Genomic DNA, 115,343 nt, shown 5'->3' with positions numbered 1-115,343 from the left:
AAAAGCCAAAGAGCCTGAGCTGCGGCCTGCCCTCCTGAAGGAGCTTCTTGACAGGGTCGATCCAGACGGCAACAGTGAACGGGTTTTCCAGATGATGGAAAGCATTCTGCATCGTGACACCGCCCCCCTGCGGGAGCTGATCGGTGGATACCGAACCGAACTCAGTGAAAAAGAGCGGGAGCTGGCGGCAAAGGCAATAAGCGATCTGTCGCAACAGGGCATTTCCGGTTCAGCGGTGGTTCCGAACCTTGATCGGGATCCCCTGTGGATAAAGGTTCGGGAGCAGTTAAAGGACCGTTCCATTCAGAAAATCCGGTCGGCGGTAGCGCGTTAAAGATAGCTGAACCAGAAGGATTCAATTCTTTCGAAATTTCTCCGGACCGCTTCCCGGCCGACAACAACGTTTCCATGCCCCGGGAGAAGGACCTCAACGTCCAATTGGCTGATTCGTATGAGACTCTCCTTCATCAGTTTTCCGTCTCCACCGGGAAGGTCGGTGGTGCCGATTCCATCTTCAAAGGCCACATCCCCGCAGAAGAGGGCTTTCTTTTCCGGCCAGTAAAGGCACAGCGAACCGGGTGAATGCCCCGGCGTAACAAGAACCTGAAGCCGCACCCGGCCGATGTCCAATTCCCCCGCCTGCAGCAGGATGTCCGGCTCCGGCATTGGGAAGGAAAGGCTGGCCAGCTTGGTGAAATACAGAAAATCTTCCTGGCCCATCATGGACAGAGTCGGCTTTCGGAACATCGTCATGGCATCGAGATGATCGGGATGTGCATGAGTGGCGAGAACGACATCAATCTGCCCGGTTGAGAGGTTTAAAGCTGAAAGGCCCCGCCGCACCTCACCGAAGAGATGGCCGTATCCCGGGTCAATAAGGATCGTTTTATCTCCGAGAATTAAAAAAGTATTGCTGTTGTTCTCCCTGTTGCTTTCCCAAAGGAAGGCATAGAGATCAGCCTGGATTTTTGTCAGCATCGACCGTTTTTTCCTTCATTAAAATGTGATTTCCAGCTTCACTTCCGGCTCAAAGATCTCACCGAGAGATTGAAGTCTCCTCCTTGAAGACATATCCGAAAAACCCGAAGTCAAAGCCTCCAGCATTTCCAGGCGGTTTTTTTCCTCCGCCCTTCCGCTGATGTCGCGCATGGGACCGGTATTCTCCAGGGGAGAGAGGGAGAGAGAAAAAAAGCTCCAGCTGTTGATGTCACTAGATTGCCGTTCTTTTCCGCTTGGCTCCCCTTCCTGAGGGGATAACGGCGGAAACATGCCGGAATCCGGAATATCCATGGGCGGAAAAGGAGGGGGTACCCGATCATTTTCCTGGATGGGAGAGCTCAGCAACAGATCGCCCCTGATATGGAAAGGGCTCCTGGGGGAAAAAACCCCCTGTGCACAGCAGTTCCAAGCGGGCAGATACAACAGGAAGAAAATCGCCACGAGCGGGAAAACCGTCCCGATCCATTTCCGGTGCGTCTTCATCTGCGTCCTTCTTTTCCGTATCCTAGAAAAAGGAGGATTCTCTGGGCAATTTAAGGGACTGATTGGCGTACAACGGATCGTTCAATTTCATCTTATTCAAAGACAGAAGGACGTTGAGCGGTGTTTTATGCTTGCGGGCGATTGTATCCAGGGTATCCCCCCGCTTCACCCTGTAGGTGATGTGGCCGGTTGCCTTCCTCCGGGTGCTGGTTGCCTCCGCTGCCGGGACGGTTCGCTCCTCCTGGGATTCAGCAACCACCGCGGTTTCGGGAATCTTGATTGTCGTTCCTGCCAGAAGAGCATCGCCGATCTTCATGCTGTTGAGCCTGCAAAGTTCCCCCACCGTCGTACGGTGTTCCCGGGCGATGGAGCCCAGGCTGTCTCCCCGCCGGACCTCGTATGACGATGTTGAAGATGCGCCTCGAAGGGAGTCCCGGTTTTTTGCGATTTTCACTGCCCTGTCCGCGGACCCGCCATCGGGAACGCCGTCACCATGGCCATCGTCTTTCACCTTTATCCTGTTCCCGGCATACAGGGGATCCTTCCAGGTTCGTCCGTTCAGCTTCAGCAGGTTGTCCGGCGTTGTTCGGTAACGTCGGGCAATGGTAGCCAGAGTTTCACCTCTCTTGATCTTATGGAAGACGCTCCCCTGCCCTTCCGGTTCTGAAATCTGTGATAAACTGGATTTTTTTATCTCCCTTTTCCCTGTCTCCTCCGAGGTCTCAGAGGTTACTGATTGTGCAATCTTCAGTCGCTTTCCTGCAAGCAATGGATCTGAAATCCCCATCGAGTTCAATCGCGCCAATTCGGAAAGGGACATCTCGTAGCGGAGGGCAATCTTCAGCAGGGTTTCCCCCCTCTTCACTCTATGGAACTGAACGGAAGAAGCACTTGGTCCCTTCGCCTTACCGGAAGAGGGTCTCGGAGCCGATGAGGCGGCGACTGCCACTCCCTTTTTCCCAGCTCCGGCACCCTGCTCATGACGGACCAGAACGGCGGGTGACGCCGGTGGCGTCAAGGGAAGTGACGGTTCAAATTCCAGGATCGCGTTTCCCACAGTTTCCGCTATCCTTGATTGAAAAACCGGATCTTTCAGCCACTCTTCCTCCTCCATGTTGGAAATGTAAGCCGTTTCCACAAGAACCGAAGGTATTTCGGGAAGCTTCAATACCCGCAGCTGGGCTTCCTGCACGGCCTTGAATTTCACATGACCCACCCTCTCAAGGTGATTCAACACCAACGTTCCAAAGTTTTTTGACATGTTCCGGGTATTGGTCTGACACATATTCAGGATGATGGGATCAGAAGCTTCATGGGAATCGCCATTGGGGGAACCACCGACCATGTCGGCAAGGTTTTCCTTGTTTGCCAGAATCCTGGCCGCCGCGCTGCTTGCCCCGTCCACGGAAAGGCAGTAGACGGAACTGCCCCGCGCGTCCCTGTTAGCAGCGGCATCAGCGTGAATGCTGATAAACATCGCTGCGCCATATTCCCGTGCGATCTTCAGCCGTTTTTTAAAAGGGACATAGTAGTCGCCGTCACGGGTCAAGAAGGCGCGATAACCCGGTTGCTGGTTTAAATGGGTCCTGAGTTTCCTGCTGATCTCCAGAACGACATCCTTCTCATAGGTTCCCCCCTGGCCGATTGCCCCCGGATCATCCCCGCCATGCCCCGGATCGATCACGATAATTCGATCTCTTTGCTGCTGCCTGGCCTCAGCTCTCTCCTCCAGCTCCTTTTTTTCGACATCCGGAAATTCGATGTCGATAACGATCCGGTACGGTTTGTCTTTAACCCTCTTTAAATTAAAAACCCTTGTTTTTACTTTTTTATCGAGGAAAAAATCCACTTTATGCCGATATTTGCCGACGGATTCGTGCTGTATTTTTTCAATGCCCTTTTTATTCAAAAGAATGGAATTCGGTATGGATTCCTGTACCTCGCAGTTGCGGAAATAAAGAGACAGAACCTGCCCCTTTTTCACCATCTGATAACGTGTTCTTTCGCAGGTATCAATGACTATCCGGGTATGGTCGGGCGCCACCCAGTGGCGGATATTGAGGATGGCATTGGCGGCCAGGACATCAGGGGGGAGGAGGCAGCACAGGCTCATCATCAGCCAGATAGCGGCCATCAGTCTACCTGATGTGCGGACAAAACGATGTGGATCTGTCATCATCCCTCCAAGCAAGCCCACAATCTGCTCATGTTGTGGTACGGAACAGGAATTTTAGATGATACTTACGTGATATTCAACTCTGTTATTTCTGGTAATTTCTTATATATTCAAAATTAACGCCACATCAAACAAAACAATTAGCAGAATTCATCCATGATTTCAACCCATTCCCCTGAAAAAAAACTTTAAAATTTGACTTTTACCCCATGAAGCTGAATGGAGGTCGTCTTTCGTGGAACCGCCAGTAAAATATGGCCTTGACAGATTCAGGGAAAAATGCCAGAAGAGTGCCTCCTATTTTGTCTGTCTTTACCATAAGATGGATCCTACAAATCTGCGAAGTCACAGGGGCGATTAGCTCAGTAGGATAGAGCGTTGGTCTCCGGAACCAAAGGCCGCGCGTTCGAATCGCGCATCGCCCACCATAAAATAAAGGGGTTGTGCAAAATGCTCAACCCCCTTTATTTTTTCTCTGCTACCCGATTGCTGCCCAAAACGAAAAATCTCCCAAATTTAACCCTTCGAGAAAGCAAATATTTTCTTGCGGATTAGCATCCCCTATTAGGATATGTCCAACATCTCCCATGCATCTCCTCGACATCAAGGTACGCGGGCAAGACGCTACCGTCGGCCGGACCATGGTGTCTTCCATTCGGAAAAGTAGATTACGGATTGGTCCCTCGGAAATGGAAAGATATGATATCGCATTTCACCATGACCGTGCTATTATCCGTTGCTTTCAGGAAAGATCCGAATCATAATTTTTAAAGGATTTAGAATCACAGCATCCCCGAAGGGTGAAGAGGATGGAGCGGGAGCTGAAAACAGTCGGCATCATGATTGACATGTACTGCCGGCATTCCCATGGGTTGGATCAACGCTGCGGGGACTGTGAGGAACTATTTGAATATGCCGCACAGAGATATCTCAGATGCCCCTTCGGCAAGGACAAACCGGTGTGTGCGAAATGCAGGATCCACTGCTATCACCCGCAAATGAGGGATAAAATCAGGGCTGTCATGAAATTTTCGGGACCGAGGATGATCTTCTTCCATTCGATCCTTGCAGTGAGGCACCTGATAGCAACCCGGCAAGAGCCGCCGGGTTCAACAGGAACGAAAAAATCAGCTCCCCCGCACAATACCTGATTTGCAAGAGAGCGAACTTGGATTGACCGTCCCCCTTCCCTTTCATCTTCTCACGATTGAGATGCATCAAGGCTCGCACAGGCATTTTTCAATACTGGCACGTTGTGCGGCGGCCATCAACGGCATTCTCTTCCACAACAGCGTTCTCATACCGGATTTGGGAGCAAATACCCCATCAACCAGGAAATGCACGAACCTGTCCCACCTGTTTTACCTGGAGAGCCCCGTTCTTAAAGGGCGTTCAGAAAGTCCTCAGCCAACCGGGCGATCTCACGGGCGTGATCCGTTCCATTAATGCAGCGTCTGGCGTTAACAAAATCCGTCTTGTTCTTGTTGATGTAATCCGTGATTTTACGGCCTGTAAACGTCCCTGTCTTGAAACCATGAACCAGAACGAAGAGCGCGATATCAGCGTCCATTGCCCGGTCCGGATTGCTGACCAGGTCCACCCCTAAAATCTGTGAATATTTCTTGTAGTTGTTGTCCCAGGTCAATTGGACATATCCACGGCCATAATAAGGGTAATACCGGAAGTTATTTTTCCTCCATTCTTCGCTTTTCCAATAGGCTTCCCGAACCGGCTTGAAGGTGTGGTTCGTTTCCCATTCCACGGTCGCCAGGACATAGGCGATCTGAGCATTGGATCCGATATCCTGCTTTCTGCATTCCCTCCTTATCGCATCGATGGTTCCTTCCCTGGTACTGAAGTCGTTGTCCTGAGCCTCCCCGGCATCCTCAACCCGTTTCTGAAGCGCAGCGATAAAGTCAGGGTTGATCAGGACCGGGTCCTCCTCATAGACATCCGCCTTGAACTCGGACCAGGCGCTGCGGGTTTTCGGGCCCACCAAGCCGTCAATGTCACCGACCGGATAGCCCAGCTGGTTCAAAGCCGTCTGCAGCTCTTTGATCTGCTCCTCTGTCAGTTTATTGATGTCCGTCTTCCTGGTAATCGCCACAAGTTCCTTGAGTTTCATAGCATCACCCCCCCTTTTTGGCTGGACAAAAACATCAAATGTTTCTCACCATTACAACTTCATTGACAGGGCTCCCGTTTCATTTGCCCTTGAAGGGTGCAGGATTCCGGCATGGCATCATCCGGTTCTCGGAAGCGATTTTTTTGACCTTGAACACTTTGCCATCGGATCGGACAAATCTCCCCGATATAAATTGATGATCGTCGAATTCAAAACGATCCTGCAACACGTCTTTTCCCTCTGAAACGAAAATGTATTTCCCATCCTCCGTTTCTCTCTCGAAGAAGAAGACCATGAAACCTGTTCCCCTTGCCCACCGCACTTCAAAGGCCATCTTGATCGGTTTTACTGTACACGAGGTGCTCCCGACCTGGTATTTTCCCTCAAACTCGCTTTCCTGTTCAGCAGATGCGTAACACGCGATGAAGAGGATCAAGCCGGCAGCAAGAAATACTTTGATCGCACGCATATCTGCGTCCTCCTCGGATGAAGATATCCTGGATTCCCGATGGATAACAGGCGCAAAGATTTCGTTCAACGAATCCAGCATCCATGCTTCTTTTTTTCCCATGACGCCCGGGGCAGGCACAAGAACCGGCCGAAACAATCAGCCGGTCATATCATTTTTTACGATCTGATCATCGCACAATCGTGGATTAAGATCAATGGCCGTTGACAAAGGAGAAATCACAATCGTCAGGGATAGCGCCCGCAACCGGCTCCTGCGGATGTAGTCGCATGCGGGGGCTCATTTCGTCCACAAAGAATTTGGCTTTTGAATATCGCCGATATTGATTAAACTGGCGATGACTGATAATGAATTTTCTGTGCCCCGTATCTCGCCTCGACGCCTCGGCCAGGGACGAATATGGGAGCAAACCCCGGAAAGGAACGACTCATGAACAAGGACACATTTCGGAAAGAGTTGCACAGATTTGCGGATTGGATAGCGGACTACTACGAAAATGTGGAGGGATATCCCGTTAAATCAAAAGTTCAGCCGGGCGAAATACTTTCAGAACTGAACAGGGGAAACTGCTTCGAACACGTGGGAATGGACACCCTCCTTGCAGATTTTGAGCGCATTCTTCTCCCGGGCATTACACACTGGCAAAGCCCGAATTTTTATGCCTATTTTCCTGCGAATACCAGCCCCCCGTCCATCCTGGCGGAGATGCTCACCGCCGCCCTCGCCCAACAGTGCATGATATGGGAAACATCCCCCGCAGCAGCGGAACTCGAGGAGTATGTCATGATGCAGCTCAGGGACATGATCGGACTTCCGGAAACGTTCACCGGCGTGATTCAGGACAGCGCTTCAACGGCCACCCTGACGGCGCTGCTCATGGCCAGGGAAAGGGCAACGGGCTACGGCATCAATGACAGGGGATTTGCCGGCGAGCGATTCCGGCTCTATTGCTCTGAAGAGGCTCATTCGTCCGTCGAAAAGGGCGTCAAAATCGCGGGTTTCGGAAAAGACAACCTGGTAAAGGTACCTGTGGACGGCAATTTCGCCATGCTTCCCGATGAATTGGAAATCAGGATACACAATGACGTGCAGGCCGGCTTCGTTCCCCTGGCCGTCGTATCGGCAATGGGAACGACGGGATCGACGGCATTCGACCCGATCCGCGCGATCGGGAAAGTTGCCTCGAAGTACGGGCTCTTTCATCACGTAGACGGCGCCATGGCAGGCACCGCCCTGATTCTCCCCGAAATGCGCCATCTCGCCGATGGTGTGGAGCTGGTCGATTCCTTTGTTTTCAATCCCCACAAGTGGATGTTCACCAATTTCGACTGCTCCGCCTTTTACGTGAAAGATCCTGACGAGCTGATCCGAACGTTTTCGATCACCCCCGAGTACCTGAAAACGAAGCGGGATGAGGAAGTGAACAACTACCGCGATTGGGGGATTCCTCTCGGCAGGAGATTCCGGGCCTTGAAGCTGTGGTTTGTCATCCGCGGTTACGGCAGGGAAGGATTGCAGGCCATGATTCGGGAGCATCTGAGGCTGGCTGGGCTTTTTGCCGAAAAGCTGAACAGCAGGAAGGATTTTCAGCTGCTTGCTCCCGTTGCGATCAACACGGTCTGCTTTCGCTATGTTCCGCTCAATTACGGAGGTGACCTCAACGAATTGAACGCCAGGCTGCTTGAACGATTGAACAGCTCCGGAAAGCTCTATCTGACCCACACGAAACTCAGGGATCAGTACACCCTGCGCCTCGTCGTGGGCCAAACCAATACGGCGGAGAGGCATATTAACGAAGCCTTCGACTTTATCGTGCGGCAGGCCGAAGAGCTATGCGGCAAGGAGTCCTGACGGCCGTCCAGTCTCCAGGGACGACGCGGGAGTAATCATTCCTGCTTGAAAAATCGGTCAGCGGCGCGGTTCTTTCACTGCGGGCGGTTGTCGGGGCTGTAGATGCCGGCATCGATGACGGTCTTGACCCTCATGATTTATTCCTTGACTTTGAGCAGAGATATACCGATAAATTAAGGAAATCAAACAGTGCGATAGGTCAACATCTGGAAGCTGGAGCTTTTATCCGGGCAGGGTCGAGGTGAGGGACAGGCAATTCATCATCTCCAACAGTCACTTCACGATGTGGAAATCTTATTCCTAAAGAAAGGATGGATCAGAATGAGCGATGTCATAGGTGTTGCGTGGTTCAAGGATGAGCGTACATACCGTGAGGCCCTTGATGTCTTTACCGACCCCGGGAATATGCCCGCACGTTATGAAGACTGGAGAACCCTCGTCCGAAAGCAGTGTGAATTGATTAAAAGCGGCGGAAATGTTGCGATTCGCGCAGACATCGATCCGCAAACCATTGTCCAGTGGTGCAATGCCCATGGATTCAAGGCCGATTCCCAGGGCAGAACGGCCTTCGCCAACCATGTCGCCCTTGAATATCAGAAGACCGGGCAGGGAATCATCATCGAATAATCCCTGGAGATCCTCCCGCTCATCCTCCGCCGGGCCGGATGGCCGGTGGTAATGTATTGGAGCCTGGCCCCCGGAACGGATCTCTATGTCCAACGCTTAACGCCGGCTCGACGCCGGCCGGACGCTTTTGCAGCAAGTGCATCACCTCGGGCCGCTGACGTCGGGAAATCAATAGCGGATAAACCACTCATCCAGATGAGCGGCATAGATGAGGATAAAAATGCTGCCCTGCCGCGTTTTGACCTTGTAATAATCCATAACGGGCCTCTCCGGCTCTCTTCCCCCCTCGTACCAGCGATCCAGAATTTCCATGATCTCCCACCGGCTTTTCCGGAACTCAAAGGAAAGGGGATATTCATTGACCTTGTAACCGCTGCGGCATGTCACTTGAATTCGTTCGTATTCCATATCTTCCTTTTTTCAAGCTCTGTACCGGCTTCGGAGATCTTCGGGGACAGGAGCCCCGGAAACAGTCGGAACGCCTTCTCCGTATTCCATTGACAGGACAGGCTGGTTCTTTTTATACTTCTTCCGAAAATTCCTGATGCCGGGATAAGGACCAAAGGCGGCCCACAGGTCTTGATGGGCGTTTCTCCAAGAATCATCCCATGCGGGAAGGGAAAGGATCCGTGCAACTCGACGATAATGCGCTGCTGGTACTGAAGGAACGGTACCTCCTTAAGGATGAGGACGGAACTCTTCTGGAGACGCCGGACGGGCTCTTCCGCCGGGTCGCCGCAGCCGTATCCCGGTCCGAGGACGACACCCCGGACGGATGCCGGGAGAAAATGAACGAGGCCTTCTATTCCATGATGGCCAACCTGGAATTTCTTCCGAATTCTCCGACGCTTATGAATGCAGGCCGCCCTTACGGTCAGCTTGCCGCCTGCTTTGTCCTTCCCGTTGAAGACTCCCTGGATTCCATTTTCGAGTCCGTGAAGCTCACCGCCAAAATACATCAAACAGGAGGCGGAACAGGATTTTCCTTCTCGCGCCTGCGGCCGAAAAACGATGTCGTCCGCTCGAACCTCGGAGTCGCCAGCGGCCCGGTGTCTTTTATCCGCGTCTTCAACTGTGCAACCGAGGCGATCAAGCAGGGCGGCACCCGGCGCGGTGCGAACATGGGCATTCTGCGGATCGACCACCCCGACATCGAGGAATTTGTAACCGTCAAGAGGGATCTTGCAGAACTCACCAATTTCAATCTCTCCGTGGCGCTCACCGACAATTTCATGCAGTGCTTCAATGAGGACGGCCTTTTTCCCCTTCAAAATCCGCGGACGAAAAAAGTTGCGAGGACAATCAGGGCCAGGGAACTGCTGAGGCTGATCGCCGAATCGGCATGGGCGTCCGGCGAACCTGGGGCGATCTTCCTTGACGCCATCAACCGGGCCAACCCGACCCCCCATCTGGGAGAAATCGAGGCCACCAACCCCTGCGCCGAACAGCCGCTGCTTCCCTACGAATCCTGCTGCCTCGGATCCATCAACCTTTCCCGGCTGGTCAGGGAGAGAGACATCAACTGGGAACGGCTTTCAGAGCTGACCCACCTGGGGGTCCGCTTCCTCGATGATGTCATCGACGCCGGGACTTATCCTTCAAACGAAATACGAGGGATGACCCTGGGAAACCGCAAGATCGGCCTCGGCGTCATGGGTTTTGCCCACCTTCTCATCCGGCTGGGCATTCCCTACGACTCTCCCGACGCCGTACAGACGGCGGAAAAACTTATGCGGTTCATCCAGAAGGAATCCAAAATCGCCTCCGGCCGGCTGGCGGAAAGGCGCGGCCCTTTCCCCAATTACAAGGGAAGCGTCTGGGACGGAAAAAACCTCTTACAGCGAAACGCGACGACCACAACCATCGCTCCCACCGGCACCTTGAGCCTGCTTGCGGGAACGTCCGGCGGCATCGAACCCATTTTCGACATCCATTACAGGAGAATTTTGCTTGGCGGGATCGAGATCGAAGTGGAAGATCCGCTCTGGAGGGAAGTCAAGAGCCGCCCCCATGGGAAGGATATGCGGAGGCGGCTTTTCCGCGGGGCTTACTCAATTGCCCCCAGCGGACATCTGAACATTCAGAGGGCTTTCCAGATTTCCGTCGACAATGCCGTTTCCAAAACCGTCAATCTCCCGGAAACGGCCACGGTCGAAGACGTTCTTCAAATCTATGTGAAGGCCCACCGGATGGGGCTCAAGGGAATCACCGTATTCCGGAACAAGAGCCGCGATTACCAGATTCTTTCCTGCGGAACCCATCAGATCTGTTAGTCCTCCATGCGCGTTACGAGGATTTTGTCGACCCGGCGGCCATCCATATCGACCACTTCGCATCTCAATCCCCGCCATTCGAAATGCTGCCCTTCAACGGGAACCGTTCCGATTTTCGACATGACGAACCCGCCCACCGTGTTCATCCCCATCTGATCCTCTTCGTCCATCTCTCCCACTTCCATATAGTCCATGAACTCATCCAGGGGCAGGCTCCCGGCGATGAGCCATGAGCCGTCTTCCCGCTCCACGATTTCCTTCTCGCCAGCCGGCGCGTCTTCGATATCCTCGAAAACGGATCCCAGGATATCGTCGAAGGTGACCAGACCGAGAATCTCCCCGTACTCATCCACCACGAAGGCGATGTGCAGTCCCGTTTTCTTGAAGAGTTCCATGACCTTGACGGCCGGCGTCGTCTCGGAGACATAAAGGGGTTTCCGGCATATCTCCTTCAGGTTAATGGGTCTTCCCTCCATGGTGAGGGCCAGGAGTTCCTTCGCCCGCATCACCCCCAAAACATTGTCCAGGGAATCCTGCACGATGGGATAGAAGGAATATTTGTGCTCGGCGATTTTGCGCTTTGTTTCCTCAAGGCTTTCATTCAGATCGAGCCAGACGATGTCGGTTCTGTGGGTCATCAGATAGGCCACCTTCCGGTCGGCCAGGCGAAAGACGCGTTCGATCGTCTCCTGTTCGAACTCCTGGAAGGTCCCCGCCTGTGTCCCCTGGTCAAGGAGAAGCTTGATCTCCTCTTCCGTTATGGTCGGCTCCGTGGAGGGTTCGACGTGAAAAAGACGCAGGATCAGATTGGTCGAACCGCTCAGCAGAAGCACAAGGGGATGGGTTACCTGGGAAAGGCGCTTGATCGGTCCGGCAACGAGGCGAGCCACCCGTTCCGGGTTGTTGAGAGCAAGCCGCTTCGGGACCAGTTCACCGAGAATCACCGACAAATAGGTAATCGCAACGACAACGATCAAGAAGGATATCGTCTTGCCGTATGGGGCGAGCTGGGGGAAAACGGATAAGTACCCCGTAAGCACCTTGGCGACCGTCGCGCCACCGTAGGCACCTGCCAGAATGCCGACAAAGGTGATTCCGATCTGGATGGTGGAAAGGAAGCTGTCCGGAGATTCGGAAAGCTCCAGAGCGATGCGTGACTTCTGATCCCCTTCTTTCGCCAGCCTCTCCAGTCGGGCCTTCCTGGCCGAGACAAGGGCAAGCTCAGACAAGGAGAGCCCTCCATTCAAGAGAACAAGAAAAAAGATCAGCAATATCTCAAACCACACTGAATTCATGCAAGATTACCTGGGAGAAGATTCGCGGCCTTCCACTTATACAATTGTGATGCCTGAATGTGCAAACAATTTATTTCAGGGTGCATCGAGATCCGGGTGCTTGAAAAACGGGTTGATCCATCTTCCGCTTGTCCTGTAAGCCTATGGGTACAAATCGGGAGTGCAGGTGTGAGAAGCGTAGGCCCTATCCTCTGTTGTCCATCTTTGTTCGTCGGGCATCAAGCGCAAACAATCCGGCCGGCCCGTAACATTCAAGCGGGAGAATAAACCGTCACCCTATTTAGTCGATTCTTCATGATAAATCAAATTATTTTCCTGTAACTGATTGATTCTTATCAGCATAATGGATGGATGACAAAAATCTGATCACGGTCTGGCAAAAAACTCTCTTGACGGCCGGCCCGGTTTTCGATATACATGATAAAAATTCTAAAGTAATAATGGTTATAACTTAAAAATGAAAGATGCCAAACTCACAGGTCTGAAGCTGACCCCGCAGCGATTGGCCATTCTGGAATACCTGAGTGGAAACAGGGAGCATCCCTCCGCCGCGGATATCTATGCCGCCGTATCGGAGAAATTTCCCACCATGTCTTTCGCCACGGTCTACAACACGCTGAAGGCCCTCAGAGACAGGGATCATGTTCTCGAACTGGCCATCGACGGAGGCAAAAGGCGATACGATCCGGAAACGATCCGTCATCACCACCTGATTTGCACGGAATGTCGAAAGATTGTTGACATCTATGTGGAGTTTGATCTGAGCGTCCCGGAGGCCGAACGGGACGGCTTTGATATCGCAGGCAATCATGTCGATTTCTACGGCGTCTGCCGGAACTGCAGGGAAAGCGGATCCGAGCAGAAGGCGGCATCGCGCAAAGGGAGAAAAACCTAGAGGGGAGCCCGCAGAAAATCCCTTTCTCCAAGGGACGGCACGTCCGGAAGAAACGAAACAATCAGGAGCCTGCTCCGGGTGCAGCGCCCGGGGTTTCATATCCATTCAATCTCAAGCAAGGAGGAAACATTTATGGCATCGTTGAAAGGCACAAAAACCGAACAGAATCTGCTCAAATCTTTTGCAGGAGAATCGCAGGCGAGAAACCGCTACAACTATTTCGCCTCTCAAGCCAAAAAGGAAGGTTACGAACAGATTTCCTTCATCTTTTCCGACACGGCCGACAATGAGAAGGAGCATGCGAAACGGTTCTTCAAGTTTCTGGAAGGAGGAATGGTGGAAATCACCGCTTCCTTCCCCGCCGGAGTCATCGGTTCCACGGCGGAGAACCTGGCTGCGGCTGCGGATGGAGAACATGAAGAGTGGTCGGACCTCTATCCCGAATTCGCCCGGATCGCTGATGAAGAGGGATTTCCGGAAATTGCAGGAGTATGGAGGGAAATCGCGGAGGCGGAAACCGGCCACGAAATCCGCTACCGGAAGCTCCTGGCCAATGTTCAGGAAGGAAAGGTCTTCAAAAAAGATGCGTCCGTGAAGTGGCGGTGCAGAAATTGCGGCTATATCAGCGAAGGCGTTGAGGCCCCCGAAATATGCCCGGCCTGTGACCATGAGCAGGCCTATCAGGAACTGTTCGTCGAGAACTATTGAGCCTGCTCCCCTGAAAGGACGTTCAGCTTCGATGCGGAAGAGGCGCCTCGCCCTGCGCCGCAACAACGCCTCTTCCGGGATGGACATAAAAAAACGGGGGCTTATCCTGATCCGGGCAAGCCCCCGTTTCCTGTTAACGTCCCGGGGGTTCCCCCCAAGGGGTCTATGCGAAACAACCGCAGATGAATAACCCGGTCATAAAAGACCTTTTATTGGAAAATTCCACAGACGACATAGGCATCCATGCCGTCCACTTTCTGGACCCATGACTTCTTTACCTGCACCTTTTTGGTGGCAGGATTCATCCAGTTGTATTCCGCCCAGCCGCCTCCCTGGGTTTTTGCGATTTCAATCTGCTCTTTCACAAAGAGCTTACCGGTGACGGAGTCCTTCGATTCCAGAAGACTCTTGCCCGCCAGCCCGGGATTTGCGCCATGCATCAGGACGACGCCGTTAAAATCGACAAACGTAATGTAAAGCTCGCCTTTTGTAAATTGGCCGTTTGGGTTGCCAAACTCCGCCGCCGCCTTTTCTTTTCCGTTGTCCTTCGCAAAGGCTGCGGCACTCTGGGCCAATACTTTCGCCTCATCGAGTGTCGCCGCATTGGCAATGAACGCTGCTGCAAAGATGAAAATTCCGACCAAGACCAGACTACGAACCAACTTTCCCATAGTAACCTCCATCCTTTTGAATTTAGCGCTTATGCGCAACGGCATTTTGATTGTTAAAAAGTTGAAAGTCAAGACAAAAGAAACGAAATATTCCCCTGACGTCATGGATCACATCATTTCTCAATCATCGGCCAACGATCGTTTCCATCGTCCTTCGAACATCCTGTGGCATGCCCCAGGAGTAATCGGTCAGGATTTTCCGGTACACCTCCTTCCACTTCGGGCTCTCCCTGTTCATCAGGGCCTCCCGGTTGTTAAGAAGAAGCTGACGGATTTCCGACACATTATGATAATCAGACCAGATGTTCTCAGCCGATGAAAATGCCTGAATGGCGGACTCAACATCCCGGGATATCAGGCGCTGAAACCCCAGGATTTCCCACTCTTTGGCCATTCCCGGGCTTTTTGCGCTCACATCGGGCCGGTTCGGGAGTTCCAAAGGTTTCCCCGGTTCGATGCGGCCCGTCTGAGGGATGGTCCGCTGAATCTGTTGGATGTCTTTTTTAACGGCTGTCTGCGTCTTATCAATCCGGCTCAATGCACCCCTGGCGATGTCGGAAACCCTGGCGGGATCAGATGAAGAAGCGAGTATTTCCTCGAGGGATGCCTTCTGGTTGAGGAGTTCCTGCTGCAGCGAATCCTGCAGGACGTTGACTTTATCGCTTACTTGGTCACCCACTTCAAGGACCCCTCCAATCTTGAAGGTCCGGCTTTGGAGCATTTCTTTAAAATCATTCCCCAGCCAGAGAACCCCGGCGATGATCAAAACTGGCCATACGAGAGCCTTGATCGCTTCAAGAATAAACTCGGGTCGGCTTTTTTCCGTCATTTCCGCCTCCATCCCGCTCTTTTATTTGTCGATGGAAAGATCCCGCCTGGCCAGTTTAACGACCAGCATCCCGGAAGCGGTTTACCGCCGCGCGGACCAGCCCGGCTTCGAAGAAGCACAGGCGGAGCAAAGAGAAAAAAGACCGCTTTTCGGGCAACTCTCTTTTCACAAAGTCCTCCCCATCCACCGTCTTTCTACGGCTTGAATGCCCCGGTCTCCACCCACTCATTTTTGATCAGAGACCACCAGTCATCAGCCAGACCCCTGGTAACATACTCATAGGGCAGCCATCCATAGCCCTCGTCGCCCCATCCCTTCCCCCAGGAATTTCGGATCAGGAGTGCGCCGGTTGTTTCAATTCCATTTTTATTGGCATTTTTGATTTTCATGCTGTCATCATAGCCAACGGCAACGACGGCGTGACCGCCCTCCAGATTCTCCCCGCGGGTCGGGTAGGGAATCCGGCCGCCATTGTCGTCCGCCTGGGAAATGGACGTGTAGACCGTAAAACCGAACATGGACGGAAGGCCGGCGGCCAGTTTGGTTTTAATCCGGTGGAGCAGAACCTCTTCCGTTGTTCCGAGAGGATCGAGGCGATAGTATCGAATCGCCTGATAATTCGCGGCGAATCCGTAGCAGAAGGCCGGCGGCTCGACATCGAAATCCTTGGTCCTGTATGGCCAGTACTCTTCAGGCGGGACGCCGAAAAGCGCCAGGGCCCCCATGGTTGAGCGCAGGTAGGCACCCGTGTCGCCCGTTTCCTTCATGAGGTTGCGGGTGACCTTGTACAGGAAGAGCCGCGAAGCATCGATGTGCTTGCCGAAGGCCCTTTTTTCAAAATACTCGACGATGGCAACCCCTGCATTGGCGGTGCAGGAACCGAGGTCCTCCTGGTCCTCTACGGGAGAGCACCACTCGCGAAGATCTTTCTTTGCCGGCAGTTTAGCCTTGGAAGATCTGCTCAACCCCATTTTCGTGAACATGGCCTTGAGGGAATCCTTCTGCCCCTGGGCTTTCTGCTTTGGCGTCACCTCGTCGTGCTCCTCCGTGTAATCCCGGAAATCGGGATAATCCGGCCGCCATCCCATTCCTCTTTTAACGTTCGCATCCGCCATATCTGTTACCTCCTTTTTTTGTTTTTTCTGCAACGATTGAGAATTCTGTTCATTGGCAGTCATGAAATCGATTCATCCGGTTAACGAGCACCCTGGTATTGCGCAGAAGCACAGGGACATGGAAATCCCTTTTTTCTCTGCCGCCCGGAACGCCCTTTTCAATGCCGGCATCGCTTCCAGTGTTGAGGTAAGACGGCTCTCATGAAATCCGGGCCTTGAACGCTTGCGGAGAGCACCGCAGAGGGGGCACAAAGAACGGGACGAAACGTTAAAAAGGCAGGTCTCTGGATTCCGGGCTATGGAAGACTTCAGAATCCGCCTCTATATCCTGCATACCGTGAGGTTCTCATGATCTGGACACATCCAAACGAGGACTGCTTCTGCGACGGATCCACCAAGCCGAAAGGAGGTGCGGGATTAAAAGATCGGCGGCACCCTGGCTTTGCTGGAACTTTGTTAAAGTATAAAATAGTTGTTCTCCATGTCAACAGAAAATGGCGTCTTTATTGAAGGATACGGTTCGAAGTGCGCCAGCATCACCCCGGATGCATCCCGGGGATCACGATAAGGGATGACAGAATGGCCGGCAGGGACATGCCATGCCGGCCATTCTGTTGGGAAATCAGGGGGCTTGAGCTGTTCTTTCCTTTTACAGGCGCTCCCGGGGCCTCTCGTCTTCCTCAGCAGGATAAGATGCCGCCTGAAATCAAGAAAATTACGACAAGGACACTTTCTTTATGATGTCCTGAGCGGGTTTCCAGCCGGGTTGGAATCGACAGCACCTCATCAGTCTACTGGTTAAAGCTTGACATAAAGGACGATTTCGGCAATAGATTCTACCGTTGAAGGCAAAGTGCCTATTCCTCGTTTTGAGCAAGGCAACTTTTTATTGCCCTGATGTGGCAGGGCGCGGTTTCATTCGATAGACAAACCCTCAAAATAGGTCCGTTTTTGTTATTTCGCAGCGTGCTGGCGGCGAATACCTTCTCAGCCACAAGATGGTTCGCCCTTTCTGCGGACAATACATGAAGCGTTCGTATCTTTTTTGGGGCCTTTCAAAATAAAAGGTAACTGTTCAGCACAATTTTTTTGTGATCTTTGAAAAAAGTTCTTGACACGGTTTTTGGAAAGATTTTCAAAAAATCGGTCCCGGTTTCAGCCACCTTTACAATGACTCTTTAAGGATGTCATGCGCCTCTTGATTTGCCTGCAAAGCATTCTCTAACACCGCCGGTCCGTGTTGAAAATTATTCCGTGGCCTACAGGGCATCCTGGAAGGTCAAATCGGTTCAGGAAAATCTGTGTTATTGTGGCCTATCAAAAAACACGGATGGCTGAATGACCGTTGAGAACATTAACGTAGAGAATGCGGTGCAACGGGTCAACGATCTCATTGCACAAGAGAAAAATCTGTCTCCGGCACTCAAGGCAAGCCTTGAGGTCCTGCTGCTTCTCGTGACCATTTTAACCAACCGCTTGGGGCTCACCAGCAAGAACAGCAGCAAGCCGCCGTCATCCGATCCCAATCGGAAAAAGGCGCCGAAAGAACCGGGAGCACGCAAACCGGGTGGACAGAATGGACATATCGGCACCACGCTGAAGCCCTTTCCCGAGCCTGATCTGGTCAAGGAAATCCGGGTTGACAGAGAAACCTTGCCACCAGGAAACTATCAATCAACTGGATACGAACGCCGCCGGATTGTCGATCTCGACATCAGCCTCTTTGTCACCGAATGGCGGGCCGAAATTCTGGAAGATGAGAACGGCAAGCGTTTTGTTGCACCGTTTCCAGAGGATGTTGCCAGGCCGGTGCAATACGGTATCGGCGTCAAAGCCCATGCGGTCTATATGTCCCAGTACCAGTTGATCCCGTACAACCGCATAGAGGATCACTTTCAGGACCAGATGGGAATACCGGTCAGTGCCGGGTCGATCCACAATTTCAACAAGGATGCCTCTGAACGGCTTGAGTTCTTTGAATCGTGGGGCAAAAGCCGGCTTGCGGAATCGGCATTGGTTCACAGCGATGAAACCGGCATCCATATTGATATTGATGGCGTCAGGCGTTGGTTGCATAGTGTCTCGAACGACAGCTTTACCTGCTTTTATCCCCATGCCAAACGAGGGTGCGAAGCGATGGACGAGATGGGGATATTGCCGAAGTTTCAAAGGACCCTCTGCCACGACCATTGGAAACCCTACTTCCACTATGGCGGTTTGCATGCGCTCTGCAACGCTCGTCACCTCCGCGAGCTTGAAAGAGCGGTAGAACAGGGTAATCAGCAATGGGCGGCGCAGATGATTGTCCTCCTGAAGGCAATGAACAAGGCCACCCATGAAGCAGGGGGACGCCTTGAGGAAACAGAGTCGGAACAGTTCAGAAAGCGCTACCGTGACCTGCTGCGAGAAGCCGAGTTGGAATGTCCAGCACCAGACGAAACAGCGAAAAAGAAAAAAGGCAAAACAGCACGATCAAAAGCAAGAAATCTTCTGGAACGCCTCGACTCCGAGAGGTTCGGCGTCAAGGCGCCGATCTTATCGGGAGCGTCAACAATGGAACGGCAGGACCCGGAAGCGCTATCGACCTCATGATTCATTTTCAGGGCGATGAAGAACAGCTCAGTCGCCTGAACTCCCGGCTTGAAGGCTGGAGCATCGCGCTGGCGGAGATCAATTATCTGAAAACGGGCTATGCCTCTGAAGGACTCCTGGACGCGCATATCATTACGGATGACGATATCGCCAGGAAAACATCCTACGCGGTGAGAATAAACGCCGTCACGGATCCGGCGGCTCCCCTGGCCGTTGCCGGGAAAAAGCGCAGCCGCTGCCCCCCCCCGGGCAAGACAGGAAGTCCGTTTTTTCGCGCCGACCCTGCAGGTTGCCGCAACCGTCCATAGGCTCGCATCCCTGTCGACCCCGGGATTTTCCGAAACGGGAGACATCGCCCCTTTCAGGGCTGACCGCAAAAGGCATTACAACAGGTGTGTCGGACCCATTCACAAGCCCAACCCTTCAGAGCAGTAAAGGGCGGCCTGTTGAAAGGGACTCCACAGCCTGTTCGGAATGCGGCCCCGGTATGCCCGAGCCCTTCGAGGACGGGTAAAAACTCCCGCTTCAAGGATCATGACCTGGATTTTGCAAAGGGAATGACCCATATCTCCGGCCCGAAAAACAACATCCGCAGGAATTCAACAAAAAGAGCAAGGCTGCAGGGTTGAGCCGGGAGGGATTATTGACAGAGGATACCGGAACGATGCCAGTCGACGAGAATGGAAATGGGAAAAAGAGGTGCCGCCGCCTTTCTGTTTCCCTTTTTCTGCTGCTTCTCCTTGCCCTTCAGAGCGCCTTGGCCACACCTCTTGCCGCCATGGATTTGATGGAAGCCTACATCCGGGCCAGGCAGCATGATCCGCTCTTCGGGTCCTACGTCCACGAGCATGAAGCGTCCAGGACGTTGCCGGCGCAGGGCCGCTCATTCCTTCTTCCCCAGATTCAGGCATACGGCTCCGAATCCAGATACTATTACGACAACGCCCCCTCTTACTATCGGGATTTTGACAGCGAATCCCTGGGCGTGTCCCTCAAACAGCCCATTTTCAATGTTTCCCGTTTTTATGAATACCGGCAGCACAAGGTCCGCAAGAATATGGGTGACGCGCGATTTGTCTCAGCGGAGCAGGACTTGATCCTCCGGCTTGCTGAAGCCTATTTCAACGCTCTGGCTGCGGAAAATCTGCTGGACCTCATCGATGCCGAAAAGAGGGCCGTTCTGGAACAGCGCGAACAGGCCAAGCGGATGTTCCAGGCAGGGGTATCCACGATCACCGATGTCCATGATGCTGATGCCCGCTACGACTCGGTTCTTGCAAAGGAAATCGGGGCCAGAAGCAATTGTGAGGTTAAACGGCTGGCTCTCACAAGAATCGTGGGGAATGACGCGACCGGATTGAATCCGCTCAGGGACGATGCCCCCCTGGGACTTCCCGATCCCGAGCGCCTTGAAACCTGGATCGAAGCAGCAAGGGAAAACCATCCCCTGCTGAAATCCTATGCATACCGGATTTCCTACCAGGAGGCGGAGCTCAGGAAGAACGAAGGTCAACATTGGCCAAGTCTCGACTTTGTGGGAGGCTACAATAAGACCAACACGAACAACAATCTGCAGACAAACCGCATATCGTACGGCAGCGTAGGCATTCAGCTCAATCTTCCTGTCTTCAGCGGGGGGTATACAGTGGCCAAGGTCAAGGAATCCAGGGCGATCCTGGAGAAGGCCAGGATGGAGTACGAAAATGCCCTGGCCGATATTACCCAGAAGCTCAGCGAAGCCTTTCTCGCCGTTCGGGACAGCGTGTCGCGGATCGATGCGCTGCAGACGGCGCGCAAATCGGCCTTGACCTCCCTGAAATCCAACAAAATGTCCCTGCTGGCCGGCATGCGGACAACGATCGATGTCCTGAACGCCGAGCAGGACCTCCAGGATGTCCTGATTCGACTGCTGCAGGCGCGATACGACTGCCTGCTGAACAGTGTGAGATTGAAAGCTTACTCGGGGACCATTTCAGAGAGGGATGTTCATGAAATCAACGGATGGCTGCAAACGGCGGCTGCGCAATAAGCGAACGAGGTGACCTATGCCCAACATTTTCCGGCGACCATTGCCGACGGCAGAGGGCAAAAAAAACGAACTGCGCACTATTTTATGGTCCTTTAAAAATACGTTCGCGGCGGTCGGCCTCTTCAGCTTTGTTGTCAACCTGCTGCTCCTGGTGCCGGCAATCTACATGCTGCAGATCTATGACCGCGTCCTGACAAGCCGCAACCAGGATACCCTGGTCATGCTCACCATCATCATGGTTCTGATGTATATCGGCATTGGCTTTCTGGAGTGGATTCGCTCCCAGGTCCTCATTCGGCTGGGGAACAGCATGGATCAGCACTTAAGCGGCAAGGTCTTCCAGGCAGCCTTCGAAAAGTCCCTGCGCTTCGGATCCGCCAACGCCACTCAGTATTTTCATGACCTGACGGGTGTCCGCCAGTTTCTCACCGGCAATGGCCTGTTCGCCTTTTTTGACTTCCCCTGGACCCCTCTTTTTATCCTCGTCATCTTTTTCATGCATCCTTGGCTCGGGATTTTTTCCGTCTTCAGCGCCCTGTTTCTTCTCGCCATGGCTGCGCTTACCGAGCTTGTCAGCAGAAAGCCCCTTGCCGAGGCGAACCGGCTTTACAACAGCGCCAACTCCTATGCGGGAGCCAATCTGAGAAATGCCGAAGCGATCGAGGCCATGGGAATGCTGAGTCGCGTCAGGGGGTACTGGCACCGGAAGCATGAAAGTTTCCTGAAACTCCAGGCGGCAGCCAGCGACAGGGCCAGCATCGTTTCCGCAATCACAAAGGCCTCCCGACTGACCTTTCAGTCCAGCATTCTTGGCTTAGGCGCCTACCTGGCGGTAAAGGACACCATTACCCCCGGAATGATGATTGCCGCGTCCATCCTCCTTGGAAGGGCTCTGCAGCCCGTTGAAATGGCCATCGGCACGTGGAAGCAGTTTCTTGCCACCAGGACATCTTACCTGAGACTGGGAGAAATCCTGGCCGTCCTGTCCGAACATGAGGAAGAAATGTCTCTGCCGGCCCCCACCGGGGTGTTGACGGTCAGAAACCTCGTTGCCGGCCCCCCGGGAACCGGCAGACAGATTTTAAAAGGCGTCAGCTTTGCAGCCAATCCTGGTGATGCTGTGGCGGTGATCGGGCCCAGCGCTTCAGGAAAAACAACCCTGGCGAGAATGATCGTGGGCATCTGGCCCCCTTTTTCCGGAGAGGTGAGACTGGATGGCGCGGCCATCTCAAAGTGGAACAAGAAGGAGCTGGGGCCGTACATCGGATATCTTCCCCAGGATATTGAACTCCTTGACGGCACGGTGGCCCAGAACATCGCCCGTTTTGGAGAGATCGACTCTGAGAAGGTGGTCAAGGCGGCAAAAGCGACGGGTATACACGAGATGGTGCTGCAGTTTCCGGACGGCTATGACACCCCTGTCGGAGAGGGCGGGCTGTTTCTCTCGGGGGGGCAGAAGCAGCGGATTGCCCTGGCCCGGGCAATCTACGACGACCCGGTGCTGTTTGTCCTGGATGAGCCGAACTCCAACCTCGACGAGGCGGGAGAGCTGGCCCTTCTCAAGACCATGGTCCAATTAAAAGCGGCAAAGAAAACGGTGTTTGTCATCACGCACCGCACCTCCATCCTTCGCGTCGTCGACAAGGTTCTGCTGCTGGTCAACGGGGTCAGCCAGGCCTATGGCCCGAGAGACGAAGTCCTCGCCCGCCTGAAAAAGGTGCCGACCCGGCAGCCGCCTCAGGTCCTGCAGGCAGGACAGGGAAAAGGATGAAGGGACTTTCAAGGGGCATTATGAACGGCAGCGAAAAACAGGCTTTGAACGCCGGGGAAAAGACACCCCTGAAAACAAACACAAGGCCGATCATCCTGATCGCCCTTGCGGGTTTGATTTTCGGATTGGGGACGTTTCTGGCATGGGCTTCCCTTGCCCCCCTGGATGAGGGCGTGGTGGCTCATGGCGAAGTTGCCGTCGTTTCCAATAAAAAAACAATCCAGCATCAATATGGGGGAACGATTTCAGAAATCCTTGTCAGGGAAGGAGACCGGGTCAGGAAGGAACAGGTGCTCATCCGGCTCAACAATGCGCAGCCAAAAGCGAATCTGGCCGAGATTCGAGGCGAATACTACCAGGCGCTCGCCCTGGAAGCCAGACTGCTGGCGGAAAGGAGCAGAGCGGGAGCCATCGCGTATCCCGAGGAAATCACCGCCATGAGCCATCTGCCTGAAATCGCGGATCTGGTCAGAACGCAGCAGCAGCTCTTCAATGCCAGGCGTGGCACCCTGCACACCGAACTCAACATCCTCAAGGAAAACATCGAGGGCATGAAGGAATACATTCGCAGGCTTGAAGAACTTCAGATGTCCCGGACCAGACAGATGGAACTCCTGAGCACGGAGATGAACTCGTTGAGGGACCTGGCGGATCAGGGCTACTACCCCCGGAGCAAAATTCTGGAAACGGAAAGACTGCTGGCCGAGCTCAGCGGAAAACGGAGCGAAGATCTCGGAAATATCGCCAGGGCGAAAAAGGCCATGAGCGAGTACAAGCTCACCATCGTGCGCCGCGAACAGGAATTCACCCAGGATGTGGAGACCCAGCTCAGCGAGGTTCAGAAAAAGCTGGCGGCCCTGAGGGACCAGTACGCAGCGACACAGGACGTTCTTGAGAAAACGGAGATCAGGGCGCCGGAAGAGGGAACGGTCGTGGGCCTTTCCGTGCACACGGCGGGTGGGGTGATCATGCCGGGGAATCCGGTCATGAGCATCGTTCCGGCAAACGAGGAGCTCATCGTGGAGGCAAAGGTGATGCCCACGGACAGAGACCGGGTGCGGGAAACGCTCAAAGTCGACCTGATGTTCACTTCCTTTGACGCTAAAAAGACCCCCGTCATCGACGGAGAGGTCATCCTGGTTTCCGCAGACCGGTTTACCGATGAGGCCACGAGGATCCCCTATTACCTGTGCCGGATCCGGCTTACGAAGCAGGGGCTGCAGAAGCTGGGGACCCGGGATCTTCAGCCCGGCATGCCCGTGCAGGTCGTCATAAAGACAGGGGAAAGGACCCTGATAAACTACCTTGTAAAGCCCCTTTTTGACCGGATTTCCGTCTCCTTCAAGGAGCGGTGAATTTCGCCCCGGTGCTCGCCGCGCACCTGGCAGCGAGAAAGGCGCCGGGGGAAAAACCTTTTTTTTAAGGCCCCCATCCGACAACCGGATTTCAGGGACCCGGCCTTGCCCGCTCCGAGCTCCGTTCTCAACTTTTATTCCTGAAATATCTGAAACCTGCCTCAAACAGAAGCCTCTTAGGCTTGGGGAAAAAACCACCCGGCCACTTTTAAACCCCCTGTGGATTTGCAATAAAAATCATGATACGAAATGTTCCGCAAAGGGTCCTGACCCTTTTCAGCAGGCGATACGGCAGGTTCATCGACGCTGGATTGCCGAAAGCGGGACGGGGCTGAAAGCGCAATTTCATCAATAACGAAGAAGACCGTGTTCATGGCCAGTTTAAGAGAGATATTGAATCCCGAATCGGTGGCGCTCATTGGAGCGACAGAGCAGGAGAACTCCATAGGCAGAGTGGTCCTGGCGAACCTTTCCCGGACAGCGAATCGCCCGCTCTATTTTGTGAATCCCAACAGACAGACCATTCTCGGAGCCCGGTGCTTCCCGTCGATCAGGGATGTGCCCTCCCGCGTCACCCTGGCCGTTATCGTAACCCCGGCAGCCACCGTCCCGGGCATCATCGAAGCGTGTGGAAAGGCGGGTGTTTCAGTCGCCATCATCCTTTCCTCAAATTTCACCGAGGAGGAGCAGAGGGAACTGGCGGAGAACATTCTCGCCGCACGCAGGGAGTCCGGCATGAGAACGATCGGGCCCAATTCCCTGGGGATGATCCTTCCCCACAACGGCCTCAATGCCACTTTTCTCAAGACGAACCCCAAACCCGGAAACATCGCACTCATCGCACCCGTTCTCGGCGATGCGATCCTCGACTGGGGGGATACAATGGGAATAGGCTTCAGCATGTTCGCCTCCCTCGGCTCCCGGATAGACGTCGGGTACGGGGATCTCATCGATTTTCTGACGTACCACTACACGACAAGAAGTCTCATGATCTACATGGAAACCGTGGGGGACGCGAAACGATTCATAAGCGCCGCACGCGGCTTTGCGCTGAGCAAACCTATCGTCGTGCTCAAACCGGGCCGTTCAAAAGCCGGGGCATCCTTCGTCGAGATGCGGTCGGGAAGATCGGCGGGAAACGATTCCGTCTATGACGCCGTGTTCCGGAGAATCGGCATCGTGAGGGTGGCTGAGGTGATGGATCTCTTCAATATGGCAAAAGTCCTCGATTCGTCCTGCCTGCCCAGAGGGTCCCGGCTCGCCGTCATCACCAACGCCGGGGATGTCGGAATCATGGCCACGGACACCCTGGCCGAGCTGGGAGGAGAGCTGGCCTGCATCTCCAGCGGAGACTCAGGCCGTGAAGATGTTCTCCTGCCGGAACAATGGTGTCGGGATGATCCTGTCGACATGGGAGGAGCGGACGATGCCAGACGCTATAGGAACACCCTGGATCTCTGCCTCGGCGATGACGGGGTGGACGGCATCATGGTGATCTATACGCCGCGGGTTTTTGCCGGGGCCATGGACCTGGCCCAGGCCATTATCCAAGCCGCCAGGAAGACCCGGAAGCCGATCATCGTCACCTGGGTGGGCGGCGCACGCGCCGCCGAAGGCCGCCGCATCCTTCTGCACAACAATGTACCGGCCTATGCCACCCCCGAAGAAGCGGTAAAGACCTATCTTTACATGTACCGGTATCACAGGAATCTTGAACTCATCTATGAGACGCCGGCCGAGGGAACCCAGACAGGGGCCCCTCTTCTGAATTATCTCAAGACGGTTGTCCGGAAGGCCATCCGAGACGGGAAACGGACCCTCTCCCGCCGGCATGCCTTCGACCTTATCAGGAACTATCGAATTCGCACCCTCAGGACAACCATTGTGTCGGACATCGACCAGCTTCGCCGGGAAATCCCGGGCCTGGGCCTCCCTCTGTCCCTCAGGATCCAGCCCCTCACCGGGGAGAAAGAAGAACAGGCGATCCCCTTGACCGCCACCGGGGACGTTGACGACGCCTGCCGGCAGGCGGGACAGCGGTTGCGCGATGGAGGCGTGGAAGTCATCCTTCAGAATACGCCGGCACCGGCGGCCTTGAGGCTTAAGCTCGAATCGAGAAGAGACCCCGAGTTCCACACCATCCTGATCATCAGCCCCGGCGCCGGCGGCCCCGACGATGAACGCATCGGCCTGCCGCCTCTCAACCGGACCCTGGCCCGGCGCCTGCTTGAAGGTACGGGAATCTATCCCGTTTTAAAAAATGCCGATGAGGGTCGGCAGATTCTTTCCCGGCTTGAGGATACCCTCCTGGGATTTTCCGATCTGGTTGTTGATTTTGCGGAGATCGAGCGCATGGAGCTTGTCCTGTGGATTGAACAATCCGAGGTGCTGGCAGGGGATGTGATGGTCGCCCTTGCTTCTGTTTCCGAGGAATCCGGGCCCTATTCGCACCTCGTGATCACCCCTTATCCCTTGCACTACATAACGACGTGGAATCTTCTCGACGGGACGGAAGTTCTCCTGAGGCCTGTCCGTCCGGAGGACAAGCTCATGTCCCAAGAGATGCTTGATTCCCTCTCGGAGGAGACGTTGCGCAACCGATATTTCGGCGTCCGGGAAATAACCGACGATCTTGTTGTACGGTCCTGCAACATGGACTATGACCGGGAGATAGCCATCCTGGCTGAAATCAGGAGGAACGGGAAAAAGTGCATGATCGGGGGAAGCCGTCTCATCCACCATCCCGACACCGGGATCGGCGAGTTTGCCATCCTGGTTCACGATCATTACCACGGCATGGGCCTGGGGGCAAAACTGATCGACATTCTCATCGGAATAGCCCGGGATAAGCATCTCCACAAGATCGAGGGGCTTGTGTTGACCGAAAACGGAAAGATGCTTGGCCTGTGCCGGAAACTGGGGTTTCAGGTCAAGCCTGAACCCGAGGGCGTATCAAAAGTCATCCTGTCCCTTGATACCTGAACATCAGCGGAAAGGGCGGCCTTAACCTGCACAGACAAGGAGGAGCAATGAAAAGAGAATCCGTAGCGTTTGGACTCGCCGTTCTCATGATCACGGCACTGCCCGGCTTTTCGGAGGGCAAGATCATCTTAAAAACTCAAAGGGATAAGGTAAGCTATGCCATCGGTTACGGCATAGGAAGTGACTTTAAGGAAAAATCCATCGGCATCAATCCGAATGTCCTTTTGAAGGGAATTACAGACGCCCTTTCAGGATCCACAAGGTCCTTGACACAAGCCGAAATGGATCAGATCATGATGAGCTTTTCGCAGGACCTCCAGGCAAGGCAAAGGGAATCCTTTGAAAAGGCAAGGGCCGTCAACAGAAAGGAAGGCTCGGAATTTCTCGAAAAGAACAAGCTCAAGGAGGGCGTAAAAGTCACCCCGAGCGGCCTGCAGTACAGGGTGGTCAAGGAGGGCACAGGAGACAACCCGAAACCGGGCGATACGGTAACCGTCCATTACAGGGGCACGCTCATCGACGGGACGGAATTTGACAGCTCCTACAAGCGCAATCAGCCAGCCACGTTTTCTCTTGCAGGAGTCATCCGGGGATGGACTGAAGGCCTGCAGCTCATGAAGGCAGGGGGAACATATGAACTCGTCATCCCTTCCGATCTTGCTTACGGCGAGAGAGGCGCAGGCCATCTCATCGGACCGGATGCCGTTCTGATTTTCACCGTAGATCTCATTTCCATTGAAAAGGAAGGATGACAGAGGGCCTTTCATTGCTGATGCAGGGAGACCTGCACCCGATAACAGCCGCCAGGTGGAATCGGGGAATTTTTTAAACGGATATTCCGTCGAGGTCTTCCTTCATGGATTCCGGGCCATTATCGAGCCTTCGGCCCTCGCGGCGGACGGCGAGCATCGGACTTCCAGGGAGGCAAGTGCGCCTATGTCTTCTCATGGATCAGGGAATCAAACATTCGATACTGGCGTTTCGCCCAGTAGAGGATGAACAGGAATGCGATGGCGTTGGCAAGCGGCTGGGCCATCCAGACGCCGTTGATGCCGAACCAGGGAGGTAGGAGCCACAGAAAGGGGATTAAAAAAAGGATTTCGCGACCGACCAGCAGGACCATGGCGGCTTTTCCCTGTCCGAGACCGATGAACATGTTGATCCACATCAGGCTGGGAGCGGCTGTGATCAGTATCAGAAAATTGATGCGCAGGGCTGTTGCCGTGAGCCTTCGCAGCTCCATGTCATCGGAGAAGAGCGTCGCAATGGCCGGAGCAAAGGCCTCCACGATCAGAAAACAGACCATGGCAATCGCAAAGGAAATTTTTACGGCGATCGCCACCGCCTCCATCAGTCTAACAGGAAGATTCGCCCCTTCACTGAAGGCAACCATCGGCATCAGGCCATGACCGATGCCGTAAAGCGGAATCATGACCAGGCCACTCATTCGGGAGACAATGCCCAGAGTGGCCACGGCAAGGTTGCTGTATCCGCCAAGGACATGATTGTGAAGAAGCATTCCAAGGCTGAGCACGAGATTGATGATCATGGAGGGAAATCCCGTCGAGTAGATGGACAGAATAATCCGGTAATCCGGACGGAGATAATGCCATTTCAGCTGATATTTGGAGCTTTTCTGCCGCAAGAAATAAAAGGCAAGCGCTGCACCCGATATCTGGGAAATCACCGCGGCCATGGCGGCTCCCTCAATTCCCAGCCGGGGGAAGGGACCCCAGCCGAAGATGAGTATAGGATCCAGGATACCGCTGACGGCCGAGGTCATAAGAGCGCAATACATCACGAGATGAGGCCTGCCTTCCGCCCGGAAGAGATTGCTGGCCATCATGATCAGAAACAGAAACGGCACGCCGGGCAGCAGTGTCAGGAGATACCGGCGGGACAGGGGCAGAATTTCCGTTGTGGCGCCGAAATATGTCAAAATGAGATCCGGCCCGGCCATCCCCAGGCTGATGAACAGCGCTCCGAGCACAGCCGAAAGAAAAAAAACCTGGCCGGCTGTCTGTCGGGCCTTCCGGTTTTCCTCCGCACCGAACATCCTGGCGGCGTATGAGCCTGCACCCAATCCCGTTCCCACGCCGACTCCGCCTAAAATCACCTGTATGGGAAGGCTTATGGTTAAGGCCGCAAGGGCATTCGAGCTGAGCCTGGCAAGCCAGAAGGCGTCTATGAGGTAATAGACGTTTACGACCAGCACGGTGGCGATGGACGGCCAGCTCATTTGCAGCAGAAGAGGCAGGATGGGACCCTCCGCCATATTCAGACTTTTATTGTTCATAACGATGTGATTTACAGTAAAATTCTGTTTTAGGCAAACGATCGGTGCCTGTTCGGAGCTGCGGACGGACCTGCCGAACCCGTCGTCGCCCCGGCAAAAGCGCATCGGATCAGCCGGGATGAACCGGCTCTGAAGCTTACGCTCCGCGGCCGCACAGACTGGCTCAGCACCGAGGTGCTGCGAGCTGCCGGCGCCCTTGGGAAATCCTTTCAGCAGGTATGAACGTACATGAAAAAAGATAGACAACTTTGGCAAAAAATGAAGTAATATGATGGCTCGTTCCGTTTGGGACATCCGAAAAAATGTTAAATTTCCGCGAAAAAGACGCGGATCCGTACAGCAGGGAGCCTTTATGCCAGGAATTTTTGAAATCAGCGTTGAAGAGCAGTTTTCCGCCGCCCACGCGCTGCGGGATTACCCGGGAAACTGCGAGCACCTCCATGGACACAACTGGGCCGTCCGGGTCACCGTCGAGTGCCGGGAGCTCAATGAGATCGGAATCGGCATTGATTTTCGAGAGGTGAAGCAGACGGTTCGAGAGGCGCTCCACCGACTGGACCACATCAACCTGAACGAACTGCCGCCTTTCCAGAAGGCCAACCCCTCGTCGGAAAACATCGCCCGCCACCTCTATTTGGAGCTGAGCGGGAAGCTCAACAGGGATACGATACGGGTTTCGCGGGTCAGAGTTTCCGAAACACCGACCAGCAGCGCCACCTATCGGGAGGACTGAAGCGGGTCACACATTTTCTCTTTGCGGATCGGACGGCGACAGAAGAGGATCAGACTGAGAAGATCCTTCGATGATGGGAAGCAGGGAAATGTTTTTCGAGCGTATCGATGATCGGAATCCCGTAAATCACCGTATCCGGCCGGAAATCCATCCGCGAAAACGCTTTTTGAAGAGGGTTGCCCACGGAAAGCCTTCAACCTCTCAGGCAACAACTCAGCCTGCTCCCAATTCCATGGCGATATGGACTGCAACCTTGAAATGTTCCGGGAATAACCAGGAGGACACGGTGCGGATCCTCTTCACGAGCGATTTACATGGAATGATTTGGTTGTACGATTCGCTTGTAGACCTCTCCGAGCAGTGCGGGCCCGATCTGATCATTCTGGGGGAGATCTGCTGCCCAGGCTGGACAAACATGGAAATTTGCTCGATGCTCAAAGGCACTTTGCCATCACTGTTTTCCCCTCGTATTGTTTGAAAATGCACGACATCAATCCGGATGTCGACATCGGGGTGATCCTGGGGAACGACGACTGTCAGATGGTGACGAGGGAATCGGAGGACCTTCACCGGACAGGATTGATCCGGCTCGTCGATAACAGCGCCTGGAAGACCAGGCACTCATGGCAGGTCATCGGGACGAGCCTGGTTCCGGAAACCCCGTTTCACCTGAAGGACTTCGAAAGACGCGACTGCGAAGCGGATCCTGTGCGCTATCCTTCGGTACAGGCCATGTATTCCTCAGATCAGGGTATCGGCATCCTTTCCAGTTCGGCGTGGTTTTAATCCCGTGCATCCATTGAAACCGAACGGATGAAACCGAACTGACAAGACTGCCCACGGCAGTCGCTTATGACCGGACGGTGTTTGTTTCGCATTCGCCTCCGTATTCAACGCCATTGGACCTGGCCGTGAACGGAATCCATGAGGAGTGACGTGTCCTTAAAGGTCAACGAAATCTTTTACAGCATTCAGGGGGAATCGTCCTTTATCGGCATTCCCTGCGTCCTGGTGCGGCTCACCGGCTGCAATCTCCGCTGCTCCTATTGCGATACCCGCTACGCCTACGAGGGAGGGACCTTGTGGGAACTTTCCGACCTGCTTGGCCGGATCGCATCTCACCGATGCCGTCTGGTGGAAATCACCGGAGGGGAGCCGCTGCTCCAGGCGGAAACCCCGGCCTTGATCCGGAGCCTTCTGGAGGGAGGATATGCGGTTCTCCTGGAGACCAATGGATCTCTGCCCATCCGGGGGATTGACCGGCGCTGTGTGCGCATCGTCGATATCAAATGCCCTTCAAGCGGAGAAAGCCACAGGAACGATTTCAGCATCCTCGACGATCTGACGGAACGGGACGAAATCAAGTTTGTCCTGGGCGAGAGAGGGGATTATGAATTTGCCCGGGACATCCTTCTTTCCAGGAACCTGGCGGCGAAAACGCGGAATCCACCGCTCCTGTCCCCCGTCACGGAGCGCCTGGATCCGAAACGGCTGGCTCGGTGGATCCTCGAAGATCATCTTTCGGTCCGCCTCCAGCTCCAGCTCCACAAAATCCTCTGGGGGAAGGATGCCCGGGGCGTTTGAAAAAAAAAGATAAAGGAAAAAAGACGAGGACACGCCAATGAATTCAGATCGAAGGGCCGTCATCCTTCTCAGTGGAGGGCTGGATTCCACCACGACCATGGCCATCGCCAAGGCGGAAGGCTATGAGCTTTACGCCCTCACGTTCCAGTACGGGCAGCGCCATGCCATCGAGCTGGAGGCGGCGCGGCGCATCGCCAATGCCCTGGGCGCAAAGGAACATCTCATTGTTCCCCTTGATTTAAGCATTATTGGAGGATCGGCCCTCACCGGTCACCTTGAGGTCCCGAAAAGGGATTCCCCCGAGGAAGGGGAAGGGGTGGAAATTCCCGTAACGTACGTCCCCGCCAGAAACACCATCTTTCTCTCCTATGCCCTCGCATGGGCGGAGGTCCTGCAGACCGGTGAGATCTTTATCGGGGTGAACGCCGTGGATTACAGCGGCTATCCCGACTGCCGCCCCGAATACATCGCGGCCTTCGAGACCATGGCCAATCTCGCCACCAAGGCATGCACGGAGGGCGGGATGCACCTGAAAATCCGCACTCCGCTGATCCTGCTCTCCAAAGCGGACATCATTCGAAAAGGAATGGCCCTGGGCGTGGACTATGGAATGACGCACACCTGCTACGACCCTCTTCCCGATGGAAGGGCCTGCGGCCGATGCGACAGCTGCCACCTGCGCCGGAAGGGATTCCGGGAGGCCGGTTACGAAGATCCGGCATTTTCCGAAAAGTAGCACAGGATCTCAGGCCTCTGCCTTGCCTTTCGTGAGGACTCCGAGGATCAGGCGTTCAAAATCCTCCAGGGGATCGACGGTCATCTCGATGCGCAGTGCAAAGCAGGGAATGGCAGGCAAATCGAGGGACATCACTTTCATCTGATCCTTCTCCGTGGTCACGATCATGTCCCCGCGGACGTCCTTGGCCGCCTGCGCAACAGCGGCGATATCGCTGGATGAATAGCGATGATGGTCCGGGAAGGCAAGGAACGCGGCAATATCGGCCCCCAGGGATTCCAGGGTACCGCGGAAGCGCTCCGGAGCAGCGATGCCGGCGAAGGCGCAGATCCTCCTTCCCTTCAGATCACGAAGTTCCCTGCTCCGGCCCTTGTTCAGGGAAACCAGGGAAGAGGGCCGATGGGTCCCTCGAAAGGCCGGAAGAGAACGCTTAAAAATCCGCTCTGTATCGTTGCAGCCATCTGGTTCGCTCCGGGTATCCCCCGGGGTTCCCCTTCGCTCCCCTGTCCGGACGAGGAGATCAGCCCGCTTCATGGCCCGGTCCGGTGGTTCGCGCAACGGTCCCCGCGGCAGAAGATAACCGTTTCCCCAGGGACGGTCGATATCCAGCAATACGATATTGAGGTCCCGGAACAGACGGCGATGCTGGAATCCGTCATCGAGGATCAGAACATCGGCACCCAGGCGCGCTATGGCCGCCTTTCCCGTCAGGCGACGGTCCGGACCGGTCAGAACGGGAACGCCCGGGCAGCTTCGGGCGATCAGCACCGGCTCATCGCCTCCCGCATGGGGCCCCAGCAGGACGGAAACCCCATCGCTGACGATATTGACCGGCGCCGCCCCCGTACTGCCGTAACCCCGGCTCAGCACCGCCGGACGATAGCCGTTTCCCCGGAGCATCCGGGCCAGCAAAACCACCATGGGCGTCTTTCCCGTACCGCCCGCCGTTACGTTCCCGACGCTGATCACCCTGCAGGGCAGCTTTGCCGATCTCAGAAGCTCCCGGTCATAAAGACCGTTCCGCAGGGAAACCCCGACCCGGTAAACATGGGAGAAGATCTCAAGCAGCAGGGCAAAGGGACTCCCGCCTTTGCGAGTCCCCGGCTCCTCCCAGAGCTGGCGGCAACGTTCACGAATCTTCACGGGAATATCCTGTAGCCGGGGACTACTTCAGGTCCATTTCCTCCCCCGCTTTGTTCTCTTTGAATTGCAGCTGGTGCAGTTTGCAATACTCACCCTGCCTGGCCAGCAGCGTATCGTGAGAGCCCTCTTCCACGATTTCCCCCCTGACCAGCACGACAATCCGGTCGGCCGTGCGGATCGTGGAAAGGCGGTGGGCGATCACCAGGGTCGTCCTCCCCTTCATCAGGCGCTCCAAGGCATCCTGAACCTCCATCTCGGCCTCGGTATCAAGCGAGGATGTGGCCTCATCGAGGATCAGGATCGGGGCATTTTTCAGCAGCGCCCTGGCAATGGAGATTCGCTGCCGCTCGCCGCCGGACAGCCGGGTCCCCTGTTCTCCGATCACCGTATCGTATTGTTCGGGAAGGTTCTGGATGAACTCATGGGCATTGGCCGCCCTGGCCGCCTCGATGATCTCCTTCTCCGAGCAGTCGCGGCTTCCATAGGAAATGTTGTTCCGGACCGTATCGTTGAACAGGATGGTCTGCTGGGTCACGATCCCGATCTGGCGGCGCAGCGACAGCAGGGTCACATCCCGGATGTCGTGGCCGTCAATGAGGATCTGCCCGTCGGATACGTCGTAAAATCTGGGGATCAGATTGACCAGCGTCGTCTTGCCTCCGCCGCTCATTCCGACAAAGGCGATCACTTCACCGGCACGGATGGTCAAATTGATATTTCTGAGCACCGGGGTTGCGTTGTAGGAAAAGGAAACATTTCGGATTTCGATCTTTTCGACGATGCGGGGAAGGTCCACGGCATGCTCTCTGTCAAGAATGTCGGGAACGAGATCCAGAATGTGAAAGACCCTCTGGGCGCCGGCTATCCCTTTTTGAATGGTGTTGTTGACGTTTGTCAATCTTTTGACCGGTTCATACAGCATGATCAGCGCCGTCAGAAAGGAAAAAAAGGTTCCCGGGGTGGAGGAGCCGTGAATAACCTGGTAGCCTCCGTAAAAAATGATCGCGGCGATGCCGATCCCTCCCAGGAACTCCATGAACGGGCTGGAAATCGCGTTGATGGAAACGGACTTCAAAGCCAGGCGCATCAGCTTCTCGTTTTCCCTGGCGAAGCGCATGTTCTCATAGGCCTCCATGCAGAAGGCCTTGACGATGCGCGTGCCGGAAATGGTCTCCTGGAGCAGCGTGGTAAGGCCGGCCATGGTGACCTGGGTTTTCGTCGCATTCCGTCTCATCTTCTCTCCGAACTTGGCAATGGGATAGATGGTCAGGGGAAAGACGAACATGGCGATGATGGCCAGCTGCCAGTCCCGGTAGAAAATGACGAAGACAAGGAAGATCAGGGTAAAGGTGTCCTTGAGGAGACTGGTCACCGCCTCGGAAACGGCATGCTGGATGGAAGTGACATCGTTGGTGATCCGCGACATGAGCTCCCCTGTGTGATGCTTGGCAAAGAATCTCAGGGACTGCCTCTGGATCTGCTCATACAAATGGTACCGCAGGTCGGCGACGATGCGCTGACCGATGAAGCTCATCAGAATCGTCTGAAAATAACTGCAGGATCCCTTGACCGCGTAGATCAGAATGACGGCCAGGGGAATCCAGAGGAGCATTTCCGCATTCCTTTTGAGGAAAATGTCATCCAGGGCCGGCTTGACGAGAAAAGCCAGCGCAGAGGTAAGGGCGCCCACGACCAGCATGCAGACCATGGCGACGGCAAACCGGGGAATGTGGGGTTTGGTCAATTTCAAAAGACGCTTAAAGATATCCATTGTTTTCCTTGCAAAAGTCCCTGCGCTCAGGCCTTCCTTACCGGCCGGGTTCCCCGCAGACCCACGTTATCCCCGGGGTCTCTGCAGAAGCGACAAGGCCATATCGGCCGCCCGCCGGGCCGCACCCGGCCGGCCGAGTTTTTCCCGGAGCTGCGAAAGCTCCTCCTTGATGATTCTTCTCCGGTCGGCATCGCCGAGGATCGCCAGGACTTCCGCTGCGATGCGCTCCGGGTTGGCCTGGTGCTGGATCAGCTCCGGGGCCACGGTCTTTCCGGCCACAATATTCACCAGGCCGATATGATCCACAGAAATGAGCATCCGTCCAATCAGATAGGAAAGGGCTGAAACTTTGTAGATAACGACCAGGGGAGTCCCCAGAAGCGCTGTTTCCAGGGTGGCCGTTCCGGACACCACCACAGCTGCATCAGCCGCGGCCACCGCGTCATACGTGGCACCTCGAACCAGGCGAATCTCAGGCACATCCACCCCCTGCATCCGGCTCTCCATCCAGGCCGGGTCCAGCGTGTCGGCCAGGGGGAGGAGAAACTGCACGGGCTGGATCTTCCCGGCGATGAGCCGCACCGCCTTCAGCATGCCCGGAAGCAGCCGGGTGACCTCCCCCTTCCGGCTTCCCGGCAAGAGCGCTACCGTCGTTACGTTGTCCCGCAGTCCCAGCCGGCGAAGGGTTTCGCTGCGCGAAGAGCTTACCTGGACGGCATCGAGAAGGGGGTGGCCGACAAAGGAGGCATCAACACCCGACTTCCGGTAGAGCGGCTCCTCGAAGGGAAGGATGACCGCCATGCGGTCCACAACGCGGCCGAGGGTCTTGATCCTTCCTCTCCGCCAGGCCCAGATCTGGGGAGAAATGTAATAAAAAACGGGAATACCGTTTTTCTTTGCAGATCGTGCAAGGGGAAGATTGAAGTCGGGATAATCGATGAGAATGACGAGATCGGGTTTTTGGAACCGCATCGACTTTTTCAGGCGGCTCATGACAGACAGAATGACCCGCAGCTTGGACAGCACTTCCGTCAACCCCACAACGGCCATGTTCCCCGCATCGGCCCACAAGTCCACGCCGGCCTCCCTCATACGGCCGCCTCCGACGCCGTAAAAGGAAAGCCCCGGGTTCTTCCGCATCATCGCGCGGACCAGGGAAGACCCGTGAAGGTCTCCGGATGCCTCTCCCGCCACAATAAGGATGCGCTTTGAACTCAAGGGAAGGATTCGCTCTTCATCTCAGGCTTCTGCGGGCCGATTCAATTCTGTCGACAATGTTCAAAGCCACTTCAAGAGACTGGCGGCCCTCCTCCCCCGTCACGGGAGGCGGCATGCCGGTTTTGACGGCCCGGACAAAGGCCTGGATTTCTTCTTCAAGGGGGTCATGCTTCGGGATATTCAACGGATTCGCAACAATTTCGACTTTACCATCGGGAAACCGCCTCGTTCTAAGAGAGGACACCTCACGCTTGGCGCAGTCGGCGGAATGGTAACCATTCGTTTCAAAGAACCGGATCTTCTGCATGGTCTTGGCCGTCACCCTGCTGGCCGTCAGGTTCGCCACACATCCGTCGGCAAAGGTCACACGGGCATTGGCAATGTCGATCTTCTCGGATAGAACGGAAACGCCGACGGCAGCGACATCCGTCACCGACGACTGGACAAAATGGAGGATCAGATCCAGATCGTGAACCATGAGGTCGAGAACCACGTCCACATCGGTTCCCCGTTCGAAGAAAGGGTGAAGCCGGTGGGCCTCAATAAAGACCGGCTTTTTCATCACTCCTTCCAGCGCAACAATGGCCGGGTTGAACCGTTCCACAAAACCGATCTGAAAGGCCAGGCGTTGCTTCTCGGCCAGGGCAACCAGTTCATCGGCCTGCGCCAGGGTTTCCGTAATCGGCTTTTCCAGAAGCACATGAACCCCGGCTTCAAGAAAATCGTGCGCTACCGCGTAATGCGCTCCCGTCGGCACGGCAATGCTCACCGCGTCCACCCGCCCCAGGAGCCGGCGATGATCGCTCAGCGCCTCGCACCCGAACTGGTCCGCCGCCTTCCGGGCGCGTTCCGTCTGGCTGTCTGACGCACCGACGATTTCGACGTCTTCGATTCTGGCGTATTTCTGTAAATGGTAATTGCCCAGATGCCCGATTCCGACAACTCCCACCCGTATTCTGCTCATCCCTCTTTTCCCTGTCTCTGCGCTAGTGGCAGACGCCCCGTTCCGACGTCTGGATGAACTCAATGAAATTGCGCACCTCCGGTGTATCCGTTACGGTTGTCCTCACCCGTTCCAGAGCGGCCTCAAGCCGCAGAGGTGAACGGAAGATGATCCGATAGGCTTCCTTCAGAGCCGCAATGGTCTCCTTGCTGAACCCCCGTCGCTCCAGTCCGATGAGATTGAGTCCATAGAGTTTTGCGTGATTGCCCGCCGCCGTCACATAGGGCGGGATATCCTGAGTCACCGCAGATGCCCCTCCGATGATGCAGTGCGCCCCTATCCTCGTGAACTGGTGAATGCCGACCATGCCGCTGATGATGGCGTAGTCGTCGACATGAATATGCCCGGCCAGATGGGATGCATTGGAAATGATGATATTGTTCCCCAGTTTGCAGTTATGGGCAACATGACAATAGGCCATGATGAGGTTGTGATCTCCGATCAGGGTAACGCCGATATCCGCCGACGTGGCCCGGTTCACGGTCACATATTCACGGAACACATTATGGTTTCCGATGACAACCCGCGTCTTTTCCCCTTCGTACTTCAAATCCTGAGGATCGCCGCCCAGAGAGCAGAAGGATGAAATCCTGCAGTCCTCACCGATATCCGTATCCCGTTCAATAACGACGTGCGATCCGAGAATCGTATTTTTCCCGATGGTCACACCGGGACCGATTACGCTGTACGCTCCGACTTCAACACCCTCCGCCAGGCTGGCCTCGGGTGACACGACTGCTGTGGAATGAATCCTCATGGTTGATTTGTTTCCTCTTTTGCCTTAGCTCATGAACGTTACTTCTTTTTTTCCAGATGCTCACTGAACTGCCCTTCCAGCACCTCCAAGCGCTTTAATGCATGGTTCAGTGTCGTGCGCATCTCCGGCAACCGTGGCACACAGGACATTGCTCTCAGCCAGGTTCGGTGGGGCATGCACGGCGAACCGGAAACGATGGAACGGGCCTTCACATCTTCATGAACGCCGCTCTGAGCACCGACCATGGCGAAATCACCGATATCCAGATGGCCTACGAGCCCCGCCTGTCCGCCGAGAATCACGCTTTGACCCAGGTGGGTGCTGCCGGAAATGCCGACCTGGGAAACGATGATCGATTTTTCTCCGATCACCACGTTGTGGGCAATCTGAACGAGATTGTCGATTTTAACGCCCCTCTGAATCCAGGTCCGGCCGAGGGTTGCCCGATCGATGGTCGTATTGGAACCGATCTCCACATCGTCATCGATCTGGACAATGCCGATCTGGGGGATTTTCAGATTGTCGCGCCCCGGATTGGCAAAGCCGAAGCCGTCACTCCCTACCACCACACCAGCATGGAGAATGACCCGCCTGCCAATGAGGCATCGCCGGTAAACGCACACATTGGGGTAGAGAACGGAATCTTCACCGATGACGGCCTCGCGGCCGATAAATACGCCGGGATAGAGAACAGCCCCCGCTTCGATCCTGGCCCCCCGGCCGACGTAGACCCCGGGGTATACCGTGGCCGACGGAGCAATCTCAGCGCCCTCCTCAATCATCGCCCGGCCGCTGACGGCGGGAATTTCCTTCTCCTCCGGGTAAAACAAAGCCAGCAGCCTGCCGAGGGCTGCGTAAGGGTCGTCAACTTGAACCAGGTTTCTGCCGGGGCTTTCCGTGTCTCTGGAAACGAGGACCGCTGAGGCCTTTGTGGTCAGCAGCTTCTGTTCGTACTGCGCATTGGCGACAAAGGTGATATCTCCCGGACCGGCTTCGTCAATTCCCCGAACCGAGCCAATGAGAGCTTGATCATCCCCGACAACCGTTCCCCCCAGAAAAGAGGCGATTTCATTGAGCGTCTTTTTCACTTCCCCGTTCATATTCCTTTCTGGAACGGATTACTTTTCCATTCGTTCTTTCCGATCCTTCATCACCAGCCGTTACTTTTTCGGCTTGTAGGTCCGATCGAATTCTTCGATAACGCGCTTGGTCAAATCATTTTCCCTGGAGAAAAAGGGCACGGGAACCGATCCGACATCCAGGATGACCGTAAACTTCTCCTTCGTCCCGATGTCACTGATGACCTTCATGATCTCCGGCAGCAGAGTCTTGGAAAGCTCCTGGTCCCGTTTCTGCATTTCTTCATTGGCATCCTTGACCATCTGCTGATAATCGCGAAGCTTCTTCTGGTAGGCGTTTTCCTTTTCTCTCAGGGCCGCCTCCTTCAGGACGGAACGCTGCTTATCCAGATCTTCCTTGAGTTTTCTAAGTTCCGCCTCCTTGGCCGAAATCTGCGCCCTGTTTTTTTCAAAGGTCTTTTTTAATTCCTCAGAGGCCTTTTTCCCCTCCACGGAATTCAGCATAACCTCCCGAACGTCCACAAATCCGATTTTTTCAGCGGCCAGGGCCGCGGGTAGCGAACACAGAAAAACAAAACCAAAGACCAACAGCGAAATCCTCATAAGTTTATCTTTCATGAAAAAACTCTCCTTAACTGTGAAATAAACGGATCTGACCATCCCTTACATGAACATGCCGATGGTGAATTCCCAGCGGCTCGCCGGTTCGTCCTCCTCGCGGTCAAGCACATAGCCCCATTCCAGGCGGAGCGGTCCAATGGGGGAATACCAGCGGATGCCGACGCCCGCCGTCTGGCGAAGATCGCCAAGATCGTAACCGCTTTCCCAGGCATTTCCGGCATCAAAAAAGATGACCCCCTTCATCCCCGCATTCTTGATCAGCGGAAAGACAAAATCCACGTTGACGTTGAACATCGTCTTGCCGCCGATCACGTCGCCCTCCTCGTCCTTGGGCCCCACATCACGCAATCCGCGGAGAGAGTTGATTCCCCCAAGGTAAAACCGCTCATAAATGGGGAGCCTTTCGCCGCTGTGGGCCGAGATGTACCCCGCCCGGGCCCTGGTTCCCAGAACGGTTTCCAGCGGGAGAGGGAAGAACCAGGTGGAACTTAACGTGTATTTCGTGAACCCCACGGTTCCCCCCAGGGGACCGCCGGTATATTCCACCGCAATCGTGTTTTTCGATCCCTTCGATGGAAACATGTTGTCATCCGTCGTGTCCCGACCCAGCGACAAGGTCACTCCGCTCGTCGTGTTCTCGCCTTCCTGGTCCTTGACATAGTTCGAAGCGTCCCCATCGACGTTCGTGACGTCATCCAGCGAATACCGGTAAGCGATGTAGCCGTTGATCTGATATTGCGGCCAGAGGGGATATCCCAGCGTGACACCCCCGCCCTTTGAATCCAGATCGTAGGAGTTGTATTCCCTCTCCAGGTTCCAAAGATCAAACTTGCTCCACAGGGGCATATCCATCAGGTAAGGCTCTATAAAGGACAGCTGATACAGGGTGGTTTTCGAACCCAGATTTGCCTTGAGGCTCAGGATCTGCCCTCTGCCGAAGAGGTTCTGCTGGGATATCTGCGCCGTCAGCATGGCGCGGTCCTGGGCGCTGTAACCGGCTCCCAGGCTGAGAAGGCCGGTCTGCTTTTCCTTGACCCGGATATTGACATCCGTTTTGCTTTCATCCGGACCTTTCTCCGTCTGAAAGTCGATTTCTTCAAAATAGCGCAGCCGGTTGAGGTTTGCGTAGCTCTTCTTCAGATTCGAGCTGTTGTAGAGCTCTCCCTCCTTGATGGCCAACTCGCGTCGGATGACCTTGTCCCTCGTCTTGGTGTTTCCGGTTATTTCAATGCGGTTGAAGTAGACATGCTGCCCTTTCGTAATATCGAACATGACATCCACGGACTGGGTTTTTTCCTGAGGGACCGTCCGGGGGCTGACATCGGCATAGGCATAACCCTCATCATTGCATGCCTGGGTCAGATAATCGATGTCCTTCATGATCGCTTCGCGGTCGAAATGCTCCTTTTTGGCGATTTTCAGCTTAGACAGCAGGTCCTTCCGGGAAACGGTCAGTTCGTCGCCTGTGATCTCAACCGTTCCGACGCGATACCTCTCTCCTTCCGTAATGGGAATCTTGACATAGATGCCCTTCCGGTCATAGGAAATTTCCGGTTCTCCGACCTTCGCGTTCATGAACCCATTGTTCAGATAAAAAACATTGAGTTTGGCAACATCCTGCGTGAGCTGTTCCCTTTTGAGTATCCCGGAATCGGTAAAGAAAGAAAGGATGCCCTTTTCCGTGGTGCTGAGCATGTTGCGGAGTTCTTTTTCCGTGTAGGTCTTATTTCCCTCAAAGCTGATCTTTTCGATAAACAGCCTGTCATGCTCCTTGATCCTGTAAACGACACGCATGTCCTTGGGTCCGGAAGATTCAATCCGATCCAGGACCTCGGCATTGTAGTACCCTTTGCTGTCGTAGAGCTCCTTGATCTTCTGGACATCGGCCTTTACCTTCTCCGCATTGAGAATCTGTTTGGGCTTCGCGCTTATGACCGCTTCAATGTCACTTCGGCTGAGCGCCTTGTTGCCCTCGATCTGAACCTCCGCGATCATGGCCTTTTCCTGAACGCTGAAGACCAGAATCCGGCCTTCGGAGGTGCTTTTCGTCTCCGCCGACACATCATTAAAATATCCCATCTTGTAGATGGCCTTGATGTCTGCTGAAACATCCTCCTCGGAAAAAAGGCTGCCCTGCCGGCTCTTCAGCACCTGTTCGATGGCGCTGGACCCGATCTTCCGGTTGCCCTGGATCTCGACCCTGGCGATGCGCAATTCCGGTGCGATCTTGAGAAGAACGGTCGATTTGAGCTCCGCCGCAAGCTTGTCGATTGCGCTCCGTTTCCCCTGGACAAACAGGGGCGGCAGGGCCGTTGACCGGCGGATGTCCAGAACCCGGATATCCGCACTGAGGCTTTCCCCGAATTCAGAAAGGCTTCCCAGAACGACATAAGCGGCGCCCGTCATGCTCCCGATCTTAAAGCCCAGGGCTTCGGTGACCGCCTGACCGGCCAGGGCGTCCGCAAAAGATTTTTCCTCAACCAGCTGGACATTTTTGGATTTACGGAATTCGCTGGACAGCTGCCGGGACATCGCCTCCTGCAATGAGGCCTTCTCCGCGGAGGTAAAAATATCGAAGGGCAGGACGGCAATGCGCGCCGCCTCTCCGGCGATGGAAATTCCTGCTCCCAGCAGAAAGGCTGCAAGCCCGATCACAAAGATTCCGCATATCACTAGAGATAGTTTCTTATGCACAGGCATATATTTCCCCATCCCGCAAGCCAATGCTTCGCGACATTCTGCCGGCCAAGGACTGGTTGTGGGTTACCACAATCAGGGTAATCCCCTTTTGCCGGTTCAGTTCCAGAAGAATATCTTCAATTTTTCGGCCGGTTTCCGTATCGAGATTCCCCGTGGGTTCATCAGCAAGAAGAATTTCCGGCTCCATGATCAGCGCCCGGGCAACGGCAACCCTCTGCTGCTCGCCACCGGAAAGTTCCGAAGGTTTGTGCGTCATCCTATCACCAAGGCCTACATCATGCAATATCGTTTCAGCCTTCGCAAGAGCGTCGCGCCGTGACATCCCGTGGATCAGGGCCGGCATCATCGTATTTTCAAGGCTGTTGAACTCGGGCAACAGGTTGTGAAATTGAAAGACGAAACCGATCGTCCGGTTTCTGAAGGACGCCAGCTTTTTTTCCTGCCAGTCAAAAACATTCAGCCCGTTAAACAGCACCGTTCCGGAGGTCGGCCTGTCCAGCGTCCCCAGGATATGGACGAATGTCGTCTTGCCTGCGCCGGAAACGCCGAGAATCGCCAGAGAATCCCCGTCGTCAATACTCAGATTGATTCCGCGAAGCACCTCGATCCGGCTGCCGTCTTTAACAAAAGTCTTCTTGAGATCATGAACCTGGATCACAACGCCCATCCCCGGAATCGTTTTCCGCCGCAACCCCTCGCCCTTCCGTCGTCTGCCCTCATGACCGGCATCCCCCCTGGTCGCCCCTATTCATTTCGCAGGGCCTCCGCCGGATCCAGCCGTGCCGCCCGGTAGGATGGATAGAGCGTGGAAAGAAACGAGATGATGAGCGATCCAATCACAATGACGGCGACATCCGTATAATCCACCCGGGAAGGCAGCTGGTTGAGATAGTAGACATCTCCCGGCAGAATCTTGAATCCGAAGAGCCGTTCGATAAAAGCGGACAACCCGGAGAGGTTGTGGGCCAGAGCCAACCCCCCCAGCATTCCCAGAGTCGTTCCAATCGTTCCGATCGTCACCCCCTGAAACACGAAGATTTTCATGATGCTTCGTGACGTGGCGCCCATGGATTTCAGGATTGCGATGTCCTTGTTCTTTTCCATGACCACCATGATCAGGGTGCTGATGATGTTGAAGGCGGCCACCAGCACGATCAGGCTGAGGATAATGAACATGACCCGCTTTTCAAGCTTGAGGGCCGAGAATAGATTCTTGTTCATTTCCATCCAGTGCCTGGCCCAGTAGGGGAAGCCCAGCTTTTTCTCGATGGTTCGGGCAATGACGTCGGCGCGATAGATGTCATCCACTTTGATCTCGATCCCCGAAACCGTATCCCCCAGGTTCAGAAATTCCTGGCAATCCGCCAGGGACACATAGGCCAGGGTGGAATCATATTCGTAAAAGCCCGAATCGAAAATGCCGACGACCACGAATTTCTTCATCCGCGGGACAAATCCCATCGGCGTGGAGACCCCCATGGGGGTGATGATATACACAGGGTCATGGAGGATCAGGCCAAGATTTTTAGCAAGCTCCTTGCCGATTACAATGCCGGGCGGAGCTTCCGCCTCCCCCGCGGCACGGTCGTGCGATTCGGTCCCCGCAAGGGCCTGGATGCTTCCCGCCTTCATACGCCCGAGATCAAGGACTCCGAAGGCGTCTTTCAAAGAAAGTCCCCTCAGAACCGCACCGCTGACGCTGCCTTCACTCTTGAGCATGGCCTGGCTGTAGATAAAGGGGGTGGAGGCCACAACCCCAGGCATCTCTTTCACCTCGCCCATGACCTGACGGTAGTTTTTCATCGTCCCCTGATATTCCATCAGAACGATGTGCGAATTAATCCCCAGGATCTTGTTGCGCAGATCCGTTTCAAACCCGTTCATCACGGCCAGCACGATAATCAGCGCCGCCACACCCAGAAAGATTCCCGCTATGGAAATAAACGTGATGATGGAAACGAAAACCTGTTTCCTTTTTGCGCGTAGATAGCGCAGATTGATGAAAAATTCATAGGACATTTTGTATAATAACCGCACCGGGTTGAAAAGAGATCTGCCGTTCAGGAAACGAAAGGCCGGATCTTATTCCACTCCCGGCTCTTTCCTCCGCATGTGGGGGAAGAGGATCACATCCCGTATGGACGGCGAATCCGTTAAAAGCATGACAAGCCGGTCAATTCCGATTCCCTCGCCGGCCGTCGGCGGCATGGCATATTCCAGAACCTGGACATAATCCTCATCCATGACGTGCGTTTCCTCGTTACCCTCTTCCCGCTCCTTGGCCTGCATGAGGAAACGTTCCCGCTGATCTTCCGGATCGTTCAACTCGGAGAAGGCATTGGCGATCTCCTTGCCGGCGATGTACAGTTCAAAGCGGTCGGTAACACCCGGATCCTCGACATTGCGCCGGGACAGAGGAGATACCTCGACGGGATAAAGGGTCACAAACGTGGGCTGCACGAGTTTCTCTTCCACAATCTCTTCAAAGATGGCGGTCACGAGTTTGCCCAGGGCGTCCGTATTCTTGACCTCCAAACCCAGCTGGCGGGCATAGGCATAGGCCTTCTCTTGATGCTCCAGGATTTCAGGGTCTATTCCACCGTAACGAAGGATGGAATCCTTCACCGAAATCCGCGTCCAAGGCGGAGTCAAATCGATCTCCATTCCCTGATACTGGAAATTCAGCGTGCCCAGAACGCGCTGCGCAACGGTAGTCAGCAGCTCCTCCGTAAAGGTCATCAGGTCTTCATAGGTTGCATAGGCCTGATAAAATTCCATCATCGTAAATTCCGGATTGTGAAAGGTGGAGATCCCCTCGTTGCGGAAATTCCGGTTGATCTCATAAACCCGCTCCAACCCCCCGGTAATGAGCCGCTTCAGGTAAAGTTCAGGGGCGATCCGGAGATACAGGTCCATTCCCAAGGCGTTGTGGTGGGTCCTGAAAGGCCTCGCTGTTGCGCCGCCCGCCTTGGGCTGCATCATGGGCGTTTCCACTTCCAGAAAATCCCGTTCGTCCATGAAACGGCGAATGGCATTGATGATCCGGCTCCGGGTCACAAAGACCTCCCGCACGCCTGGATTGACGATCAGGTCCACGTGCCGCTGCCGGTAACGGGTCTCAACATCCGTCAGACCATGCCATTTCTCCGGCAGCGGTCGAATGGCCTTGGACAGCAGCCGCAACTCATCCACCTCGATGGTCAGCTCCCCCGTTTTGGTTCGAATGGGCCTTCCGCCAATAAAAACGATATCCCCCACATCCAGCCTCTTGAAGAGGGCGTAGGCCGCATCTCCGATTCCGTTCCGGTGGAGATAGGCCTGAATTTTTCCCTTACGGTCCTGAATATTGATAAAGGCCGCTTTCCCGAAATTCCGGACGGCCATCAATCTGCCCGCCAGGGTGAACCGCTCATGAAGCCCCCCCAGGAGTTCATTATCCGCATCTTCGAATCGCTCCAGAATCGAAGCCGTCGTGTCGTCCACACGGACATCGTTCGGGTACAAATCAACCCCCTCGGCTTTCAGGGCGTCAATCTTCTCAATCCTTTTCCTAAAAAGTTCACTGTCTGCCATATCGTCACCAGAACACTGTTATAAAGCGAAGTTCACTATCGTTTTTTTCCCCGTTAGTCAAGAAGGTTTTGAAAACACAGGACAGATGCCCCGACCGTGACCTGCCGCTCACAGCGGCAGGGTTCAAATGAGATTGCTAATTCGGAGGTATTTGTGTATAGCAGAAACCATCTGCAGTTGACTTCGACAGGGGAGGATGACGGATATTCCATGATCAATAAAGCGATCTTAGTAGGCAGGCTGGGAAAGGATCCTGAAGTTCGCTACACGCCGGATGGCGCCATGGTTACGAGCTTCAGTCTGGCCACGGATGAACAGTGGAAAGATAAAAGCGGCGAAAAGGTTCAGAAAACCGAGTGGCACAACATTGTCACCTTCGGCAAGCTTGCGGAAATCTGCGGCAATTACCTGGCTAAGGGGCTGCTTGTCTATATCGAAGGGCGGATCCGCACCCGCGCCTGGGAAGGGAAGGACGGCGTCAAGCGGTATACAACGGAAATCATTGCCCAGGATATGAAGATGCTCAGCCCTAAAGGGGCTGATCGGGGTGAAAGCAGGAGCGCACCGGAAGGGCATTATTCGCCCTTCAACGACGCCTCGGCTCTGCCGGAGGATGATGTCCCCTTCTGACACATGCAACGGATTTCTTCACCCGGACACGCCGGCCGGCGGAGCGGCCCTCAGGCGGCAGACTTTCGGATTCCTATGTCGCCTGTACGGCGGCGCTCTGACCGCCTGCTGCCGGCTTTGATCTGAAACGGGAAGAAGACGACCGTGGAACGTTGAGGCGGGGCTCAGAAACCCTTACCCCCATTGCCCCGTGCCGGGAGGCGGCCGTTGTTCAGCCGGGCGGGGATATCCCGCAGGTGGTCTTATTTCGGCTCGATCTTCTTTGAAGGGGAGGTAACGTCAATTTCTTCAGGTTCGTTTGTTGCCTTCTTAAAGTTCTTGATTCCCTTGCCGATTGCGCCTCCGATCTCCGGAAGTTTGCCGGCTCCGAAAATGATCAGGATGATCACCAAAATAACCAGCAATTCAGGCATGCCAATTCCAAACATAGAGTTCTTTCTCCTTTACGCGTACATTCGGTTTTCCGCAGGAAAACGAATTCGCTTCATTTCATATGAACCATGATCATCAGCATAAAATAACATTTTATCGTTGTCAAACAGATCATGAAGTGGACAGGCCGATCGCCCGGCTTCGCTCAAGGGAGATTGAGGTGAACAACCTGCCCATGCCCCCCCAGATTTTCCAGCAGCCGATCCTGGAACAATACCCTGACACCCGCCGCATTGCCAATATCCAGGGCAAAGCGATCCTTGGCACTGAGGTCCAGCCGTTCTCCGGGTCGGAGCGTTCTTTCCGTGGTCTCCTGGCCATCGGTCCGGATCCGGAGCCAGGTCTTTTCCTTCGCTTCAATAATAAGCGTGTAGGAATTGGAGGTATGTTCACCAGCCTCCTGTAAGGGGGGCGTCTGAGCTTGTTCCGCTGGGGCCGCCTGGGGCTGAATGGCATCCGGTGCGGCCGGCAGGGGTTCCGCTGGAACCGGAGGTGTCGCAACCCCCTTGATAGCCGCCGTGCCGGCGGGCTCCTCTTCGGGAGAGGCCGTTCCTTCCAGCTTGCCCGAACCGGAATCCGGTAAAATCCGAATTTCATTGGTGTATGAAGCAAAGAGCCAGGCAAGGGCGCCGATAAAAAAAAGAACGGATACAATCAGGGCGAGACGTTTCCAGGAACGCTGTTGACCGGAAGGAAAGGTTCCGGTGAATTCCTTCTGAAGGATGGGAGGAGGCGCCTGTTCGCTTTCATGCTTGAAATAATCCAGGAAGGGCTGACTGTCCACCTGGAGAAAATCGGCATAATTCCGGACAAAGTTCCGTGTATAGACATCAGGCGGTAAAAGGTGGAACTCGCCCTTCTCCAGTGCGTCAAGGACCGAAACACTTATTTTCGTTTTTTCATGAACATCCTTCAATGAAAGCCCCTTTGCTTCCCTGACGGCTTTCAAGTCCGATACGAACGTTTTCAGTCCCTCATGAACCTGCTCTGCACTCATGGCACATCCACCTTTTTTCCTTACCTGAATCCAGGACCCATCCTGCATAACATCAAATGGAGAGCTCCGCAATACAAAGTTGCCCCCCATCGATCCGCCGGCATTAATCCTGGTTTTTTGTCTTTTTTGTGTGATAAGGGTTTTCGGCGATACGGAATCTGAACGATACAGGAGATTTTACTGGAATGAATCCATTTACCGAGTTTGCTGTTTCAGCGGCACGAAAAGCCGGAGAGCTTCTTAAAAGCCGTCTGAACACACCGCATTCCATTGATTATAAAGGAGTCGTCAACCTCGTTACGGAAGCGGACCGCATGTCCGAAGCGCTGATTCTCGATCTCATTCAGCGGCAATTCCCCGACCACTCCGTTTTGACGGAAGAGTCCCCGGAACGAGAAAGGGACTCGAGCTACCGCTGGATCATCGACCCCCTGGATGGAACGACCAACTATGCCCACGGCTATCCAGTCTTTTGCGTCTCCATCGCCTTGGAGCAGGATGGAAATATGATCGTCGGGGTTGTCTATCATCCCATGATGGATGAAATGTTTGTTTCAGAAAAGGGAAAGGGATCGTGGCTCAACGGTCAACGCATCTGGGTGTCGGACACGTCCGACCTTTCCCGAAGCCTCATCGCCACGGGGTTTCCTTATGACGTCAGGGAAAGTGAAAACAACAATCTGAATTATTTCAACTCGATGATCATGAAAGCCCAGGCGATCCGCCGCGCCGGGGCAGCCGCCCTTGACATGGCTTACCTCGCCGCCGGCCGGTTCGACGGCTTCTGGGAATTGAAGCTGATGCCTTGGGATACCGCAGCCGCCTCGCTGCTCGTCCAGGAGGCCGGGGGAATCGTCACGGATCTTCGGGGCCGGAACTTTTCATTGACAGCCCCCCACGTACTGGCATCAAACGGAAAGATCCATCAGCAGATGCTTTCCGCCCTTTCGGAAGCGCAGGAATAACAGCGGCTTATTCGGGCCACGCGGTTCGTGCTATCCTCTGGAGAGGACATCGCTGACAGCAGACTTCAAGGTCATGAGGGTGAAGGGTTTTGTAATCGCCTCCTTGAAACCGAAGTCCCTGAAGGATTGCACAATGGGGTCATTGGAATAGCCGGTCGCAATAATGGCTCGAACATCGGGATCAAACTCCAGCATTTTCTGAATGGCCTGTTTCCCGCCCATGCCCCCTCGAACGGTCAGATCGAGGATGACCAGATCGTAGGGCCGAGCGGTCGTTTTGGCGTCCCGGTACATGGCAACGGCTTCCTCCCCATTTTCGGCGGTAACCACTTCATAACCAAGGTGGTTCAGAATCTGCCCCATGACCTGTCGAACGGTTTCCTCGTCATCCATGACCAGAATCCGCCCCTGGGCACCGCCCGGTTTTTGATCGACATCTTTCAGGGAAAGAACCTTTTCTTCAATAGACGCCGGAATATAAACGGTAAACCGGGTCCCTCTGCCGATTTCTGTCGAATAGGTGATCAGACCTTCATGCTTTTTGATGATGGAATGGCAGATGGCCAGCCCCAAGCCCTTTCCCTTGATATTGCCGAAGGACTTCGTCGTAAAATACGGATCAAAGATTCTGGAGCGGTCCTCTTCCGGAATGCCCTTGCCGTGGTCCTCCACCGACCATTCCACATAGGCGCCTTCCTTGAGCGCAGGATTTTCTCCTTTCATGATGCGGATGTTTTCCGCCCGTATGGTGACGATTCCGCCTTCGGGCATGGCTTCCCGGGCATTTCTGACCAGATGGAGAACAACCTGCTGCATCTGTCCTTCATCGATCAGTGCAGGCCACAGATTTTCTGGAAATTCAAAGGAAGACTGGATGTTGGAACCGCTCAGAGCAATGCTGGCCGATTCCCGGAGAAGACGATCCAGCATGTGAATCCTCTTGAGCGGCCCTCCTCCCTCGGAAAATGTAATCAGCCTTGAAGTCAGCTCCCGGGCCTGGATGCAGGCCGCCTCCGCTCGGCTCAATTCGTTGAAAATCTGGTCATCTTTCTTGCTGATCATTTTCACCAGGGTGATGGTCCCCATGATCACGGCCAAAAGATTGTTGAAATCGTGGGCGATTCCTCCGGCAAGAATCCCGACGGACTCAAGTTTGTGGACCCTGGTGATTTCCTCGTCGATCCGTTTGCGGTCCGTAATGTCATGGATGACGGAACACAGATGCAGCTGTTCATCGATATGGATCGGGCCGACGTACACTTCGACATCCCGGACCTGGCCATCGGCCAGACGATGCTGGGAATAAAAGTGATTGCTCGTGAACTCACTCTCCCGATTTCTTTCAAAAAACTCCTGCACCTCCGTCAGCGTATCGATATCCGTCACCTTCATCCGCCTCATCATTTCCCGGCTGCAATGGTAATATTGGCAGGCCGCGGGATTGGCATCGACAATGAGACCTGTTTGGGGATTGGTCAAGAGGATGACGGTATGATTGTTCTCAAAGAGAGTCCGGTATCGTTCCTCGCTTTCCCGCCTTGACGCTTCCGCAATCTGGTACTTCCGGATCTCTTCGGAGAGCGCCAGGTTGGAATTCTCCAGTTGAACCGTGCGCTCCTGAACTCTCTGCTCAAGGTGTTTTTTCAGGATTTCCAGTTCGGAATTCTTTTTCCTCCATTCGTTGAGCATTTCCACATATTTTAAAAAGACGCTTTCATTTTCCTCTTGCGTCAATATATTGTCATTCTCCAGGTGCCTCACCCGGATGGCCATATCCTCAATCTGGCGTTGCAGAGCCTGAATCGTTTTATCCTTCGACTCGGTTTCGTTCATCTCAGAACCATCCGTCCTTTTTCATCTGTGCAATCTGCGCTTCCACTTCATCCATGATAATTTCCAGAGCCCGTTCCTTGATCTGGAGCCGATTCAGGCAGAATTCATAAGCAGGGACATCGATCAGGCTTGTTTCTGAAAATCCGACCTTTCGCAGCTGGCAGGCGCAATTCGCAACATAAACCGTGTCGGCCATCAGAAGAGCGGGGGCCGCATCTCCCGCTTCGGTGCTTTCCGCCGTTCCGATGACGCGGCATAACTCCTCGGGAAAGTTCCAGTTTTCCGCCAGCATTTTCCCAATGTCTTGATGGCAATAGCCCAGAACATCCCGTTCGGCTGAGAGCAGATCGCTTTCAGTTTTTTCCTTCGTCGCCAGAATGGAGAGAAATTCGTCATGCAAAAACTTTTCTTCCACGATAATCCCGATGTCATGAAGAAGGCCGGCCGTGTACACCCCTCCGCCGCTTTTTCGAAATTCGCGCCGGTAAAGAAGTTTACCGCAAAGGGCAACCCCGATGCAATGCTCCCAGAGCGCCGTCCGGGAATAGCCGTATGTCTTCCTTCCATTGTCCTGGAAGAGCTCGAAAAATTTCTGATTGAGGGTCAGTTCCACAATGGCGTCAAATCCGACGAAGATGATGGCATCCATGATGCTCGCGATACCCCGGCGCATTCCGTATAACGCGGAATTGGCCCGGCGGAGCACGTTGGCGGACAGGGGCGGGTCTATTTCGATGAGATTTTTCAAGTCCGTGACGCTGGAATCAGGATTATTAATGACTTCAATAAGTTTAACCAGGGTGGTTTTTAAAGAGGAAAGGTTTGACTTGTTGACGAGCAGCAGCACTTCTTCAAGGGATTTTGACATAAGCTTCAAATGCTCCGTTTAGAGTCATGGAAAGGAATGCCTGACACTCCCAAGCTAATCGAAACCCCTTCCTATTTCAAGGGAAATTGTCCCCTATCATGACATTTCTTATCAGCATTTTAATCTATTTCTTCTTTTCTCAAGACCACACGTAATCAAAAGGGAAGCGAAAGCTGCCTCCACCGCGAAAGGCAGCGGCGGCAGAAAGGCCGTTCGGCGGAACGTGCCACGCAGGCCTCTACATCGATGAAATATCCGTGCCGGTCACACCATCTATGCTCTCTCCGGAGCTTTCCCGCTTCAGGCGTTTCCGGAGGCGTTTTTTTTCTTTTCTTCATCACCGAAGCCCGCAGAAGAGGATCTTCGCCATAGTTTACCCTTTCAAAACCTTCAGTCCTCCCAGGATGGCAAAGTGGAGCTTATCTACATGATATGCCCTAAATTCTCAACATATTGTGTCTGTGTTACGGAAGTTTTTCTGATGAGAATGGATCGTTTCTTGACAGCCTTTCCTTAACTGTTGTATATCACTGCATTCTACGAGGAGGAACTCATGATTGTAAGACATCTGAATGACCCGGAAGTGCTTCAAACGACATATCGTGCCCATGGCGGCGGCATCGCCCGGATGATTCTGACCAGCCATTTCATGCAGGGCATTGAATTTCTCGCTTATGCCTATTTGCCCAAGGGGAATACGCTGGAAGCACACATCGATCCCGTTGAAGAGATCTACTTCATTCTTCAGGGCGGCGGGTTGATGCGTGTAGGCGATGACGAAAAGAGCGTAAAAGCCGGTGACGCCGTCTGGATCCCCGCCGGAGATCTCCACAGCCTGACCAACAACTCGGACGAAGACACCGTGGTCCTGGTCGTCGCCGCTTATCCACGTTGAGCCCTGAAGGGATCCGGCCATTGTCCGCCCGGGAACTTCAAATGAAACATCCAGACCGCCCTGAAATCAGCGTCGTCATTCCCGCGCACAATGAAGCCGCCAGTATCGGCGACATTGTCAAGCGCTCCTCCATCGTCCTGGAGGCCTGCAAATTATCCCATGAAATCATCGTGGTTGACGACGGCTCAGAAGACGATACGGGCGAAAACGCCAGGTCCGTCGGCGCCGAAGTGATCCGCCACCCATATCCCATCGGAAACGGAGCAGCCATCAAGACGGGCATCCGCAATACAAGGGGAAACATCCTGGTCATGCTCGACGCGGACGGGCAGCATGCCCCGGAAGACATCCCGCGTCTGCTGGAGCGGATGAACGCCTACGACATGGCAGTGGGCTCCCGCGATCGCCATTCAGCCACCCCCCTGCACCGGGATTTCGCCAATGCCGTTTACAACAAGTTCGCATCCTACGTATGCAAAAGGAAGATTGACGACCTGACCTCAGGATTTCGCGCCATAAAGGCGGTCATCGCCCGTGAATTCGTCTCCCTGCTGCCCAACACCTTTTCCTACCCGACGACATTGACTCTGGCGGTTGTGCGCTCCGGCTACAGCCTGACTTATGTCCCTATCACCACGGCCCGCCGCATCGGGAAAAGCAAGATCCGCCTTTTCAGGGATGGAGCCCGATTTCTTCTGATCCTCTTAAAGATCGCCACCCTCTTCTCTCCCATGCGGGTCTTTCTCCCGGTCAGCTTCTTCATGTTTGCAGCGGGGCTTGGATATGGTCTCTTCAGAATTTTGACTCTGGACGGACGCTATGGCCCCACCTCCGCCATGCTCTTGACCATGTCCGTGGTCGTCTTCATGGTGGGGCTGGTTTCGGAACAGGTGGCCCAACTCCGGTATGAACGCACGGATCACCGGAGCCCCCCGCGACAACAGCATAATACGGGAAAGGAACAAACCCATGAGCCTTGAAGAATCCGCCCCTCCCCTTGTCGAAACCATTTCTTCCGGGCTGGAGCCCCTTGCCCTGATCATCCGGGCAGAATATGACGAACCGGGCATCCGGTTTTTTACGCCTCCCACCTTTTCCCAGCAGGTGGCCTGCATGAAACATCCCCCCGGCCATACAATCGCTCCCCATGTTCACAACTTCCTCTTTCGACAGGTCATGTACACCCAGGAAGTCCTGATTATCCGGCGCGGCCGGATGAAGGTGAATCTCTTCTCTTCTGAGAGGGAGTTCATTGCCTCCCGGATTCTGGAAAGTGGAGATCTCATTCTGCTGTGCGGTGGAGGACATTCCTTTGAAATGCTCGAGGAGACCTCGATGATCGAGGTGAAGCAGGGGCCGTATGCCGGCGAGGAGGATAAGACACGTTTTGCAACCAGGGAGACGGACAATGATTCCCGTTAATGAACCTTTGATTGGAGCAAGGGAGGAGGAATACGTTCTGGAATGCCTCCGTACGGGGTGGATTTCCTCATCCGGTCGCTTTATTGAGAGGTTTGAAGAGGGATGGGCCACGTATTGCGGACAGAAATTCGGTATTGCCGTGAGCAACGGAACGACAGCTCTGCAGGTCGCCGTGGGCTGCCTCGGTCTGAAACCGGGGGATCTGGTTATCATACCGACCTTCACCATTATTTCCTGCGCCCTGGCCGTGATTTACAACGGGGGGATTCCGGTTCTTGCGGATTGTGACCCGAGGACCTGGTGCCTCTCCCCTGAAGGGGTTAAAGAGGCCGTGGAACGGGAAACAAAAAAAGGAAACGGCCACAGGCTGAAAGCCATCATGCCCGTTCATATTTACGGTCATCCCGTGGACATGGACCCTCTCGAAGAGTTGGCGGAGGCTTATTCCCTGGCGATCATTGAAGACGCCGCCGAGGCCCATGGCACGGAATATTTGAGCGGGCGCATGGGAAGCAGTCCGGCATGGAAGCGGTGCGGTGGACTGGGCGACCTGGGCGTATTCAGTTTTTATGCAAACAAGGCCATTACAACCGGTGAAGGGGGCATGGTCATCACCAGCAACGCAATCTTCGCCGAAAGGGCGCGTAATCTGCGCAACCTCTGCTTTCTCCCGGAGCAGCGTTTTCTGCATACTGAAGCCGGCCATAATTTCCGCATGACAAATCTCCAGGCTGCCATCGGGGTGGCGCAACTGGAACGGATAGAAGCCATCCTGGAGAAGAAAAAGGCCATCGGTAAAGCTTATTGCGAGCACCTGAAAGATATCCCCAGCCTGCAGCTTCCCGTTGAAGAGCCCTGGGCAAAATCGATCTACTGGATGTTCGGGATCGTACTCCACGAAGATACGGACATGAATGCCTCACAAATGGCACAGCGCTTGCGTGATAAAGGCATCGATACCCGGCCGTTTTTCCTCGGCATGCACGAGCAGCCCGTTTTTCAGCAGATGGGGCTTTTCGGGAACGAACACTATCCCGTTGCGGAGCGGCTGGCCCGCAGAGGGCTTTATCTGCCTTCAGGACTGACGCTCACGGAATCCCAGATTGATGAAGTTGCGGAAGCCGTAAGAGATATTTTGAGTTGAAACTCTGCGCCAACGGCAGATAAAAGACGGATCCTGGATCACGGATCCTAAAAGATTTTATTGTTTTCTTCCACATTTTGCCATGGGCAGCTCACCTTTTCAGAAAGACTATGCGGAAGCTTATGATATCCTCTATCAGGACAAGGATTATCCGTCCGAGTGCGATCTTATCGAAGAGATCTTCAGAAAATTCGCAGCGGGCAAGGTGCGGACAATTCTCGATCTGGGCTGCGGAACGGGCAATCATGCCATTCCACTGGCCTGCCGGGGATACCAGGTCACCGGGGTCGATCTCGCGGAAGACATGCTCCAGCAAGCCAGGTCAAAAGCGCAATTTCTGGCTCAAGAGCAAATAACCTTTCTCAGGGAAGATCTCCGCCGGTTCTCAATGCCCCGAAAATTCGACGCCGTCCTCATGATGTTTGCCGTATTGGGTTACCAGACAACCAATGAGGACGTTCTGGCGGCCTTGAACTCCGTCAGCCGCCACTTGAATCCCGGAGGGCTTTTCATCTGTGACGTCTGGTACGGTCCTGCCGTCCTGAGACAGAGGCCGGAGCCCAAGGAAAAGATCATCAGGACTGGAATGGACGAGATTATCCGGAGCGCATCGGGAACCCTGGATCCTTTTCGGCATCTCTGCGAAGTCCATTATCGCCTGAAGCACTTGAAAAACGGTCAGGTTCTCCAGGATACGGAAGAAAAACACACCATGCGCTACTTCTTTCCTCAGGAATTAGCCTTTTTCATTCGGCAGGCAGAAATGGAGCAAATCCACGTCAGCCATGTCGGGAATTTATCCCGTCCGCCAACGGAAGAAACCTGGAATGTCCTTGTAGCGGCAAGGAAATCGTAGCGGCTCGCGGATTGGTCATTCATGAAACTATGAATACAATTATCATTGAAGCAGGCCGTACGGAGAAAAATTACTGGGCCGACCTCTGGCATTACCGGGAGCTGTTTCTGGTTCTGGCATGGCGTGATGTCTCCGTGCGCTACAAGCAGACCCTCATCGGAATCCTCTGGGCATTCCTGAGACCTCTGCTGACGATGATTGTCTTCACGGTCATCTTTGGTCGAATCGCCAGACTTCCCAGCGACGGAAACACACCTTACGCTGTCATGGTCTTTGCTGCCATGCTGCCCTGGTCACTTTTTTCGAACTCCCTGACGGATTCGGCAAACAGCCTCATCAGCAACACAAACCTGATCAGTAAAGTGTATTTCCCCAGGCTTATCATTCCCGCAGCCACCCTGATCACATCCTTAATAGATTTTGCCATCAGTTTTGTCATTCTGATCGCAATCATGATCTATTATCACATTGTTCCCGACTGCCGCATCCTGCTGCTGCCGCTCTTCATCATTATGGCCCTGCTGGCCAGCCTGGGGCCCGGCCTCTGGATTACAGCGCTCAACGTGAAGTACCGCGATTTTCGCTATGTCATCCCCTTTGTGGTTCAATTCGGCCTTTACATTTCCCCCGTAGGATTCAGCAGCAACGTCATTCCGGAAGAATGGCGGCTGCTCTACAGCCTCAATCCCTTAGTCGGGGTCATAGACGGATTCCGCTGGTGTCTCCTGGGAGGGGAAAGCTCTCTCTATCTGCCCGGCCTCCTGCTCAGCCTTACGATCATCACCCTCTTCCTCTGGCTCGGCATCTCCCGTTTTCGCAGGACGGAGAAAACCTTTGCCGACCTGATTTAGGTTCCAAGGATCATGTCCGACATCGTCATTCGGGCCGAAAGGCTCGGCAAAAAATATATCATCGGCCGCCACGCCCAGAACGACTCCTATCTCGCGCTGCGTGACGTGCTGATGAAGAACGCCAAAAGCGTCTGGAGCAAAACCAGAGATCTTCTCCGTGGGAATCCCGTCATCCAGGGAGATGCCATGGAAGAGGTCTGGGCGCTCAAGGATGTCAGCTTTGAGATCCAGCGCGGAGAAGCGGTGGGCATCATCGGCCGCAACGGAGCCGGGAAAAGCACGCTGCTGAAGATACTGAGCCGCATAACCGAACCTTCGGCCGGACGGGTTGCCATTGACGGCCGGGTTGTAAGCCTGCTGGAAGTGGGTACCGGGTTTCACCCGGAGCTGTCCGGGCGGGAGAATATCTATCTGAACGGCACCATTCTGGGGATGACCCGGAAAGAGATCAAGCGTAAGTTCGACGAGATCGTAGCGTTTGCAGAGGTGGAAAAATACCTGGACACGCCGGTCAAGCGATACTCCAGCGGGATGTACGTGCGCTTGGCCTTCGCTGTGGCCGCTCACCTGGAGCCTGAAATCCTGGTGGTGGACGAGGTTCTGGCGGTGGGGGATCTGTCTTTCCAGAAGAAATGCCTTGGAAAAATGGAAGACGTTGCCAGAGGGGGCCGAACCGTATTGTTTGTAAGCCACAACATGGGGGCAATTCAGATGCTTTGCAGAAAGACCATGCTTCTGAAGAACGGCAGCCTCGTCATGATCCGCGATTCCGGAGACGCTATTGCTCAGTATCTGTCCGACAGCCGGAAGGATCGCGAGGGACAGATAAGACTGGCCCCAACGGGATCGGATGCATTTTTCACGGGGATTTCCATCCGGAATTCGTCAGGAGAGATCTGCAGTGAGATCGACGTCTCCCGGTCCTTAACGATTTCATTTGAATATAAAATCCTTCGTCCTATTAGAGGCTTAGAGGTTTCTTTTTCATTGTTCAACCAATGCGGCTCCAAAATTTTCTACTGCCCCCAATCCACTTCAATCCGTCATCATAAAAATGAATACCCCCCGGGGGAATATGTCGGTTCCGTTGAAATCCCCGGAAATTTTCTGGCACCGGGAAACTACACAATCACGGCCGGAATACATCAGCCCAACATTCAATTGTTTGATGGAAGACAACATGTCATTGGCTTTCAGATTGTTGAGTGCGGATCTCAGCATTATGCCTTTGGTGGACAGGACATAGGATCTGTGCTTGTTGATTTTCCGTGGATGATTCGTTGCCTGTCTGACGGTGAGAATGTATCGTTCAACTGAGTGCAGATCGCATGACCATCATGAATTTATCACTTTTGCAGAAGACGTTGAACGATGCTCTAAATTATTGGCTTTACGGAAGTGTTTCTGCGGACACTTTCAGGCATTCGCTTGTTGAAAAATGTTTCCTTCGTGTCACGCCTCTGCTGGACTGTGTAAAATCCTTTCAGCTTTGCGGAGTGGCTCTGAACATCCAGAATCTGCAAATCTATCGAGGACATGTATCATCTCGACAATATGCAGAAACATTAGCTGTTTTTTTTCAAGCCTGGGAGCGGCATATTCCCAAGACGAATACCAGCCAGACGACTGCCTCTTCAGGAAAAGATTACGCTTCATGGTTCAATGAGGGCGGATTTAAGCCTCATTACCTTCCTGTGCACATGCTCCATCGCATTCTTGATGAAGCGGGCGGGATCTTTTTCAAAAGGGCAATTGTTCACGGCAGCGTTGCCACACTGGAGGATACCATCGGTTTCAGTGATATGGACTTGGCATTTGTCGCAAAAACATCCGTACTCAAAGACCCGGCAGCCTTGCTGCGGCTTCGCAACCTGGCAAGAGAAATATTGACACTGACTTATGCCTTTGATCCCTTCATGCATCACGGCCCTTACTACATCCCCGAAATTGATTTGGCATGGTACCCGGAAGCCATGTTCCCTTCAATACTCTTTGGCTATGGAGTTGATTTGCTTGAACAAAACGATGCTCTGGAGATCTGGGCACGAGATTCCACCGATGTGTCAGATCAGATGCTGGACCTGTTTAAAGATTTCTTTCAGAGACGGGCTTCCAATCCGAACCCATTAAAAGACAGCTTTGACATTGAATGGGTGTTAGGAAGTGCCATGCTCTTGCCAACCCTTTATTACCAGAGACTTACAGGCGCCTTTCTCTTCAAGCGAGATTCTTTTCCGCGAACAGAACCCGACTTTTCTCCCGAAGAATGGGAACCCGTCAGAACTGCGACCGATGTGAGAGCAACACTGGGACCGCGCCCCAGACCCGATCGAACGCTCCTGTGGGCTTCACGCCTGCTCCGCTGGCCCTTTCTATTGCAGGAGTGGGCCAAAGGTCATTCTTCTAGTGCGCAACGGGCTCGGGAAGTACAGCATAAAATCGGCATGGATTATCCCGCAAGAGTTTTAAAGCTGCTTGAAGCAATGCAGCAACGCCTGACGCCTGAACGGACGGAATCCTGCCGGAGCTCAGAAGGAAACGTTATCCAGCAGGAGCCACATTCCTTGAGCAGCAATTTATTCCAGGGATTGGCCAATGGCCCTTTTATCGACATCCCGCGGAAAATGGTGCTCTCAAGCTACACCAGAACCGCCGATTATCTCGTCAATCATTGGGGAAAAATGCTCAAGCCTCCTGTTGCAATCTACCAGATAGGCCGTATCGCCGCCCCAGGGATATCCGATCTTGATTTCATCCTGGTTTATGGGGACAACACCATCCAGGATTGGCAGCAATACCAGCCGGAGTCCTTTCCGGAATGGATCCGATGCCGCTTGACCCATGCGCCCTATATCTGCCCCGAAAGCTCATGGGCGGATCTTCCTTGCTGGTACCCCATCTTCAATATCAGGCATCTTTGGGGCGATACGTTGGCACCGCCGTCAATGCCGGACGGCGATGCTGCAGGCGTATACTTAGGAATGCTGGTTGATTATCTTATTGTTAAAATACCCGCTGATATCCTCTGGATTGCGTGGACCAAGCCGATCAGGCTGCGCATTTTGCTCTGCATGCTCCATAGCCTTCAATATACATATCAACTGGCGGAAAAAGCCAATCTGCCGGTTCCGGATGACTATAAGGAGTATGTGTCGCGTATTGACAATTTGAGGGCTACCTGGTTTGATCTCCATCAGGAGCGTTTTGCTATGCTTGAGGAGCTCACAGAGAGGGTCTGTGAGCTCGCCGGTTACCTCATTGCACTCGTCGATCAGGTCCTATCAGAGCAGGCCTCATCAAGCGGAACATCACCATCTGCTCACGGCAAAAGCGATTCCAGGTGCGTCTCACCTTGGCAATACAAAAATGCGCTTAATATCGCAGCCGCATCGCGATGGATTTCAGATGCCATTGATTGGCCAAATCCCGCCAGCTTCCAGAATGTCCTTTCTCTATATGCATCTGTTTCACCTGCCTTGAGAGATTATCTGGAAGCACAGGGGTTTAATGTCAGGAGTGATTGGAATGGAGGGCCCTGGGGAAAAGGCCTTAAGCTCCATGCCAAGGCAATGGTCGATTACGCTGAAAAAGCCCTGGCAATGGGGATTCCTCCGCAGAAATATATCGCGCTGGGCTATCCGGGAATAAACACGAACCGCCCACTTCAGCTGAAAAGGAATCTTTCTAAACTCATTAAGATGTTAAGATAAGAAAAAAAGAATGTTGAATGAAGGAAACGTCGTCATCAACTGCGGGAGAAACACGCCACCTCAACATGGATCGTACAAGGGTTCTCATTTTAAGGCCGGATAACATCGGTGACGTTTTGCTGTTCACCGGGGCGCTCCGGCACATCCGCAATCTTTATCCTGAAGCGCATATTACACTGGCCGTGCAGGCACACATTGTCAATCTCGTCGAATTATGTCCTCACATCGACGCCTGTGTTCCTGTTGATGAGCTAACGTGGCGGGGGAAGGTTGAACATAAGGGCTTCACCGTGAAACCGGAAATGGAACGCGCCATCACCATTGCCAACAAGCTCTGGAATTTCTTTTACAGGCCCTTCGACATCGTTATTTATCCCGTCAAGTCCCCGCAAGTCCCTCATCTGAGAATTATCGACTGCCTGAATGGGGGAAAAACCTTTGGAATGACCGGCTGCAACCTCAACGCCCCGGGGAAGGGATATCCGGAAACATTGAAACCCTCTTCGCTCTTGAAAAAACAGCTCGATGTTTCCACAAGCGATCCCTGGGTACACGAACTTTTGATTACATTGGACTTTCTCGTTTTTATGGGATGCGAGGCCATCTCCCTCGATGACATCAGGCCTGAATTCTGGCTGGACGATTCAGAAAAAAATCATCTTCATGGATTACAACGGAATGGACGGAATGTCATTGGGCTGTTTCCCGGTGCTTCGCATAGGGAAAAACGCTGGGAGTCGCATAATTATGGGGAGCTTGCAAAACGTTTAGGCCAACAACAGATCTATGTTATCTTCGGAAGCTCCGAGGACAGGGAATTGGCCAAGCAAGCGGCGCTCTTTATCAAAGCAAACTGTGAGAATGCTGAAATTCTGGACTTCACAGGACAATCGACGCTTCGAACCTTGGTGAAAACCATCATGTCCTGTGATCTGCTGATCAGCATGGATACATCGGGGTTGCACATGGCCGTCGCTGCCGGCGTTCCGGCAATCGGCATTGTCGGTGGCGGTCACTTCGGCAGGTTTGTCCCTTGGGGAGATCCTGCGAAACATATCTTCCTGACGAATAAAACGGGATGTTTTCACTGCAACTGGCAATGCATTCATGACGAAGCAGAATGTATCACAGGAGTGTCTCCTCAAGAAGTTGCCATGGCTGCATCAAAACTGTTGAATTATGAATGGCAGCAGAGCTGACAAGACCAATGGATTGATATGTGTAAGATATAAGATGCAACCGTTCACCTCCGATGGCACAATCATCGTCTTACCGAAATGTTTGTATCCGCAGGCATCAGATATGCAGACATATTCCCAAAATGAGAATGGCCGCCTTTAAATGATCAGTGTAATTACCCCTGTCTATAACGGAAAACGGTACATTGAATCCTGCGTTATCAATGTGATCGAACAGGCATGTCGAGATGTGGAACATATTATCGTCGATGGCGGTTCAACCGATGGCACGATTGAAATCATCAAACACTATGCGGAACATTATAAGCACATCCGCTGGGTGTCGGAGAAGGACAGGGGACAGTCCGACGCCATGAACAAGGGAATCCGAATGGCCGACGGCGATACTCTCGGGTTCCTCAACGTGGACGATTATTACTCTCCGGGTACGCTGCAGAAGGCGATCGACCTGATGAAAACCCTTCCGGAACCTTCCTTACTCGTGGGCAACTGCCACATGTGGGGTGAGCATGGGAAACTTATCGAGACAAACAAACCGGCGCATCTCGACCTGACGCAACTTCTATCGGCAGAGGTATCCGTATTCCCTTTTCCCGTTAATCCATCAGCTTATTTCTATTCTCGATCTTTGCATGATATCATCGGTTTTTATGATATCCGTGAACACTACACCCTGGATCTGGATTTCATCCTCCGGGCGGCGATGCATGTGAAGCCCGTTTACGTTAATGAATCGTTTGGCAATTATCGGTATCTTCAAGGGACAAAAACCTTCGAGGACATGAAAAGGGGTTCTGGCGATGTACGGTTCAGACAACTGATCAAGAAGTATCGCCAGAGGCTGACCCCGGCGAAAAAGTTCAAAGTTTTTTATTTCATAATCTTAGGAAAGTTCTTCAAATTTATCCGTTATGACCCATGAATGAAGATCTTCTTGCGGGTTTTTCCGCCCTAAAATCAGTCCTCAGACAAACATTTACAAGGGGATATATTCCCAGGATTTTCGCCATCGGATTGACGAATGTCTGCAACCTGAGCTGTCCCCTGTGCATCACAGGACTGAAAAGGCAACAAAAGAGCAAACAATTCATGACCTATGAATTATTTACCTCGATCATTGACAAAATCAGAGAGTTTCATGGCCTTGTCCAGCTATACAAATGGGGAGAAAGCCTGCTGCACAAAGATTTCATAAACATTTTGGAATACTGCAATGTATATGATTTAAATACCGAGATAAGCAGCAATCTGAGCCTTCCAAACATTGATGAAAAACTGGAGGCCATGGTTCGATTTCGACTGAAACATTTAATTGTCTCTTTCGATGGCATCAACCAGGAAGATTACTCCCGGTATCGAATCGGGGGAGACTTCAATCTCGTCCTCTGGAATTTAAACAAACTATCGGATTACAAGAAGGCCTATAATAGCGTTTATCCCGTTATTTCATTACAATATCTTCGCAATAAATATACGACCAATCAAATCAAAGTAATTGCTGAGAATTATACGAAATGGGGAGCGGACAGGTATTATTCCTGCGATATGACAACCGTATTTAAAGACAGAGATACTGCCAGGGCCTTTCAGTGGTTTTCGGAAGAAGAAATCGCCAGACGCAAATATCTCGATGTCAATTTTTCGATGCTGGGAAAGAGATGCCCCTTTTTATACGATTACCTGATTGTTGAACAAGATGGAAGCATCCCTCCGTGCTGCTGGTGCACGGACCCGGCGGATGATTTCTTCCAGTGGGACAACACGATGACGATCCAGCAGATGTACAACACGGACAAATTCAAACGGGCGCGAAGAATGTTTCAAGACAGGAAGGCCGAAGAAACGCTCGTGTGCAACGACTGCAGCATTTTTCTGACCTATAGGATGCAGAAGAATAAATAACGAGAAAAAATCCATGTCCAGATCGCCTTTTGTATCGATCATTATCCCTACTTATAACCGGGCACAGATGCTTCCCGTAACATTGGACAGCTTTCTGGCTCAGGATTATCCGAGTGACCGTTATGAAATTATTATAATGGACAACAATTCAACGGATACAACCCGGGAGATCGCTTCTCATTATGTCGACAACTCGGCCGTTCCCGTAACATACCTTTTTGAACCTCGCCAGGGGGTCCATTATGCGCGAAACAGCGCGGCACAGAAGGCAGGGGGCGATATCCTGTACTTTACAGATGACGATATGGTAGCCGATAAGGCTTTACTGAGTGAGTTGGTCAAGGTGTTCGACCTGTTCCCCGAAGTCGGTTGCGCAACCGGCCTTATTCTTCCCCTGTTTAAGGAAGAACCGCCGGCCTGGATCCGCCGTTTCCTTTGGAATCATTACTTGAGTTTGACGGAAATGGACAGACCTGAGGAACTGATTGTCTCAAAAAACGATCTTGTGTTCAGTTGCCATCAAGCTATTCGACGTGAGCTTTTTTTCCAGGCAGGCGGTTTTAACCCCGAAAATACGGCCGGGGTTTGGATCGGTGACGGAGAAACAGGCCTGAATATAAAAATAAAAAATCTAGGCTATAAATTTGCGTACACATCTCATTCGATCATATATCACATGATTCCCCAAAGCAGAACCACGCTTGATTATCTGATCAAGAGAATAGGCAACCAAGGATTTTGTGATTCCTATACCGATTACAGGAAGCATAGGGAAAGAGGCCGGATTATCCCATTAATGATCAGAAGAAATGCAATAGATTTCATAAAGGCATTATCTGCTACGCTCGCCAAGGTAGCAGCAGGAAAACTTTCATGGCATTTTATACCGGCCAGGATCATGTATTTTCACAAAAGAAACGTCTACGACTTAAAATTGTATACAAATGAAAATTTTCGAAAGGCTGCGGACATTGATAATTGGATAAACAATGACTGTTTAATAAATGATGGGTGCGTCAGGACAATTTCCAGATAAAACAAAGGCGGATCGACCACCACAGACGTCCAGATGGCGCATAAGGAGGCGTTCTGGACCATAAAATCAGGTGGATTCGTGAAATAGCGGGGAAAATGACCAGAAACCGGTAAAAATCACAGGTCTTGATCGTGATGGAAACCACAGAGGAGAACGATCAAGGATGTTCCCAACAACCTGATTTGTATTTCATTGTATTAAAATTAATAGCCATAGAAGAATGCTTGTCTTGAAATGATTAAAAGGGCAAGCCACCTAGATTCACAAAGCATGGTATTTATTTAATAAAAATCAAATGGCACTTTGTTGTGCAGGCTCATGATATCGATATCGATTGACGGACTTTGACGTGACCTTGAAAAAGATCAGCAATCGAATTATCTGGCATTTCTTTTGCTCTATTACCGAATCGTCTTAATCAGTCAGTTCTTTATGAGAAATGAAAATCAATTCATCAGAAAAGATTGGGGCTATGATTAAAAAATTCAGAGCAAAGAGCGATAAAAAAGGTTTTACGTTGATCGAACTCATGATTGTCATCGCGATAATTGGCATCCTTGCAGCCATTGCCATTCCGCAGTTTTCCAAGTATCGGGAGGCTGGCTTTGTGGCCTCGATGAAGGCGGATGCCAACAGCATCAGGAATGCCGAAGAAGCCTACTTTAATTCAGACAACGGCGGTGTGTACACAGCGACCGTAGCTAACCTTTCAGCTTATGGTCTTAACAGCCTTTCTTCCGACAATACGGCAACGATCACGTTAACAGCTGGCCCTCCCGCAACGTATAAAGTGGTGGTTACCTCTACGAAGACAAATAAAACCGTCACCTTTGATAGTTCAGTCGGTGAAATTACGGCCAACTGACCACCATGACCGGCACGCGGATCACCGATTGATGAAAATATTTCCAATATGGAACTGATCCGATGCCAATTTGTCAGCTGACGAATCGCTGACTTTTTTGCCGCCATTACTACCAAGCCTGAATCGGATTGCTCCACAACGGCATCCAGTCTATCATAACAAAATAATTACTTCGTAATCACACTCCATATTTGCTCCGCCTGTTCCAGTTCCGGCGAAGAAGTCAATGGTATTATTATGAAAGAGACATTCTTGGGACTCTTAAATTTTTATTTCCCGTGGATTGTTGAACCGTTCAGTACCATGATAATAAGACCATCTTTCTTTTTCAACGGTGAGCCAACTACCGCTTCAGTAAAATGTTTCCAGCCATGCCACGTTTGGAGGCAAATTATCTCATGGAGTCATCTTGAATACATATCTGGATCAGGATAAACTCAAATCATCACGAACAAAAATAGGCATCTACCTGGGCTCTGAACCAGAATCCGGGGGAATGTTTCAGTACGGCCTTTCCATACTGGATGCTGCGGCTTCCCTGCCGAAAGATCGATACAAAACGATCATTGCCTGCACAACGGAGCGCTGGGAAGAACATCTCAAGTTTCTGGGCCTTGAGCATTTCCGGATATCACAAAATCTTTTATGGCGCATCTTCAAGGGCAAGGGGTGGCTCCTTTTAAACCTGCCGATTTCTTTCTGGCAGCGAGCGTTCTTCAATTTCAATCCTGCCTTTTCCCGGCGCCTGATTGAGGAAAGCTGTTCATTGTGGATCTTTCCTTCGCAAGATACCTGGACATATCTCCTTCCGCTTAATTCTTTGGGAATTATTCATGATCTGATGCATCGTTATGAAAGAAAATTCCCCGAAGCTGCCGCGCCACTGGAATATCTGCGTAGAGAAAAGCACTATCGGGCCATCTGCAAATACTCCAGGGGCATCCTCGTCGATTCCAACTGCGGGGGGAAACAAGTCATGGAATCCTACAAGGTCCATGCAGATCGTATCCATGTCCTGCCATACGTCCCACCGGGGTATATAAATTCGCAAGGCCATTCCATAAACTTTGATACAAAATATGAACTGCCTCGCAAGTTTTTCTTCTATCCGGCCCAGTTCTGGGAGCACAAGAATCATCACAACCTGCTTGCAGCCTTAGCCGGCCTGAAGCGCGAAATCAACGACATTCACCTTGTGCTGGTCGGATCGGCAAAAAATGCTTACAAAAAAACATTGGAATATCTCAATTCGATGGATCTTTCCAACAATGTCACCATCCTCGGCTACGTCTCCAGCGAAGACATGCCCGAACTTTACCACCGGACGCGAGCACTCATTTTTCCATCCTTTTTCGGCCCAACGAATATTCCTCCTCTGGAAGCATGTGCCACGGGATGTCCCATGGCCGTTTCAAATATCTACGGCATGCCCGAGCAGTTAGGAGATGCTGCTTTGTTTTTCAATCCAAACGCTGTAGATGAAATGATGAACGCCATGAAAAGATTATGGACCGATGACGATTTATGCAGACAGCTCAGCAGAAACGGAAAAAAACGGGCGGCCTTGTGGAATCAAAATTCATTCAACGGGAAATTCCAGACAATCATCGAAGATGTAGCGCGAACAGCTGACTCATGAAAACCGATCATCCATTCTTCAGCATTATCACCGCTTCACTGAACTGTGTCGACACGATCCGGGATACCATTGATTCCATTGCAGAACAAACATTTTCACAACTAGAACATCTCATCATTGACGGAGGTTCAACGGACGGCACCCTGGCTGTAATCAAGGATGCGGCCCGGTACCATCGAATATCCTACCTTTCAGAAAGAGATGACGGAATCGCCGATGCCTTGAACAAGGGAATCCGTATGGCAAAGGGACAATATATGTTGGTCCTGCAGGCAGATGATCGGCTTATATCCCGCGATGTCTGCGAAAAGGTTTATCCTGTTGCTGTCGGTCAAACTTATGATATTGTCAGTTACCCCGTTTTAAAAATTGGTCAGAACGGAAAGATGACTCCTTTCAACCCCATAAAAACACCTTGGTGGTATCACTTTAAAACCACATTTCCTCACTCAGGGGCGTTTGTTCATAAACGGGTTTTTGAACGGATAGGCGGCTTCAAAAAAGAGATTTCCATTGCTTTGGACTATGATTTTTTTTACCGGGCACTTGATTCGGCAAGCTGTTCCGTACTGATACAGTCTATGCCCGCCGCTGTCATTGGCTGCAATGGTGTCAGCAGCAATTCGAATTATCTGAGAAAACGGCTCAGGGAAGAACATCTCATTCAGAAAGCGAACGAAAAAAGGCTTATGTGGAAATTTATGCAACTGATCTTCAGGCAAATCTATGTCCCTTACAAGCTTACCTCAACCAGAAGAAAGCTGCCGTCACGTTAAAGACCCCATGATTCTCAGCCCCATGCCTACCGGTAACGGCGCTTTTGTCCTGCACAAAATGCTCGAATCAGGGATTAAAGGGTATCGTGTCTGCCCCTACTCTCCCATGCGGGAGTTTTTCCCGACCACCCTCCCTTTTTCATTAAAGGGCCGAAAGCCTTCCCTGATTCACACCACGTCGGATTACGGGATATTCTTCCGCCGTCCGGGGATTCCCCTAGTCCTCACACTCCACAGTTTTTTTCTAGACGCCATGATGATGCCTCACAGCACCTTGATCCAGCGCATTCATTATAAAACCGACCTGCGCTGGTTCACCCGCGCCTCCTTAAAAGCAGCCGACACGATCACCGCTGTCAGTCGGTTTCTGGCGGAAAGCGCCCATCGGGAGCTGGGAGTTACCCGGAACATTCAAGTGATTTACAACGGCATCGACACGGCCGAATTTTATCCGGCCAACAAGAAACCTGCGGGGAAGGGAATCCGGATTCTTTTTGCGGGGAATCTCCACCGACGGAAAGGGGCCTTTCTTCTCCCCGCCATTTCCCGAAAGTTGAACCCCGGCATCACCATCGGGTATACCCGCGGTTTAAGATCGAAAACACCTCTTCCATCCGTCTCCGGCCTGATAGATCTGGGAAATGTTCCCCTGAAGGAGATGCCTGAACTCTACCGGCAATACGACATGCTGCTTTTTCCTTCTGTCCGTGAGGGGTTTGGTCTGGTTCTCGCCGAAGCGATGTCTTGCGGGCTGCCGATTGTCGCATCCAACACTTCGGCCATCCCTGAACTCGTCATTGACGGCAAAGGCGGCTTCCTCTGTGAACCAGGCCATTCCGATGCCTTTGCGGAAAAGATCAACATGCTTGCCGAGATGCCCGAACTGCGGCGGGACATGGGAGAATTCAATCGCACCCGTGTAGAGCAGTACTTCACCCGAGACCGCATGATTCGGGAATATGCTAAACTTTTTGACACGATGCTTGACCGCGGTACTCCAGGGTAACCGGTTGAGGCACTACCCCGTGTCAAGACAAAAATCAGGCTCCTACAAGGAGCATTGGCACGCCTGCTTTCATCCTGTTGTGAGGAAAGTCATCTCGGTCGCTCACCGGCTGCCATAATCTTTTCAATCATCCCCTTGTATCTCTCCGCAATAATATCCCAGTCGTACCTTTCCCGAACGAAAGCCCGGCCTTGGCGCCCCAGTTCAATCCTCACATCCTGATTATTGAGCAGAAATTTGATTTTTTCCGCCAATGCCGATTCGTTTCGTTGCGGAACGATGAATCCCGTTTTTCCATCGCTCATAATATCCCGGATCGCCGGCAGATCCGTTGCGACAACACCACATTCACATCCCAGCGCCTCAACCTGGACCAGCCCGAAACCTTCCTGGTCTCCATCTGCAGCAATGATCGAGGGAAAAACCACAATTTCCGACTTCTGGTAGAGTGCAGGCAGATCCTGGTTCCCCAAGGATCCTAGAAAGGTGACGCTCGAATGCAGCCTCAAACGTTCCGCTTCTTTTCTTAGATTCTGCTCTTCCGGGCCACTGCCGACAATCAGCAGACGGGCTTCAGGATGGTCCTGCAATATGGCGGGCATGGCTCCAAGCAGATAAATCAGTCCTTTTTTTTCCACAAGCCGTCCGACAAACAGCAGCTGTCCGGGAATTCGCGCAGCGGAATTCGGTGGCGGAATAAAGGTTTTTTCAAGATCGACACCCATCGGAATGACATCGGTGATGAGTTCGCGGCTTCCCAGCCGCAGCACCTCTTCCTTCATCGCCCGGCTGACCACCGTGAGCCCTTGGGTTCGGGAAAGGACGAAGCGTTTCAGAATCCGGAACAGGCTCCCCTTTAAAGCAAACAGATCCCCGCCATGAGAAGTGCACAGGATCGGGCATTCCGCTCCTGCGCACTTCCGCGAAAGAATCGCCGCAAAACCTTGCGGAAGCAACCAGTGTGCATGGATTGCTTCATAATGGCCTGACTTGAGCAGTCGATATAGTGCGGCCAACTGGCCGGCAAGGAAAAAAGGGACCAGAAGAAAACGCCGGGGATGCTGCTTCAAACTGCCAAGAATACCGCCCTCGTAAGCGAGCTTTTCTCCCTCCCCCCAGAAATAACGGAACCGGAACACTCGGATACCGTCCATTTCCTCAACTTCTTTCGTCCCAGGCGCATGTGGTGCAAGAACATGCACGGTAAAATGGCGAGCCAGCCGCCTGGACAGCTCATAGACAAAGGGGGGTTCCCGATCTCCCGACCATCTGGGAAAGGTCGAGGTCAGGACAAGGAGGGTGGGATGGATATTTTGCATCAACGTTCAGTACTGGTGATCTTTCATATATTATCCAACAAATAAGTTATTGTGCCATCTCACTGCTGCCCCAACGTTGATTTTTGAAGATGCCGTAACTCATTAATACAAAACACGTTAACGTGTAAAATGACATTGTGGCAAGCCTGAGAGCAACCCAATCAAAACGTTATCCCCCGGGGGCATCCGGGGAAAGGTTCCCCGGAACACCGTGGCCCGTGCCAGTCGGATCATCCAATAATTTCATAAACTGCATATCCGTGAGATGCATATAACAACTTTGTACTGCTATTGAATGAACGTGCAAAGTCACATATCTGCACCTCTGAACAGTTCTCTTTTAAATATCGCTCGAACAAATCTATACGCACCAGCAGATGTGAGTATTTCTGGCTTTTGAAATAGCTTCTCAGTGATTTATCGCCACTTGATGTCTCGATCATTTCATTGATTGCCGTCATACCGAAGTAGCGGTCGTGGACATAGGCACGATCAAGATAATATCCCCTTCTTCCCATGTAAATTAAGCGAACGCAGGCGTTCTGAGGCAAATGGTCATTAATATACTTGATTGATTGATAACTATCCACATGACGCAATAAATACGCATCCCTTGTCTCATGATTTAATACATAGGGCATCGGATCAACTGACATAAAATAATTTTTCAAGTAGATCGAGTTCATCAGCAAACACAATATTAGAACAGAAAAGACCACTGACTTCAATCCATACTTCGCAAACAAGGGTCCATCCCATTTGAAGTTGAGAATGTTTCTCATTCCATGAACACACAGTATCGACAGGAAAGGCACGATGGGCAGGATATAGCGGATCCTTATAACCTCGGTAAAAAAGGCAACAAAGATCAGAAATCCTGTAAAGACTGAAAACAAAACAGTTTCCTTCCGATATTGACGATCCATAAATGAAAAAGGCAGAAAGACAATCAGGATCAGATTCAAAACCCCATCGAAGTATTGCGGGGAATCATCTTTGCCCTGGAAAAATATTCTCAGAGGCACAAGAATCGTTTCCCAGAAGCTTTCTCCATAGTACACGATTCTTGTCTGGAAAAGGCCGCTACTAGCATTTTCTTTAAGAGATTTAAGAACTTGTCCCCTAAAATCTGAAGCATTATGATGATACTCCTGAAAAATCCCGTCGAACAATGGATGGAAAGGATTTCCCGTTGAAACATAATTCATCATGTACCAGGGTGAGACGAAAAGTAAGGAGACGATGCAGAAGAGCGCTCCATATTTCAATGCCATCCCCTGCCTTCCCGTATCTCTGGCATAGATAAACACCACCATCATGTTCAGGAAGAAAAAGGCTATCAGAGAATTGTACTTGGAACCCAAGGCGAGTCCCATGCAAAGGGCGGAACAATAAAACCATTTTCCGTCTTCAAATTCAGAATCCCGCCATCGGACAAATGACAGCATACTCCCTGTGATAAAGAACGTCATCCCAAGATCGACATAAGCCATGGTTGAAAGGCGGAGAATGATGGGGGTGCTGACAAAAATCAACCCTCCCAGCAATGCCCATAGATGCCCGATTTTCCTATTCAAATGCCAATAGATAAGCAAACCGGTGCAGATACCGAATAGTAAATGGATGTAATTAGGAATGATGTCGTTATGGAAATAAAGGGGAATAGTGTAAAGCAGCTCAATGTTCATTGGGTAGTACGAGAATTCCGCCCAGGGAACATGAAAGAACTTATTGTGCAGCAGCCACAGTTTCGGAAGGGCAAGATGGTGAATCAGGGCGTCCCGGGCAGTTGGTGGAACGTTGCACAATAAAGTCAGCGGGATTAAAAAACATCCCAGGGAAGTTAATACCAGTGTTTCGATAATGCGGTTTAATTTCATATGGATCTGCACAAACAAAGGCCCTCGACCCGAACTCCGTCATCGCCTCAAAGATCTTTTCTTTCCGGTGCATTACCGCTGACCGCATTGCATGCCCGGCTGAACATCAAAAGTTCGGAAGCGGGATGAAACGTTAATTTTTCCATTCAAATATTTTTTGAGAAAATTCCCCGTAACGAAAAAGGGTGAGGAACTTCCTCACCCCTCTTCATCGGACTTCTTTCCTACGGCATGGTTCAAATCAGGAGTTCCCTTTGGTTAAACTCGGAAAGAATGGTGTTTCCATTATGACCGTCTTGGATGCTCTTCCATGACTTCGTATCGACAGTCCCCATTTAAGCCTGATTTTGGTCCTGCCAGTTTTAGTTCATCGTAGTCTGGCCGGTTGCACTGTTATAGGTAACCGTTTTTGCCGTCTTGGTTGATGCTATTGCAACTGAAAATGTGGCTGGAGGACCGGCAACTACCGTAATTGTAGGTGTATTTCCCTCGGAAGGCTGTGAATAACCGAAGTTAGCAAGATCAGCAGCAGTGCCTGTATATATGTTTTTATCCACGTAATATGCTTCCTCGGCAATCCTGATTGAGTTGGCATCAGATTTCATCGAGGCCTGATAACCACGCTCTCGATATGCGGAAAACTGCGGAATGGCAATGGCCGCCAGAATGCCGATGATCGCGATGACGATCATGAGTTCAATCAACGTGAAACCTTTTTGCCCTCTTTTCTTGGTAATTTCTGTCATCATAACTTGAATCTCCTTTTCTTTATTCAATTATTTGTTATTTTTTACAAAAATTCTAATATCTGCCCGTGACTTCTCCCAGCCCTGACACCACCTCCCTATCCTTCAAAATGTTCATTTTTTAAAATCAAATCGTATCATTATGAACTGACTGCCTATAAGAGCAATGACTGTACCAGAAGCATTACATGAACATCACCAACCAGGGGAACTTAACAAAATAGAAGTTATTTCAAACCGTTATAAATAATAAAAATTTCAAAAGGACCTTCGCTTTCTTATCAACAGTTTTGCCCTGACCTTCTCAAACAAAAAAGACCGGTGATTTTCACCGGTCTCTGGTCATTTTCCCCTGCAGCCTAAAGGATGGCCCCTTTCAGCGGTCCGCGCCTCCGCCTCCGTCCGATTTGCTTTCGTACTTGTCATAGGTATCCAAATCCGGCGTATAGATGATCACTCCGTTATCTTCCTTCATTCGTAACGCCGTCGTTGCTGTCATAATGGAATACCAGATTCCCACAGGCTTTCCTTCGAGGTCCAGAAGGGAAAAACCGAATAACCCCTGACCGATCATTGACGCCCTCGCCTTCATGGCACCGACAAGTTCTTTCATTCGGGAGGGAGTCATGTCCACAGCTTTCCAGAGGGAGGGCTCCAGCACATAACGTTTATCGAGCCCCAGCAGGGCGCTCGGATGGGTGTCCGAACCGCTGACGTAATAGTTCATTTCCGGATCTACCTGATAGCTTTCAAAGGCCTGGGCGGCTTTCGAATCCGGCGAAAATCTCCCGTAGTCGCGGAAATGCATGGCCGCACAGCCTTGCAGGACAAGCAGAAGCCCCATCAGGACTGCGACGGCAAGATGCCCACAATATCTGCTCATTGTCTCAACCTCCCCACATCACAAATTTTTTCAGAAAACACCGCCACCCCTTCCAGAATCCATCGATAAGAATGGCGCATCAGCGGGATTTACTGTTAAAGGCCGGTCCGTCTCTCCAACATCAGTTTAACATTGACAGGGGGAAAATCATAATATAAAAATCCGGAATCATGAATGTTTCTCGTTGCGGGTTTTTTTCGTTTCAAGAGACGATCAACCAAACAACTGCCTCCAATTTAGGAAGGAGAAAATATGGACACCCTTCTTTCCATCAATCTTTCGATCCCCCTGATTCAGATCGCCCTCCTGCTGATCATGAGCACCGCGGCTGTGTTGTTCGGCCGGATTAAACTCGCCCTGATTCTAAACTACGGCTTCATTCTCTACTGGGCCTACATCCTGAACATGAATGTCATCCGGGAATCCGGTCAGGCTGTTATCGATCAATTCACCCTCATTTATTTCGGTTTTGGGTTCGTCATCCTTCTTCTCGCTTCGGTCGGCTTTTTTGCTCACCACGATTAGTGTTTCCTTCAGATCCTCACGGAACGCCGGTTTTTTGTTTTTTGGGAGTGAAGGCCAGGCAGGAAGTCCCGGAATGCCGATAAACCGCCTCCGAAGGGAGGGTGAACGACATAAAACTCATGGCCCGGCAACGGTAAGGCCACCGGGAATTGTGGGTTATCAAGAAATGCCGGCAGAGAAAACAGGGCGTTTTTGTGACCGTCATTCAGCGGCTTCCCATATGAGAGGTTCTATTGCCAGTTTTCTTTGAAGGCGCTGGTTGGCGGCAGAAAGCGAATCCTCCGATGCATACACGGCAACGCCCTCTTCCTTCTGCATATCGCTGAAATAAGCGATTGCGGCACTTTGAAGGTCTTCTGCCGACGCATCCAGTATGGCTTCCCGGAATCTCCGGCGATCGTTGTCCGATATGCCTGCCAGTTCCCGGATCATGGCCACCGACCCCCGTCCGGAAGGATCCATCGGTCTGTCCAGCGCACCAATCGTTCCGACAATCGCTTTTTCCATTTCCTCCGGCGCCAGTTTTACATCGCCGATAAAGGCCATGGCCTCCTCATAAATCTCCAGGGTTTCCACAATGCGGGGGTCTCGATAGGAGAAGAAAGAAAACAATCCGCCCATGGGATCGAACTGGCACATACCGCCATAGGCGCCACCCTGGACCCGGATGCGCTTGTAGAGGAAGCCGTTGGACAAGTGGCGGGCCAGCACCAGCAAAGCAGGCGACAAGGGCGAATTGAAATTGGGGGCGCCCATGACCCTTGCCACATAGGACACCTGAGCAGGAATGGCAATGCCGGAATAAACCGGCGTTCTTTCCGGAAGCGCTGCGGATTCCTCCTTGACACTCCTTGTCAGGCAATTGACAAGGACCTTCAGCTGATTCTCCAGCAGGGAGAGGCCTTCCTCATCTCCCGTCACGTTGAGCAGCAGCTTGTCCGGGCTGAAGACCATGGACCGCAGGCATGCCAGCTTTTCCCGAAATTCGCCGGGCTTTTTCTGGAATTCCTCAGCAATGCGGCTGACGAAGCGGAGCTGCGTGCGGCCATGCCACTGCTCATCGCGCCAGGCCGGCAGAGAAAGGCCCGCCCCCGCGGCCATCCTGGCAAAGGCATGGCCCGAAGGCACGACGGCGGCGTGAAGCCCGTTTTTCTTTTCTGCAAGGAGATCGCGAATCCGGGCTTCATGGCTGAGATCTCCAGCCGTGAGGACATCTTTCAGAATTTCGATGGCATCCTCAACATTCCGATGGAGGGAGGATACGCCGAAAATCATGCGCTGCCAGGTTCCCCGGCCGTCGGCCGTCATGCCGGCGTTGAGAGACGAGCCGAGCCCCCCGGTCTTCAGGGTGATCCGCTTGGCCATCTCCTCATAGGAATAACCCGCCGCCCCCATATTGTTCGTCATCTTGCCCAGCAGAGGCAGATAAAGCTGCAGCTCCTCCGGAATGGAGGACACGTCAAAGGCCAGTTCGGCATAGGCAATCCCGTTGGTAAACAGATTGTGCATCAGGACGGGAATCCCTTCGAGAGACCTTTTCTCTGTGGGAATCGTTTCAATGCCCCGTTCGAGATCGGCAACCCGGAGCTTCGGCAGAGAGGCTACCGCGTCGGGACTGTCCGGCTCGCTCTGAAACGCCCGGAGCCGCTGCGCCGTTTCCCGGATCTCTTCACGGTTCTGATTACTCAATGATGCTTTAATGCCCGCCATTTTTTCCCGGAACCCGGATTCCTTTTCCTCGGCAATGGTCCGGCTGGGCTCCAGAATCGAAAGGACGCGGTGGGGATTGTCGAGCAGCCAGGTTTGCGTCAAGCGCTCGAAGAGGTCCGGCTGGGCCTCCCATTTTCTCCGCACATGTTCGATGATGCGGGGAAAGTTCAGTCCGGAGAGGGGATCGCCGTCATAGAGCCATGTGTGGTAAGCCCGCCCCATCAAGACAATCCCGTATGGATAGGAGCTCCGGACAATCTCCTTGCCTTGAAATTCGATCTGATGGAGAACGCCCTCGATCAGCTCCCGGTCAAATCCTTTCGCAACGGATTCTTTAAGCGAATCCATGATACAGGCCTCTACCGCTCCAGCCTTTTCCGGATCGCTTCCCCGCAAACCCACGGCAAAGAGAAGCTGGCGCAGATCTCTTTCGATGCCCGATACGGGGGAAAGGTCCTCGCCAAGGCCCGAATCGATGAGGGATTTGCGGAGCGGAGCGGCTGCGCTTCCGATCAGGATGCCCGCCAGGATTTCCAGGAGAATGGCGGTCTCCTCATCGGTGTTTTCCGTAAGCATCCAGGCCATGTTGATGGCGGTTTTTCCCGCCAGAGCCTCTTCTTTGCTCACGGGATAAACGGATCGCACCTGGGCGGGGGCCATCCAGCGGGGCTGGCAGGTCACCTCGGAATTCACGGAAGTCCGCTCAAAGCCGGCAAGCATCTCCTCAAGAAAGGCCAGATGCTCGGCCGTCGGAATATCCCCGTAGAGGAAAAACCGGGCATTGGACGGCGAGTAATAGAGGCGGTGAAAAGTCCGGAACCCTTCGTAGGTCAGCGTCGGAATCGCTTCAGGACTGCCCCCGGAATCAAAGGCGTACGGCGTATCCGGATAGATTGCTTCTTGGATCTCCTTGAACATCAGCGCTTCAGGAGAGGAATAGGCCCCCTTCATCTCGTTGTACACGATGCCCGAAATGGTGAGTTCGCTGGAGGTGTCCTCAGGATCGACGAATTCCAGGTGATGGCCTTCCTGAAGAAAGGTTTCCTCCAGGAGACGTGGGAAAAGAACCAGATCGGTATAAACCCGGGCAAGATTGAAAAAATCCCTTTTGACCTGGCTGGCCACGGGGTAGATGGTCTTGTCCGGATAGGTGAAGGCATTGATGAAGGTCTGCAGGGTTCCCCGCACCAGTTCGTTGAAGGCATCCTTGAGCGGATATTTTTCCGAACCAGCGAGGACGGAATGCTCCAGGATATGCGGCACACCGGTTGAATCCGGAGGGGGGGTCCGGAAACCGATGGAGAAGAGGTTTTCCCTGTCCATGCTGTGAAGATGAAGCAATTTTGCGCCGGTGTTTTCGTGCTCGATCTCATAGGCCGTCACCCGGAGATCGTCCATCTGTTCAACGCGCAGCACCTTGAAGCCAAAAAGTCGATCACCGGCCTTCAGGGTCGGCTCCGGGCATTTTCCCCTTTTGTCCATGTCTTCAGATCTCCTGTCAAACCAAGCTGCATCCATTCGGCTGACTCTCGCGCACCGTCTTCTCCCTGCCGCCCGATTCTCCCCTGGAATGCAACCTCGTTTCGATGGTTTTTTTCACAATATCCTTCCGTTAAATCTTTTTGAATCGACCGTCAAGGAAAAAACAGGGACAGAATCCCCCCGGGATGACCGACAAGAAACAATTCGGGGCAGATTGGCACGAAAGGTCAATCTGCCCCGAATTGTCAAGGTCTCGTCTGGGATCACCGGGCAGGCTGTTCCCTTCAATCTAGGACATAAAATAGAACCCCAGTTGCTTCTGGGACCACTGGTCCTGATTGACGAACTCGCCCCCCACCATCCGTCCCTCAACCCATTTGACCTTGGTCATTTGATTGACTTGAGTCTTGTTCCTGTCGTCCAGTGTAAAGGTGAGTTTCAGGATACAGCCGGGTTTAAAATCGTACGTCACCCGGGTCCTAAATTTTATGCCGACCCTTGAGAGATCGGTGACTTCGATTCTCCCCGCCAGCTCTTCTCCAGGCTGTTGCCGGATGAAGGTTCCTTGAAGGCTGACTTCCTTTCTGTACGATTTTCTGAATTCGCAAGTGACTTCCGACACAGCCTCGCATTTTGAACATTTGTGGTCGATGACATTTATTCCCTCGCAGAAACCATTCAAATCAACAACCGAAGTGTGTTTGCATTGGTTGCACGTGATCCATGCCATCCCTTTTTCGTTCACCAAAACCTTTTGCATTGCATCCACGGCTCCTTGTTAAATAAAAAAGGTCCTAGCAAAAAACACACCGCAGCACAGCGAATGCCGAAAAACCGGGGTATGTGCGGGCAGGCTCGACCCCCTTGACCCGTGCGATAAGTGATCGATGAAAACGGAGCCGTTAAAAGCGCCTTTCCCACGGGAATCGCCCTGACAGGCAGGGTCCAAGCCCCTGAATCTACTTCGGCCTTCCGTTACCGGCATCTGCAGAATCTTGACAGGAAAAAAATCGGGTTCTGCACGAAATCAGCCGGCTAAAATTTCCTTGACACGGAGGGCACCTCTCTCACATATTCAGCAACACAGCAACAGAACCTTATCCAGCCGATTCCGCCCGGGATCTCCCGTTGAAGCCTTCTGCCCGTCCGCTATGAAAGGAGCCTTATGGCCGCCAAAAACCGTTATGTCCTCCGCCTCATCGCTTATGCCCTGGTGGGTGCCTTGCTGTTCATTCTCTGGCGGGGCTGCCCCCACATTCAGGGCTTGTTTTCCCCGAAAACGGACGCCTCACCCCGCACTGTAGCGGCCCGCGGTGATCTGGCCGCCGACGAGAAGGCAACGATCGAGCTTTTTGAAAAATCGCGCGACTCCGTCGTCTTCATCACGACCAAGGCGCTGGTGCGCGATCGCTGGACGCGCAATGTCTTCACAGTGCCGCGCGGTACGGGTTCCGGATTTATCTGGGATCAATCCGGGCATGTCATTACCAACTTCCACGTCATCCAGGGGGCGAGTGAAGCAACGGTCAGGCTCAGCGACGGAAGCGACTACAGGGCCGCCCTGGTCGGGGCAAGCCCTTCCCATGACATCGCCGTTCTGAGGATCGGAATAGGCTTCAAGCGCTCCCCGCCGGTACCACTGGGAACGAGCAGCGACTTGAAGGTCGGCCAGAAGGTGTTCGCCATCGGCAACCCCTTCGGCCTGGACTGGACTCTAACCACCGGTATTGTCTCAGCGTTGGATCGTTCCCTCAGCGGCAATGGCGTCACCATCGAGCACCTGATTCAAACGGACGCAGCCATCAACCCCGGAAATTCGGGTGGCCCTCTCCTCGATTCCGCCGGTCGGCTCATCGGCATCAACACGGCCATTTACAGCCCGAGCGGAGCCAGTGCCGGTATCGGATTCGCCGTGCCTGTCGATACGGTGAACCGGGTTGTACCTCAACTGATCCGGAACGGGAAATACAACCGCCCGGCCCTCGGCATTCACTTGGACGAGGGAATCAATGAGCGCCTGAAACCCCTCCTGGGCCTGAAGGGGATTGTAATCCTGAAGGTATCCCCGGGGTCAGCGGCGGAACAAGCCGGCCTGAAAGGGGCGACAATCACCCCGGATGGGGGGATTGTACCGGGAGACATCATCACCGCGGTTGACGGGAAGCCGGTTGACACTGTCAGTAGGCTGCTTGCACGCCTGGACGACTTTTCCGTGGGCGACACGGTCAAGATAACGGTGCTGCGTGACGGGCGGGCACTGGAGTTCGCCGTGGCGCTGCAGCCCGGGACGTGATCCTGTGCAACACCATCTCGGCCCTGCGGATGGAAGCGAGGCAGGGGTTCGAGAACGTGGGCCCTTTACCTTCTTTCCAGTTTCGTTCCATCGGAGATATCTAATTGACAAAATCAGGGGCATGTTCTAGAGGTACAATACTAAGATAGAATGTGGTGTAATTTATATAAGGGGGAGCATATTATGAAGAAACTGTCTTTATTTTTTATTGTTCTGATGGTGATTTCAGCTTTTTCTCTTACGTCATTCGCCGCAAACACGATTAAAATAGGTATCGTGGACACGTATACCGGTCCGGCAACGACATACACCCAGGACGTTCTGGACGGCTTCAAGCTCGCCGTGGACAAGATAAACGCATCGAACGGGGTGCTGGGGAAAAAGATCGAACTTGTTACCAGGGATGACAAGTTCAAACCGGACATTGGACGCGCGATGGCCAAAGAGCTTGTGCTGAAAGAAAACGTCGATATTCTTGTGGGCACGATCAACAGCGCGTCAACCCTCGCCATTTCGGACCTTGCTGAAAAGGAAAAAATTCCCTTCTTTGTAACGTATGCAAAAAGCGACAGGATTGTGGGCGAAAAAGGCCATAGATACGTATTCAACATGAACGAGAATACGGAGATGGCGGGCAGAGCCGCCGCAGTAGCTCTTTCGAAGAAACCTTTCGTGAAGTACTGGATCGCAGGCGACGATTATGAATACGGCCATGCCATTGCCAATGCGGCATGGAACAATTTGAAGAAACTGAATCCCAGGGTGCGCAAGGTGGGTGAATCGTGGTGGAAAGTCGGAGAAGCGGATTTTACGCCTTACATTACCCAGATCATTGCCGCGAAACCGGATTTCATCATTGTAGCCACCGGCGGCTCCGGAATGGTCAACTTCCAGAAGGCCGCAAAGGCGACGGGACTCAGCCAGAAGATCCCCTTTTACCAGCACACGGCAAACGAGCTCGGCACATTGCTGCCGCAGGGCTTGAATGCTCCCGAGGGGGTTTACGGAACCTCCGCTTACTTTTTCTACATTAACTATCCGGCCAACAGGGCATTTGTCGCTGAATTCATGAAAGCCTATAACAGATATCCGAAGGGCAGCGCATACTCCGGATACATGACGGCGAGGTTTATTGCTGAAGGATTTAAAAAGGCTAAAAAGATCGACCGGGAAGCTCTGATCAACGCCCTCGAAGACATGTCCCTTGACAGCTCCGTCGGCAGAGTTCAGATAAGGAAGTGCGACCATCAGCTCCTTCTTCCCATCTATTTTGGAAAGACCAGAAAGGATCCGAAATATAATTTCCTAATTTCGAGCGAGAATCAGATCATATCAAGCAAGGATTACATCTCTTCCTGTAATGAGGTTTTAAAAGCCCGGAAGAAATAGATTGCGAGAGGACAAGGGCTTCCTTTAAGTGGATATCCTGTATGCTGTGATTCCGCCGGCGATATTAAGCCAGATCTTTGTCGGTTTAAGCCGTTCGGTCATACTTTTTATTGTTTCTTCAGGCCTGAGCCTTATTCTGGGGACGCTTCGCATCCCCAATGTCGCACACGGCTCTCTCTATATGATCGGAGCCTTTGCGGCTTATACGGTTTCAGGCTTTTTTGCCGACAGTTCGGCCGGCTTCTGGACTGCGCTTGTCCTGGCACCTCTTTTTGTGGCCCTCGTGAGCTTTATTTCGGAGCGGGCGCTTTTCCGTCATCTTTATGAGAGGGAGCATCTGATGCTCCTTCTGCTTACCTTCGCGCTCTCGCTGATTTTCAGCGATCTTGTAAAGCTGACATGGGGCGCCGAGTACAAGTCCGTTCCCGTACCGGCAATGTTCCAGGGCTATGTGCCCCTGTTCGGGGGAATGCCTTTTCCCACCTACAATTTATTTCTGCTGTGCGTGGGGCCGGTTGTCGCACTGCTTCTGTGGCTGCTAATCAGCCGGACAAAAATCGGAAAGATTGCCCGCGCCGCGGCTGTAGACAGGGAAATGGTCGGAGCCGTGGGAATTAATGTAAGCTGGGTTTTTGCAGGCGTGTTCGTGATCGGCTGCTTTCTCGCCGGCTTGGGAGGAGCGCTTGTCGCCCCGACGATAAGCGTGACACTGGGCATGGACCATTCGCTTATCATAGAAGCCTTTCTGATCGTCATCATCGGGGGACTGGGCAACATCTGGGGGGCGTTGCTCGGCGCCCTGATCTTCGGACTCACACAGTCCATGGGAATACTTATCTGGCCGAAATTCGGGATTATATTCCCCTACCTTGCCGTCGTCGTCGTTCTGATTTTCAGGCCGAGGGGGCTTCTTAAATCCACATGGTAACCGGAAATGCCACTTTAAAGAACATGCTGCCCGCGGGTTGCAAGACATGGGGCTCTCTCGGCGTAATCCTGCTTGTCCTTCTGCCCGCCGTGTTGCCGCTGTCCGCTTTCCGATTTTACATATACCTGGCTTCCGTCATCCTCCTTTACGGGCTCGCAGCGACAAGCTGCAATCTGGCCCTGGGCTACGGAGGGATCTACCAGTTCCATCATGCCGTGTTTTACGGCGCCGGCGCTTACGGAACCGCCCTTGCCATCACGAGGATGGATATCTCGCCGTGGATCGCTTTTCTCTGCGGGCCTGTCGTCTCAGCTTTGCTGGCGCTGATCATGGGGCTGGTCTGCATACGGCTTTCCAAGCTGTATTTCGGCATGCTGCAGATATCTCTCGGCTCGCTTGTGTGGGCCGTCGTCTACCGATGGTATTCCTTCACCGGCGGCGATGACGGGATCCAAGGGATACCCGTACCCGATATCCTTGCCTCCGCCAGGGGGGCTTACTACTTCGTCCTGGCGGTGGCGGGCATCAGCTTTTTTGCACTGTACAGGATCATCAAATCACCGTTCGGCATCGCCCTTCAGGGAATACGCGACAACCCCGTGCGCAGCGAAATGATAGGCATCAATGTCATGGCGCATCAGCTGGTTACGCTCGTCATTGCAGGCTTCTTTGCCGGGGTCGCCGGCGTTCTCTTTGTCGTTGTGGACAATACGGTTTTTCCGGACATGCTGTTCTGGACACTGTCCATGGAGCTGATCATCATGTGCCTGCTGGGAGGCATGTATAATTTTTTCGGTCCGCTCACCGGTGCCGCCATTGTGATCTTCATCAGGACATTCGCCGGTTCCTTTGTGGAGTTTTTGACGTCATCGGCCATTGGTCTTTTCGGAGGCGCCATAAGCGAGTCTGCCGCTGACTCGCTTATGGCAGTCGCTGCGAGTTTTTCTTCATACTGGACTCTGGTGCTGGGAGTCATCTGCATTCTGGTAATCTTTTTCGTGCCGAACGGCGTGCTTGGATTCTTCGACAGGCTCAAGCAGAAAGGCCGGGAAGCCGTGGCGGTCGGGGAGTGACTTGTGCTTATTGTCGAGGAATTGTCAAAATCATTCGACGGATTCAGGGCCGTCAACAAGGCGAATCTCGAGGTCGGGCAGGGAGAGATCATCGCCGTTATAGGCCCCAACGGAGCCGGGAAAACAACCCTGTTCAACCTGATCACCGGAGTCGTCAAGCCTGACGGCGGCCGCGTTATCTTCAAGGGTGAGGACATTACGGGGGCCCTGCCCCACGAGGTCTGCAGAAGAGGGATTTCCCGCTCCTTCCAGGTCGTAAACCTCTTCCAGAAGCTCACGGTTTTTGAGAACATCCAGGTTTCAATTCTCGCAAGAGAAAAAAGGACCTGGAACCTCTTTGCGTCGTCTTCAAAGCTGGTGCGACAGGAAACCGAGGAAATACTCAAAAGGGCGGGGCTTAAGGGGAAGGAAGGCGTTGTTGCCGCTCTGCTGTCACACGGGGATCGCAAAGTGCTCGAGATTGCAATGGCGCTGGGCGGAAATCCCCATTTCCTCATCCTTGATGAACCCACGGCGGGAATGGCACAGGATGAAGGCGAGCGCTGCATCGACCTGATCCGGACACTGTCCAGGGAGATGGGCCTTACCATCGTATTCTGCGAACATGATATGGAAATGGTTTTCGGCATAGCCGACCGGATCATGGTCATGGTGCGGGGAACAACGGTTGCCCAGGACTGCTGTGACGCGATCCGATGCAACAGGATGGTCCAGGAGGCCTATCTCGGCGGGAGCAATCATGCTTGAAGTGCTTAATATTCATACCTATTACGGATTAAGCCATATCCTTTTCAGCGAATCGCTCCATCTGGAAAGGGGGGAGATCGTAGGGCTATTCGGAAGAAACGGGGCAGGCAAAAGCACCACGATGAGAAGCATCATGGGCCTGACCCCGCCCAGGGAAGGAAGGATTATTTATAACGGGGAGGACATTACCGGCCAGAAGCCATACAGGCTCTTCAGAAAGGGCATCGGGTACGTCCCGGACGACAGGCGCGTGTTTGCGGATTTGACGGTGGATGAAAACCTCGATATTGTTTACAACAGGCGCGGCGACTGGAGCAGGAAGCGGGTTTATGACGTATTTCCGGCACTGAGTGAAATCAAATCCCGCCGCGCCGGCTTTCTGAGCGGGGGTGAACAGCAGATGCTCACGATTGCCCGCGCCCTCATGGGAAGCCCGGAGCTCATCCTCCTTGACGAACCGATAGAAGGCCTGGCCCCACTTGTCGTCCGCAGCCTCGAAGAACTCATTCTGCTGCTGCGCGACTCGGGCATCAGCATTCTACTCTCCGAGCAGAACATCAGATCCGCCGTCAAGCTCGTGAACCGCGTGTATGTAATCGATAACGGGTTCATCCGCTTTGAAGGAACGGCGGCGGAATTTGAAGCCGACGATGAAGTAAAAAAGAAATACCTGATGGTGTAATCTTCTTCTTTGAATAGCCATGAACACATCCGTTGGGACCGCCTGGTTCTCCTTTATGATATGCATGATCCTGATCGGGGTGGCCGGATCGCGCCTTTCCCGCTACGGAGATGCAATCGCCGAAAAGACAGGGACAGGCGGAACCTGGATAGGTCTGATACTCCTGGCAACCGTAACCTCACTGCCTGAACTGATGACCGGGGTCAGCTCGGTCACATTGGCGGATACACCCGATATTACCCTGGGCGACATCCTGGGGGCCTGCATTTTCAACCTCATGCTGATTGCGATCCTCGATGTCATGACCGCGGGAGAATCCCTTTACTGCCGGATAAGCCGGGGACACATCCTCTCGGCAGGTTTCGGCATCATTCTTACGGGAATCGTCGGCTTCAACCTGATGACTGGAGCCGGCGGCCGGGTGCCGTCCATCGGGCATGTCGGACTCTACTCGATCGCATTGATCGTCCTTTACGCCGTTGCCGTCCGGACTGTGTTCCGCTACGAGCAGCTCCAACGCCGGAAGCCTCCGGAAGAAACCGCGGAGCGCTATCCGGACCTGACACTACATCAGGCGATTGTTTATTGCGCTCTGTCCTCACTTGTGGTTGTCGGGGCCGGCCTGTGGCTGCCCTTTATCGGAGCGGATCTGGCCCGTGTCATGGGCTGGGAACAGAGCTTCATCGGCACATTGTTCATAGCCATCGCCACGACGGTGCCGGAGACAGTGGTGAGTATCGCCGCGCTGCGTCTCGGCGCTTTCGACATGGCCGTAAGCAATCTGCTGGGCAGCAATCTGTTCAATGTTCAGATCGTGGCTATTGACGATCTGTTCTACACAAAAGGCCCGCTGCTTTCCCACGTAGCCGCGCAGCATACCGTTTCCGCTTTTACCGTCGTCATCATGAGTGCCGTGGTGATCGTCGGTCTGATTTACCGTCCCCGGAAGCGCCTCTTTGGAACGTTTGGCTGGACCAGCCTGTTCCTGCTTGCTCTCTACATGCTCAACTCCTTCGTTCTCTATCTCTATGGACACTAGGCAGGCTGGAGAGACAAGGTAAAAGACATCCGGGAACAACTCTCGGAAAAGGGTGCTAGAACTCAGGCAATTCTGATGTCGATGTTCCGTACCGCCGAACTTCAAGGACATAATCCCATTGAGAAGCTGCTCGATATGGCCAAACTTGCCATTGAAAAAAAGGAGCTTTCAGCACATTTTTTTAAACTGGCAGCTTAGATTTTCAAAAAGCTGAAATGATACGATTATTCTATATGATATGGACCATAATCATCACCATCAAATGTTATTTCAACGTCTCGGTAATTAACAACTCTTGCACTGAGACTGTTGCATGCCGTACATGAGTTCCCAGGACCAGGATCCGGCATGACACTGTGATCCCGCATATCGTAGAGATGGATCACTGCGAAACCGACTCCCCTGAAATCGTCCTGTGCCTTGTAGAGCACGACACTGTCATCCGGGCTGAACAGCACTTGCACACCTTGACCAAGAGATGTCTCTGACACTCGAGTACGTCCAGCGGCCAAGTCACGCACATGCATCACGAACTTGTTGTCGGTTACGGAAGTATTTTGCCCGACGATCACGCCATGCATGCAATCTCCGGAGAATCCGGCACCTGTGTTTGATGTGCCAAGATGAAAGGATTCTCGCCACAAACGACTACCTCCTTCTTCGAAGTTGGCAGTGCGTTCTTCACCGTCACCGCTGATTTCAAGGGTCCGTACAATACTCCCGCTGGTACAGGTATGGCTACCGGTGATTTGCAGGGTTACATTTTGGAATGAGCCGTTTTCCCGGCCTGCTACGGCAAAATCGAAAGGCTCGCTTTCCAAAGTGCCCACGCGAGCCCTTACGGTTGCTGCACCAGGATTTATGGCTTCCGGCAAGTCACCATTCAGCTCTCTATCTCTCGGACTACTATCGACAACGGGCGAATAACTCGTCCCGCCTTGAGCAAATATCAGGGAGGATTCGACATAGGGTCTGTCGTCGCGCGGACGATAGCGAAGGTTGTTACCATGTACGGTAACCGACTCACCCGGAAAACCGGCATCAACATCTTCGATCTCCGGTGAAGCCTGTGTTTCGTTAACCAGGACAGTTACAGAATCGGTTTCAGTAACACACTTATTGACGGCTGTTAAACGATAGTTCGTGGTATGGGTTGGAGCAACTGTGTAGCTCGTTGCCCCTGTAACATCGATCGTTTCAGACTCGGAACTATTCAGTTCGAGATGGGTTGTGGTCCCGGTGATTGACCATTGCAATGTACTCGCCTCCCCTTCGTCGATCTCTTCGGGGACTGCATTAAAAGAGGTAATATTGGGTACAGCAGGTGAGCCTGTCACAGTAAAGTTGCCCAGTTCGTAAGTATCACTATCTAACATGCCAATAAACATTCCCATTCCGCTGTTCTGGCGGATTGTCACAGGACCAGTGGTAGCCCCTGGTGGCACTACAGCAATGACATTTGATTCTGAACGCGGTCCAAGTCTAATATCCAAACTCCTCACCCCGTTGAACGCTACAATATGTGTACCGAAACGGTGTCCGCCTTCCCGCATGATCGTAACCTCAGTGCAAATAGCACCGCTAGTGGGTGTAAAGTTTGTGAATTCTGATGCACAGCCTGTTATAAAGACAGAAAAAATCACCAGAGCAATATACATACAAATAATTTTTACAGTCATATCAAGGCTCCTTAAATAGGAATTCTAACGTTCTAAAATAAGAACCCACCTCTTTATCGGCTTTCATTTCGACTCTACAGCAGTTCTTCTATGCTACATTTAACGACGAGCTTTGCGGCAATTTTGGAGCCGCGAAGCGGTGGAAAAATTGTCCGACAACAGCGACTTGTTATGCAAATCCAAGATCCTTACGCATTTCTCTTAACAATGCTCGCTGAGCAGCTTCTCTGGCTGTCGTACCTGGTGGACTATCCTTCAATTCTTGAAGCTTTTGGAGCACAGCTTCCGAGGCATACAGTTGTAACTTTAACTCCCAATAGGCATATTTTTTCTTCGATTCATCGGAATCTTTGAGCGCGACTTCCCGATATGCATCGAGCAAACCATCACAGGAGGCCTTGTAGTCTAAAAGCCACATCTCCCTTAGTTTTGATCTTTGCTCGAGGAAATGTTTTATCAAAAAGGTGATCACACCACCTAAGCCAATACCGGATAGGAAAGATGTAAAGGCTCCAAATTCATTCATACTCATTCCCTGTGGCTGCATAACAAGTAATTCTATTGTTCTGTCTGCTCTTCCTTTTGTATGGATAGACTGAAAGATGAATAGACACTTCCTTAAATGTTTAACTCCAGGAACTTGAATGCCGATTACCACATCATATCACCTATACGTTTCAAGTTCCGATGAACTTTCGGAAATCACTTACTTATTATCTTGGGTGGTTAGATTAAACCCCTGACAGATTTATTTCAACAATATATTCGAACATTCGATATGTAACGCACGAATCTACAGGATGTATAGAAAGATGCCATGGTGCAGGCGATGTCGTACATGTTGGAAATCGTCCCCATGGCGACCTGATCGGTCAAATTGAAGAAATTCAAGCAGGTGCCGCAGATCAGAATTTCAACCTACATGACAAAAGAAACCGGATAGTGATCACATCTTATCCGGCTTTTTAGCCGTGCTGGGAATAGTGCTGGGGACGGCTTTTTCAGAAAAGAAAACAGGGACCGGAAAAACTTCCTAAGTCCCTGTTTTTATTGATGGCGTCCCCACGCGGAGTCGAACCGCGGTTACAGGCGTGAAAGGCCCGTGTCCTAGGCCTCTAGACGATGGGGACAAACCGGATATCTGTTGGATGTATTTTCAGCACGGAAAATTCCGTTGCGTGCGAATTTGGCCTTATACCCTGATGACGGGGAATATGTCAAGCTTCAAATCAATCTCCGCCGAATTTTCTTTGATGACGGCCAGCCATCACCCCTCCCATTCGAAGACGACGGGTTCCCTGAGAATCGCATCCCGGGCTTTGACGGCCAATTCCGCCATTTCGGGATGAGTCTCTCTCAGGGAGGCAATCTGCCTCAGATTGTCTGCGGTTCGCAGGATCAGCATGGCCATTTCTCCGTCGGACACGCCCAGAAGCTCCAGGATGCCGTCCCAGTCTTCTCCGGAAGCCCACGCATACACCGCGACACTTGTCCAGAAATAGAGGGGTTGAACAGGGAATCCGGCGGCCGTCATTCGTTCCGTCAAAGGACCGAGGTTCCGGACCAGGCGTGCAAAGGCCCGGCTCAGCTTGCGGGAGGTCCTGCGCTTATCCAGGGGGATCTCCTGATCGGAATCATATACGAACGGTGCAACCAGGGCGGCCAGCAGCTTCTCATCCTTTTCGGGAAAACCCTGAGTCCTCAGGCCTTCCGCTATCAGCAGGGGTTGATCGAGACGTAACTGAGACGCCCAGATGCCGTTATCCGTCAACCGGTCCGAAGAGTCGACGAATCCTTCGGATTTCAGAAATTCGAGATGCCGCAGGAACTCCCTCCACAAATTGTGCTTCTGGCGCTGATAGGAAGCCAGGGAGTTTTCAAAGATGTCCCGGATCGTTTCCGGGGTCTGGGACAGCAGAAGATTCAAAACCATGGAAAAATCATTCCGGATCTGGCTGAGAATCTCATCCGGCGGCTGAAAGAGAAGCTTCTTGACATGAACCAGGTCCATGAATCGTCCCGGCACCGCCAGCATGAAGCCGATATTGTCCTGCCCCCTGCGCCCCGCCCTTCCGGTCATCTGGTGAAACTCCGTCCCGCTCATGGGACAGAACTCGTGTCCGTTGAAGAGATCGGAATTGAACAGGACGATCGTCCTGGCTGGATAATTCACCCCGGCGGCCACGGTGGAGGTCGCGAAAATGGCCCGCAGATGACCCTTTTTCATCATGGTCTCCACAAAAAATTTCCATGCCGGAAGCTGTCCGCCATGATGCGAGGCAACCCGATAATCGATGAGGCAGGATAACTGCCGGTGCTGGCGCAGAAAGGGGAAACGGCTGAGGAGCTCTTCAAGATCGTAGAAAAAACGCTCACTGCCGGACTTCCCGGCAAGCCGCGTGCAGGATTTCAGGGCCGCATCGCACTCCGAACGGGATTTCAGAAAAAAGATGGCCGGCAGAAGGTCGTAACCCTCCATCAGACGGATGATATCCCCGATGTGGGGAGCAGCTGACTTACCCCCTCTGCGCGTCTTACCGGCAGCGATGTATTCCACGACCTTGCCGTACAATTTCCTTCCTTCCATGAGCGGCATCACCCGTCCCGAAGGATGGAGGAGAAGCGGAAAAAGGGGTACGGGCCTCCTCTCTTCCCGTATCACGGTACAGGGTTTTTCCCGAAGAGAGAAGAGCCAGGCGGCAATTTCCTCACCATTCCCAATCGTTGCGGACAGGAGAAGGAGGTTCACACGAACGGGCAGGTAGATCATGATCTCTTCCCAGACCACCCCCCGGTCCCGATCTCCCAGATAATGGGCCTCATCCAGAATGACCAGGTCGCAGCGCAGGTTTTCCCCCTGCTGCATCACATCGTAAAGCTGATTGCGAAGGATTTCCGTTGTCCCGACGATAATGGGGGCATCCGGATTTTCCTTCGTATCCCCCGTGAGGATTCCCACATGCTCCGCGCCGAATTGCTGGCTGAATTCCACCCATTTGGCATTGCTCAACGCCTTCAGCGGCGAGGCATACCAGCATCGTCCCCCCGCTCGGAAGACGGACAGAATGGCCTGCTCCGCGATCCAGGTTTTTCCGGAACCGGTGGGCGCCATCACCAGGCAGTCGGTTTTCTTAATGGCATCCAGGGCCTGAAGCTGAAATTCGTCCGGGATAAACTCCCTGTCCGGCGGCTTACCGATCCGGGAAAAGACGCCCTTCAGAACAGGTTCGATGGACGGTTGCAGGCGGGATAAAGAGGCGCTTCGCCTTCGCCCTCTGACCTGCGGTTTGGAGTCCGGCGAACGGTCTGCGGGAGGGGATTTCCTGCCCCCTTGTGTTTTTATTCGATGTTCCGTGGAAACATCCTCCATTACTGATTCAAATATCCGTTCATTTTTTCTATCACGGATCGGACCTGCGGTAAAGACCTGTTTCCGGAATAAACCTCTTTTTTCATTGACAAATCAGCGCTTCCAACCTAAAGATGCCCCGTCACGCAGGCTTTCAGTGCAGGAAAGGAGTCTTTCATCATGGGTATCAGGCGGAATCTCTACTGGGGCTGGTACGTTGTTCTCGGTGCTTTTCTGATCATGGGGATCAATTACGGAGCCCGTTACTGCTTCGGTATTTTTGTGAAGCCCATGTCCCTGGAATATTCATGGTCCCGTTCCGTAATTTCCCTGGGCGCGTCCCTGATGATCCTGACCTATGGAATCGGCGGCATCCTTTCCGGCTATCTGCTGGATCGGATGGCTCCGCGGAAAATCATGATGATCGGCGCCATGCTCGCCTCTTCGGGAATGGTTCTCACGGCCTTTGTGACATCGCCCTGGCAGTACTACCTGACCTATGGACTGCTCTGCGGAGCGGGAACCTCCTGTTTCGGCGTGGTCGTCTGCAGCTCCTCGGTAGGGAAATGGTTTGTGACAAACCGGGGCATGGCCATTGGAACGGCGTCCGTGGGGATCGGGGTGGGAACCATGATTCTGTCCCCCCTGCTGGGGTATATCGTCCAGGAAAGCTGGCGGAAGGGGTTTATCTTTTTAGGGCTTGTCATCCTGATCGGCGTGGCGGGTCTGGCACAGGGGCTGATGAAGAAAACGCCTCCCGATAACGATGGAGGAACATCATGCCCCGGAGCCGGGCAGGCTGGTTCAGAATCGGCCCCGGATTCGACGCAAAAGGACGGACCGGCCCTCTCCCGAACGCCGGCGCCGGCAGCCTCCCTTGCCCGGGTTTTCAGAGACTCCCGATTCTGGCTCCTTGCACTGTGCTACAGCCTGGCCGTCATGTCGGAGATGGCTATCTTTGTTCATCAAGTGGCCTTCGCAATCGACCAGGGCGTCAACAGGATCGCGGCGGCTTCTTCCCTGGGATTTCTCGGGGTGGCCAGCATCCTGGGGCGGTTTTTCTTCGGCTGGTTCAGCGACCGGATATCCGATGCCAAATATGCCTCGAGCATCGGTTTCTTCATGATGGCTCTCGGTGCAGCCATCCTTATGAATGCCGACAGCACGACCACCCTGTTTCTCTACGCCTTTTTCTTCGGCTTCGGATACGGATCCATCGCCCCGATGATGCCTATTCTTCTGGCCGATCGCTTCGGTTCGGACGTGCTGGGGACGACCTATGGCGTGCTGACCTTTTTTGCAGCCGGAATCGGCGGCAGCGCCGGTCCGCTGCTGTGCGGAATGATCTATGACCGGTATGGCTCCTACGATTACGCCTGGCGGATCAATCTTGCCGTCCTGGTGATCATCACCTTCCTCATCATGATTCTGAAGCCCCGGAATCCGGGCTCGTACAGTCCAGGGATGAACCGGACCTGTCGGACTTCTTCCTCGGAGGAATAAGCAGCCGTTCAAGCCTTTCCGACACCTTTCCGGCAAGCTGCTGAAGCAGGCTCGTATCCATCCCCGGATAATAGCGCTCCGGAGAAGCGTCTCCGAGATTGAGGCTGCCGATGAGAACCCCGTCCAGAAACAGAGGAACAACGGCAATGGATTTAAGAAAGTATTTCCGTGTTTTCGGAAACAGCTTGTAAAAGGGGCGGAGATTATCATTGGCAAGGACGGTGGCTGTGTTCCCGGAAAGAATTTCAAGGAAGGATGCCTCATCCAGAATACCCACCTGCTCCTTGAGGCTTTCCGTCATGGCAAGGCGCGCAACCAGATCATTCTTGCCAGTGTGCTGCACAAGGGTAAACCACCGGTAGGGAATGTTGAATTCGGTTTCCAGCTCCCGAAGAACCGTTTCCAGCAATTTCGAGGGGGTGTTGGCCAGATTCAGCACCAGCTCGACCTTCAGAAATTTTCTGGCAATTTCTTCATTTTTTTTCAGCGTATCCAAGATGTCACTCATATATGGCCGCTCCTTCCCCCCTTTTCTTGTACGACAAACTCTTGCGCCCTCATTTCAGGAACGCTCCTTGTCGATGACGATACCGGCTTCATGACGCGGCTCATGGACACATGCCCCGCTTCCCTGCCGTTCCGCGTCGGTCGGCTTTCACCCGGCATGGCACACGTCCGCCCCTTTCCGCCCGACCTTCATAACATGAAGTCTGCAAAGAGGACCACATGATCCGACGGCTTGTCTGCCGTCCGGGAATTCATGTCGATAGCGCATCCACTGCAGCGTTGGGCAAGGCCAGGCGTGGAAAGAATGTGGTCAATGCGCCAGCCCAGTTTTCTTTCCACCGCCCCGGGAACGCGGTAATCAAAAAAGGTGTAGCTCTGCGGCTCGCCTGGATGAAACTTCCGGAACAGGTCCTCCAGCCCCCAGGACTTCACACGGGCAAAGGCATCCCACACCTCGGGCGTAAAGCAGACATGCCCCAGAAGCCGCTTGGGGTCATGGACATCGATGCTTTCCGGGGCCACATTGAGGTCACCGCACCAGATCAGCGAATCGTCCGGCGACCAGTTCCGCTCCAGAAAGCTCCTGAAGCGGTCGTACCAGCGGAGCTTATAGGCAAACTGAGGGTTTTCCTTGCCCCGGCCTTGAGGAACATAGGTATTGATCACCCATATGCCCGAATGGCGGACGGCAATCAACCGATCCTCGTCGGCCTCCTCCCCTCCTGCCCCCAAACCGAGCAGCACGTTTTCAGGATCGCCCAGAGAAGCCACGGCAACACCGTTGTACTGTTTATTTCCCCGAAAAACGATGGAATAGCCGATATCGGAAAAGGCGCCGGCAGGAAAACGGTCATCCGCCACTTTCGTTTCCTGCATGCAGAAGACATTGGGCCGGTTTTCCTCGAGCCAGGAGAGCACGATAGGGAGACGGGATCGAATGGAATTAACGTTGTAGGTGGCGATCTTGAACCGGTCCACCGCTTTTTCCTGATTCTCCTTCATCTTGACGGCTCCTGTCTCCACCCCACGGTGCGTTCCATAAAACAGCCTCAGCAATCCTGATTCGCTTCCCCTGGCCGCCTGAACACGCCCCTTCAATCCGCGGGTGGCTGCTTCGCGTTGAGTTTTTTCAGCATCCGGGCGATCTTTTCCGGAGGCAGAATATATGACGCCGCATTCATTCCGATGGCCTCTCCCGGCATCCCGAAAACGACCGAACTCTCCCTGCTCTGTGCGATGGTAAGCATCCCCTTGTCCTTCATGGCCTTGAGTTCGTGAGCCCCGTCTCTTCCCATTCCCGTCAACAGAACCCCCGCGGCGTTCTTCCCATAGGCGCGAAGCACGGAACGGAAGAGATGGGACACGGAAGGGCGCAGCCCGTGATCCGGCTCGCCTCTCGCCAGGACAATCTTTCCGAAGCCATTCACCCCCATATGCAGGCCGTCCGGTGCGACATAGGCGTGACCCGGACGGATTTCCTGGCCGTTGACGGCAACGGAGACGGGATAATGAGAGGCCCGGGACAGCCAGTCTGCAAACCCGCCGATAAAACCCTGGGTCATATGCTGCACAATGAGGATGGGCGCCTGAAAGTTTTCGGGCAATCCCGACAGGACCGTTTTCAAAACCGTCGGCCCCCCCGTTGATGCGCCTATGGCCACAACATCGAACGGCTGTTGAACCACTTTCCCGACATCCAGGTCATCCGGAACGGTCAGGGCTGCTTCACCCCTGGAATTCCGCGCCCACCGACGCACAACCTTGACCTCGGACATGACCTTCACGGCCCGGATCAGCTCCCGCGCCCGAACATCGATGCCGACGGAAGAGGCGGACGGCTTTTCCAATACCGCCAGCGCCCCCGCTTCAATGGCCCGGAACGTCTTTTCCACCTCGGTGCTGACCCACGCCGCGCTGACGATAAGAATCGGGGTGGGGACTTCCTCCATGATCCTGCGGGTAGCCTCAAGCCCGTCCATGCCGGGCAGGATGACATCCATGGTGATCAGGTCGGGATGAAGGCGCTTCGCCTCCCTGAGGGCCTCCTCACCGCTTTCCACGGCCCCGGCGACGCGGATCTGCGAATCGGAATCCAGGATGGAAATCAGCAGATCCCGAACCACGGGGGAATCCTCCACAATCAGGACGGAAATGTTTTTGTTGTCCTCACAAAAAGGCATTCTCCGATACCTCGTTTATCCCACTCTTCTGATGACATCCAGCAAATTGCTCTGATCAAAACGACTCTTGACGATGTAGGCATTGGCGCCGACATCGATTCCCCGCTCCTTGTCCTCCCGCGATTCCAGGGCCGTGACAAGGATCACCGGCATGTCTGCGAGTTTTTTATCCGCCCGGATCCGGGCCGTTAAATCGAATCCGTTCATCCTGGGCATTTCCACATCGGAAACCACCAGATCAACGGACTCCGTCCGCAGAATCGTCAGGGCGTCGATTCCATCGACCGCCGTCATGACCCGATAGCCGGCAAATTCGAGAATATTGCGAATAAGCGTCCTGGATGTGATGGAATCCTCCACGACGAGAACCGACAGCCGCTGAGATTCCTCGGTGCTCTCCCGTCCGGGCGCCGGCCCTGAAGATCCTCCCGAATCCAGTTGCCTTATGGCGGACTTGATCAGGTCAGCCACATTCAGCACCGGAACCGCCTCGCCGGTTCCCAGTATGGTCGCCCCGGCGATATTTCGCACGCGCACAAGCGGCCCCCCCAGGGGCTTCAGGAGGAATTCCTGTTCATTCCTGATCCGGTCCAGGCCGAACGCAAGGCTTGTGCCGGCGGAGCTCAACACGGCAATCTCCACATGTTCCCGTTGCTGCACCGCATCGACGGCCTGGGGAAAGCCCAATACCGGCCCGAGTGAAACAAAGGACAGGGTCCTGTCATACAGGCGGACTGTTTCCCGGTTTTCCGCCGTCTTGATCTCCGAACGGCGGATTCGCGCCACCCGTTCCACATTTCCAGTGGGAAGAACAAAAAGCTGCCTGCCTGCCTCAACAAGAATACCCCGGAAGGTCGCCAGAATCCTCGGCAGGATGATCCGGATGGCTGTTCCCTGATCCGGTGCGGATTCCGCGGAGATGGAGCCTCCGAGTTTTTCCACCTTTTCCCGAACAATGGCCAGCCCAAGCCCCCTTCCGGAGACATCCGTCAGAATGGGTACCGTGGACAGTCCGGAGAAAAAAATCAGATTCAGCTCATTCTCCCAGGTCAGTTTGTCCGCCTCCTCCCGGGAAAGCAGGCCGCTCCTCAGGGCAGCCCCCCGGACATTGTCCAGGCGGATCCCGGCTCCATCATCCTCCAGCAGGATCTCCACCTTCCCGCTTTCCTTCGATGAAATGCACAGCCTGATTTTCCCCGACGCCGGCTTCCCCTTCTCCAGCCGCCTTTCCGGCGTTTCGATTCCATGATCAACGGCATTTCTGAGAAGGTGTATCAGGGGATCCTTCATCTCCTCCAGGATTCGCCGGTCGATTTCGGTGCCTCCGCCCTCGACCAGGAACTCCGTCTCCTTGCCCAATTCCCGGGCCAAACGTCGAACGGCATGAGGATACATGTCCAGCAGAGAGGAGAAGGGCAGAAAGAGGGTCATCTTCATGTCCTCCAGAAGATGATCGATCCTGCCGCTGAATTCATAAGAATTCTGCTGAAGAGCTCGAGAGGCGGCCTTGAACTCATGCTCCAGCGATGACAACCGCTTCTCGTTTTCTTCAAGAAAATTGATCATTTTCGAAAAAAACGGGAGCGCTTTGCCGTCAATGCCAGCCCCCTCCGCGTGTCCCGGGGCATGCCACACTTTTCTGACTTCCGCGGAAGTCCTGGTCCCCTCCAAGGCCACATCAAGGAGCTTCCACTCCAGGTCCTGCAGATCGGCATACCTGGCCCGGATATTACCTTTAAAAACAGAGAGTTCCTCCACCTGCTGGAACAGGTGGTTCAACCGTTCCGTCGGGATTCTCACCGTGTCCTCGGCCAATCCTCTCCCTTCGGCGGGGGCCGCAGCCCCTTCCGTGGCCGTGTCGGGCAGAGGGGACACCCGGCTGGTTGGTTCCTCTTCACAATGATCCTCGGGTTCCTCCAGCGCTTCTTCCGTCTTCCGCTCCGGTAACCGGCCGGATGCCGCGTCGTCCAGTTTTAAAACCGTCTGCGAGACGAGGGACGCCTCCAGCGCCCGGGAATCGGGAGATTCCGAGGCAAGGATCCGCTCCAGGATATCCATTGCCTCATAGAGAACGTCATACAGGGCAGGTGTCGCCCGCAGGGAGTCATTTTTCAGGGCGGCGAAGACATTTTCCAGCGCCTGGCAGAGAATTTCAATCTCATCCCAGTTGACGGCACGGGCGGCTCCTTTCAGACTGTGAGCCTCCCGAAAGATGGTCTCCAGGATCTCAGGATGCCGTTCCGAATCCTGGCGCCACTCCAGGTCCGCCAGCCCCGCCAGAATCGTTTTTTGATGCTCGGCGGCTTCGACGCGGAAGGTGCCCATAAGCTTTTTCAAAAAGGCTTCCTGCTTGGTTACCATGGCGCCTTACCCGGATTAGAGCCTGTACCGGTCGATCAGCTGCTTGAGCTGCTGACCGAGATCATGGAGATTCTGAGCGGCATTTTCCACCTGCTTCGCCCCGGCAACGTTCTGTGAACTGGCCTGATGGATATTCGTAATGGCAAGCACGACCTGATCCATTCCAACGAGCTGCTGCTGGCTGGACGCCGTAATTTGAGTCGCTGCCTGAGCCGATTCTTCAATGGTATCCGCCAGGCGGCGGAAAGAATCCCCCGCTTCGGACGTCTGCTTCATCCCCGTCTCAACAGCCTTGATCTCCTGCTCCGTCGACATGACCGCCTCACCGACCGCCCGCTGGATTTCGTTCAGGATGGTCCTCACCTGCGCGGTCGCCTGCTTGGACTGCTCCGCCAGGTTTCTCACTTCCTGTGCGACGACGGCAAAGCCTTTTCCCTGATCGCCCGCCTTGGCCGCCTCGATGGCCGCATTGACGGCCAGCAGATTAGACTGATCCGCTATATCGTTGACCGAGGCGATGATCTCCCCGATGGCCTGACTGCGTTCGCTCAATTTCATAATGCTTTCGGAAATGGCGTCGGTCTGGGTCCGAATGAAATTCATTCCCTCCACGGCCAGGTCGATGGCCTTCCGGCCCTGCTGGGAAACATCCGTGGCCTTCCGGGCGCTGTCAAAGACATACTTTGCCTTCTGTGTGGACAGATGGGCGGTCTGCTTGACCTCCTCCACGGTGGATGTGGTTTCGCTGACTGCTGACGCCGTCTGACCGGCCGCCGAGGCCAGCTCCGTGGTCGAGGCGGAAATCTGACTGGCCGAAGAGGCGATGACATTGACGGCTTCCCGGATGGCCTGCATCTCGCCGCGCATCGCGGTGACCATGGCGGCAAAGGCCCTGCCCATGACGTCTCTGTCTGCCGGGGTTTTCACCGTTACCGTGAGGTTTCCGTTAGCGATCTGCTGGAACAGCTCGGCTTTTTCCTGGAGAGACTGGGTCATCTTCATGAAGGACCGCGCCAGCACGCCGATTTCATCCTGACGGTTCTCGTCCGAAATCTGAACACTGAGGTCGCCCTCTGCAATCTGCTCCGCCGCTGAAACGACTTTTTCCAGCGGACGGGTCAAACTCCTCGAAAACAAGTAGAAAAAAGCGGCGGCGATCAGCAGTGAGAAGACCCCTACACCGGCGATCAGATTGCCGGTAAAGATCGCCGGCTTGAGCAGCTCCGACCGGGATATCGTCGTGAGCGCCGTCCAGCCTGCGACTTTCATGTTCGAAAAGGCAAGCACCTTGTCCACGCCCTCGAATTGATACTCCACCACCCCGGTTTCCTGCTTCGCGACTTTTTCCACCATGTGCTCCAAACCTCTGACCTGCTTGTAGTTGAGCTTCAGGATGTTCTCCTTCACGGGGTGCGCCAGTATGTAACCCTCTTTGTCCACCAGCAGGGAATACCCGGTTTGCCCGATTTTTACCCTGTTCACCATCTCCATCAGGTGGGTGACATTGATCATGCAGCTCGCCACGCCGATGATTCTTTGATTCTTTCCCGAGAAAATCGGGCAGGCGGCCATGCAGACCAGATTGCCGGTCGCTTTGGATTTGACCACATCGCCGAGGTTGCACTGGCCCTGAAGGGCCTTTCGGTAGTACTCCCGGTCCGAGGCATTGATTCCGACATCCCTTCCCTTGACACCGTCGGCGAAGACAAGCCCGTCCCGCCCGAAGAGGACAATCGTATCATAACGGTCGCCGGCGGCCTCCCGTATCTTGCCGAGTTCGCGCTGAGCGAGGGCGATTTCACTCCCGCTTGCCTCTCTGCCGGCCTCTGCCACCTTTTCCGCGGCAGCCACAACACTGTTGGAAAGTGAAATCGCCTGGGCCAGGCGCAGTTCCTCCGAAAGTCCAAGGTCGATGGTATCCGACAATACCTTGGACACATTCAGCATCTCTTCATGGGCAATAGACGAAATGCTGTCTGTCGCCTTGTAAACCGAGGCAATGCCGATCACGATCAAGGGAATGACAACAACCAGAAGGCCACCGGCCAGCAGCTTCGTCCCCAGTTTTCTCTTCATCTTTCGCCTGTACCCCTTTCTTTATATAGCCTCATCCCTCGTCATTGACCAGGATCCGGTCATCGGAGAGGATTTTTTCCGCCTGCAGCACAATTGTACCCGTATCCGTGACACCGGCCAGATAGTTTTCACGAACGCCGGTCAGGGTCGGGAGGGATGGCTGCAGGGAATCCTTCGGAATCTCCTGGATGCCCAGAAGGCCGTCGGCAACAATCCCCACCTCCATCGTTCCATGACGGACAACAATCAGTTTATGGAGGTCCGTCAATCCGCTGTCAGGAAGATCGAAAAATTTTTTAATGTCCATGACGGACAGAATCCGCCCCCGGACATTTGCGATTCCCAGGATGAAACCGGGCAACCCGGGCAGATACGTCAAATTCCGAAGCGGCATCGTCTCGGTGACGCACCGGGCTTCGATGGCATACCGCTCCCCTGCCAGCATAAAGGAAAGGACCTCCAGGCAGGGAACGGATTGAGCCGATGCCTCCGGCTCTTTCGCCAGGCGCAGGGCGCGCTCCTTCAGAATTCTTTTAATGTCTTCCCCGTCCGTAACCGGTGAAGCGTCCTTGGATTGCCTCGATTCCGCCAAATCGCCCCTCACTTAAAGAAAAGATCATCCTCCCGGTGGGAAGAAACTCTGCATCTCCGCCATCACGATAATGTCTCGTAACCTCCCGGCCGTCACCCCATCGGATTCCGGGATGATATCCTCCGGCTGATAGTTCTGCAGCATCAAAAGGGCATGTTCAAAATGCTTCGACGAGAGGGTGATCCGCCCTCTTTGCCGGGCAAGGCTACCCAGGGTAAAATGGGCCAGAACAAAATCCGGCTTCAGATAAAGGGCGCAACGAAGGGCCTTCTCCGCTTCATCAAAGGCCTTCTGCTCAATGAGAATAACAGCCCGGAGATAGTGACAGCCCGGATCAAGCTTATGAATTGAAAGTGCTTTTTCACACGCCGTTCGGGCTTCCTGGAGATTCCCCGAATCCGCATAAAGCCTGGCCATCAGTGCATACCCCTGGAAATGTTCCGGATTCTGCTCAAGAAAGGCCTTCAGGATGTCTTCGCATTCCCGGTGGCTTCCCTCCCGGAAAAGGTGCAGGGCCTTTTCACAGGGGCATTCCTCTGCTTCCTCGGCAGCCGTTTCCCCGACCGGAAGTTCAGGAGGAAGGGGCGCATTCCGTTCCAAGAGCGGATCCGCACTCCACAATGCAGCGGAAACAGTCGCATCCCCCGGCGGAACGGACGGCTCGCTCAAGGAACCGGACGGGCCGTTGGCCGCCATTCCCTCTTCAGGGGCATTCCAGGGGGAATAGAGCGCCAGTTCTCCTCCCCGATTCTCCTCCTTCTGGTAGAGAATCACCCCGGGAAAGGTGACCGAAACAAATGAAGTCGAGAGCAGATGAAAGCCTTCCGTGACACTGGGAATGGCCCAGCCGCCATCAATGAGCGCCCGGTGGAACCGTTGGATGATCCTTTTCGCCAGCGCGGGCTCCATATACATCAGGACATTCCTGCAGAAGATGATGTCCATGGCGTTCGTGTTGTTGAAGAGCGAAGGATAAGGATCCGAAGCCAGGTTAAGATAATTGAAGGTGACCATCTCCCTGATCTTGTCTGAAATCCGGTAGCTGCCGTCCATCGTCCTGGTAAAATACTGATCCTTGAGCCATTGGAAACTACCGCGGAACGACCATTCCCGGTAAATTCCCTGGGCGGCTCTTTCCAGGAAACGCGCATTGATATCCGTAGCCAGCAGGGTGATCCGCCATTTTTCAATGTCCGGAATAAGGCGTTGCAGCAGGATGGCGAGCGTGTAAGGCTCTTCACCCGTTGCACAGCCGGCGCTCCAGATCCTCAGATATTTCATGCGCCGGCGGGAAGCGATCAACTCCGGAAGAATATATTTTTCCAACGCCTCCAGGCTGATCATTTCCCGGAAAAAATAGGTTTCTCCAATCGTCAGATAGCCGGCCAGCATCTCAACCTGCCGCCGCGTCAGCTTTGTGGAAAGCAGCCAGGAGACGAACGGCTCGATGGAGCCAAAAGAGAATTCCCCCGCAGCCGACAACAGGCGCCGCTTCAGGTCCGGCAGACGATCCTGCGGAAAGTGCAGCCCCATCTGGAGGGTGATCCACTGGGTCAACTGCCGCCATTGTTCATCAGAAATCAACCGGTCCATGCCCCTCTATGAGAATTGCAGCAGTTCCAAATCCAGAAGATCATGATCCTTCGGGGAGAGATAGCTTTCCGGATTCTGAAAGATCAGGAGTTCCTCACCGTTTTTGACAATGCCCTCGACGGACTTCAGCGAACGTGTAATCTCCTTCGCAGCGGTCCACTGCCCTTCATTGCATTCCTGCAATCCAAGAACGTCATCCACCCAAAGGGCTGCCATCCGTCGCTCAAGCTGCAGAACAATCAGACGATCACTCAATTTCAGGCCTCGCTCCGGAAGACCGCAGCACAGGCGAAGGGAAACGACCGGGACGATCCCGCCCCGTATGTTGACGACCCCGGCAACAACCGAAGGCGATCCCGGCAGCGTCGTTATTTCGACCATGGGAACCACCCTCTGCACAAAGGATATGTCGAGGGCATAGTTCCGATTCTCGACGCGAAACACCAGAAGCCGGCAGGGAAAATGTTTCAAGCTCTCATTCATAAAAAAGCGGACACTGCGTTTACTATCATGTTTTTCTTGAATATTGAAGCATTCAGATTCCATCCTGAAGAGATTTTTCCCAGGTTTCGGGATGGGTCTCTGTCCGGGCTGCAAGAACAGCGCTCCGACAGCGCCTCCTGTGCGCCCTGCGGTCTGCACGGGCGCGGCCTCCGAGGTGGAGCCACCTTCTTTCTCAAAATTTTCAACACCTTTATAAACGAGAGAACCGGTTTTGTCACGAAATCGTTGAAAGAAAAAGGGCAGGCGGGGCGGCGCGGACGCTCACGGGGATTTTCTGCAGATTTCAGGGATATTCCGATAATGCCTTCCGATATTCACGAATCAGAACAGCCTTGTCGATCCCGTGATCGATGAAATCCCAGGGGAGGAATTCCGAGAGGCCCTTGGGGCGGTAGACATAAAAATCCGGATTGAGAGGAACTTTTTTCAGTGCCTGGGACCAGTTGCCCTCCAGTTGATGAACCTCTGCGAGGATTTGGCCGACCCGGCGATCCCCCAGGGAGAGCAGCGTCTGAATGTAATTCCATTTGGGGAGATCGTGAAAAACCTGCACGGGCCCCTCATTGTGAAGGGCCTTTTTGATTCTTCGAAGTTTTTTTTTAACGTCCTTCACCTCCTCCAGGGGATGCCACTGGAAAGGGGTGAAAGGCTTGGGAATGAACTGATTGACGCTCAAGGTGATCCGCCTGAAGGGTTTTTTCCCCTTTGAAAGCTGGAGGGCCTGGTGGCGGATTTTCCGCGTAAGACGAATGAGACCTTCGATGTCCGCCTCGGTTTCCGTCGGCAACCCGACCATGAAGTACAGGCGTATTTGCCGGATACCCTGTTGAACCAGGTGCTCCAGGGCAGAAAAGATATGATCCTCGGAAATTCCCTTGTTCAGGACATCCCGCAGGCGCTGTGTTCCCGCCTCCGGTGCCAGCGCCACGGTCTCCACCCCCGATTCCCGGAGCAGACCGGCCATTTCCGCAGATACTCGATCCATGCGCAGCGAACTGAGGGCAAAAGTGCCTCCCCCTTCCAGAACGCAGCGGCACAGATCGGCCAGTTGGGGATGGTCGGAAACCGCCGTGCCCAGCAGACCGATTCTCTTTCCTTCGGAAATACCCCGAACGAAAGAGGGTTCAAGGGCCTCCTTTCGCCGAAAGCGGACGGGCCGGTACACGAACCCGGCGGCACAGAAGCGGCATCCCCGTGCACAGCCGCGGCTTACCTCCGCCAGGAAGAGATCGCCGAATTCTGAACCCGGTGTTGAAATGACCTGATCGGTTCGAAACGCGGAGAGGTCCTTTTCCCATCGTCTCCGGATTTTCCGGGGCAGTGAGGAATCAACGGGCTGAACATCCTCCAGCGTCCCATCGGGCCGATAAGAAACGGAATAAAGCTGAGGGACATAAACGCCCGGCACACGCCGCTGTACGTCAAAAAGGAGCTCCCGGCGATCCGGACCCTGAATCAAGGCTTCCCGGTACAGAGCGGCCAATTCAGGAAGCGCCTCTTCCGCTTCCCCTATGAGGAAAAGATCAATGAACGAACTCAAAGGCTCGGGATTGAGGGTTACAGCAATTCCCCCGGCCATGACCAGCGGCTCGAAATCTTTGCGCAGCGAGGCCTGAAGTGAAATTCCAGCCCCCGCGAGCAGGGCGAGCACATGGGGATAATCGTTTTCAAAGGGGATGGAAAAGGCGATAATATCAAATTCTTTCAGGGGTTTCTGGGATTCCAGGCTAACCGGACTCTTCCCCCGGGGTGCATCGCCTTCTCCCGGTGGAGAGAAAAAGACCCTCTCGCAAAGACAGAAAGGCAGATCGTTCAGAAGGCTGTAGACCGCCTGGTAGCCGAGATTTGCCATTCCGATGCGGTAAGCATTCGGGTAGGCGAGACAGACCGTCAACTTGTCTCCCCAGGCCTTCCGGCAGTATCCTTTCTCCTGCGCTAAAAGCTGTTGATCCCTCTTGTGCTGCTTCCAGGACATGGCAATACCAGATCCGCATGATTCCCGCTGCGGCGATTTCTCCTTCCCGGCATGTGTGCGGTCAATGGCTCTGAATCCCGCAATCGGCTTCCGGGTAGCCCCCTGTCAAAGCCCTGGCTGCGTCCGGATCGCCTTGCCGGTCTTGTGAGATGCAACCCGGGATCAATCCGCCTGGCGCCGCAGGAATGTTGGAATTTCCAGGTCGGGATCCTCCGTATCGTCAATCAGCCCCATCCGGATGACGTTCATATCGCTGTTACCGGAAGCGCTCTTGCGCATGAACGCCGGGACGGCAATGTCGCGATTGCGGTTCGCTCCCAGGGAAGCCAGATTGGCCAGGCCCTGGCGCTTCTTTCCAACATCCTCGAAGCCGGTGGCGATGACGGTAATCCGTATCTCATCGCCCATGGATTCATCGACAACCGTACCAAAAATGATATTGGCCTCATCATGCGCCTCCGCCTGAATCAGCGAGGAGGCCTCATTGATTTCAAAGAGGGTCATGTCCGGACCGCCGGTAATGTTCAGCAGCACACCCCGCGCCCCCTGGATCGTATTGTCTTCCAGAAGCGGCGACGAAATGGCCCTCTGCGCGGCTTCCACTGCACGGTTTTCCCCGCTGGCTGAACCGGTGCCCATCAGGGCAAGCCCCATTTCCGACATGACGCTTTTCACATCGGCAAAATCCAGGTTGATCAGCCCGGGAATCGTGATCAGGTCGGAAATCCCTTTGACGGCCTGATACAGGATATCATCCGCTTTTTTGAACGTCTCAAGAAGGGAGAGGTTTCTTCCACCCAGGCTCAGGAGCCGCTGGTTGGGAACCACGATGAGGGTATCGACAATCCTTCTCAAGTCATCAATGCCTTCATCCGCCTGGCTGTTGCGCTTCTTGCCCTCGAACTGAAAGGGCTTCGTCACGACGGCTACCGTCAGGGCCCCCAGCTCCTTGGCAATTTCAGCCACGACGGGAGCTCCCCCTGTCCCCGTGCCACCGCCCTGGCCGGCGGTTACAAAAACCATGTCCGCCCCTTCAATGTGCTGACGGACCAGGTCCCGAGTCTCCATGGCGGCCCTTTTCCCCACATCCGGATTCGAACCGGCCCCAAGACCCCGGGTGACCTCCTCGCCCAGCTGAATTTTCACGGATGCGAGCGATTGCCCAAGGGCCTGCGCATCTGTGTTGGCTACGATAAAATCAACCCCCTGAAGGTTGGAGCGAATCATGGTATTAATTGCGTTTCCACCACCACCACCGATACCAACGACCTTGATCTTTGCCGAACTGAAATTTGATGATTCTGACAATTCAAACATGATTCCCCCCTAGAAGAATTCTAATAACCATTTTTTGAATCTGGCGAATGCGTCCCCCGCATTCCCTTTATCGCCTTTCCTCACAACGATCTTGGATAGATTCTTGCTGCCGTACAGGACAAGGCCGACCCCCGTTGCATGCATGGGGCTGTTCACCACATCGGTCAACCCCCCGATGCCCTTGGGATACCCTCTCCGGACCGGCATATTGAAAATCTGCTCCGCCAGCTCCGTAATGCCGTCCAGGAGGGATGTCCCACCGGTCAGCACGACGCCCGCGGCCAGAACATCTTCATAGCCGGAACGAACGATCTCTTTATACGCCATGGTCAAAATTTCTTCGGCACGCGCTTCAATGATCCGTCCCAGAATCTGCCGCGATACGGAACGGGGCTCTCTTCCCCCCACGCTGGGAACCTCAATGGTGTCCTCCTTGGAAATCATAGGCGGATAGGCGCAGCCGAAGTCGATTTTTATCTTTTCCGCCTCATTGAGGGGCGTCCTGAGGCCCGTGGCAATATCGCTGGTCACATAGTTTCCACCGACGGAAATCACCGCCGTGTGGCGGATACTCCCCTCACCAAAAACGGCGATGTTCGTCGTGCCCCCTCCGATGTCCAGCAGAGCCACTCCCAGATCCCGCTCATCATCGCTGAGAACGGCCTGGCTGGCCGCCAGATGCTCGAGGACGATGTCGTTGATGTCCAGGCCGACACGGGTGACGGATTTCTCAATATTCTGTATGGAGGTCCCTGAACCGGTCACCACATGGACCTTGGCCTCCAGCCTGACCCCGGACATGCCCACAGGGTCCCTGATCCCGTCCTGTTCATCCACAACATAGCTCTGGGCAAGGGTATGGAGAATCTGCCTGTCCAAGGGGATGGCGATCGCCTTGGCCGCTTCGATGGCCCGCTCCAAATCATCGTTTCCGACCTCCCGCCCCTTGACGGCTACAATGCCGAGGCTGTTTTGCGCCTTGATATGCCCGCCGGCGATTCCCGTGAAAACGGATCCGATTTCACACCCGGACATGCGCTCAGCCTCTTCAACCGCCTTTTTGACAGCCTCTACCGTGCTGTCGATATTGACCACGACCCCTTTTCTCAATCCGTCCGAGGGATGCGAACCAATGCCGATAATATCAATTCCCGTATCTGTTATTTCTCCGACAATGGCACAGGTCTTTGTCGTGCCTATATCCAATCCGACGATGACATTTCCCTGCATACCCATGTATTCCGTCCACCTTTCTTGATAGATGTGATGCCGATCCGATCTTCCGATTGCGCTACAGCTTGTATTCCTTCCGCAGATTTGCAGTCCCTGCGGGAGCGGGGATATTTCTCCTGGAAACAGTCACTTTCAGGGGATTTCTCAAATCGATCCGGAAGAACCCTCCACCAAGGGGACGCCGTTCCAGATCCTCGAGAATCGGAGACAGGCGCTGCAATTTGTCACCATAGCCGTCAAACCCGAGGACAAGGCACAGTCCGTTGTCGGTAAAAACCGAAAGCCCCAGAACCTCATTGCCTTGAATCTCCGATATCCGCTCAAGGGTTGGATACGATTTGGAAACCGCAAGATCGCCTAACAGGCGCAGTGCGCTCTTCAGCAGCGACTCGTTCAATTTGCCCTGAATGTAGAGACCCGTCAGCACAGGAAGATCGATTTCATCGTTCTTTCCCAGCTTCTTGAAGATAACGCCTTCCCGGTCCATCAGATAAAGATTGGCATCCTGTCGAATCACGGCGACGGCGGAACGCTCAACAATCTGAAGCACGAGGCGGTCCGGCAGCTCTCGGCCGATCGTGGCCGTCTTTATCCAGGGATTCGCTGTGATCCGCCGCAAAATGGCTTCTTCATTCAACGCCAGCAGACTCTGTGAAGACGTTACCGAACTGAGACGAAGCACTTCCTTTTCCGTGACTTCCCGGCACCCGCGAACGACTGTTTCCCGTATATGGAAACAGGGTGCGCTGATGGTGAAGTTGTAAACGAAGATCAGCAGAACGCCGATGACCATCACCGCACAGACCAGCAGAATCGACCGGGTCATGTCCAGGAAGATGGTTCTGCCGCGACGTTTCAACCGATACTTTCTTGCTTCCAGCTTTCTTCTGAAAGCCCTCTTCATCCATCCTCTCCGACAATCTGGACCTCGGCTTCCAGATGGACGTCCCGGCAGTCTCTTACCCGAATCCTGACCTCTTCCATCAGATCCATAATTTCGGCAGTCCGGGCATGCCCCAGATTGACGATAAAGTTGCCGTGCAGTTCAGAAACCATGGCATCTCCCCGGCGTGTCCCCTTCAGTCCGGCTTCCTCAATCAGCCGCCCGGCAGGCATACTTCGAGGATTTTTAAAGATGGAACCCGCATTGCGCAGGTTCAGCGGATGCTTTCTTTTTCGCAGGGAAAGGATTTCCTCAATCTTCGCCGCGATCTCTTCCCGGTTGCCCGGAGACAGAACGAACTCGGCACTGACGATCACAGCGGCATCAGGAAGAACCAGGCGACGGTACTCAAAGGAGAGATCCCGCCGGGACAGGGTCTCCAGCTCCTGGTGCTCATTCAGAACGGCAATCTCCGCCACCACGTCCTTCATTTCGATCCCATAGGCCCCGGCATTCATTCGAACCGCCCCACCGACACTACCGGGGATGCCGGCGCAGAGCTCCATGCCGGTCAGGGATTCCCGCTGGCAGAGACGCACGATCGCCGCAAGGGCGACCCCCGCTTCGGCCCGGACCCGCACCTTCCCTTCGGCACCTGGCACCCAGGACAGTTGTTTGAGCCCCTGCAGAGAGACAGCAACCCCACGGTACCCTCCATCCCGGACAAGCAGATTGGTCCCGTTGCCCAGGGCCAGAAAAGGCACCCGGCTTTTCCGAAGGAGGGAAAGCAGATGAGCCAGCTCCTGCCGATTCTGAGGGAAGACCAGGACGTCCGCAGGCCCCCCCACTCCCATGGACGTATAACGGCCCAGGGGTTCATCAAAGAGGACGGGGCCCGAAACACAGGATGTCAACTGCTCTTTGAAAGAGGCGTCAAGCGGCACGGGATTTTTTAACCTCCTTCAGTCGGTTCAACAGGGACATCCCCACGGAATTGACGCTTCCCGCGCCCTGGGTGATGACCAGATCCTCCGGCTGAACGATGGACAGCAGATAATTCGTGATTTCTTCAAAACCAGGCATGTAGAGCACTTCGCGCTGGGTGAAGGAGCGGATGCCGTCACAAAGAGCAGCCGCCGTCACCCCTTCAATGGGATCCTCGCTGGCGGGATAGATGTCCGTCACGATCAGAAGATCCGCCTCAGTAAAGGCTCCCAGAAATTCGCGGAAAAGGGCCTGGGTCCGCGTGTAACGGTGGGGTTGAAACACCACGATCATCCTGTCCTTCCATACCTGTCTCGCCGCCGCGAGCGTCGCGCTGATTTCCGTGGGGTGATGGCCATAGTCATCCACAACGGTGACTCCGGCTTCTTTTCCCTTGATCTCCAGTCTTCGGCCCACGCCGACATAACTTTTCAACCCCTCCCGGATGGCCGCCATGGTCATCTCCAGTTCCCTTGCCACCGCAACCGTGGCCAGGGAATTATAAACGTTAAAGAGACCCGGGACGGAAAGCTCCACATTTCCCAGACATTCCGTTCGGCAATAGAGCTTGTACTCCGTCGTTCCCCCGTTAAAGCGGATATCCTCCGCCCGGTAGTCCGCAGTCGGCTCCAGGCCGTATGTGAGCGTCTTCCGCTTGATGTCCGGAAGGATGGCTTTGACGTTGGGATCGTCCTGACAAAGAACGACGGATCCGTAAAAGGGAACGATATTGGCGAACTGGAGAAAGGCGGTCTTGATGTCCTCGATGTCCCGGTAATAATCGAGATGTTCCCGGTCGATATTGGTAATGACGGCCAGAGACGGAGACAGTTTCAGGAAAGAGCCGTCGCTTTCATCCGCCTCGGCCACGATGAAGTCCCCGTGGCCCATCCGGGCATTACTCCCGATGCTGCCCAGCTTTCCGCCGATCACCATGGTTGGATCCAGCCCGCCTGTGGCCATCACCGTCGCGATCATCGAGGTGGTCGTCGTCTTGCCGTGACTCCCCGATACGGCGATGGACACTTTCATCTTCAGCAGCTCCGCCAGCATTTCCGCCCTGGGTATGACGGGAATCGCCCTTCGATGCGCCTCCAGCACCTCGGGATTGTCCCGCCGGACCGCCGTTGAGGTCACCACCACATCGGTATCGCCCAGGTTAGCGGCCTGATGCCCCTGAAACACCGCAGCGCCAAGCGCAACAAGATGTTCGGTGGTGTCCGAAGTTTTCAGGTCCGATCCGCTGACGGCATAGCCCAGATTCAACAGGACCTCGGCAATTCCACTCATCCCGATACCGCCGATCCCGACGAAATGAATGCGACGTACCTTTTTGCGCATGACATCTGTTACTCTGTAGAGCCTCATGGCGTTCAACGGTATTCCCCTTTGCTGTAAGGGCTAAAATCCCTTTATGTAGTGTAAATTTTTGATCATATATACTATATGTTGTATAATGTCCACCGAAAAAAAACTTTGTTATTTCTTGATCATGGCCAGGCAAGTATCAACAATGTCCGAAGCGGCGTAAATATTTCCCATATTCGCCGCATTTGCCGCAATCTCTTTTAACCGGGAAGGATGATCATATAAATTTTTAATTTCATCCACCAGCCGGCGGCCGTCGAGCTCTTTCTCCGGAACCATGACGGCCGCCCCCGCCTTGAGCAGAACCTTGGCATTTTCAGTCTGATGGTCCCCGATGGCATAGGGAAAGGGGATGAGGATCGCCCCTTTCCCCATGGCGGTGATTTCGGCGATGGAGGTCGCACCTGCCCTGCAGATCAAAAGGTCCGCGGACTCGTAAGCGGAAGCCATGTCCTGGATGAAGGGGACAACCCGGGCATTGAAACCCCCGGCGGCATAAGCGGCCGACATGCTCTCGCAATCCCGCTCCCCCGTCTGATGGACAATGGAAAGGACCCCCTGAAGAGGCTTCAGAAAAGGCAGGGCATCCAAAACCGCTGAATTGATGGCATGCGCCCCCTGGCTGCCGCCGAATATCAGCAGGGAAAATTGATCCGTCACTTTTTCAACCACCGGCTTACCGGTGAAAAAGGCGGCCCGGATCGGATTTCCCGAAACCCTTGTCTTTTTCGCGGGGAACCATTTTCCCCCGTCGGCAAAGCTGAGAAAGACGCGATCCACAAAACAGCCGAGAATCCGATTGGTCAGACCGGGAATGGAATTCTGCTCGGCAATGGCTGTGCGAATCCCCATGAGGCGGGCCGCAGCGACAGCCGGACCCGAGGCATAGCCTCCGACTCCGATCACGATGTCCGGCCGGAAGGAGCGGATGATCCGCACCGACTGGAGGAAACTTCCCGGAAGCTTTAAAAGGGCCAGGGTCGACCGGATCAGTCCCCGGCCCTTGATGCCTTCCACGTTCAGCAATTCCAAGGGAAAACCCATTTTCTTGAGGACTTTCTGCTCGATGCCCCGGTTCGTGCCGACAAACAGGATCCTGTTTTCCTCACTGCGGCGCAGCCATTCCTCCGCAATGGCTACACCGGGGAAAAGATGGCCTCCGGTGCCGCCCCCGGCTATGAGTACCCGGACCGTCATTGCGATTCACCCTTTTTCTCTGAAAAGGTTGAAATATTCAGAAGAATGCCTATCGCGGCCAGACTCATCACCAGGGACGTCCCTCCGTAGCTGAGAAAGGGAAGGGCCAGGCCCTTGAGGGGAATCAATCCCATCACCCCGGCAATGTTGATGACGGCTTCGAGGGCAAGAAGCATGGTTAACCCCGCGGCAACCAGGGTTCCGAAGAGATCCGGGGCCTTGAACGCGATGAGGAATCCCCGGACGATGAGCACGACAAACAGGGCGATGACCACAAAAACTCCGACAAACCCCGCTTCTTCGGCAATAATGGAAAGGATGAAGTCCGTATGAGGCTCAGGAAGATAGAAAAGCTTCTGCATGCTGTCACCGACTCCCACACCGAAGGCGCCCCCGGAACCAAAGGATATCAGGGACTGAATGACCTGGAAACCCGACCGCTGGGGATCCTGCCAGGGATCAAGGAAGGCCGTCAGCCGCTTGATCCGGTAGCTTTCGTGGACCAGAAACCAGATCCCCACGGGAATGAGACCCGCCAGCAAAGCGCCGAGATGAACCAGCCTGGCACCGGCCATATAGAACATGAGCAGCAGAATGACCGACATGATGGCGCAGGTGCCGAAATCCGGCTCCAGAATGATCAGCAGCATGATGACCGCCGTGACGCTCAGCGGCACCGCCACCCCGCGGCTGAAGTTCTTCCTGTAATCAATCTTGCGGTTCAGGAAATGGGCAAGAAAGAGAATCATGCAGATTTTAACCAGCTCGGAAACCTGGAAAGAAAAAAAACCCATTCTGAGCCATCTTGTCGCGCCGCCGGCACGGATGCCCAGGTGGGGGATGAGAACCAGCGAAAGGAGGACAATGCTGACCAGGATCCCTGGATAAGCCGCCTTTTTTAGATAGTAATAGGGAATCTTCGCCATCAGAAGCATGATTCCGAAGCCGAGGACAACAAAAACGACCTGCTTTTTCAGAAAATACCACCCGTCATGATGGTGGGCCTGACTCGCCGCGGCCATGATCGAACTGGAGCTGTAAATCATGACCGTCCCGATGCTCACGAGAATCAGCACCGCCAGCAGGAGAACGAGATCCGGCCTTTTGTCCCCTTCGGGAAATTCGGAAATCGGCAGTTCCGGCAGCGATATTTTCTTTAAAAATCCGATCATGCCAGGGCCCTCACTTCCTCCTGAAAAAATTCGCCACGAGCCTTATAGTTGTTGAATTCATCGAAGCTCGCACATCCCGGAGAGAGCAGAACGACATCCCCGGCGCCGGCCTGTCCGCGGGCGGCCGCAATGGCCTCTTTCAGGGTCGGCGCCATGAGGGTGGGAACGATTTCACCGATCCGCTCCCGGATCTTTTCCCTCGCCTCGCCAAAGAGCACCAGGACCTTGACCCGGTTCGGCAGGAGGTCGCTCAGGGATTCGAAATCCCCGTCTTTGTCCCGGCCTCCCATGAGAAGGACAAGGGGTTCCGAGAAGCTTTCGATGGCCCTTTTGACGGCTCCGACATTGGTGCCCTTGGAATCGTCATAAAATTTTACGCCCCCGATCTCCCGGGTGAATTCTATCCTGTGGGCAATTCCTGAAAAATTCGCCACCGCCTGGATGACCTCTTCCCGGGTGCATCCGCAGGCGCGGCATGCCAGGATGGCGGCCATGACATTCTCGATATTGTGAGCCCCCGGCAGACGGATGATGTTCAAGGGGTAGCTCTCCCGCCCACCCTGGCCGTTGCGGTAAATCAGCTGCTCCCCTTCCCGGTACAGACCGACATCAACGCTCTGTGACGAGCTGAAAAAACGGACCCGCGACGGAAGGGATTCCGCCAAGACGGCCGAACGCGGTTCGTCGGCATTGAGGACGGCCAGATCCCCCTTCCCCTGATTATTGAAGATCCGTTCCTTGACGGCCCTGTACGCCTCGAAGGACCCGTGGTAATCGACATGATCGCAGGTCGTATTCAGAAGCAGGGCCGCAAAAGCGTGAAACGCCTCAACCCACTGAAGCTGGAAGCTGCTGACCTCGACAACCGCATAGTCAGCATCCTGCGGTCCCGCCACGTAATTGGCCAGGGGATTTCCGATGTTCCCGCCGACAAAGACTTTCCGTCCGCTCTTTGCCAGGATTTCCCCGATCAGGGTCGTGGTGGTTGTTTTTCCGTTGGTCCCGGTAATGGCGATCATGGGTGTCCGGAGATATCGGCTGGCCAGTTCCAGTTCACTCACAACGGGGATGCCTCTCTCCAGGGCTTCCTTCAGCAGGGGGTGAAGGGGCGGAACGCCGGGTGACGGCACCACCATGTCCACGGAAGACAGCGCCGAAGTGTCGTAGCGGCCCCACTCCACGCTCGCGCGGAGATCCTGCCCAAGCTGGGGAAGCACATCCTTTTCCAGGGAGAGGTCTTTTGCATCGGTAACGGCGATCCGGACGCCCCGCGCAGCCAGAAATCGTGCGGAAGCGATGCCCGTCTTCCCCCAGCCGATGATGAGAGTTTTCTGTCCCGACAGATCCATAAATGACACCCTAGCGAAGCTTTAAGGTACTGATGGCCAGCAGAGCCAGCAGGATGGAGATGATCCAGAAGCGGACGATCACTTTCGGTTCAGCCCACCCCTTCAACTCGAAATGATGATGAATCGGAGCCATCCGGAAGATGCGCTTCCCGTGCGAGAGTTTGAACCACCCGACCTGGAAGATGACGGAGAAGGTTTCCAGGACGAAAACGCCGCCCACGATGGCCAGCAGGATCTCCTGCTTGGTCGCGACGGCCAGACAGCCCAGCGCTCCCCCAAGGGAAAGAGACCCGGTATCTCCCATGAACACCTGGGCCGGGTAGGTATTGTACCAGAGGAATCCGATCCCGGCTCCCACGATAGCCCCGCAGAAAATGCTCAGTTCTCCGACGCCGGCCACACCGGGAATCTGCAGGTAGGAGGCGATTTTGTAATTCCCCGCAAAATAGGCGAAGAGCAGATAGGTCATGAAGCAGGTAATCGCCGGCCCAATGGCCAGGCCATCCAGCCCGTCCGTCAGATTCACGGCATTTGCGGCCCCGACGATGATGAAGGTCGAAAGAAGTACATAACCCCACCCCAGATCCGGCAGGGCCGTTTTAAAGAACGGAATGGCGACGATGGAGCTGAATCCCGGCTTGGCGTACAGGACAATGCTGACCAGGAGGGCGATGGCCACTTCGAAGGCAAGCCGCACGTTACCGGGCACCCCCTTGGAATTGTGACGTGTCAGTTTCCGGTAATCGTCGGCGAAGCCGATCAGTCCGTAACCCAGGGTCACCATGAGCACGAGCCAGACGTAATCGATCGTAAGATTGGCCCACAGAAGGGTCGAAGCCACAACGGCAAAGATGATCAGGATCCCGCCCATCGTCGGCGTCCCCTCCTTGGCCAGATGCGCCTCGGGACCGTCATTCCGGATGACCTGCCCCATCTTCAACGCCTGCAGCTTCCGGATCAGCCATGGTCCCAGGATAAAGCAGATGACCAGGGCGGTAATGGTGGCATAAATCGTCCGAAAGGTGATGTATCGGAAGACATTGAGATAGGAATAGGTCTCGTGCAGCGGATAAAGAAGATGATAAAGCATCCTGTCTTCCCCGTTCAGGCCGATGTTCGGTCAAGGATTTTCTTGACGATCTCTTCCATTTTCATCCTCCGTGACCCCTTGACCAGAATCCAGTCCCCCTGTTCCACGAAGGAGAGGATGGGATCAACGATTTCGTCGGCGTTCTCAAAAGAACGGATCCTTTCCCCCGGCAAGCCGCCTTTGGCGGCGCCGGCCGCCGTCGACCGGGAAAGGGGCCCTTTAAGATACAGCCTCCCAACATCCGTGGCAG

Annotated in this window: 100 protein-coding genes and 2 tRNA genes (2 of these 102 cut by a window edge); 47 read left to right on the top strand and 55 right to left on the bottom strand. The window is 53.7% G+C overall.

What is annotated here, in order from left to right; translation table 11 throughout:
- Positions 1 to 334 carry the 3' portion of a hypothetical protein gene (locus tag ACJ77P_RS03655; protein WP_408999002.1) on the top strand. Its footprint begins 182 nt before the window's first position, so 334 of the gene's 516 nt are visible here — the last part of the coding sequence; the start codon falls outside the window, past its left edge; its stop codon occupies positions 332 to 334.
- Here the strand turns inward: ACJ77P_RS03655 and ACJ77P_RS03650 are convergent.
- From ACJ77P_RS03650 to ACJ77P_RS03640, 3 genes are read right to left on the bottom strand one after another with little or no spacing between them, the layout of a single operon-like run.
- A complete protein-coding gene (locus ACJ77P_RS03650; RefSeq protein ID WP_367359627.1) occupies positions 331 to 978 on the bottom strand; it encodes an MBL fold metallo-hydrolase in 648 nt (215 codons plus the stop codon). The two genes, ACJ77P_RS03655 and ACJ77P_RS03650, sit on opposite strands and share 4 nt — an antisense overlap.
- 18 nt (positions 979 to 996) lie before the next feature.
- Positions 997 to 1,482, bottom strand: a complete 486-nt coding sequence (locus ACJ77P_RS03645; protein ID WP_408999001.1) for a hypothetical protein — start codon at positions 1,480 to 1,482, stop codon at positions 997 to 999.
- Between the two features lie 22 nt (positions 1,483 to 1,504).
- Positions 1,505 to 3,616 carry an N-acetylmuramoyl-L-alanine amidase gene (locus ACJ77P_RS03640; RefSeq protein WP_408999000.1) on the bottom strand — a complete coding sequence of 704 codons (2,112 nt, stop codon included), beginning with the start codon at positions 3,614 to 3,616 and terminating at the stop codon, positions 1,505 to 1,507.
- A 393-nt stretch (positions 3,617 to 4,009) separates the two neighbouring features.
- On the opposite strand from ACJ77P_RS03640, the gene ACJ77P_RS03635 reads away from it, so the two are divergent.
- A tRNA-Arg gene (locus tag ACJ77P_RS03635) sits at positions 4,010 to 4,086 on the top strand.
- Between the two features lie 381 nt (positions 4,087 to 4,467).
- On the top strand, positions 4,468 to 4,809 hold the full coding sequence (locus ACJ77P_RS03630; protein ID WP_408998999.1) for a nitrous oxide-stimulated promoter family protein: 342 nt from the start codon (positions 4,468 to 4,470) through the stop codon (positions 4,807 to 4,809).
- A 230-nt stretch (positions 4,810 to 5,039) separates the two neighbouring features.
- On the opposite strand, the gene ACJ77P_RS03625 is transcribed toward ACJ77P_RS03630, so the two are convergent.
- Together ACJ77P_RS03625 and ACJ77P_RS03620 are read right to left on the bottom strand one after the other, a co-directional pair.
- Positions 5,040 to 5,783, bottom strand: coding sequence for a glycoside hydrolase family 19 protein (locus tag ACJ77P_RS03625; protein WP_408998998.1), 744 nt, complete (start codon positions 5,781 to 5,783; stop codon positions 5,040 to 5,042).
- Positions 5,784 to 5,862: 79 nt separating this feature from the next.
- Positions 5,863 to 6,252: a hypothetical protein gene (locus ACJ77P_RS03620; protein WP_408998997.1), complete on the bottom strand. Its 390-nt coding sequence runs from the start codon at positions 6,250 to 6,252 to the stop codon at positions 5,863 to 5,865.
- Between the two features lie 429 nt (positions 6,253 to 6,681).
- On the opposite strand from ACJ77P_RS03620, the gene ACJ77P_RS03615 reads away from it, so the two are divergent.
- Both ACJ77P_RS03615 and ACJ77P_RS03610 read left to right on the top strand, forming a co-directional pair.
- Positions 6,682 to 8,103, top strand: coding sequence for a pyridoxal phosphate-dependent decarboxylase family protein (locus ACJ77P_RS03615; RefSeq protein WP_408998996.1), 1,422 nt, complete (start codon positions 6,682 to 6,684; stop codon positions 8,101 to 8,103).
- A gap of 321 nt (positions 8,104 to 8,424) precedes the next feature.
- On the top strand, positions 8,425 to 8,730 hold the full coding sequence (locus tag ACJ77P_RS03610; protein WP_367359634.1) for a hypothetical protein: 306 nt from the start codon (positions 8,425 to 8,427) through the stop codon (positions 8,728 to 8,730).
- Between the two features lie 168 nt (positions 8,731 to 8,898).
- Here ACJ77P_RS03610 and ACJ77P_RS03605 read toward each other — a convergent pair whose 3' ends face one another.
- The gene (locus tag ACJ77P_RS03605) at positions 8,899 to 9,138 is read right to left on the bottom strand and encodes a cytoplasmic protein (protein WP_367359635.1); all 240 of its coding nucleotides are present in this window, start codon (positions 9,136 to 9,138) and stop codon (positions 8,899 to 8,901) included.
- A 221-nt stretch (positions 9,139 to 9,359) separates the two neighbouring features.
- Here ACJ77P_RS03605 and ACJ77P_RS03600 point away from each other — a divergent pair, with 221 nt between their 5' ends.
- Positions 9,360 to 11,003: an adenosylcobalamin-dependent ribonucleoside-diphosphate reductase gene (locus tag ACJ77P_RS03600; protein ID WP_367359636.1), complete on the top strand. Its 1,644-nt coding sequence runs from the start codon at positions 9,360 to 9,362 to the stop codon at positions 11,001 to 11,003.
- Here ACJ77P_RS03600 and ACJ77P_RS03595 read toward each other — a convergent pair.
- Positions 11,000 to 12,298, bottom strand: coding sequence for a hemolysin family protein (locus tag ACJ77P_RS03595; RefSeq protein ID WP_367359637.1), 1,299 nt, complete (start codon positions 12,296 to 12,298; stop codon positions 11,000 to 11,002). The two genes, ACJ77P_RS03600 and ACJ77P_RS03595, sit on opposite strands and share 4 nt — an antisense overlap.
- Positions 12,299 to 12,755: 457 nt before the next feature.
- On the opposite strand from ACJ77P_RS03595, the gene ACJ77P_RS03590 reads away from it, so the two are divergent.
- Together ACJ77P_RS03590 and rbr are read left to right on the top strand one after the other, a co-directional pair.
- Positions 12,756 to 13,193, top strand: coding sequence for a Fur family transcriptional regulator (locus ACJ77P_RS03590; RefSeq protein WP_367359638.1), 438 nt, complete (start codon positions 12,756 to 12,758; stop codon positions 13,191 to 13,193).
- 132 nt (positions 13,194 to 13,325) lie between these two features.
- A complete protein-coding gene (gene rbr, locus ACJ77P_RS03585) occupies positions 13,326 to 13,901 on the top strand; it encodes a rubrerythrin (RefSeq protein WP_408998995.1) in 576 nt (191 codons plus the stop codon).
- A 209-nt stretch (positions 13,902 to 14,110) separates the two neighbouring features.
- Here rbr and ACJ77P_RS03580 read toward each other — a convergent pair whose 3' ends face one another.
- The 3 genes from ACJ77P_RS03580 to ACJ77P_RS03570 all read right to left on the bottom strand — a co-directional run bounded on the left by ACJ77P_RS03580 (position 14,111) and on the right by ACJ77P_RS03570 (position 16,516).
- The gene (locus tag ACJ77P_RS03580) at positions 14,111 to 14,677 is read right to left on the bottom strand and encodes a cache domain-containing protein (protein WP_367359640.1); all 567 of its coding nucleotides are present in this window, start codon (positions 14,675 to 14,677) and stop codon (positions 14,111 to 14,113) included.
- A gap of 19 nt (positions 14,678 to 14,696) precedes the next feature.
- Positions 14,697 to 15,401: a hypothetical protein gene (locus tag ACJ77P_RS03575; protein WP_367359641.1), complete on the bottom strand. Its 705-nt coding sequence runs from the start codon at positions 15,399 to 15,401 to the stop codon at positions 14,697 to 14,699.
- 194 nt (positions 15,402 to 15,595) lie between these two features.
- Positions 15,596 to 16,516: a C1 family peptidase gene (locus tag ACJ77P_RS03570; RefSeq protein ID WP_367359642.1), complete on the bottom strand. Its 921-nt coding sequence runs from the start codon at positions 16,514 to 16,516 to the stop codon at positions 15,596 to 15,598.
- Positions 16,517 to 17,854: 1,338 nt separating this feature from the next.
- Between ACJ77P_RS03570 and ACJ77P_RS03565 the strand changes: the two genes are divergently transcribed.
- The 7 genes from ACJ77P_RS03565 (at position 17,855) to ACJ77P_RS03535 (ending at position 27,997) form a co-directional block, all read left to right on the top strand.
- The gene (locus ACJ77P_RS03565) at positions 17,855 to 19,108 is read left to right on the top strand and encodes a transposase (protein ID WP_408998994.1); all 1,254 of its coding nucleotides are present in this window, start codon (positions 17,855 to 17,857) and stop codon (positions 19,106 to 19,108) included.
- Positions 19,105 to 19,416 carry a hypothetical protein gene (locus tag ACJ77P_RS03560; RefSeq protein ID WP_408998993.1) on the top strand — a complete coding sequence of 104 codons (312 nt, stop codon included), beginning with the start codon at positions 19,105 to 19,107 and terminating at the stop codon, positions 19,414 to 19,416. Before ACJ77P_RS03565 ends, ACJ77P_RS03560 begins: the two co-directional genes overlap by 4 nt.
- Before the next feature lie 356 nt (positions 19,417 to 19,772).
- Entirely contained in the window at positions 19,773 to 21,137 is a 1,365-nt protein-coding gene (locus ACJ77P_RS03555) for a TolC family outer membrane protein (protein WP_408998992.1), read from the top strand.
- Positions 21,138 to 21,153: 16 nt separating this feature from the next.
- Positions 21,154 to 22,908 carry a type I secretion system permease/ATPase gene (locus ACJ77P_RS03550; RefSeq protein WP_408998991.1) on the top strand — a complete coding sequence of 585 codons (1,755 nt, stop codon included), beginning with the start codon at positions 21,154 to 21,156 and terminating at the stop codon, positions 22,906 to 22,908.
- A complete protein-coding gene (locus ACJ77P_RS03545) occupies positions 22,905 to 24,263 on the top strand; it encodes an HlyD family type I secretion periplasmic adaptor subunit (RefSeq protein WP_408998990.1) in 1,359 nt (452 codons plus the stop codon). Before ACJ77P_RS03550 ends, ACJ77P_RS03545 begins: the two co-directional genes overlap by 4 nt.
- Before the next feature lie 372 nt (positions 24,264 to 24,635).
- Positions 24,636 to 27,245: a bifunctional acetate--CoA ligase family protein/GNAT family N-acetyltransferase gene (locus ACJ77P_RS03540; RefSeq protein WP_408998989.1), complete on the top strand. Its 2,610-nt coding sequence runs from the start codon at positions 24,636 to 24,638 to the stop codon at positions 27,243 to 27,245.
- A 47-nt stretch (positions 27,246 to 27,292) separates the two neighbouring features.
- Positions 27,293 to 27,997 (top strand): FKBP-type peptidyl-prolyl cis-trans isomerase, encoded by a 705-nt coding sequence (locus ACJ77P_RS03535; protein ID WP_367359648.1) that lies wholly within the window; start codon positions 27,293 to 27,295, stop codon positions 27,995 to 27,997.
- 182 nt (positions 27,998 to 28,179) lie between these two features.
- Here the strand turns inward: ACJ77P_RS03535 and ACJ77P_RS03530 are convergent, their stop codons facing one another.
- A complete protein-coding gene (locus tag ACJ77P_RS03530) occupies positions 28,180 to 29,541 on the bottom strand; it encodes an MATE family efflux transporter (RefSeq protein ID WP_408998988.1) in 1,362 nt (453 codons plus the stop codon).
- A 352-nt stretch (positions 29,542 to 29,893) separates the two neighbouring features.
- Here ACJ77P_RS03530 and queD point away from each other — a divergent pair, with 352 nt between their 5' ends.
- The 5 genes from queD (at position 29,894) to queC (ending at position 32,594) form a co-directional block, all read left to right on the top strand.
- Positions 29,894 to 30,274, top strand: a complete 381-nt coding sequence (gene queD, locus ACJ77P_RS03525) for a 6-carboxytetrahydropterin synthase QueD (protein ID WP_367359651.1) — start codon at positions 29,894 to 29,896, stop codon at positions 30,272 to 30,274.
- A 70-nt stretch (positions 30,275 to 30,344) separates the two neighbouring features.
- The gene (locus tag ACJ77P_RS03520; protein ID WP_408998987.1) at positions 30,345 to 30,752 is read left to right on the top strand and encodes a hypothetical protein; all 408 of its coding nucleotides are present in this window, start codon (positions 30,345 to 30,347) and stop codon (positions 30,750 to 30,752) included.
- 2 nt (positions 30,753 to 30,754) lie between these two features.
- Positions 30,755 to 31,060 (top strand): hypothetical protein, encoded by a 306-nt coding sequence (locus tag ACJ77P_RS03515; RefSeq protein WP_408998986.1) that lies wholly within the window; start codon positions 30,755 to 30,757, stop codon positions 31,058 to 31,060.
- Between the two features lie 150 nt (positions 31,061 to 31,210).
- Positions 31,211 to 31,858: a radical SAM protein gene (locus tag ACJ77P_RS03510; RefSeq protein WP_367359652.1), complete on the top strand. Its 648-nt coding sequence runs from the start codon at positions 31,211 to 31,213 to the stop codon at positions 31,856 to 31,858.
- 37 nt (positions 31,859 to 31,895) lie between these two features.
- Positions 31,896 to 32,594, top strand: a complete 699-nt coding sequence (gene queC / locus ACJ77P_RS03505) for a 7-cyano-7-deazaguanine synthase QueC (RefSeq protein WP_408998985.1) — start codon at positions 31,896 to 31,898, stop codon at positions 32,592 to 32,594.
- 9 nt (positions 32,595 to 32,603) lie between these two features.
- Here queC and lpxK read toward each other — a convergent pair whose 3' ends face one another.
- From lpxK to lysS, 11 genes are all read right to left on the bottom strand, one after another.
- Positions 32,604 to 33,737, bottom strand: a complete 1,134-nt coding sequence (gene lpxK, locus ACJ77P_RS03500) for a tetraacyldisaccharide 4'-kinase (protein WP_367359654.1) — start codon at positions 33,735 to 33,737, stop codon at positions 32,604 to 32,606.
- Between the two features lie 22 nt (positions 33,738 to 33,759).
- Entirely contained in the window at positions 33,760 to 35,508 is a 1,749-nt protein-coding gene (gene msbA, locus ACJ77P_RS03495; protein WP_367359655.1) for a lipid A export permease/ATP-binding protein MsbA, read from the bottom strand.
- Positions 35,509 to 35,574: 66 nt separating this feature from the next.
- Positions 35,575 to 36,726 carry a lipid-A-disaccharide synthase gene (gene lpxB, locus ACJ77P_RS03490; RefSeq protein WP_408998984.1) on the bottom strand — a complete coding sequence of 384 codons (1,152 nt, stop codon included), beginning with the start codon at positions 36,724 to 36,726 and terminating at the stop codon, positions 35,575 to 35,577.
- 16 nt (positions 36,727 to 36,742) lie between these two features.
- Positions 36,743 to 37,690: a Gfo/Idh/MocA family protein gene (locus tag ACJ77P_RS03485; RefSeq protein ID WP_408998983.1), complete on the bottom strand. Its 948-nt coding sequence runs from the start codon at positions 37,688 to 37,690 to the stop codon at positions 36,743 to 36,745.
- A gap of 22 nt (positions 37,691 to 37,712) precedes the next feature.
- A complete protein-coding gene (lpxA, locus tag ACJ77P_RS03480) occupies positions 37,713 to 38,486 on the bottom strand; it encodes an acyl-ACP--UDP-N-acetylglucosamine O-acyltransferase (protein WP_367359658.1) in 774 nt (257 codons plus the stop codon).
- Positions 38,487 to 38,524: 38 nt separating this feature from the next.
- On the bottom strand, positions 38,525 to 39,574 hold the full coding sequence (gene lpxD / locus ACJ77P_RS03475; protein ID WP_408999392.1) for a UDP-3-O-(3-hydroxymyristoyl)glucosamine N-acyltransferase: 1,050 nt from the start codon (positions 39,572 to 39,574) through the stop codon (positions 38,525 to 38,527).
- Between the two features lie 72 nt (positions 39,575 to 39,646).
- Positions 39,647 to 40,183 (bottom strand): OmpH family outer membrane protein, encoded by a 537-nt coding sequence (locus tag ACJ77P_RS03470; protein WP_367359660.1) that lies wholly within the window; start codon positions 40,181 to 40,183, stop codon positions 39,647 to 39,649.
- A 45-nt stretch (positions 40,184 to 40,228) separates the two neighbouring features.
- Entirely contained in the window at positions 40,229 to 42,880 is a 2,652-nt protein-coding gene (gene bamA / locus ACJ77P_RS03465; RefSeq protein ID WP_408998982.1) for an outer membrane protein assembly factor BamA, read from the bottom strand.
- Positions 42,873 to 43,553 (bottom strand): ABC transporter ATP-binding protein, encoded by a 681-nt coding sequence (locus tag ACJ77P_RS03460; RefSeq protein WP_367359662.1) that lies wholly within the window; start codon positions 43,551 to 43,553, stop codon positions 42,873 to 42,875. The genes bamA and ACJ77P_RS03460 overlap by 8 nt, the downstream gene beginning before the upstream one ends.
- A 77-nt stretch (positions 43,554 to 43,630) precedes the next feature.
- Positions 43,631 to 44,905, bottom strand: a complete 1,275-nt coding sequence (locus ACJ77P_RS03455; RefSeq protein WP_408998981.1) for a lipoprotein-releasing ABC transporter permease subunit — start codon at positions 44,903 to 44,905, stop codon at positions 43,631 to 43,633.
- 63 nt (positions 44,906 to 44,968) lie between these two features.
- Complete coding sequence (gene lysS / locus ACJ77P_RS03450) at positions 44,969 to 46,459, bottom strand: lysine--tRNA ligase (protein ID WP_367359664.1); 1,491 nt, start codon at positions 46,457 to 46,459, stop codon at positions 44,969 to 44,971.
- 153 nt (positions 46,460 to 46,612) lie between these two features.
- Between lysS and ACJ77P_RS03445 the strand changes: the two genes are divergently transcribed.
- Positions 46,613 to 47,089 carry a single-stranded DNA-binding protein gene (locus ACJ77P_RS03445; RefSeq protein ID WP_408998980.1) on the top strand — a complete coding sequence of 159 codons (477 nt, stop codon included), beginning with the start codon at positions 46,613 to 46,615 and terminating at the stop codon, positions 47,087 to 47,089.
- A 242-nt stretch (positions 47,090 to 47,331) separates the two neighbouring features.
- On the opposite strand, the gene ACJ77P_RS03440 is transcribed toward ACJ77P_RS03445, so the two are convergent.
- Both ACJ77P_RS03440 and ACJ77P_RS03435 read right to left on the bottom strand, forming a co-directional pair.
- Entirely contained in the window at positions 47,332 to 47,517 is a 186-nt protein-coding gene (locus tag ACJ77P_RS03440; protein WP_367359665.1) for a twin-arginine translocase TatA/TatE family subunit, read from the bottom strand.
- 149 nt (positions 47,518 to 47,666) lie between these two features.
- Positions 47,667 to 48,518: a helix-turn-helix domain-containing protein gene (locus tag ACJ77P_RS03435; protein ID WP_367359666.1), complete on the bottom strand. Its 852-nt coding sequence runs from the start codon at positions 48,516 to 48,518 to the stop codon at positions 47,667 to 47,669.
- A gap of 185 nt (positions 48,519 to 48,703) precedes the next feature.
- On the opposite strand from ACJ77P_RS03435, the gene ACJ77P_RS03430 reads away from it, so the two are divergent.
- The gene (locus ACJ77P_RS03430) at positions 48,704 to 49,483 is read left to right on the top strand and encodes an inositol monophosphatase family protein (protein ID WP_367359667.1); all 780 of its coding nucleotides are present in this window, start codon (positions 48,704 to 48,706) and stop codon (positions 49,481 to 49,483) included.
- 30 nt (positions 49,484 to 49,513) lie between these two features.
- Here ACJ77P_RS03430 and ACJ77P_RS03425 read toward each other — a convergent pair whose 3' ends face one another.
- Both ACJ77P_RS03425 and ACJ77P_RS03420 read right to left on the bottom strand, forming a co-directional pair.
- Positions 49,514 to 51,316, bottom strand: a complete 1,803-nt coding sequence (locus ACJ77P_RS03425) for an ATP-binding protein (protein WP_367359668.1) — start codon at positions 51,314 to 51,316, stop codon at positions 49,514 to 49,516.
- A 1-nt stretch (position 51,317) separates the two neighbouring features.
- Positions 51,318 to 52,184, bottom strand: a complete 867-nt coding sequence (locus ACJ77P_RS03420) for an HDOD domain-containing protein (RefSeq protein ID WP_408998979.1) — start codon at positions 52,182 to 52,184, stop codon at positions 51,318 to 51,320.
- A 553-nt stretch (positions 52,185 to 52,737) separates the two neighbouring features.
- Here ACJ77P_RS03420 and ACJ77P_RS03415 point away from each other — a divergent pair.
- From ACJ77P_RS03415 to ACJ77P_RS03340, 16 genes are all read left to right on the top strand, one after another.
- Positions 52,738 to 53,079: a cupin domain-containing protein gene (locus ACJ77P_RS03415; protein ID WP_367359670.1), complete on the top strand. Its 342-nt coding sequence runs from the start codon at positions 52,738 to 52,740 to the stop codon at positions 53,077 to 53,079.
- A 41-nt stretch (positions 53,080 to 53,120) separates the two neighbouring features.
- Positions 53,121 to 54,059 carry a glycosyltransferase family 2 protein gene (locus tag ACJ77P_RS03410; protein ID WP_408998978.1) on the top strand — a complete coding sequence of 313 codons (939 nt, stop codon included), beginning with the start codon at positions 53,121 to 53,123 and terminating at the stop codon, positions 54,057 to 54,059.
- Positions 54,049 to 54,501 (top strand): hypothetical protein, encoded by a 453-nt coding sequence (locus tag ACJ77P_RS03405; protein ID WP_367359672.1) that lies wholly within the window; start codon positions 54,049 to 54,051, stop codon positions 54,499 to 54,501. The genes ACJ77P_RS03410 and ACJ77P_RS03405 overlap by 11 nt, the downstream gene beginning before the upstream one ends.
- Positions 54,488 to 55,645: a DegT/DnrJ/EryC1/StrS family aminotransferase gene (locus tag ACJ77P_RS03400; protein WP_367359673.1), complete on the top strand. Its 1,158-nt coding sequence runs from the start codon at positions 54,488 to 54,490 to the stop codon at positions 55,643 to 55,645. The genes ACJ77P_RS03405 and ACJ77P_RS03400 overlap by 14 nt, the downstream gene beginning before the upstream one ends.
- Positions 55,646 to 55,727: 82 nt before the next feature.
- Positions 55,728 to 56,501 carry a class I SAM-dependent methyltransferase gene (locus tag ACJ77P_RS03395; protein WP_367359674.1) on the top strand — a complete coding sequence of 258 codons (774 nt, stop codon included), beginning with the start codon at positions 55,728 to 55,730 and terminating at the stop codon, positions 56,499 to 56,501.
- Between the two features lie 29 nt (positions 56,502 to 56,530).
- Positions 56,531 to 57,352 carry an ABC transporter permease gene (locus tag ACJ77P_RS03390; RefSeq protein ID WP_367359675.1) on the top strand — a complete coding sequence of 274 codons (822 nt, stop codon included), beginning with the start codon at positions 56,531 to 56,533 and terminating at the stop codon, positions 57,350 to 57,352.
- Between the two features lie 12 nt (positions 57,353 to 57,364).
- Positions 57,365 to 58,669: an ABC transporter ATP-binding protein gene (locus ACJ77P_RS03385; RefSeq protein ID WP_408998977.1), complete on the top strand. Its 1,305-nt coding sequence runs from the start codon at positions 57,365 to 57,367 to the stop codon at positions 58,667 to 58,669.
- Between the two features lie 11 nt (positions 58,670 to 58,680).
- Positions 58,681 to 61,062 (top strand): hypothetical protein, encoded by a 2,382-nt coding sequence (locus ACJ77P_RS03380; protein ID WP_408998976.1) that lies wholly within the window; start codon positions 58,681 to 58,683, stop codon positions 61,060 to 61,062.
- A gap of 443 nt (positions 61,063 to 61,505) precedes the next feature.
- Positions 61,506 to 62,261, top strand: coding sequence for a glycosyltransferase family 9 protein (locus ACJ77P_RS03375; protein ID WP_367359679.1), 756 nt, complete (start codon positions 61,506 to 61,508; stop codon positions 62,259 to 62,261).
- Between the two features lie 142 nt (positions 62,262 to 62,403).
- On the top strand, positions 62,404 to 63,183 hold the full coding sequence (locus ACJ77P_RS03370; protein WP_367359680.1) for a glycosyltransferase family 2 protein: 780 nt from the start codon (positions 62,404 to 62,406) through the stop codon (positions 63,181 to 63,183).
- On the top strand, positions 63,180 to 64,163 hold the full coding sequence (locus tag ACJ77P_RS03365) for a radical SAM/SPASM domain-containing protein (protein ID WP_367359681.1): 984 nt from the start codon (positions 63,180 to 63,182) through the stop codon (positions 64,161 to 64,163). Before ACJ77P_RS03370 ends, ACJ77P_RS03365 begins: the two co-directional genes overlap by 4 nt.
- A 13-nt stretch (positions 64,164 to 64,176) precedes the next feature.
- Positions 64,177 to 65,199, top strand: a complete 1,023-nt coding sequence (locus tag ACJ77P_RS03360; RefSeq protein WP_367359682.1) for a glycosyltransferase family 2 protein — start codon at positions 64,177 to 64,179, stop codon at positions 65,197 to 65,199.
- A 472-nt stretch (positions 65,200 to 65,671) separates the two neighbouring features.
- Positions 65,672 to 66,064 (top strand): type IV pilin protein, encoded by a 393-nt coding sequence (locus ACJ77P_RS03355; protein ID WP_367359726.1) that lies wholly within the window; start codon positions 65,672 to 65,674, stop codon positions 66,062 to 66,064.
- A 409-nt stretch (positions 66,065 to 66,473) separates the two neighbouring features.
- Positions 66,474 to 67,703 carry a glycosyltransferase family 4 protein gene (locus tag ACJ77P_RS03350; protein WP_367359683.1) on the top strand — a complete coding sequence of 410 codons (1,230 nt, stop codon included), beginning with the start codon at positions 66,474 to 66,476 and terminating at the stop codon, positions 67,701 to 67,703.
- A complete protein-coding gene (locus ACJ77P_RS03345; protein ID WP_367359684.1) occupies positions 67,700 to 68,479 on the top strand; it encodes a glycosyltransferase family 2 protein in 780 nt (259 codons plus the stop codon). The genes ACJ77P_RS03350 and ACJ77P_RS03345 overlap by 4 nt, the downstream gene beginning before the upstream one ends.
- Positions 68,480 to 68,501: 22 nt before the next feature.
- The gene (locus tag ACJ77P_RS03340) at positions 68,502 to 69,485 is read left to right on the top strand and encodes a glycosyltransferase family 4 protein (protein WP_367359685.1); all 984 of its coding nucleotides are present in this window, start codon (positions 68,502 to 68,504) and stop codon (positions 69,483 to 69,485) included.
- 89 nt (positions 69,486 to 69,574) lie between these two features.
- Here ACJ77P_RS03340 and ACJ77P_RS03335 read toward each other — a convergent pair whose 3' ends face one another.
- From ACJ77P_RS03335 to ACJ77P_RS03320, 4 genes are all read right to left on the bottom strand, one after another.
- On the bottom strand, positions 69,575 to 70,804 hold the full coding sequence (locus ACJ77P_RS03335; RefSeq protein WP_367359686.1) for a glycosyltransferase: 1,230 nt from the start codon (positions 70,802 to 70,804) through the stop codon (positions 69,575 to 69,577).
- A 230-nt stretch (positions 70,805 to 71,034) separates the two neighbouring features.
- Positions 71,035 to 72,684 carry an ArnT family glycosyltransferase gene (locus ACJ77P_RS03330; protein ID WP_367359687.1) on the bottom strand — a complete coding sequence of 550 codons (1,650 nt, stop codon included), beginning with the start codon at positions 72,682 to 72,684 and terminating at the stop codon, positions 71,035 to 71,037.
- A gap of 362 nt (positions 72,685 to 73,046) precedes the next feature.
- Positions 73,047 to 73,433 (bottom strand): type IV pilin protein, encoded by a 387-nt coding sequence (locus ACJ77P_RS03325; RefSeq protein WP_408998975.1) that lies wholly within the window; start codon positions 73,431 to 73,433, stop codon positions 73,047 to 73,049.
- A 373-nt stretch (positions 73,434 to 73,806) separates the two neighbouring features.
- Positions 73,807 to 74,313 (bottom strand): hypothetical protein, encoded by a 507-nt coding sequence (locus ACJ77P_RS03320; protein WP_367359688.1) that lies wholly within the window; start codon positions 74,311 to 74,313, stop codon positions 73,807 to 73,809.
- Between the two features lie 252 nt (positions 74,314 to 74,565).
- On the opposite strand from ACJ77P_RS03320, the gene ACJ77P_RS03315 reads away from it, so the two are divergent.
- Complete coding sequence (locus ACJ77P_RS03315; protein ID WP_367359689.1) at positions 74,566 to 74,838, top strand: hypothetical protein; 273 nt, start codon at positions 74,566 to 74,568, stop codon at positions 74,836 to 74,838.
- 201 nt (positions 74,839 to 75,039) lie between these two features.
- Here the strand turns inward: ACJ77P_RS03315 and ACJ77P_RS03310 are convergent, their stop codons facing one another.
- Both ACJ77P_RS03310 and ACJ77P_RS03305 read right to left on the bottom strand, forming a co-directional pair.
- A complete protein-coding gene (locus tag ACJ77P_RS03310) occupies positions 75,040 to 78,030 on the bottom strand; it encodes an insulinase family protein (protein ID WP_367359690.1) in 2,991 nt (996 codons plus the stop codon).
- A 289-nt stretch (positions 78,031 to 78,319) separates the two neighbouring features.
- A complete protein-coding gene (locus ACJ77P_RS03305; protein ID WP_367359691.1) occupies positions 78,320 to 78,790 on the bottom strand; it encodes a hypothetical protein in 471 nt (156 codons plus the stop codon).
- 405 nt (positions 78,791 to 79,195) lie between these two features.
- On the opposite strand from ACJ77P_RS03305, the gene ACJ77P_RS03300 reads away from it, so the two are divergent.
- From ACJ77P_RS03300 to ACJ77P_RS03270, 7 genes are all read left to right on the top strand, one after another.
- Complete coding sequence (locus ACJ77P_RS03300) at positions 79,196 to 80,323, top strand: S1C family serine protease (protein ID WP_367359692.1); 1,128 nt, start codon at positions 79,196 to 79,198, stop codon at positions 80,321 to 80,323.
- A gap of 183 nt (positions 80,324 to 80,506) precedes the next feature.
- Entirely contained in the window at positions 80,507 to 81,712 is a 1,206-nt protein-coding gene (locus ACJ77P_RS03295) for an ABC transporter substrate-binding protein (protein ID WP_408998974.1), read from the top strand.
- Positions 81,713 to 81,740: 28 nt separating this feature from the next.
- Complete coding sequence (locus ACJ77P_RS03290) at positions 81,741 to 82,640, top strand: branched-chain amino acid ABC transporter permease (RefSeq protein ID WP_408998973.1); 900 nt, start codon at positions 81,741 to 81,743, stop codon at positions 82,638 to 82,640.
- Complete coding sequence (locus tag ACJ77P_RS03285; RefSeq protein WP_408998972.1) at positions 82,634 to 83,713, top strand: branched-chain amino acid ABC transporter permease; 1,080 nt, start codon at positions 82,634 to 82,636, stop codon at positions 83,711 to 83,713. Before ACJ77P_RS03290 ends, ACJ77P_RS03285 begins: the two co-directional genes overlap by 7 nt.
- A gap of 3 nt (positions 83,714 to 83,716) precedes the next feature.
- Positions 83,717 to 84,460 (top strand): ABC transporter ATP-binding protein, encoded by a 744-nt coding sequence (locus ACJ77P_RS03280; RefSeq protein ID WP_408998971.1) that lies wholly within the window; start codon positions 83,717 to 83,719, stop codon positions 84,458 to 84,460.
- Positions 84,453 to 85,142, top strand: coding sequence for an ABC transporter ATP-binding protein (locus tag ACJ77P_RS03275; protein WP_408998970.1), 690 nt, complete (start codon positions 84,453 to 84,455; stop codon positions 85,140 to 85,142). The genes ACJ77P_RS03280 and ACJ77P_RS03275 overlap by 8 nt, the downstream gene beginning before the upstream one ends.
- A gap of 19 nt (positions 85,143 to 85,161) precedes the next feature.
- Entirely contained in the window at positions 85,162 to 86,181 is a 1,020-nt protein-coding gene (locus tag ACJ77P_RS03270) for a sodium:calcium antiporter (protein ID WP_408998969.1), read from the top strand.
- Positions 86,182 to 86,405: 224 nt separating this feature from the next.
- On the opposite strand, the gene ACJ77P_RS03265 is transcribed toward ACJ77P_RS03270, so the two are convergent.
- From ACJ77P_RS03265 to ACJ77P_RS03250, 4 genes are all read right to left on the bottom strand, one after another.
- A complete protein-coding gene (locus ACJ77P_RS03265) occupies positions 86,406 to 87,860 on the bottom strand; it encodes a hypothetical protein (protein WP_408998968.1) in 1,455 nt (484 codons plus the stop codon).
- Between the two features lie 169 nt (positions 87,861 to 88,029).
- Positions 88,030 to 88,518: a hypothetical protein gene (locus ACJ77P_RS03260; RefSeq protein WP_408998967.1), complete on the bottom strand. Its 489-nt coding sequence runs from the start codon at positions 88,516 to 88,518 to the stop codon at positions 88,030 to 88,032.
- A 396-nt stretch (positions 88,519 to 88,914) separates the two neighbouring features.
- Positions 88,915 to 88,990: transfer RNA gene (locus tag ACJ77P_RS03255), tRNA-Glu, on the bottom strand.
- 137 nt (positions 88,991 to 89,127) lie between these two features.
- Positions 89,128 to 91,230, bottom strand: coding sequence for a DEAD/DEAH box helicase (locus ACJ77P_RS03250; RefSeq protein WP_408998966.1), 2,103 nt, complete (start codon positions 91,228 to 91,230; stop codon positions 89,128 to 89,130).
- A 159-nt stretch (positions 91,231 to 91,389) separates the two neighbouring features.
- On the opposite strand from ACJ77P_RS03250, the gene ACJ77P_RS03245 reads away from it, so the two are divergent.
- Positions 91,390 to 92,712 carry an MFS transporter gene (locus tag ACJ77P_RS03245; protein WP_367360958.1) on the top strand — a complete coding sequence of 441 codons (1,323 nt, stop codon included), beginning with the start codon at positions 91,390 to 91,392 and terminating at the stop codon, positions 92,710 to 92,712.
- On the opposite strand, the gene ACJ77P_RS03240 is transcribed toward ACJ77P_RS03245, so the two are convergent.
- From ACJ77P_RS03240 to murF, 19 genes are all read right to left on the bottom strand, one after another.
- On the bottom strand, positions 92,630 to 93,220 hold the full coding sequence (locus ACJ77P_RS03240) for a GAF domain-containing protein (protein WP_408998965.1): 591 nt from the start codon (positions 93,218 to 93,220) through the stop codon (positions 92,630 to 92,632). The two genes, ACJ77P_RS03245 and ACJ77P_RS03240, sit on opposite strands and share 83 nt — an antisense overlap.
- 188 nt (positions 93,221 to 93,408) lie before the next feature.
- Positions 93,409 to 94,221 (bottom strand): exodeoxyribonuclease III, encoded by an 813-nt coding sequence (xth, locus tag ACJ77P_RS03235; RefSeq protein ID WP_408998964.1) that lies wholly within the window; start codon positions 94,219 to 94,221, stop codon positions 93,409 to 93,411.
- A 92-nt stretch (positions 94,222 to 94,313) separates the two neighbouring features.
- Positions 94,314 to 95,399 carry a chemotaxis-specific protein-glutamate methyltransferase CheB gene (gene cheB, locus ACJ77P_RS03230; protein WP_408998963.1) on the bottom strand — a complete coding sequence of 362 codons (1,086 nt, stop codon included), beginning with the start codon at positions 95,397 to 95,399 and terminating at the stop codon, positions 94,314 to 94,316.
- A 15-nt stretch (positions 95,400 to 95,414) separates the two neighbouring features.
- Positions 95,415 to 97,736, bottom strand: coding sequence for a response regulator (locus tag ACJ77P_RS03225; RefSeq protein ID WP_408998962.1), 2,322 nt, complete (start codon positions 97,734 to 97,736; stop codon positions 95,415 to 95,417).
- Between the two features lie 39 nt (positions 97,737 to 97,775).
- Positions 97,776 to 99,836, bottom strand: a complete 2,061-nt coding sequence (locus ACJ77P_RS03220) for a methyl-accepting chemotaxis protein (RefSeq protein WP_408998961.1) — start codon at positions 99,834 to 99,836, stop codon at positions 97,776 to 97,778.
- A 31-nt stretch (positions 99,837 to 99,867) separates the two neighbouring features.
- Positions 99,868 to 100,440: a chemotaxis protein CheW gene (locus tag ACJ77P_RS03215; RefSeq protein WP_367360964.1), complete on the bottom strand. Its 573-nt coding sequence runs from the start codon at positions 100,438 to 100,440 to the stop codon at positions 99,868 to 99,870.
- Positions 100,441 to 100,452: 12 nt separating this feature from the next.
- Positions 100,453 to 102,021 carry a CheR family methyltransferase gene (locus tag ACJ77P_RS03210; protein WP_367360965.1) on the bottom strand — a complete coding sequence of 523 codons (1,569 nt, stop codon included), beginning with the start codon at positions 102,019 to 102,021 and terminating at the stop codon, positions 100,453 to 100,455.
- A 6-nt stretch (positions 102,022 to 102,027) separates the two neighbouring features.
- The gene (locus tag ACJ77P_RS03205) at positions 102,028 to 102,492 is read right to left on the bottom strand and encodes a chemotaxis protein CheW (RefSeq protein ID WP_408998960.1); all 465 of its coding nucleotides are present in this window, start codon (positions 102,490 to 102,492) and stop codon (positions 102,028 to 102,030) included.
- A 316-nt stretch (positions 102,493 to 102,808) separates the two neighbouring features.
- Positions 102,809 to 104,500 carry a radical SAM protein gene (locus tag ACJ77P_RS03200; RefSeq protein WP_367360967.1) on the bottom strand — a complete coding sequence of 564 codons (1,692 nt, stop codon included), beginning with the start codon at positions 104,498 to 104,500 and terminating at the stop codon, positions 102,809 to 102,811.
- Between the two features lie 162 nt (positions 104,501 to 104,662).
- Positions 104,663 to 105,817, bottom strand: coding sequence for a cell division protein FtsZ (ftsZ, locus tag ACJ77P_RS03195; RefSeq protein WP_408998959.1), 1,155 nt, complete (start codon positions 105,815 to 105,817; stop codon positions 104,663 to 104,665).
- A 9-nt stretch (positions 105,818 to 105,826) separates the two neighbouring features.
- The gene (gene ftsA, locus ACJ77P_RS03190; RefSeq protein WP_408998958.1) at positions 105,827 to 107,053 is read right to left on the bottom strand and encodes a cell division protein FtsA; all 1,227 of its coding nucleotides are present in this window, start codon (positions 107,051 to 107,053) and stop codon (positions 105,827 to 105,829) included.
- A 55-nt stretch (positions 107,054 to 107,108) separates the two neighbouring features.
- Positions 107,109 to 107,954, bottom strand: coding sequence for a cell division protein FtsQ/DivIB (locus ACJ77P_RS03185; RefSeq protein WP_367360970.1), 846 nt, complete (start codon positions 107,952 to 107,954; stop codon positions 107,109 to 107,111).
- Positions 107,951 to 108,877, bottom strand: a complete 927-nt coding sequence (murB, locus tag ACJ77P_RS03180; protein WP_367360971.1) for a UDP-N-acetylmuramate dehydrogenase — start codon at positions 108,875 to 108,877, stop codon at positions 107,951 to 107,953. Before murB ends, ACJ77P_RS03185 begins: the two co-directional genes overlap by 4 nt.
- A complete protein-coding gene (gene murC, locus ACJ77P_RS03175) occupies positions 108,867 to 110,258 on the bottom strand; it encodes a UDP-N-acetylmuramate--L-alanine ligase (RefSeq protein WP_408998957.1) in 1,392 nt (463 codons plus the stop codon). The genes murB and murC overlap by 11 nt, the downstream gene beginning before the upstream one ends.
- A gap of 138 nt (positions 110,259 to 110,396) precedes the next feature.
- Positions 110,397 to 111,482 carry an undecaprenyldiphospho-muramoylpentapeptide beta-N-acetylglucosaminyltransferase gene (gene murG, locus ACJ77P_RS03170; protein WP_408998956.1) on the bottom strand — a complete coding sequence of 362 codons (1,086 nt, stop codon included), beginning with the start codon at positions 111,480 to 111,482 and terminating at the stop codon, positions 110,397 to 110,399.
- Positions 111,479 to 112,654 (bottom strand): putative lipid II flippase FtsW, encoded by a 1,176-nt coding sequence (gene ftsW, locus ACJ77P_RS03165; RefSeq protein WP_408998955.1) that lies wholly within the window; start codon positions 112,652 to 112,654, stop codon positions 111,479 to 111,481. The genes murG and ftsW overlap by 4 nt, the downstream gene beginning before the upstream one ends.
- Positions 112,651 to 114,003 (bottom strand): UDP-N-acetylmuramoyl-L-alanine--D-glutamate ligase, encoded by a 1,353-nt coding sequence (murD, locus tag ACJ77P_RS03160; protein WP_408998954.1) that lies wholly within the window; start codon positions 114,001 to 114,003, stop codon positions 112,651 to 112,653. The genes ftsW and murD overlap by 4 nt, the downstream gene beginning before the upstream one ends.
- A 10-nt stretch (positions 114,004 to 114,013) precedes the next feature.
- Entirely contained in the window at positions 114,014 to 115,093 is a 1,080-nt protein-coding gene (gene mraY, locus ACJ77P_RS03155) for a phospho-N-acetylmuramoyl-pentapeptide-transferase (protein ID WP_367360976.1), read from the bottom strand.
- Positions 115,094 to 115,107: 14 nt separating this feature from the next.
- A protein-coding gene (gene murF / locus ACJ77P_RS03150; RefSeq protein ID WP_367360977.1) for a UDP-N-acetylmuramoyl-tripeptide--D-alanyl-D-alanine ligase crosses the window boundary here: on the bottom strand, positions 115,108 to 115,343 show its 3' end. It continues 1,192 nt past the right edge of the window; the window shows 236 of its 1,428 coding nt (coding positions 1,193-1,428); the start codon falls outside the window, past its right edge; its stop codon occupies positions 115,108 to 115,110.

The sequence above is a fragment of the Syntrophus buswellii genome, from assembly GCF_046097065.1.
Taxonomy (GTDB): Bacteria; Desulfobacterota; Syntrophia; order Syntrophales; family Syntrophaceae; genus Syntrophus; species Syntrophus buswellii.
The sequence above is the reverse complement of the archived record's forward strand: the minus strand, read 5'-3'. Positions and strand labels throughout refer to the sequence as shown.

Excerpts from the sequence above, each read along its gene's own strand:
- ACJ77P_RS03650 (WP_367359627.1), bottom strand. The coding sequence starts at position 978 with ATGCTGACAAAAATCCAGGCTGATCTCTATGCCTTCCTTTGGGAAAGC.
- ACJ77P_RS03645 (WP_408999001.1), bottom strand. The coding sequence starts at position 1,482 with ATGAAGACGCACCGGAAATGGATCGGGACGGTTTTCCCGCTCGTGGCG.
- ACJ77P_RS03640 (WP_408999000.1), bottom strand. The coding sequence starts at position 3,616 with ATGGCCGCTATCTGGCTGATGATGAGCCTGTGCTGCCTCCTCCCCCCT.
- ACJ77P_RS03630 (WP_408998999.1), top strand. The coding sequence starts at position 4,468 with ATGGAGCGGGAGCTGAAAACAGTCGGCATCATGATTGACATGTACTGC.
- ACJ77P_RS03625 (WP_408998998.1), bottom strand. The coding sequence starts at position 5,783 with ATGAAACTCAAGGAACTTGTGGCGATTACCAGGAAGACGGACATCAAT.
- ACJ77P_RS03620 (WP_408998997.1), bottom strand. The coding sequence starts at position 6,252 with ATGCGTGCGATCAAAGTATTTCTTGCTGCCGGCTTGATCCTCTTCATC.
- ACJ77P_RS03615 (WP_408998996.1), top strand. The coding sequence starts at position 6,682 with ATGAACAAGGACACATTTCGGAAAGAGTTGCACAGATTTGCGGATTGG.
- ACJ77P_RS03610 (WP_367359634.1), top strand. The coding sequence starts at position 8,425 with ATGAGCGATGTCATAGGTGTTGCGTGGTTCAAGGATGAGCGTACATAC.
- ACJ77P_RS03605 (WP_367359635.1), bottom strand. The coding sequence starts at position 9,138 with ATGGAATACGAACGAATTCAAGTGACATGCCGCAGCGGTTACAAGGTC.
- ACJ77P_RS03595 (WP_367359637.1), bottom strand. The coding sequence starts at position 12,298 with ATGAATTCAGTGTGGTTTGAGATATTGCTGATCTTTTTTCTTGTTCTC.
- ACJ77P_RS03590 (WP_367359638.1), top strand. The coding sequence starts at position 12,756 with ATGAAAGATGCCAAACTCACAGGTCTGAAGCTGACCCCGCAGCGATTG.
- rbr (WP_408998995.1), top strand. The coding sequence starts at position 13,326 with ATGGCATCGTTGAAAGGCACAAAAACCGAACAGAATCTGCTCAAATCT.
- ACJ77P_RS03580 (WP_367359640.1), bottom strand. The coding sequence starts at position 14,677 with ATGACGTCAGGGGAATATTTCGTTTCTTTTGTCTTGACTTTCAACTTT.
- ACJ77P_RS03575 (WP_367359641.1), bottom strand. The coding sequence starts at position 15,401 with ATGACGGAAAAAAGCCGACCCGAGTTTATTCTTGAAGCGATCAAGGCT.
- ACJ77P_RS03570 (WP_367359642.1), bottom strand. The coding sequence starts at position 16,516 with ATGGCGGATGCGAACGTTAAAAGAGGAATGGGATGGCGGCCGGATTAT.
- ACJ77P_RS03565 (WP_408998994.1), top strand. The coding sequence starts at position 17,855 with ATGACCGTTGAGAACATTAACGTAGAGAATGCGGTGCAACGGGTCAAC.
- ACJ77P_RS03560 (WP_408998993.1), top strand. The coding sequence starts at position 19,105 with ATGATTCATTTTCAGGGCGATGAAGAACAGCTCAGTCGCCTGAACTCC.
- ACJ77P_RS03555 (WP_408998992.1), top strand. The coding sequence starts at position 19,773 with ATGCCAGTCGACGAGAATGGAAATGGGAAAAAGAGGTGCCGCCGCCTT.
- ACJ77P_RS03550 (WP_408998991.1), top strand. The coding sequence starts at position 21,154 with ATGCCCAACATTTTCCGGCGACCATTGCCGACGGCAGAGGGCAAAAAA.
- ACJ77P_RS03545 (WP_408998990.1), top strand. The coding sequence starts at position 22,905 with ATGAAGGGACTTTCAAGGGGCATTATGAACGGCAGCGAAAAACAGGCT.
- ACJ77P_RS03540 (WP_408998989.1), top strand. The coding sequence starts at position 24,636 with ATGGCCAGTTTAAGAGAGATATTGAATCCCGAATCGGTGGCGCTCATT.
- ACJ77P_RS03535 (WP_367359648.1), top strand. The coding sequence starts at position 27,293 with ATGAAAAGAGAATCCGTAGCGTTTGGACTCGCCGTTCTCATGATCACG.
- ACJ77P_RS03530 (WP_408998988.1), bottom strand. The coding sequence starts at position 29,541 with ATGAACAATAAAAGTCTGAATATGGCGGAGGGTCCCATCCTGCCTCTT.
- queD (WP_367359651.1), top strand. The coding sequence starts at position 29,894 with ATGCCAGGAATTTTTGAAATCAGCGTTGAAGAGCAGTTTTCCGCCGCC.
- ACJ77P_RS03520 (WP_408998987.1), top strand. The coding sequence starts at position 30,345 with ATGATGGGAAGCAGGGAAATGTTTTTCGAGCGTATCGATGATCGGAAT.
- ACJ77P_RS03515 (WP_408998986.1), top strand. The coding sequence starts at position 30,755 with ATGCACGACATCAATCCGGATGTCGACATCGGGGTGATCCTGGGGAAC.
- queC (WP_408998985.1), top strand. The coding sequence starts at position 31,896 with ATGAATTCAGATCGAAGGGCCGTCATCCTTCTCAGTGGAGGGCTGGAT.
- msbA (WP_367359655.1), bottom strand. The coding sequence starts at position 35,508 with ATGGATATCTTTAAGCGTCTTTTGAAATTGACCAAACCCCACATTCCC.
- ACJ77P_RS03485 (WP_408998983.1), bottom strand. The coding sequence starts at position 37,690 with ATGAGCAGAATACGGGTGGGAGTTGTCGGAATCGGGCATCTGGGCAAT.
- lpxA (WP_367359658.1), bottom strand. The coding sequence starts at position 38,486 with ATGAGGATTCATTCCACAGCAGTCGTGTCACCCGAGGCCAGCCTGGCG.
- ACJ77P_RS03470 (WP_367359660.1), bottom strand. The coding sequence starts at position 40,183 with ATGAAAGATAAACTTATGAGGATTTCGCTGTTGGTCTTTGGTTTTGTT.
- ACJ77P_RS03460 (WP_367359662.1), bottom strand. The coding sequence starts at position 43,553 with ATGGGCGTTGTGATCCAGGTTCATGATCTCAAGAAGACTTTTGTTAAA.
- ACJ77P_RS03455 (WP_408998981.1), bottom strand. The coding sequence starts at position 44,905 with ATGTCCTATGAATTTTTCATCAATCTGCGCTATCTACGCGCAAAAAGG.
- lysS (WP_367359664.1), bottom strand. The coding sequence starts at position 46,459 with ATGGCAGACAGTGAACTTTTTAGGAAAAGGATTGAGAAGATTGACGCC.
- ACJ77P_RS03440 (WP_367359665.1), bottom strand. The coding sequence starts at position 47,517 with ATGTTTGGAATTGGCATGCCTGAATTGCTGGTTATTTTGGTGATCATC.
- ACJ77P_RS03435 (WP_367359666.1), bottom strand. The coding sequence starts at position 48,518 with ATGAGTGCAGAGCAGGTTCATGAGGGACTGAAAACGTTCGTATCGGAC.
- ACJ77P_RS03430 (WP_367359667.1), top strand. The coding sequence starts at position 48,704 with ATGAATCCATTTACCGAGTTTGCTGTTTCAGCGGCACGAAAAGCCGGA.
- ACJ77P_RS03425 (WP_367359668.1), bottom strand. The coding sequence starts at position 51,316 with ATGAACGAAACCGAGTCGAAGGATAAAACGATTCAGGCTCTGCAACGC.
- ACJ77P_RS03420 (WP_408998979.1), bottom strand. The coding sequence starts at position 52,184 with ATGTCAAAATCCCTTGAAGAAGTGCTGCTGCTCGTCAACAAGTCAAAC.
- ACJ77P_RS03415 (WP_367359670.1), top strand. The coding sequence starts at position 52,738 with ATGATTGTAAGACATCTGAATGACCCGGAAGTGCTTCAAACGACATAT.
- ACJ77P_RS03410 (WP_408998978.1), top strand. The coding sequence starts at position 53,121 with ATGAAACATCCAGACCGCCCTGAAATCAGCGTCGTCATTCCCGCGCAC.
- ACJ77P_RS03405 (WP_367359672.1), top strand. The coding sequence starts at position 54,049 with ATGAGCCTTGAAGAATCCGCCCCTCCCCTTGTCGAAACCATTTCTTCC.
- ACJ77P_RS03400 (WP_367359673.1), top strand. The coding sequence starts at position 54,488 with ATGATTCCCGTTAATGAACCTTTGATTGGAGCAAGGGAGGAGGAATAC.
- ACJ77P_RS03395 (WP_367359674.1), top strand. The coding sequence starts at position 55,728 with ATGGGCAGCTCACCTTTTCAGAAAGACTATGCGGAAGCTTATGATATC.
- ACJ77P_RS03390 (WP_367359675.1), top strand. The coding sequence starts at position 56,531 with ATGAATACAATTATCATTGAAGCAGGCCGTACGGAGAAAAATTACTGG.
- ACJ77P_RS03385 (WP_408998977.1), top strand. The coding sequence starts at position 57,365 with ATGTCCGACATCGTCATTCGGGCCGAAAGGCTCGGCAAAAAATATATC.
- ACJ77P_RS03380 (WP_408998976.1), top strand. The coding sequence starts at position 58,681 with ATGACCATCATGAATTTATCACTTTTGCAGAAGACGTTGAACGATGCT.
- ACJ77P_RS03375 (WP_367359679.1), top strand. The coding sequence starts at position 61,506 with ATGACCGGCTGCAACCTCAACGCCCCGGGGAAGGGATATCCGGAAACA.
- ACJ77P_RS03370 (WP_367359680.1), top strand. The coding sequence starts at position 62,404 with ATGATCAGTGTAATTACCCCTGTCTATAACGGAAAACGGTACATTGAA.
- ACJ77P_RS03365 (WP_367359681.1), top strand. The coding sequence starts at position 63,180 with ATGAATGAAGATCTTCTTGCGGGTTTTTCCGCCCTAAAATCAGTCCTC.
- ACJ77P_RS03360 (WP_367359682.1), top strand. The coding sequence starts at position 64,177 with ATGTCCAGATCGCCTTTTGTATCGATCATTATCCCTACTTATAACCGG.
- ACJ77P_RS03355 (WP_367359726.1), top strand. The coding sequence starts at position 65,672 with ATGATTAAAAAATTCAGAGCAAAGAGCGATAAAAAAGGTTTTACGTTG.
- ACJ77P_RS03345 (WP_367359684.1), top strand. The coding sequence starts at position 67,700 with ATGAAAACCGATCATCCATTCTTCAGCATTATCACCGCTTCACTGAAC.
- ACJ77P_RS03340 (WP_367359685.1), top strand. The coding sequence starts at position 68,502 with ATGCCTACCGGTAACGGCGCTTTTGTCCTGCACAAAATGCTCGAATCA.
- ACJ77P_RS03335 (WP_367359686.1), bottom strand. The coding sequence starts at position 70,804 with ATGCAAAATATCCATCCCACCCTCCTTGTCCTGACCTCGACCTTTCCC.
- ACJ77P_RS03330 (WP_367359687.1), bottom strand. The coding sequence starts at position 72,684 with ATGAAATTAAACCGCATTATCGAAACACTGGTATTAACTTCCCTGGGA.
- ACJ77P_RS03325 (WP_408998975.1), bottom strand. The coding sequence starts at position 73,433 with ATGATGACAGAAATTACCAAGAAAAGAGGGCAAAAAGGTTTCACGTTG.
- ACJ77P_RS03320 (WP_367359688.1), bottom strand. The coding sequence starts at position 74,313 with ATGAGCAGATATTGTGGGCATCTTGCCGTCGCAGTCCTGATGGGGCTT.
- ACJ77P_RS03315 (WP_367359689.1), top strand. The coding sequence starts at position 74,566 with ATGGACACCCTTCTTTCCATCAATCTTTCGATCCCCCTGATTCAGATC.
- ACJ77P_RS03310 (WP_367359690.1), bottom strand. The coding sequence starts at position 78,030 with ATGGACAAAAGGGGAAAATGCCCGGAGCCGACCCTGAAGGCCGGTGAT.
- ACJ77P_RS03305 (WP_367359691.1), bottom strand. The coding sequence starts at position 78,790 with ATGCAAAAGGTTTTGGTGAACGAAAAAGGGATGGCATGGATCACGTGC.
- ACJ77P_RS03300 (WP_367359692.1), top strand. The coding sequence starts at position 79,196 with ATGGCCGCCAAAAACCGTTATGTCCTCCGCCTCATCGCTTATGCCCTG.
- ACJ77P_RS03295 (WP_408998974.1), top strand. The coding sequence starts at position 80,507 with ATGAAGAAACTGTCTTTATTTTTTATTGTTCTGATGGTGATTTCAGCT.
- ACJ77P_RS03285 (WP_408998972.1), top strand. The coding sequence starts at position 82,634 with ATGGTAACCGGAAATGCCACTTTAAAGAACATGCTGCCCGCGGGTTGC.
- ACJ77P_RS03275 (WP_408998970.1), top strand. The coding sequence starts at position 84,453 with ATGCTTGAAGTGCTTAATATTCATACCTATTACGGATTAAGCCATATC.
- ACJ77P_RS03270 (WP_408998969.1), top strand. The coding sequence starts at position 85,162 with ATGAACACATCCGTTGGGACCGCCTGGTTCTCCTTTATGATATGCATG.
- ACJ77P_RS03265 (WP_408998968.1), bottom strand. The coding sequence starts at position 87,860 with ATGACTGTAAAAATTATTTGTATGTATATTGCTCTGGTGATTTTTTCT.
- ACJ77P_RS03250 (WP_408998966.1), bottom strand. The coding sequence starts at position 91,230 with ATGGAGGATGTTTCCACGGAACATCGAATAAAAACACAAGGGGGCAGG.
- ACJ77P_RS03245 (WP_367360958.1), top strand. The coding sequence starts at position 91,390 with ATGGGTATCAGGCGGAATCTCTACTGGGGCTGGTACGTTGTTCTCGGT.
- ACJ77P_RS03240 (WP_408998965.1), bottom strand. The coding sequence starts at position 93,220 with ATGAGTGACATCTTGGATACGCTGAAAAAAAATGAAGAAATTGCCAGA.
- xth (WP_408998964.1), bottom strand. The coding sequence starts at position 94,221 with ATGAAGGAGAATCAGGAAAAAGCGGTGGACCGGTTCAAGATCGCCACC.
- cheB (WP_408998963.1), bottom strand. The coding sequence starts at position 95,399 with ATGCCTTTTTGTGAGGACAACAAAAACATTTCCGTCCTGATTGTGGAG.
- ACJ77P_RS03220 (WP_408998961.1), bottom strand. The coding sequence starts at position 99,836 with ATGAAGAGAAAACTGGGGACGAAGCTGCTGGCCGGTGGCCTTCTGGTT.
- ACJ77P_RS03210 (WP_367360965.1), bottom strand. The coding sequence starts at position 102,021 with ATGGACCGGTTGATTTCTGATGAACAATGGCGGCAGTTGACCCAGTGG.
- ACJ77P_RS03200 (WP_367360967.1), bottom strand. The coding sequence starts at position 104,500 with ATGTCCTGGAAGCAGCACAAGAGGGATCAACAGCTTTTAGCGCAGGAG.
- ftsZ (WP_408998959.1), bottom strand. The coding sequence starts at position 105,817 with ATGTTTGAATTGTCAGAATCATCAAATTTCAGTTCGGCAAAGATCAAG.
- ftsA (WP_408998958.1), bottom strand. The coding sequence starts at position 107,053 with ATGGGTATGCAGGGAAATGTCATCGTCGGATTGGATATAGGCACGACA.
- ACJ77P_RS03185 (WP_367360970.1), bottom strand. The coding sequence starts at position 107,954 with ATGAAGAGGGCTTTCAGAAGAAAGCTGGAAGCAAGAAAGTATCGGTTG.
- murC (WP_408998957.1), bottom strand. The coding sequence starts at position 110,258 with ATGCGCAAAAAGGTACGTCGCATTCATTTCGTCGGGATCGGCGGTATC.
- murG (WP_408998956.1), bottom strand. The coding sequence starts at position 111,482 with ATGACGGTCCGGGTACTCATAGCCGGGGGCGGCACCGGAGGCCATCTT.
- ftsW (WP_408998955.1), bottom strand. The coding sequence starts at position 112,654 with ATGATCGGATTTTTAAAGAAAATATCGCTGCCGGAACTGCCGATTTCC.
- murD (WP_408998954.1), bottom strand. The coding sequence starts at position 114,003 with ATGGATCTGTCGGGACAGAAAACTCTCATCATCGGCTGGGGGAAGACG.
- mraY (WP_367360976.1), bottom strand. The coding sequence starts at position 115,093 with ATGCTTTATCATCTTCTTTATCCGCTGCACGAGACCTATTCCTATCTC.